This window comes from Paenibacillus ehimensis NBRC 15659, assembly GCF_004000785.1.
GTDB classification, from domain to species: domain Bacteria; phylum Bacillota; class Bacilli; order Paenibacillales; family NBRC-103111; genus Paenibacillus_G; species Paenibacillus_G ehimensis.
Window position 1 is genome coordinate 1 of sequence record NZ_BILX01000017.1, and the last position, 106,820, is coordinate 106,820.

Below are 106,820 nucleotides of genomic sequence, written 5' to 3' on the forward strand. Positions count from 1 at the left end.
GCGATGCAGTCCGCCGTCCAGCTCGATCAGGACGGGCACCGGCTTGCCGGATCGGTCCCCGACGGCCGAGACGCCTGACGCCCCTTCCCAGCTGTCGACGGTTACGGCTACGGTGATCCGGCGATGCAGCCGTTCCAGCCGTTCCAGGTTGCGCTCCCCGATCACGGGAAAGGCGATCAGAATATCGTCGATGCCCAAGTCCGCGAACGTTTCCGCTTCCGAAAGCTTGGCGACGGTAATGCCGACGGCTCCGGCAGCAAGCTGCATACCCGCGAAGCGCAGCGATTTGTGGGTTTTGATATGAGGCCGGTGCTTGATCCCGTATTGTGCCAGCTTGTCGGACATTCGCCGGATATTCCGCTCGACCGTGTCGAGGTCAACAAATGCATACGGCGTAGCCGGGGTTTCGCGATAAAGCGGTTCAGGTTGATGTGTCATAGCGTTTCACCTCGTAATCCGATTGTGGGGAAGCATACCTGTCCCGGTATTCCTGGGGCGTCAGCCCCGTATGCTTTTTGAACACGTTGATGAACGAATGCGCCCGCTGATAGCCGACGTCCGCCGCGATTTCGTAAATTTTGCCCGGGGTATGCAGCAGCAGACGGGCCGCCTTCTCCATGCGGAGCCGATGGACGTAATCGCTCACGTTTTCTCCGGTTTCCCGCTTGTAAATCTTGGAAATATAGACCGGATGCATATACACATGCTCGGCTATCGCCGTCAAGGAAACGTCCTCCGCCAGCCGCCGTTCGACGAATTGCCGGACGTCGGCGATCAGCTTTGCCCGCGAGCGCTTCGTTTCGCTTTCGGTTTCGCAGCGCAGGCTGTTCATAAGCGCCATCGACCAGTCCTGCAGGTGCCGGACGGAACGGTACGGCACGCCCTGCAGCAATTGGTCATAGCCGGGCCCGATCAGCTCGGAAAGCGGCCGGCCGTTCTTATGCGCATAGGAAGACGCTGCCGAGGCGATGGCGAAATAAGCTTCCAGCAGCAGCTCCTGAATGCAGCCGCTCATCGTTTGCAGCTCGCCGAAAATACGCTCGATCCGCCGGTCCGCCGCATCCCATTGGCCCGCCTCAAGCAGCTGCGCCAGCGTCGGAAGCTCGTACAATGAAGCGAGGGAACGCAGCTCCGTCCGCTCGGGCAGCCCGTCCGCCGCAGTCAGAATCAGGTCCTGCTCGCTTCCGACCCTTCTCCTCAGTGCCGACAGCGTACCGTCGTACAGCGCAGACACATCGCCGGGGAACGTTCCTTCCCGGCTGATGACAATCGTCGCTTCGCCCTTCAAATAGGCGTGGATGGCCTCCTGCAATTGCTCGGCCGCGCGTTCGAGCGCCTGCTCCCGTTCCTCCTCCGCCCCTTCCTCGATGGCTTCGGACGATACGGCAAATACCAGATAATCGTACGTGTCTTTGCCGGCCCAAAGCTTAAAGCCCGGCGCGAACAGCTCCCCGGCGATATTGCCCACCGCGTATTCCACCAGTGCAAGGCCGCGCGGATCGTAGCCGTAGAACGGCTTTTCGAGGCGGACGAGCAGCAGCGAAACGGGCTTTCCGAACAAATCGGGCACGCCCAGCATCTCCATTTTGTCCCGGAGGTCGGCTTCGGAATAGCGTTTGCCAAGGAGCAGTTCGCCGAGCAGCGTGCTCCGCAGCTGCGGCAAGTTTTCGCGCAGCGTCCGGGCGATCCGCTCCTGGGAGATCACCGCATTCCATTCCTCCCGAACCGCCTCAAGCACGCCCGAGACCGTGTCCAGCAGCTCTTCGTCGGTTACCGGCTTGAGCAAATAGCTTGCGGTACCGCTTGCAATGGCTTCCTTGGCATAATCGAACTCGGCGTAGCCCGAAAGCAGGATGCATTTCGTTTTGGGCTGTTTGTCCCGGATGCGCCGGGATAGCTCAAGACCGGACATTCCCGGCATGCGGATGTCCGAGATGACGATGTCGATCGCATGCGCATTCAGCACCTCGAGCGCTTCGAATGCCGAATAAGCCTTATGCACGGCGGCGATGCCGATTCGCTCCCACGGGACAAGCTCGGCGAGACGTTCCACCACGTGGGCCTCGTCATCCACGATCAATAGCTGCGCCATGCTCCGAATCCCTCCCCCATGTCAACGTGACGCGCAAACCGCCGAGCGGACTGTGCGAGAGCTTGAGCCCCGCTCCCTCGCCGAAGACGTAGCGGAGCCGCTGGTGGACGTTCCACATCCCGAAGCCCGAAGCGGCCTCCTGCGGCAGCGCAAGCTGGTGCTCCATGCCGGCGATCGCCTCGTCCGTCATGCCGAGGCCGTTGTCGTCCACGACGATCCGGCACAAGCCTTCGCTCACGCTTCCGGATATCCGGATGACGCCTTCTCCCGGCTTGTTCTCGATGCCGTGAACGATGGCGTTCTCCACGATCGGCTGCAGCAGCAAGCGAGGGATGGGCAGCTCCCGCATCGACTCCGGGACGTCAAGCTCGCAGCGAAGGCGTCCGAGCCGCAGGTTATGAATGGTCAAGTAATTGGCCACAAGCTTCATTTCTTCGTCAAGCGCCGCCGTCCGGTTTTCCATGCGCGTGGTGTAGCGGTAATATTCGGCGAGGTTTTGCGCCATCGCCACGACCGACCTCGTATCCTCCAGCATCGCGGTATTGATGATAAAGAAAAGGCTGTTATATAAAAAATGCGGATTGATCTGGGCCTGGAGCTGCTTGAGCGTCGCTTCGTGCAGCCGGATTTTTTCGGCATATACCCGCTGCACCAAGTCCTGAATCTGTTCGGCCATCTCGTTAAACCGGTCGATCAGGAAGTCAAACTCGTTATTCGGCCGGTAACGGATGCGTGCGGACAAGTCCCCCTTCTTGAGCAGCCTCACCCCGTTCAGCAGCTTGCCGATCGGCTTCTGGACGTTGCGGTAAAGCAAATAAGCGGCCAAAAAGCTCATGCCGAGCAGCAGGCCGAGCGTCACATAGAACAGCAGATTCGTCTTGCGGATCGGCGCCAAAATACTGTCGACAGGCACGTAATCGACCAGGTACCAGTCCAGCTGTCTGGACTTGACATAGTAGACGGCAACCTGCCGTCCGGCGACCATCGCGACAAAATGACCGCTTTCCTGAAGCGATTGTCCGTCCAGCATGGACACGATGGCCTGCACGGAGCCTTCGCTCATCGTGGCGCTGCCGATCGGAGAGAAACCGTTCCGGTACAGAAACGGATCGCCTTTCCCGCCCGTTTTCACCTGATCGAGCATGGCGGAGATGTTGGCAACCGGGAAGCTGACCTGAATCATCGCTTGGATCGCAGCCGGATCGGTTGCCCCCAGAGGGTCGACGATCTGGCGGGTGAAGCGGGCTCCCGGCGTCCTGGCATCGCCCCGTACGGTCCCGTCGTAAGTCCAAGTCTTAAGCGGTGCGAACTTGTCGATGTCCGCAGGATCATAGGATTTGAATATATTGGAAGAAATGACAAGCTGGTCTTTGGGCAAGTAGACCGACAAATCGTTCGTCCAGGCGGCGGAAACGCTCTGCAGGCTGATTTTCTGCATCAGGCGGGTCTGCTCCTTCAGCTTGTCGTACGGCTTGTCCGATCTGCGGTCGACAAACTCGCGCAAATAAGGATCCGAATTCAAAATAACGGGAAACATCGCAAGCTGTTCGACCGTCGTATCAAACTGCTGCAGGAAGAAGGACAGCCGGTTGAGGCTCGAGGACTCCATTTCTTCCCGCACGACGTCCACGCTGACTTGATTCGTATAAATATACAGAAAGAGCACGGGCGTAAGCAGCAATGCAATGAGCACTAATACCTTGGTGAATATCGTTGGCTTTCCCGTCATGTTGTCACCGCTCCTTGCGGAATTGTAGTGTGCGCCAGCCATCCGATTCCGATCCGCAAAAGCCGCCTTTCGTCCGCCACGACCCGCTTCGGCCGCCCTGGTCTTCTATCCTTTCACCGCCCCCGCCGACAAGCCGCTAACGATATAACGCTGCGCAAGCAGCGCAATAATGAGCACCGGCAGCGTAATGATGCAGGCTGCGGCCATCAGGGCGCCCCAATTGATTTCGGAGTAGGACATAAAATTATAGACGGCGACGGGAAGCGTTTTCGTACGGTCGCCGGCCAAGATGATCGAGAACATAAAATTGTTCCAAGAAAAAATAAAGGAGAGCAGAGAAGAGGTAATAATGCCAGGCCCCGAGATCGGGAGCACGACGCGCCGGAACACTTGGGAACGGGTGCAGCCGTCGATCAGCCCGGCCTCTTCGATTTCAATCGGAAGCCCCTCAAAGAATGATATCATGATCCAGATGATAAAGGGCAGTCCTACCAACATGTGGCTTAAAATGAGCGACGTAAAGCTGTCGACGAGACCCAGCTTCGAAAAAATGATAAACCACGGAATCAAAAACGTAATACCGGGGATGATCCGCGCCACAAGAATGACAAGCCCCAGTCCCTGGAGACGGTAGCGGGCGATGGCGTATGCCGCGGGCAGCCCCAGAATTAGCGAGCCGATCGTCGAGCCCGCCGCGACGAAGAAGCTGTTCCAGATGAAGATCAGGAAATCGTATTGTCCGAACACGCTTACATAATTTTTCACGGTAGGCTGGAAGACGAAAAACTGGCCGGTCGACATGATCTGCGACTGCGTCTTGAAGGAAGCCAGCAGCATCCAGATGAACGGGAACGAGAATACGAGCACGACGAGCAGCGTCAGACCCGACAAGACGGCGTTGGTGACCTTTTGTTTCTTTTTCTTCATGTCGCTCCCTCCAGACGTTTGCGGAACCAGATCATCAGCAGCGTGAAGCCCATGACGAGCGCGAAAAATACGACCAGCAGCGAAGAGGCCAGCCCGAGCTTGAAGTACTGAAAGCCGAGCGTGTAGCCGTAGATGTTGAGCGTCTCGGATTTCATGTTCGGGCCGCCCTGCGTTGTGGAGTAAATGATGTCAAACGTTTTGAGCACGTCGATCAAACGCAGCATGAAGGCAACCATAATCGTCGGGCGAAGCATCGGCAGCGTCAGGTGCACGAATTTTTGCCAGCCCGTGGCCCCGTCCACATCGGCGGCTTCATAAGGCTCCGACGGGAGCGTCGACAGCCCGGCCATCACGATGAGCGCGATCATCGGCGTCCATTCCCAGACGTCGATCACGATGAGCGAAGGAATCGCCTGCGTCGGCGATGCGATCCAGAGCTGCGGCTCCAGGCCGAGCGCCTTAAGCAAATGGTTGGCGACGCCGATGGATGGCTCGTAAATCAGCACCCAGACGAGCCCCATGGCGACGGGCGTCGCCACCATCGGCAGCAGAAACAACGTTTTGACTAAGTTTTTGCCGCGAAAATCGCGGTACAGCAGCATGGCGATCGCGACGCCGAGCACCGTCTCCAGAATCAGCGCGCCGGCCGAAAACACGAACGTATTTTGGACGGCCTGCCAAAACCGGGTGTCGGCAAGCAGCGCTGTATAATTATCAAGCCCCACCCATGTCGGCGGCGTCGCCGACGACATGCTCCATTCATAGAAGCTGATCCGGAACGTGTATATAATAGGGAAAACCATCATCAGCAGAACGAACAAAACGGCGGGCATCGTATAAATCCATTTCAGGTTCCGGTCGAACCAGTTCGTCGGCATGTGCATCATCCTTTCCGCTTGGACTTGTCAAGCAAAAGGATGCGCCCGCCAAATGGGCGCATCCTCCATTCCGCACGCTTATTTTCCTCTTTCCTTGTCGATCAGGGCTTGAAACTCCTTGTTCGCCTGCTCGGCTGCGGCTTTGATGTCTTCGCCGGTAATCGCCTTCTGAACGATGGCCCCGATGATGTCCCGCGCCTCGCTGACTTTGTCGACGGCCGGCACGGAATGATCGACGCCGCCTTTTTGCGTTTCCTTCGTCACTTCGGCAAGCTCTTTCGGGAAGGCAGTGATGCCTTCCGGGCTATCCCATACCGACATGCGCGCTCCCGGGTTTCCTTTTTTCTGGGTGGCCGTCACGGTCTCTTTGCTGGTCGCCCATTGGATGAAGGCCCATGCGGCGTCTTTTTTCTTGGACTTGGCATTCATCGCGAGGCTCCAGGAGGTGATGTTGAACGGCTTCGAGCCCTCCTTGCCTGCCGGGAAGCTGGCGAAGCCGACCTTGTCGGCGACCTTCGATTTCTCCGGATCGGTCGTGTTCTTGAAGAGCGAATTCGCGTCCGCGAAGAAAGCGGCCTTGCCCTGCGCGAACACGCCGATCGCTTGCGGCCACGACATATTGAGCACTCCGGGAGGACCGAAGTCTTTCAGCAGCGTAGCGTAAGTGGTCATGCCTTTGATCGCTTCTGGCGTATTGACGGTCGCCTTGTCGTCCTTCATAAAGTCGCCGCCTTCGGAGTAGATGAACGACGAGATTTGCGAGACGAGCGGAGAGCGCTGGCCGCGGGCGGCGAAGCCGTACAATTCGTTCTTCGGATCGTGAAGCTTTTGGGCGGCGGCGAGCAGCTCGTCCATCGTTTTGGGAACGGGGATGCCCGCTTTTTCCAGCAGATCCTTGCGGTAGTATAATATGTGCTGCTCCGTAATAATCGGGATGCCGTACAGCTTCCCGTTTACCGTATTGGAGCTGACGGACGCTTTGGAAAAGTCGTTGAAGTCGTAGGCGGCGTCTTTCTTCAGGTACTCGTCAAGCGGCGCAATCCAGTCGTTCTTGACGAACATCCGCGTTTGCTGGAGCGGACTCATCATGAATACGTCCGGCGTCTCCGACGCAGCCGTCAGCTGCACGGTCAGCTTCTGCGCCAGCTGGTCCTCGAAAAAGCTCTGCACGTCCACCTTCATCCCGGTGCTCGCTTCGAATTGCGGAAGCAGCTCTTTGATGGCGTCTCCCCAAGGGTGATTGGCGGTGACGATCGACAGCTTTTGCCCTGCGAAAGGCTTGTCCGCATTTTGTCCCGCCTTGCCCTCGCCCGGCTTCGTTTCGCCGCCGCAGGCGGCAAGCAAACTTGCCGACAGGACGGAGACAAGCCCGGTTTTCAGCACGCGATTCATCGTTTCGTTCATGATACGACCTCCCTTATAGTGTTCATTGGCGGCGGGATTCGTTCGTAAGCGCTATCATTTAAGTGTTCCCGCTATAGCTCAAGACTAAACGATTTCGGTCGATGTTGAAATAACGCAGATTAAGCATTCATAACGCAGGTTCAACAAGTTGCCGCAACAAAAAATAGAGCAAGCCGGCCGCTCGCTCTATCCTTTACTTCTAGCCCTCCGCGACAAGGATCTCGATGCCCTTCTCTTTCAGCTGATGAATCCAGTCGGCTTGACATCCCTTGTCGGTGATGATCATCGAAATGTCCTGCAGCGCCGCAATGCGGGCAAATGTCGTTTTTCCGAATTTCGAATGATCGGCCAGCACGATCGACTCCTCGGCCCGCTCGATCATTTTGCGCGATACGCTCGCTTCATTCAAATCATAGTCCGTGATCCCTTCGACAAGCGAGATGCCGCCGACGGAAATAAACGCTTTGTGCACCTTGAACTGCTGAAGCATCGCTTCGGTCAGCGTTCCCCCGACCGATTGCTGATTCACATTAACCGCACCCCCGGCAAAAATAATGCGGCCCTTGAACAGCTCCATCGCCAAAAGCAGCACCGGTACGGAATGGGTTACGACGGTCACGTCAGGCCGATGCTGCAAATAACGGACGATTTCCATCGTCGTCGTCCCGTTGTCGATCATGATCGTCTCGCCCTCTTTGACCAGCGAAGCCGCCAGCTTGCCGATCGACGTCTTGGCGCCGTTGTTCATTTGCTCCCGCTGGATGAACGGCGGCTCCCAGCTGTCCATGCGGGTTTTGACCGCGCCGCCGTAAACTTTTTTGAGCAGGCCTTCCTTCTCCAGCCTGTCCAAATCCCGCCGGATCGTTTCCGGCGATACGTTCAATTGCTCGGCCAGCGCATGCACCTGCACTTTTTCGTCCTGCATCAGCTGCCCCATAATCGTTTTTTTGCGTTCCTCGAACGTGAGTGACACCGCCGCCCCGCCCTTCTTGTTTTATGTTTATTGTTGAATGTTTGTGTTGTTTATTGCTTTATGGTAACGTGCCTCTAGGGGGATGTCAAACGGAGTTTCCGAGCATCTCGAAATACCGGACAATTGAGCCCGGTGCGGCTTAATTCTTTAGTTTATACATGCGAACCGCGCTGCGGTAGGCCCGTTTCATCCGGTCCAGCTGTCCGGCGTAAGAAGGGTCAGGCTTTGCGAGCGCCTGCCGAATCGGCACAATCCGGCACTTTTTTTCGGTGCCGTTCTTCGTCATACATACCCATGTCGGGATGTACTCGACCCCTGCGAGCCGGACGGAGCCGGAGGATGCTTTTCGGAGCTTGATGCGGACGATCAACCCGGTTAAGGCGGCATCCTTGCCGTGCAGCCGGGTGGAAATAAAATTGCCCAGCGAGTAGACCGCAAACCGTTTTCTCGTCCGGCCGCCGATGTCTTTCACCGTGCGGCACACCGCCGGCTGAAGAACATGCGGATGCGAACCAAGCACCACATCGGCCCCCTGACGAAACAAAAAGCGGACCAGCTTCTTCTGGTGAACGGCCGGACGTTGGTGATATTCGTAGCCGCAGTGCATGCACACAATGATGAAATCGGAGATGGCCCGAAGCCGCTTCAGATCCTTCCTCATGCTCGTGCGGACAAGCTTCTTGACCCCGGCCGGCTGGCTCTTCGGAACCGGTATCCCGTTCGTGTCTCTCGTATAGGACAGAATGCCGATCCGAACCCCCTCGACCTCCTGAACACAGAGCGACCGGGATTCTTGTCGGTTGCGGTAGGTTCCGACATGGGCGATTCCGTTCTTGTCAAGCAATTCCAGCGTCCGCCTAAGCCCGCGCACGCCATAGTCCATGCAGTGGTTATTTGCAGTGGCAAGCACATTGAAGCCGGCCGCCTTCAGCGCCGAAGCGAAGGCATCCGGACAATTGAAGGTCGGATTGCCGTTCTTCGGATTGCGCCTCGGCTTCGTGTAGCCGTCGTCCGGTCCTCCGGCGAAGGTGGTCTCGAGATTGCCTATCGTCAGATGCGCATCCTGCAGATAACGGGCAACCGGCTCAAACGCCTGCCCGAAATCGTAAAGTTCGCCTTGATTGTCGGCTGAGCCGCCCTGCTTGTCACCGGTGCGCATCATCCGAATCAGCAGCGGCTTCATCAAAAGGTCGCCAACGGCGGCAATCCTAATCTCTCTCGACATACAATCCATCGTCCTCGCTATAACTGGGCTGAAATCCTCCATTCCACTATATGCAAGGCGGGCGGATTCGTTCAGCCAAATCAAACCGGGATCATTCGCTTTCCGGCCTCTTCGGCACCAGAAAATCCGCATTCACGATATTCCGTGGCGTTCCGTTAATATATCCCCGTATAGTCTCGAGCAATTCCGTCATATTGGCTTCCCGCGCGGTATCCGTATACCACGCCGTACCGGGTGTAAATACAACGTTATCAAGCCGATATAAGGGGTTGCCGGCAACCTGTGTCACGTCGTCAAGGCCCGCGCCGGCGATTTTTCCGTCCCGAAGCAGAGTGAACAACGCTTCTTCGTCCACCAGTCCGCCCCGGCTCGTGTTGATGAACAGAGCCGTCCTTTTCATCGAGGTTAGCAGCTCCGAGGTGATCATGCCTTTCGTCTTCGCATGGAACGGCACATGCAGCGAGACGACGTCGCTTCGCCGCATCACCTCGCGGATATCCGCCGCTTCCACACCCGGGACGGCCCTTCCGGACCGGTTCGCGCCGATCACATGCATCCCGAAGCCCCGGGCGATCCGCGCCACCGCCTGCCCGATGCGGCCCGTGCCGATCAGCCCTAACGTTCGGCCTGCCAGCTCGCTTGCGAGGAACGGGCCGTACACGTGGCTCTCCCCTTGCCGGACAAGGCGGTCCGCCTGAATGATGCGCCGATTGGCCGCGAGCAGGAGGGCAAACACATGCTCCGCCACCGATTGCGCCGAATACGTCGGGCAGTTCGACACCGAGATTCCTGCGGCTCCTGCAGCCTCGATATCGACCAGATCGTATCCGGTCATGACCAGAGCGATATGTTTAAGCCTCTGCAGCTTCCCGAACGCTATTTCCCGAAGCCGCGTCCACTCCACAATCGCAATGTCTGCCTGTGACAATCGTTGAACGGCCGTCGGGATGTCGGGCCGGTCGTCATAAACTTCAAACTCTCCGAGCTTCTCCATTTCCCGCACGAAATCGTCCGGCAGGTAGGTAGGTTCATCCAGATAAACGATCCTCACGCCGGATCCGTCCTATTCGTCAGGAGTGCCGATTTCAAAATGTTGCAGGCCTCGGCGAACATGTCGGGACATCGGGCAAGCGCGACCCGGATATATCGCTCTCCCTGTCCATGGTCGTGCCAGTAAAAATGATCCCCCGGCAAAATCCCGAGCCCCAGCCGCTGCAGGCGGTCCACCAGGTCGAGGCTGCGTATCCTGGGGTCCGCGATGCGAAGCCATTCGACACTGATCGTCGAATCCGGATTGTTCAAGAGAAGCCCGGAGGAGCGAATCGCTTCCCTCAGCGTTTGGCGGTTCCGGTCAATCGTTTCCCACAGGACGGACCGCAGTCCGTGCCGTGCTGTGTCCTTCAAATATTCGATCAGCAGCTGCAGAATGAAAGGCGAAACGTTCAGCAGAATATCGTTGTGAAGCTCAAGCATATCCTCGGCCAAATCTTGGCTCATCGCCAGGATGCTGCATTTCAGATCCTGGGTTGGCCATGTTTTTCCCGTGTCCTCCACCATCAAATAGCTGATGTTCGACCTCTCCAGCAGCTCGTACTGATCCCATGAAGGCTTTCGCGAGAAAAATCGGAACGTGCAGTCGACGATAAGCAGCTTGCCGTATAGGCCGCACAGCGCAACAAGCTTCTCCCACTCTTCCTGCGACAGCTCGAAGCCCGTCGGGTTGTTGGGCAGCGTAATGAACACCGCATCCGCCGCAAGATCCGCGAACGTCCCTTCCATCCGGTCGAGCCTGAGCTCCTCCTCATGCAGCGGCGTCAAGGCTACGTTTCTTCTTTGCAGCAGCGTCGCCAGATTGTCGAAGCAGGGATGCAGCAGCGCGGTGCTCATTTCCCGCGAAGCCAAAAAAGTAGCGATCAAATCGGTCGATAACGAAGCCGAGTAACAGAACAGCGTGCGGGTCAGACCGGCGGCGGTCGGCTGTCCGGCCAAGGTGTAGAACAAGCGCCGGAACTCGTCTTCCAACTCCGCTTGTCTCGCCGCTTCCGCCTGATCGAACAAGTCGGGCAGCCGCCCGATAATTTGCCGCTGCGCATAAGTCTGCGGCTGATGGGCATGACCGTCGGCGACATTAAACAGCTGATTGATGCCGATCGATTCATATCTTGTCAGATTCGGCATCCGCTCCAATGATTTCACTCGTCTCACTCTCCATTCGCAGATCAAAGGGTTAGTCATCTTACACCATATGGGTATCCCCTGTTGCCGGACTCGTACAAACGCCCATTTTTTCCTATATACCCACTCCATCCGGTTGCTCACGGCGTAGACTAAAGCGTATATTCGCTGTGAAAAGGTGGGATTTACATGCCGCAACGGAACATTCCCGTCATCGCCGTGACAGGCAGCGCGGGAAAAACGACCACGAAAGAAATGATCGCTTCCATCCTGCGGAGACGGTGGACCATTTTCAAATCGGCGTCGAACTGGAATTTGCCCGCGAACACCCGCAAGCACGCCAAGCAGATTCATGCCCGGCACCGGGCGGCCGTGCTCGAATTCGGAATGCTTCGCAAAGGCCATATTCGCGAACATTGCCGCTTGATCAAACCGGGCTACGGCGTCATTACCAATGTCGGAACGGCGCATATCGGCAATGTCGGACACCGGGTCCAAGGCATCGCCAGCGCGAAGTCGGAGCTGATCCGGCACATGCGGAAGACCGGAACGCTCGTCCTGAATGCGGATAACGCGAATTCCAGGCTGCTGTCCGTCAAAGGATTTCGAGGAAGGCTGCTGAAGGTCGGCATCCGCAACAAAGCCCATTACAAGGCGCGCGGCATCCGTGCCCTAAGACGGGGAGTTGCTTTCCGGGTTCGGCTGAACGGGAAAGAGGAACGATTTTTCATTCCGTGTCTGGGAGTTCATAACGTGTACAATGCTCTGAATGCCATTGCCATTACACGCAGCTTGGGCTTCACGGCGGATGAAATCCGCAAGGGGTTGGCGAACTATCCGATTCCGTACCGCCGATTGGTCCGAACCGACCTGCCAAGGCGAATCACCTTGATCGACGATACGTTCAGTTCCAATCCCGATGCGACCAAGACCGCTCTCGACACGCTCGCTTCGGTTAGCAGAAAGCATAAAATTGCCATCATCGGCTATATGAAGGATATGGGAAAATACGCCATCAGAGCCCATGTCGGGGTTGGAAAATATGCTGCCAGGAAAAGACTCACCCGGCTCTATACCGTCGGAAAGCTCGCGCGGCACATCGCGGCGGGCGCCAGAAAAGCCGGATTCCCCGCAACTCGCATCCGCAGCTTCGCGTCCAGGCCGCGGCTTCATAAAGCGCTTGCCGGGGCAATCAAGCCGGACACCGCGATCCTGGTCAAAGGCACCCATTTATTAAAGCTGGAGAAGACCGTTTCTTTCCTGAAACGCAGCTTATCCCGCAAACGGTCGTAAGACAGACCCGACAAGTCCCGGCGCACGGGACACTTTTTTTGTAAAACACCTCAAAAATTTGATAGGGCCGCCGATATTATAGGAGAGGAAAAACTGAAAGCATTTGGAAGGTTTCCTTCACATCCAAGAAAGGTCAAGGGGCTCTGAAATGAACATTTGGGAATTACTAGGCATTTCACCTACGCTTGATGTCAGCGCCATTAAACGCGCCTATGCCAAGAAGCTAAAGGTCTATCATCCCGAAGACGATCCGGAGGGCTTCCAACGATTGCGGGAAGCGTATGAGCGGGCGCTGAAAGAAGCGAAGTATCTCAAGGAAGCGCAGCAGCCGATTCAGTCAAGCTACGTGGAGCCGGCAACCGGTCCGCATGCCGAACCGGTTCAACCTGACGCGCCGAATCGCGAACCGGCTTCATGGCTTGATTCCGCTCCCGCAACTCCCTCTCCCTCCCACTCGTTTGTCGAAGAGACGATGCAGCAAATCGAAGCTTTATATGACAAACTGCCGACGAGGACCGATGCAGGCTTATGGAGAGAGCTGCTCGCTCAAGAAGAGCTCTGGAATATGAATGTCAAGGCCGCTTTGAACGAACGGCTGTTAGCGTTTCTGTCCGAGCATGGCCACCTGCCTAAGCCGGTTTGGGCGCTGCTGGACGAGCATTTCTTGTGGTCAAGCCAAGAAAGGGAATTATACAAGCGTTACCCGGAAGATTTCGTCGATTATTTGTTGATGGAAATAACCAAACCCTGGGAGCTGCGCTACGAGTTTATTCCGGAAACGATCGATTATGAGGCGTTTATCGGCTACCGGGACGCTGCCCAGCATGCGCTGATGCACAACGATCTGGAGGCGGCCGAGCCGTATCTGGCTGCGGCCCGGGACTTGTTTGCGGATGATCCGGACCTGCTCCGATTGATCGGCAATTTTTACGTTCGCACAGGCGACCTGGAGCATGCGCTCCAAACTTACAGCCGCTTGATCGATATCCACCCGGCAGATCTTGACGGATTTATCCACCGCGCCGCCCTGTCGCTGGAAGCGGGGAATCTGCGACAGGCGTTCTCCGATTACCAGCATATTTTGTCGCATACGTCTGACGATCTGCAGGCCCTCAGCGGACTGGCACGCTGTTACATAGCCTATGACAAGTTAGCTGAAGCCAAATCGCTGCTCGAGCTCATCATCGCACAGTATCCGTTCGACCTCGATTCGCGCATCCGGCTAATGGATGTGAACAAGCAGCTTGCCGGCAAACTGCGTACGGAGTTGACTTTTTCGCCCGAGCAGGTCGAGCTGCAGTTTGCGCTGGCCCAAATTTATTTTGATTTGGAACAGTTTGACCCCTGCTGCAAGGCGTTTGACAACCTTCAGTCTTTGACCGCCTTGAACTCCGACATGTATTTGCTGTGGGCGCGCGCGTTATTTCAGCGGGGATCGAAGAACAAGGCCTTCGAGCTATTCGGAAAGGCATGGACCGCAGCACAGACGGAAGGCGTCAACGGCTACGAAATTCTCGTGCATCGGGGAATGGCTTACCTGAAAGCGGGGAACACGAAGCTTGCGGTCCGCGACCTGTCTGCGGCGCTGCGGATGAACGAGTATGACGCTGCCGTTCTCGGCCATTTGGCGACCGCCTGTCTGAACGAAAAGCAGTGGCACGAAGGGATCGGGTTTGCCGATCGCGCGATTTCCATCGATCCGTCCAACTGGTATTTTTATTCCGTCAGAGGCCTCTGCCACTATAATTTGAACAACAACAGAGAAGCTCTTCACGACCATGCCGTCGTGGTGGAGCACGAGTTTGATTTTGACGAAGCGTGGTTCCGGAAAGGGATGCTGCATTTGCGTCTGGGCCAATATCCCGAGGCCATTACATGCTTTGAAACCGAGATGGCTTGGAATAACGACAAGTATTCCTACTATTATGTTGCCGGCGCGTGTTTTCTGAATCGCGATTACAAGGCCGCTCTTGAGGCGATCCGCAAATTTAAACTGGCTTTTCCCGACGATTCAAGCGGCTATGTGATCGAGGGCGATATTTATCGTGCCATGGGGGATGAAGCCAAGGCGAAGGAAATCTATTTCAAGGCGGCGGAATTGTTTGAGGACGAATACTACCCGACTCAGGTGGCCTTGTACTACCTCCTGAAGGAATGGAATCCGGAGAAGTACAAGCAAATGGCTTCCTTTATCCGCCGGCTTGCCGATGGCTGGCCGGACAATACTTGGGTGCAGCTCGAACGATTCAAGTTCGTCGTCAACACGAAGTCATGGGAGTACATCCCCAATATGGTGAAGAATTATTTTGTGCGCTTCAGCGACGACCCGTCTTATGATTCCTTGATTTGGCTGTACTCCGGGGTAGCTTATTACCATGAGGGAAAATATGCGGAAAGCATCGAAAGCTTAAAGCGCGCGCATGAGCTTGGGGAGAGAAAAAGCGCCAGCATCTACTTAAGCATGGCGCACGTCAAGCAGGAACGGATGGCGGAAGCGTTGTCCTACGCCTTGCAGGCTTGTCAGGAAGATCCGGATAACGAGGAGTACCGCTTATTTTATAACCAGCTCCAGGATCCGACGGATAAAAAATCGCTTTGGGGGCTGCTCGGCATCAAAAAGAAGTCTTCCCGCCATATTCCGGAGACGCTTTTCCTGAAGCATCAGGATGTGGGCGACGTACTCGACCTGCATTTTATGCTGGATGAAGAGGAAGACGAAGACGAGGATGGGGAGGACGAAGATGAGTAGGGACAGTCAAAGCGGCTCCAACTTGACCGAACTATGGTGTATCGCGTTATGCGCCGTATTATACGAGATGAACGGGTTCGATCCCGGCGATGACAACGAAGCGGAGTCCGTCCAAAAAAATATCGAAAGGCATAAGCAGTCCTTTCAACGGGACTGGGGGATCGAGAACAAGGACGATTTGATGAGAAATCTTCAATGGCTGGCCGAAGAGGGGCATCGCGAGTCGTTCAATAAGATACGCTCTTTTCTGTCCGCATTGTCCGAAGCCGAACAAACGAAATATATCGAATCGATCCCGAAAACGACGCAGCGGTACCGGGAGCATCAGCTTGTCAAAGCTTATATGAACCGGCTGCCGGCTGCGGGGATTGCGGCGTGGGATTTAGGCCGATATGCATTTTTATGCCGAAAAGGCGCTGTCATGGGCTTCATCACCAAGGAAAAATCGCTGGAGCTGGTACAGCCGATTGTTGCGGTTGCTCAACAAGCCTATTCCGGCTGGCGCGAATACGGGACCGGCTATTTGGCCGGAAGACAATTTTGGTGGGCGCAGCCCACGGCGGCGAGCGCGCAGGAAATGGCGGGCTATGTCCGCAACCTGCTCCTGAATGCCGACAGCCTGTGGAACCGGCTGGAGTGGGAGGTGCCGCTTGAAGAGACGGCCGGGCAGCCGTCTAACCCTTTGGCATAACGACTTCGAATTTGTATCCGCGAGCTATAGCCGGACGGCATCGTCCGGCTTCTTCGCCGCGAAGCAAAAAACCGCCTTGCCGCAGCAAGCCGGTATTATAAGCGGTAGGTCGACGGGTAGTCGCGGTCTTCCGCATGCCAGCCGCCATTCATGACAAAATAGAACGTTGCATGAACGAGCAGAATGACCAAACCGAACAATAAGCAGAACAGCACGGACGGCCCGTTCAAGCTTTCCCCGATGAGACTCACGAGCGCTTTCGCATCGGTCAGCGCATCCCAGCTGTTCAGCCGGTATTCGCGTCCGAGCAAAATTCCGTACCCGCCCAGCATGGACACCACAACCACAAACAGCCACGAAACGCCGCTCCCGAACCTTCGCATGACCTGGTACTGAACCAAATAGGCGGAGCCGAAGCCAAGCAAGCATCCATTCCACGAGATCAGCAGCATGACCAGCAAATCATACCAGTAGCGGAACGTCCATCGTCCGGCCTCGACATACCAAGCTTTTTGAAGCGTGAGATGAATGAGGTCCGTCACGATATAGGGCGCATTCGGAAAAAACAGCAGCCAAGCCGCCCCGAGAGCAGCCGCGACGGCGGAACGGACCCACCCGGAAGCCAGCCGCTTTCCGAGCCACGTTGAGGCGACGGCAAGCAGCAGCGGAATCCAAGCCAGGAACAAATTCCACAGCAGGAAATCGAAATACGTTTTATTGCGGAATGCATAGTAAAGCAGAGTGCAGATCAGGGACAACAGTCCCATGGAGAGAACAAACTTTCCAGAATGCAGTTTTTTCATCCGGCCCTCCTTCACATGCCATTTTTACTCCCCGGGCAGCATGCCGCGCATGAACAGCTCGACCACTTGAGCGGCCAGCTGCTCTGGACTCCCCGAGCCTTCCGACAAATACGCAAAGGTTAAGCGCTCTATCGTACCTACGAAGCACTGCGCCACGACGTCCATATCCAGGGTCGAACGAAAGTAGCCGGACCGCTGCTCTTCGAGCAGGTTGTCCCGAATCAGAGCGGCCAGCTCCGCTTTAATGCTCACGGCCTCCGGGGCCTGAAACAACCCGATGCGCGTCAAGTGCGGGTCTTCCGTGAAAAAGCGAAAAAGCGTCTCCAGCACGCCAAGCACCCGCGCGTTCACTTCGCCCGGCTGCAGCCCGGCTTCCAAACGGCTCGACCTGGCCAGCTCCTGCAGCCGGGACCGGAAGTGGCCGACCAGTTCCTCGAACACCGCTTCCTTGCTTTCAAAATAAAGATAAAACGACGGCTGGGTCAGCCCGGCCTGAGCGACAATCGAGCTGATCTTCGTCTCGTAAAAGCCGAGTCCGGCAAACTGCTCCGCCGCCGCAGCCAGCAATCTCGCCCGGCTTTCTTGCCCTTTGGCTCCTTTGTTTCGCGCCATTCCGTCCGAACTCCTTGTACCTGCAAAATAGGTATTGCTTGTTCAAAAAGCTAAAAATGATTCGTACGCAGCCTTATTTCGTATTATGTCCCAGTCCTGCGCTCACCGTCAACTCGCAGCATTTCTATACCCGGTGCCGAAGCTCTTCGTAAGCTTCCTTCAGCCATGGGTGCACGACCTTCAAGGTATGCTTCCGCTCCCACAGGTAATCGATATAAGCGAACGCCCCATGCATAAGGGAACGGTTCAACTGCTCCTGCAGCTCGCGGATATACGGCGGTGTTCCGGGCTGATCCCATGCGATTTTGTCCGCTACGAACAGCACTTGATCGAGCAAGGTGGAGCCTGCCCGCAAGGTCGTATGGCAGCCGACCGCATCCAGGATCGCCGCATCGGTTACGCCAAACAGCTGCTCCGCCATCACCGCCGACAGCTTTTGATGAACGATCATCGGGAACGCTTCTTCTTCCGGCAGCACCTCGATGCCAAGCTCCCGCGAAACCGCAATTCGATCTCCGTTCGGGATGACCGCGCTGATGTCGTGCAGCCAGCCGGCCGTCTCCGCCGCCTCGGGATCGGCTCCGAACCGCAGCGCGATACGCCGCGCCTCCGTCCCGACGTCCATACAGTGCTCCGCCGTCTTCTCGCATCCGTTCAAGCTCAGAAAGCTCCGGATATCGTCCCGAAGCCGATTCGTTCGGGAAAACGGTTTCGTACGTTCGGTCAAAATAGGATGCATGCTTCTTCCTCCGTTCGCTTTTGCTTCATTTCGGGCCCCCGCCAACCGTCCGCTACGGCGCAAGGAACGAAGGCTTGTGCTCCGGGCATTGCTTGAGCGTAGCTTCGTGGGTCAAATATTTGCGGATCAAATTGCAATAATGCGGCGTCTCGTCCTGACCCGTGTTCGGTCTGAAATGTATACAGCCCAAGCACGGCTCCGCCACGACAAGGTGGCCCCTGCGTTGAAGCGCGGATAGAACCGCTCCGAGGCCCGTTTCCAACGAAGCCAGCGCTTCCTCCGGCAAGCTTTGGACGGCTTCCTCCAAGGCCTCCCCCCATCGGTCAAGCTTGGCTACGGCTTCTTCTCCTTGCGAAGTCAATTGAAGCAGCGTGATCCGGCGATCCCCGGGCTTCGCATACTTGGCGATCAACCCTTTGATCACCAGGCCGTTGACGATTTTGACGGCCGTGACATGGGTGGTCCCGAGATGATCCGCGAGGCTTCCGACGGATGCCACATCGCCGCGCGTATGGGCCGTAAACAATAGCGACTGGATTTGCACGGGAGACAATCCCGTATCGTCGCTCTCCATCTGGCCGATCTTCTTGACCGCCTGAGCCATGCGAACAAGCGCCATGCTGACACGGGCAGCCCGGTTTTCCTTCCGCTGCTGGGGATCGTAGCGCATTGGATTCTTCCTTCCATTCCTTTCTAGCCTTATCCTCCATTGTAACCGCTAGTCCCGCGAATATAAAGCTTACGTAAAAAGTGCGGGGCGTCTGTTCCGCACCCCGCACTTTGATTCATCCTTTTTTAACGTCTTCCAGGCTTGCGCCGAAGTTAATGTGAAACACGTTCCCGTCAATCACCAGCGCCGGCACCGACTGGACGCCCGCTCCTTCCGCTTCCGCAATGCGGTTCCGCTGCTCGCCCAAATGCACAATCTCGACAGCCGCCTTGGATGGATCGAGATTGTCCAGCACCATCTGCTCCGCGCTTACACAAACCTTGCACCCTGCATGATAAAATACCGCTTTTGCCATTTCAATCAGCTCCTCTTCTTTTATGTAGCATTGCTACATATTTAGTATAGAAACTCCCGCCGTCCGCATCAATTGCGATTTTTCTATCGTTTGCATAGGAAGAAACTATCGTTAGCGCGCATGATGCGATAACACTTTTTCCAGATGGACCTCCTCTTCATCTCTTTGAATTTCCATGTAGCCGTTGGCTTGATAAAATTGAACGGCGTCGAGCCAAGACGCTGTCGTTTCCAGCACGAGCTTCCCATAGCCCTTGTGCCTTGCCCTCCGTTCCAGCTCCTCCAGCATGCAGCGAGCGATGCCTCTTCTCCGGTACGGCTTCCACACGGACATTCTCGCGATTCTTCCCACGTCGCGCCCCTCTTGGATAAGGGCTCCCGTACAGACGATTTGCCCTTCAAGCGCGCCCGTCAAGAAGAGATGCCCCTGACCGGAATACCAATTCACGATATGGTCGAGGTCCTTGTTGTAGGACGGGTCCAATTCTCCGAACCTTTCCTCCAGCCCCGCGCAAACGATTCTTCTCGCCTGCTCCTGCGTCTCTTCGGTCACTTCCGCTATACTCAGCATCATGTTCATCCGTATATCCAATCCTTAACCTCCAAAATATGCTCGATTCTTGCAATCGGCCGTACCCCTTTATCCCTCATCGCTTCCATGCTCGTCCTGTAGCTGATAAACGGGATTCCGGCCCCGGCGGACGCTTGGCCGTCCATCCATGAATCGCCCACCGATATCCATTCGTCAGCCGCCATGGTGCGGAATTGATTCAAGGCATAAGTAAATCCGGAAGGGGACGGCTTCAGCGCCTCCATCTGCTCTCTGCCGATAATGGAGTCGAAATACGAATTGATTCCCGTTACTTCGAGCGCCTTAAGGGCGGCGGAAAGCGAGTTGTTCGTGACCACGACCAACACGAACTTGCCGTATAACGATTCGATCAGCTCCGGTACGCCTTTCTCCAGCCCTGCGCCTTCCATCCCGCGCACTTCATGCCTTTCCGCGATCTTCAGGCAAGAGAGGTACAGGGTGTGGCCCATGCCGGCTTGCTTGGCGTATTCGAGCATGGTGGATGCCGTATGTTCATGGAGCGGGAACCGCTCCGTCAAAATGCCTTGTTCGATCAAGTGCTGGCAAATATCTTCCTTCATCGCCGCAAAATCGATGCGGGATTGCAGCAGCGTATTGTCCATATCGAAAATAATGCCTTTGCATTTGCGGTCGTCTCGCATGAATTTCCCCGCTTCCCGTTTCATTTTAAGCCAGCACCCGCAGCACATCGTCAACCTTTTGCCGTGAGAGATGACGCCGCAGTTCATCCAAGTGAAAACATCGCCCTCGTAACCCCCGTCAATTGGAGGACGCGCCCCTCCGAAGCGCCGGCGCGATAACGAATAGCCGTCACTTGATATGATAAAGCGGGCCGGCCGCCTGGTCCGCCGTTCGTTCTCCCGCTTGTCCCTGCAGGTCGACCTTCTCCAATTGAGAATTATTATCACTAGTTAAATTTGAGTATAAAGCAAAAAAGAAAGCTCTTCAACCCTGTCAAAGAGCCTCCCCGCTTCCTTGCTTTATTGCTGACCCAAAAATTACTTTTCCATGATTCGCTTTAACGTTCGCAGATCGCTCTCGATCATCCCCGTGTCGTTGGCGAAGCTTTCGTCCGACATCCCGGGCTGCCGGAACGCCGTAAAGACCACCTCGCAGCCGGAGCCGTTGGGAACGACCCGCATCGGATTCAGGATCGTTTGTCCGGTGGCGACGGTTACCCAATGATCCGCGATGCCGTAATCGTTCTTGTCTACGAACTTGAGCGTGATCGGAGCTTCCGTCGTTTCCGCGATCCACTCCTCTCCCGATCTCCGGACCGATTTTACAAAGGACGTCACCCATTCCGGAAAATTCTCGGGATTCGCCACATAAGCGTACACCTCTTCGGGCCGGCGCTCAATGGAAATGCTTAATGTTTTGGAAGGCAGCACCGTCATCAAGTATCGCATTCTCCTTTCGGTTGGCATCTCGGCTTAAGCAAGCCATACCGGTATTGTAAATCACCCGGCAGCCAAAAGATTGAATAAATCGGACATCCGCCAAAATTACGGGCGTTTGCGCCTAGGCCAAGCAGCATCGATCAGTGAAGAGACGGCAATTCCCGCGCTATATCGTACGAGGTCCGCCGTCAAAAAGCCTTTTCCCAATACCAACGCCCCAAGGGTTGTCTCCCGGATCCGATTGATCCAATCGGCCTGATACAGCTGGCTGAACTCGATCGCAAAGCAAAACACGAGGCTGCACCACAGCGCGAACGAGACCTTCCAATGCGCAAAGCAAGCGCGAAAGCCGAAGTAGACCATGCAGGCCCACAAGGCATCGCCAAAATGCTCAGCAACAAAAACAGGCAGCCGGTCGGCGAACGCTCTGGACCCTAAGCCCAAAGCTATGGCGGCGAATACGGCCGCGATATAGGCGACCCTCGCTCTCCGCCGCCGCGCGGACCTCTCGTTAAATCTGCTCATAGGCATGGTCCGGCCATTCTTCCAAGACGGCCGATCTGTCTCCGTAAACTTTGTCCAAATGCTTTTCTCCCCAAAAGCAAAAGCTGTCCAGAACCGTTTTCAAGGTCAAACCGTATTCGCTAAGCTCATACTCCACTCTGGGCGGAATTTCATGGTAAACGGTCCGGTGAATGATCCCATCCTTTTCGAGCTCGCGAAGCTGCTGCGTGAGCATTTTTGGGGTGATGTCGGGAATTAATTTTTTCAGCTCGTTTGTGCGCTTTTTGCCGGTTGTCAGATGGTACAGGATGATGCTCTTCCACTTTCCCCCGATGACCTCCAGCGTGACCTCTACCCCATTGCGGTATTTCTTCAAGGTACCACTCCCCTGCCTTCCCGAGAGGATCTTCTTTTCAGTATAAAAATGATACTATAGTACTTGAAAGTATCTAGTGCACTTTGAAGTGCGTACTTCACATGATAGTTTATATCATCCATAATACCATCTGTAACCGGCCATTGACTACCGCGTCGAACCGTTCTCCCAAGAAGCCGCCGGGAATATGACACGAAAGAAGGTCGTTAACCCATGAAAGCTCTTGTCACCGTCACGCACCCCCGCAAAAACTCTCTGACGTACGCTGTAATGAATCGTTTTGTCGAAGGCCTGAAGCAAAACAACCACGAAGTCGATCTGCTGGACTTGGACCGCGACGGCTTCAATCCTGTGTATACCGCTGAAGATGAGAAGGATTGGATAAATCCGGCCAAAAGTTACTCTCCCGAGATCCGCAAGGAAATGCACCGGATCGCTGCGGCGAACGCGCTTGTTTTCGTGTTCCCGTTATGGTGGTACAGCGTGCCCTCCATGCTCAAGGGGTACTTGGACAAAGTATGGAACATGGGGCTGCTCGAAGAAATGGCTTCGAAAAAAGTGCTGTGGATCTGCCTGGCCGGCGGGGATCGAAAGCACTTGTCAAAATACAACCGCGAGGAGATGCTGACGCATTATCTCAATGTGGCGGTGGCCGGCTACGCCCGAGTGAAGGAATCCAGGGTTGAGCTGTTATACGACACTCTTTCCGAATCCAAGGAGCACATTGCGAGTTTGCTGGAACGCGCCTATCAGCTGGGACGCGAGTACGAATAAGAAAGAGCAAGGTTCCTTTGCAAAAAGGCCAGCGCCGTCTGCCACGCTTCGCGGGCCGCAGCAGCCGCAGCCCCGGCCCGGACTCCCTGCTCCGCGGTCACCGGCAGATTCGGAATGTCAATGAGATGGCCCGCTTCGGGAAAATGCGCGTGACACACTTCCCAGCGGTATCCGCACTTCTTCAGCGTTTGCAGCACTCCTTCCGCCATCCCGGCGGACGGCCAGGTCGCGTCATGCGCGCCGGTCATCAGCAGCGCCGGGGCGCGCATCGCTTCCACCCGGATACGGGCCGCCTCCAGCTGCTCGTCCGACGAAGTCTGCAGCGCTTGCTCGTGAAGCTTGCGCAATTGGGCAAGCTCGGCGGCGGTCCAGCTTTTCGGCCCGCCAGGGTATGGAAGATACGGCAGCGGCCGGCCTTCGTGCGTCCATGAGGATCGGCGGCTGGCAGGCGCGATAGCGATGCCTTCAAATACATGAGACGCGGGCGAATAGCCGACGACCGCCCGGACGGCTTGCGGGTACAAGGAAGCGTACAGCAGCGCCAGCTCGCTTCCTTTGGAAAGGCCCATGACTCCGGCTCTGGCGGCGTCGATCCCCGGCTGCTCCTGCAGCCAGCGCATCGCGCGGTCGACCCCCTCAATCGGCACCTCCGCAAGCCGGTTCGGCAGGCCTGAGCGGCCCTGCCAGTCGAAATAGGCCACCGCCAGCGCCGCGAAGCCGTGCGAGCTCAAGAGAGCGGCCATCTGCTCGGACCAGAGCAAGCCGCCGGCGGATCCTCCCAGCACCAGCACGGCAGGAAGCGAACCGCGTCCCGAAGCATCGGGGCAAAAATATTTGCCCGCGAACGGCTCCGTCATTTCCGTTACCCGGACATCGTCGGATACAAAATGAAGGTCAACGGTACGTTCTCCAAGCAACACGCCATCCGAGGATAACCGGAAGGTGACCGCTTGCGGCGCACTGCCGCTTTTCATAAAGTAAACAGGATCGGAACCGCCCGGACGCATCGACCAGAGCAAGCCGTTCGCATCGATTCCGCCGTAAGTACCCTCCTCGGGAGCCGTCCCTGCCGTATCCACCGTCCCCTGATCGTCGCCCCGATATATGCCGAAGGAACGCCACACTTTCCCCAGATCGTCTTGCGCGAATGCTTCCAGCGTAATCTTTTGCCCCGGGGTTAAATGCCGAATCCCCAGTTCCAAAGTTCCGTCGATCCTGTTCGGCGCCTGCCCGATGCTCCATACCGGTTCCATCATGACTCCTCCAAGTCCTGTTTAATTTGCTTCAATAACTGCAGATCCAGCTCCATATGGGCGACGCCGTTGGCAAACACCTGCCGGACAAGCCGGGGATTGCCGGACAGCTCCGCCTTGCCCGGCTCGCCCTTGTTCCAAAGCGCAATTTTGTGCTCCAGCCCGGCAATCTGCTGCTCGAGGCACCGGATCACTTCCTTCTTCGGAAGCCGGCCCATCATGAACAGAGCGGCATACAAAGCCGAAGGGAATTCAGTGGACGGGACGCTCATCGCTTCCGCGATTAAGCTCATCAGCAGCTCGGTGCCTTGCGGCGTGATCTCGTACACCGCTCTCGTCTTGTTGCCGCTTCTCTCCGTATCCCGGATTTGCACGCAGCCTTCCTTGGCGAGCTGCCGCAGAGCATGATAGATCGACCCGGGCAGCACATTCGACCATAAGTCGACCCGGTCTTTCTCGAGCTGCTGAATCAGATCGTAGCCGTGCATCGATTGTTTAGCCAGCATGCCCAGCACAATTAAGCGGATCACCGCAGTCACTCCTTTTATTCAAATTTGAATAAATAAATTTAACTAAAAAATAGCATGTCCTGTGAAAAAACGCAAGCTGCTCGCTTGAAATGACGGTTGTGCAATATACCATCCTTATTGTATAATCATAACGCACGATTATATGTCATAACATACGTTTGTTTTACTATAACATACATAGAGGTGCGAACTATGCTTATCCTTCCTTTCTTGTCGTACATCATAGCGACGAGCTTCACGCCCGGTCCCAATAACATCATGGCGATGTCCAACGCGAACAAACACGGGCTAAGAAAAACATTCCGGTTTATTTTTGGCGTCACCGTCGGATTTTTTGCCATCATGCTCTTGTCCAGCTTTTTCAATCTGATGTTATATCATTATATCCCGCGGATTACGTTCGTGATGAACCTGCTGGGGAGTCTGTACATGGCCTATCTCGCCTTCAAAATTATGAGAGTAAATAAACCGCAAAATAAAGAACAAGTTAACGACACGTTAAACTCGTTCTTTACGGGATTCATTCTGCAATTTGTTAACCCCAAGGGAATCTTGTACGGGATCACGGCCATTTCTACCTTCGTCATTCCGTTCTACAAGTCCGGCCTGAGCTTGCTGCTTTTTTCCGTACTGCTTGCGTTTGTGGGATTTTTGTCCACTTTCATGTGGGCGGTGTTCGGTTCGTTGTTTCAAAAGTTTCTGTCCAACTACGAACGGCCCTTTCATATCGTCATGGGGTTGTTGCTGCTGTACAGCGCCATCTCGATTTTCTTATAAGCTGCCCGACAATGGACAAACGCGACCTTCCCTTGCTCAAAATTGAAAAAAGACACCGGCCAAGAGGCAGTGTCGAAGCTAACGCCGCCCGGGAAATCCCCGATATTAGCGCAGAGCCGTTTCAACGATGATGGTCAAAAACGACAGGGTTAAATAGTAGAGCGAAAATTTGAAGCTGGCTTTCGCCCATTCCCGGTCGTCCTTCGTAAATAACCCGCTTAAGCATTTCAAAAACCAAATGCCGAGAAGAACGGTAGAGATGATTAAATAACCGATACCGACCCAGTCGTCGACATACAGCCAATAAGTAACCGGAAATAAAGCTGCGACATAGGGCAGCATTTGCCATTTGGTACGGCGGACGCCTTTTACGACGGGGAGCAGCGGATAGCCCGCCGCCCGGTACTCGTCCTTCTTCAAGATCCCAAGCGCCCAAAAATGCGGCGGCTGCCATAAAAACATGACGAGAAATAATAGCCATGCTCCCAGATTCAACTCATTGGAAAAGCTGCAGTAGCCGATCATGGGCGGCATCGCTCCGGAAATCCCTCCGACGGAGGTGCTCCAAGTCGATGTCGGCTTCAACCATGCCGTATAGATCACCACATAGACAAAGATGCCGACGAAGCCCAGAACCATGCTAAGCGAATTCACATAAACGTATAAAAGAGCTAATCCTGCTAAACCCGCTGCGATTCCGACCGCCAAAACGATCCGAGGGTTCAGCCGACCGCCGGGCAGCGGCCGGTTTCTTGTCCTTTCCATGTGCACATCCCGGAACCGGTCCAAGTAATTATTCCCGATTGAGGCAGCCGCCATGGTTAACGTCGTACCCACCAGCATGAAGAACAAGCCAGCGAATTCAAAATTCCACCGCGAAGCAAGACAATAACCGGCAAACACGCCAAACAGATTGGAGGTCATGATTCTCGGCTTTATCACAGAAATCCAGTCTTTCCAAGCGCTCTCCAATCCCTGTAGCGCCTCCTTTTCAAGGTATCATGTATTGCCGGTCAGTCTTTCCTTCGTATCCGCTTCGATCCCGTCCAGACGCTTCAGAAATGTCCTCCTCCAGTTCACGGACAATTCTTCCACTTCCAGAATCTTCTTGATGCCTTCGATATGATCCTTCTCACGGTGCATGATCCGGTTGGCGTAGGACACGGTAATGGCCTTGGGATGGGAAAAAATGCGGATCAGCCCGTCACGCCGGGATACGACGCCTTCTTTCAGCACGCGAAAATAAAAGCCGGTATATCCTGTTTCCTGAACCTTCAGCGGCATGTCGGGCAATCCGTAGCGTACGGACAGCTTGTAACAGGGCTGACGCGGTTGACTGACCTGAACGATCGCTTCGCCAAGCTTAAACGTATCGCCGATGCAAACCTCCTCCTCCAGCAGCCCCCGGACCGTCAGATTTTCCCCGAATGCGCCGTATTCCAATGTTCTCTGCAATTGTTTCTCCCAGAACGGATAGTGCTCGTAAGGATAGACGCAAACCGCCTTCTCCCTGCCTCCGTGATGAACAAGATCCGCCTGTCCGTCCCCCTCGAAATTCACCCACGATAAAAACAACTCCTCGTCGACCGGTGTCTTGTATATGCCGGTGGAGACGTCCTTATTGTTAAACTGCACTTCTATCGGTTTGCCGGTATTCAGCGAAAGGATCTCTACCTGTCTCATTGTAAGCTCACCTCGACTTTCACCTTGCTGCATGATTAGAGTATAATCCCGCTTCTCCCCTCAATCAATTCAATTGTTTATATAAAAACCATAGATATAACCTATGGTTTCAGAAAAGGAGTGATCTCCCCGGCGCAAGTCACGATCAATTTGTGCATGGCCCGGGAGCAGGCGATATAGAGCAGGCTTTTATCCAGCTCCGTCCGGTACGTTGAGGCATCGGCGAACGGCACGATGACTTGATCGAACTCCAAGCCTTTGGCCAAATGCGCATAGGTAACGACGATGCCCTCGTGGAACTGCTCGCTGTTGAAATCCAGCAAATGAATCTTATGCCCCATTTCCTTCAGCTTCGCGTACACTTCTTCGGCTTGGGCATGCGTCTTGCAGATGATCCCGAGCGAATGATGCCCGGACGCCAAGAAATCGCCGGTCAGCCTCCTTAGCGTATCCATTTCATCCCTTGGACTGGGACACGGCAGGACAAGCGGCTCCTCGCCATGCCGTTCGATCGGGATTAGTTTACTGTTCTGCTTCAGCTTCTGGGCAAAAGTTGTAATTTCAACGGTCGAACGGTAGCTTTTAAGCAGCTCGACCGTGTCCGCCCCGGGGAACACCTTTTTAATTTCGGCTAACGATGACGAGGAATAAGGATTCACGGATTGGCTGCTGTCGCCCAGAATCGTTTTCTTGCATTTGAACCATTTCGATAAAACCGCGTATTGAATCGGCGTATAATCCTGCATCTCATCCACCAGCAGATGCTTGACGAGATCGAACGGCGTCACTCCCTCAAAATAAATTTTCAAATAAATGAGCGGAAACACATCCGAGTATTCCAGCTTCTTGCCCTGCTTTAGCTTGAACAGGTCAGGCCTGCCCAAATAGCGGTAAAATTCCTTGTACAAGGAGAGAACGTCTTGGCATTTGAACATTTTTTTGACGGCTGTCTTGATCTTTTTGGAAGCTGATGCGGCGACCCGGTTTCCGTCTACGTCTTTGTAATTGGCTGTGACATGGGCCGCCGTCTTCTCCAGCCTCGATTTGACAGGCAACCTTCCGGAAGCCTCATAGCTGCTGAGCACAGCCTCTTTCGAAATCGTCACTTTATCGATCGTAATATCCTCAGGCGAGAAATATTGTTCCTCCGCATATTGGATAAACGCATCCATTTGACCGACAAACTCGGCGGCAGCTTTAAACTTGATCCGTTCGATTACGGATTCGTCCGTTTCGTCGCCAGTATCGCCCAGCAGCTCCGACACCTGCTCGTAAAACGTCTGAAACTTGCCGATGCCCGACAGCTCCTTGGCAGCCAGCTCCTCCAGGCTCACTTCCATGATTTTTTCTTCACCCAGCTCGGGCAGCACGTTCGAGATATAATCGGAGAACACTTTATTGGGAGAAATGATCAGGACATTCCGGGAGCTTAACGTTTCCTTGTGCCGATACAGTAAAAAGGCGACTCTGTGCAAAGCGACCGACGTTTTCCCCGAACCGGCAACGCCCTGAATGATCAGTTCGTGAGCCGCTTCATTTCGGATGATGGCGTTCTGTTCTTTTTGGATCGTCGCCACGATATTTTTCATTCTTTCGTTCGAAGAACCGCTAAGCTCCTTTTGAAGGACATCGTCATGGATCGTCATCGAGCTTTCGATCATATATTCCATCGCGCCTTGATTAATCTTATACTGTCTCTTCAAACCGATCTCGCCATGCACCTCTCCGATGGGCGCCGAATAGAACGCTTGGCCCACCTCAAAATCATAAAACAGGCTGGCTACGGGAGAGCGCCAATCGTAGATTAAATTATCGTGGCCGTTTTCTTCGGTGAAGGAATGCACTCCGATATAGAACGAGTCCGCTTTTGGTTGCTGCCCCTCCTTGAAGTCCACTCTCCCAAAGTAGGGGGATTGCAGCAACTTCTGAACCCGCCTGCGCTTGGCGATCGCTTTCTCCCCCAGATCAATGGTTAGCGACACGTCCACCCGGTTCGCCGCCCGTTCCGCCGGGTCCAATACAGCCGCATTGTCCCAAAGATATTTCTTGGCTTCAATGACCGCTTCGTAAGTGGACGATACTTTATCGTCCATCTCCTTCAGGGCTTGATGGAGCTTGGCTAGGATAACTTCAAGATATCGTCTCTCTTCCGCTTCCGTACTATTAAACATCCGTGCAGCCTCCTTCTGAATCATTCGCCTAAGCAGAGCTTGCGTGCCCTGCAAAAGCGGTATATAGAATATAAAAGATCCGGCAAAAAAAGAATAGACTTTTTCTTTCCGATGAGTTATTCTGATGATAGAGTATGCCCCACGGATAAATTACTAATTATTTCCAATCTCGATGCATTAAAATAAAGCAAACCGCCCTCAAAGGCGGTTTTTTCGCGTCGAATTCAAAATTTCGTTATTTCTCATGTTGCCGTATCATAAATAATGATTCCTTCATTCGTATCGTCCAGTTCCCCGACTAATATTCCTTCATTACTCCATACCGCAAATTGCCAACACTTTCAAAATTATCACAATGGCCTGGCCAATTAGATTGTGTCCAATCCTGGGTAAAAACAGCGAAAGCGGAGGTGTGATCATGAGAATTGCTGCGGCTCAAATGAGACCCCAGAAGGGAGAAAACTTTTAGCCGCAGGAGAGATGTTTTGTCTGGAAGTCTATTCGATTCATTTTATTTATTTTAACGACAAATGTATACTTTTCATGAATGAAACTTTTTATGTTAGAAAAGGAGAACGTAAAAATGACACTATTTGCAAAAACACCACAGCCGCCTTATTACGCCGTTATTTTTTCAAGTCAGCGTTCGGAAGGGGATCACGGTTACGGGAAAATGGCAGAAAAAATGGTATCCTTGGCATCCAACCAACCAGGCTTTTTGGGAGTAGAAAGCGTTCGGGACGGTCATGGTTTCGGGATAACCGTTTCATACTGGGATTCCTTGGATGCCATTCGGAATTGGAAAGCAAACGAAGAGCATTTGGCGGCACAGGATAAGGGGAAAACGATCTGGTACGAAAATTATATAACAAGAATCTGTCGAGTTGAAAAAGAATACGGCCTAAAGGAAGTATGATTGATCGCTGTGTAAAGCGTCAAATAGCCCCCATCTTTGTCCAAGATGAGGGCTTTCATGCTCGGCTTGTTCAAAGACTATTCGCCTACGGCTATGGCTTCGATTTCAATCAAGAACTGATCATTCACCAGTTTACTTACTTCAACCGCCGAACTGGCAGGCGGATTTTTCGTATTGACATAGCTATCCCGAATGTCCCGCACGGTCTGCATTTGGGCGATGTCCGTCACAAAGAAGGTCAACTTTACAACATCGTTGAAGCTAACGCCGGAAGCCTCCAGCGCAGACTTGATGTTTTCGAATACCTGCCTGGTTTGTGCGGCCAGATCTCCCGGACCTACCAATTCTCCGTGTTGGTTAACGGCAACCTGCCCGGAAACATAAATCGTTCTTCCGTTTCGTACTTCCACAACTTGGGTATAGCCTTTTGCAGGCGGCATCGACTGCGGATTCCTGAAAATGATTTGCTTATCGTTTTGCATGACTTCAGCTCCCTACGAAAGATTCGATGACCGGATATGAGATGATATTTCGATCCCGGTACGTTGCTTCTACCGCGGCATCCCGCTCTCCGACGATTCCGTTTTGCAAGATGACCGTCTTAAAGCCTCTCTCCTTCGCCCCATTGTACGTGAACAGGACGCAGTGCTCTGCGGCAAATCCCGATACGATCACCAGACCGACTTCGTTCTCCAATAAGAGCTGTTCCAGATCCGTTTTCCAAAACGCATTGGGGAATACCTTGGTGATTCGCTTCTCATGCTCTTCCACTCTAATTTCGGGTATGATCTCGAATAGCTCCTTATTGGATTCTTGCCGGCTCTCAATGTCTTGAATATGGACAATAAGATGCCCCTTTGACCGAAGCAGGTCTGCCGTGTAATTAATGTATTCGCATGCTTTTCCGATATTCGATTGTTCTTTGTCCTTCAGAAAGACGGTCTGCATATCCACAATTAATAGGGCGATTTTCAAAGTCTTTCAGCTCCCTTATTTATGAATTTTCGCACTTTTCCTTGATCGGAATCCATAGTTCAACCTGTTCTTCCTCTACATTTTCTTCAAAATAATAGATTTCCATCGGACACGTATGATCTAAAAATTTCTGCTGATATCCATTTTCCTGCATCCAATGAAACAGTTTAGGGTACGCTTCACCAATCGATTTCGTTGTACAATTGATTTTGGCATACGTTGTGGACGGCAGCTTAAAACCGATCATTCCCTCTGGAATGATCGATAAATCCTCTACTTCCAGGCAGGCAAAGTACGTAGCAAATATCCCGTTGCACATATAGGGGGAAAACAGCACTTCCTGATTTTTCGCATTAATGACTTCATGCCTTCGCTCTACAAATTGAGTTTGAATCTGCAGCGCGGCATCCGGAAAATGCTGCGGGAAATTCGCCGTAATACTTTGACCGACCAATTGAACCTCTTTGGTAGCGATTTCACAATGAAACTTTAGCTTCTCCACAGGAATCAGTCCTTCCTTCGTTTTTTTGTTTGTTTCCTCCTTGCTTTCCGGTAATGCTTCCGTCCGTTCCCCTGCCTATGTATCATCTTCCATACTCCATCGATGAACAATTTCACTATTTTTTTTCAGATGGGCCGATCGGAGAATATTTTTCTCTTTTAAATCAAGCAGCGTATCGTAGTATGTTTCCTCCAAATTTCCCCAACTATCAAAGCTGCCTTCACCTTCTTTCAGATCCATACACCAAAGGTATCCCTTAATCGAGCCTTTTCGCGAATCGTCCCAGTCTCCAATGAGAGGACGCTTCCAGTTTCCTCCAAGCGAAGAAGCAAGTATGCTTTTCCCTTCAAACGGTTCAGGCTTTACAAATGTTTCAAGATTCTCCTCTTCATTCGAAACGTACAACCGTCCGCAGCAGGTGCATTGATAAATTAATTTAGTCAAATGTGCCGCCATTCTGCGTATGCCCATTGCCGCTCTTTCTTTATCTTTATCCGCCGGTCCCGATTTCTCGATAGCTCGATCTATCGCATCCAAAAAATCAAACCAATCTTGATCCGATATCAGATGTCCCTTATAAGGCAAATAATCGGTTTGGTCGACAATAATACCGCCGCAATCACATCTGATTTTCACTCATACGCCTCCGTTACTCTATCTCAAGGCCTTCGCGCAAACGCTCCTGATAAATCCGGTAATTCTCCTCATCGAAGCAAACGAACCAAATCTGTTCGAGCCCTGACTCTGGATTGCAGCGGATAAAAGTGGACACCGCCTCTAAAGCAGTTTTGGCGGCCAGAGCCTTCGGAAATCGATAAATGCCGGTGCTAATATTGGGAAAAGCGATGCTGCGGGCTTGATTTTTGCTGGCTAAATGCAATGTGTTTGCATAGCAGTTCATTAATTTCTGTTCCTCGCCGTTCGTTCCGCCATTCCAGACCGGCCCTACGGTGTGAATCACAAAGGACGCCGGTAAATTTCCCGCTGTCGTCACAACGGCCTCGCCTACCTGGCAGCCGCCCTGCTGCTCTCGAATCTTCCTGCATTCCTCCAAAATCCGCTTGCCGCCGGCTCTGTGGATCGCCCCGTCAACCCCGCCCCCGCCGAGCAGGCTTGTATTGGCGGCATTCACGATGACATCCGGGGCTACTTTTGTAATATCTCCTTGGAATACCTTGACGGTAGTCGTTTGCAGCTTTATCTCTTCCATGATCAAACCTCCACGCAATAAAAAACATCACGGAAATACTCGTATTCGAGATCCTGATGTTTTTTAGCGCCAATTGCTAGTTTCGGTCATAATTATAATCGATAACCGGCTTAAGGTGTTACATAATTCTTCCTCGCTTCTCTGGCATACAGGTACCACCCGATCAGCAGAAATGGAATCGATATCAACACGCCTATCCCCGCGTGCTTAAAAATGCCAAGCAGACTGTTAGAAAAATCATTCACGATACTAAAAGTAACCGACTTCGGCAATTCGACAGTAGGACTGACTTCAATCCTGTAATTTCCTTCTTCAACGATCTCGAAGCTGTACAGCGACTCGCCTCTCGTATCGTTCAATGTAAAATTCATGGAAGAATCCTTCACCAAAAGAATTTCCGTATTGTCCGACACTTTAACTATCTTGACCGAGACCAGACTGGATATATTATTGAATTTCTCTTCCTTTTTTAGCTGGAGCGCTCCCAAATCAAGCTGTTTCGAATCGAATTCGTAGAACAAATGATGTTTCCCCGATGTTAAGAACATGTCCTTTGTGGCGGGAGCGCTTATCATGACTCTGTTGCTCAAAGGATTATGACTCCAGAAATTAACTATTGCAACCACCATCCCTACAACGATGATGGCGCCGCCCAATATTAAAAACAAATATTGAGAAATCAACCGTTTCATCGGTAACTCCTTAAGGTTTTCTCCGGCTTCCTTCTCTTCATATGCACCCGAGGACCGGTAATTCGTCGAGCTGCCGATAAACCATCTTGCCTTTTTGCTCGGCCACTCTGACCATCTCGTCCGCTCCCTGAGACGGTCCTCCAACCCGGAGCACCGCATCGCAGCAATCCAGCAACCGAATCGATGACGGATGGAAAATGCGATTGAACACATCGTCTCCGATAGTCTTCGAACCTGCTGTTGCGATCAACGGGAGCGCATACCACTCGCCTAGAACAGGCAAATGTCCTGCTTCGTATACGTGCAAAGCGATTTCGTTCATAAAGCGGACGTTTTGTTCCAGAAGCTCAGGATCGTCCCCGGTTCCCGAGCGATACGGTCCGGCGATAAGAATATGCAGCGGCTTGACCTCCAGCCCAAGAAGTCCGTGAATTTGCGCGTGCTGCAGCAGCAGGATCGTTTTGGCATCGCAGATTTCGCCGGTTCGGACCATTTCGAGCGCCCGGGTAAACGGGAGTTCAAGAACCTCGATATGCTCCTGCTCTTCTTCCAGCCCTCCGCCATTCCCCGTCAGCATGCCCGGACTGTATTCGGCCGTATAAAAATGCAAAATCTCGGTCACGGAGCCGGGAGACATATAAGCCTCGCCGACCTTGACAATCTCGCTCACGCGATACCCCGTCTCCTCCTCCGTCTCGCGTACAATGCTCGCTTCCGGGGTTTCCCGGTCCAGCAAGCCCGCACACGTTTCGATAAGCATTCCCGTGTCGTTTCCGTTCACGTAGGTCGGCATCCGAAACTGCTTGGTCAGGACAACCGTCTGCTTCGCCCGGTTATAAAGCAGGATCGTCGCCCCATTGCCGCGGTCATACACTTCACGCGCTTGGGTTTCCCACGTGTCGTCCTTTTTTTGATACTCGAAGGTCAATTTCTTCAAGACGTACCAGTTGTCCGATAACATCTCCTCTTTCAGGATTCGCACTCTTGGGTTGCCTTGTCTTGTCATATGGATCGCTTCCTCCCTAAGAAAAATCCGGAATCCTTCGAAATCCGGATCTTCCCTTCACGTTCGATCATGGAATTTAAAAAACGTTCAAAATGATGCAGCGCAGCTCCCGTCAACCGCTGTCGGGCGTTCATTGGCGTCGAGGTGATGTATTCCAGCAGCGGCCGGACTTCGCTCACGATCAGATGATCGTCGTAAGAATACAGTCGAACCTCGGAAAACCACGGGGACAAAAGCTGCTCACCGTTGTCCAAATTAAAACGCTCGATGACAGGGTCCAGCACACGGATCTCGGGATCAAACGCTGCAGCGAGCTGCTCGACTTCCTGCAAATGCCGCTTGCTCATCGTCGAAGCAAACAAGCATCCTCCGGGCTTTAAGACGCGATGAATTTCGGAGAGCGCTTTGGGAATGTCCGGGACATGGTATAGCATATTGTTGGCAATAACAATATCGAACTGTTCGTCATGGAAAGGAATATCCTGTACATCGGCCAGCACAAACTTGAATTGCGCTTTCCGTTCCCCTAAGCTGCTTCGCGCTTCCTCAAGCATACCATGCGAAAAATCCGAGAGCGTTACCCTCCAAGCTTCGGGAACGCGGTCCATGTTCCGGGCCCATAAAGCGCCGTCGCCGCAGCCGACCTCCAGCACCGTGCATCCGGTCTGCTCGATCAAATGCCCGAACAGCCAGCGATGCCAACCGGTCGGATTGACGCTGCATTTATCGTAGAGCTGGATTCTTGTTTGCAGACGCGTCGCGGTATGGTACTGCTCCACCCAATCCTTTTCCGAATGGACCGCATGGATAAGCTCGATCAGACTGCTCCACTCCACGTCCTGCGGCTCGTTCTTTAGGATGCCCATTGCTTGATTTATCGCTTTAACCACAACCTCCATATGCGCGAGCTTCTGCCGGAGCGTCTCTTTTTGCGCCGTTAACGAGCTTCGGAGATCATGTCCGGACAGCGACTCTTCGCGGATCACTTCCTTGATTTCTTGAAGGGTCAAGCCGATATACTTTAACGTCTGAATCTTCTGCAGCCGGACCAGATCCTCTTTACTGTACAGTCTCACTGACGCCTGACTGTGCTGGGAAGGAGACAGCAGCCCGATCTGGTCGTAGTACCGCAGCGTTCGCAGCGTGATCCCTGTCCTTTTGGCAATTTGCCCTGTCGTTGCATAGTCGCCGCTTTTCACATTGACCCCCTCCGTAACTCATATGAACCCTAAGGCGATTATATCCGGTTACGTCACGTCACCTTCAAGCTTTATTTTCGGAGAGCACAGCCTGCACGTCTTCAACGAAGCTCATTTTATTAGCCTCAATGTAGGTAAGTAAATGATCGAATATATTTTCTTCCTGAGAGTTGATCGTTAATTTTTCGGCCGCAAGCTGGATTTCTTCGAAAAATTCATCATCTGCAATGCCATGGATTTGCCTAAAATGATTGATTTCATACAGCTCCAAGCCCTGCAAATCACGATTTAACTGCCCGGTGCTCAAATGGTATTTTTCCAGAATCCGTTTGATGTCCTTCAAAGCGTTCGCATCATGAACCGCTCCGATACGTTCCAGCGCTTCGATTGTCTCGTTAAGATATTTTCCGGTCGAGTTTTCCAAAAATCCCAGGATGCCGTTCATATTCAATTCGGTATCGAAATCGATGAGCAGCACGATGTCCCGAAGTAAAGCCGGAAGCTTATAGAAGACCGCTTCGTCCTTCAGTTGAATGTTTTCTTCGCTGTACCTTTTTATACCGACGTGATCCATAATTTCATCAGCGGATGCATTTATTAGCTCTTTATCATCAGGCAGTAATCTTCGTATGACGGTTTGATGGATTTCCATTTGTCCTCTCCTTGTTCGACTTGAAGCAGCTTCCTAGATCCGCTGCGCGAATGCAGCATAATCTTTTATACTTTACACAGTCTTTTTCCGACCAAGGCTTTTGCCGCTTCGTCCGAAATCTCGGTCAAAATACCAATATGGTTTATCTTTCTTGCCACCGATCCATAGTTTAACATTTCAATGGAGGTTACATAAATTTTTTGCTCTCTGTCTTCTTTATTCACTAAAGTGTCTCCGTTTCCCAAAATCGAGCCGCTTTCGGTTATTTCTCCCGCAAGCACATACCCTCGACCTGTGATCTTGAAAACATCCTTCACTTCAAGCTCGAACATCGTTCACCATCCTTTTATTGCGCAGTCAGCAATGATATTCTCCTCTTATTTACATCGTCTTCCCGACGATTAAACTAAATACTCCGGTACCTCCAATATGGCATACGATGCCTGGACTTCCAAGTATCCCCTGCTTGCCAACGCAAAAAAGCGAAGCCGAGACTTCGCCAAAATACCATATTGAGGAAAACGTTTCGCCCTGAAAAACCGCGATATGCGAATACATCCCCGCCGACAAGCGGCTTTCCCCGCTATTTTTTTGAATCTATAGGTTCGAGGCCGGTTGGTTTAGAAGAAAATTGAATAATAAAGTTCTAGACTGCCTCATTGAACTTTCGTACCCGTAAGCGTAAGGGGAGATTTTTCGTTACCACGGCTGACTGCCTGAATGATTCTCAGTAAATTGGCTATCACTTGGTATAACCCACTGTACAAGTTGAATGACGACACCATTGGGATCAGTAACCTGAAACAAACGTTCACCCCAAGGGTCCTCTCGAATAGGTTCCGTGATCGTGACACCCTCGTTTTTAAGGCGTTCATATTCTACCTCGAGTTCGTCGACGACAAAAGCCACAATTACACCCGATACCTTGTCATTGCGAATGGCTTCGGGAAGAACATCCTTCCCCGATTCCAGGAAAATTAGAGGCATGTTTAACCCGTGATGCGTGAGATATGCAAAGCCGTCTGCACTCCACTTTTCTTGAAATTTAAAGTGTGTCTTTAAAAATCGGCTTGATGCTTCCACATCGGTAACGGTTAAGGACAAAGCGGTTGAATTGATTTCCACTGTATTACACCCTTTCATTTTAGATTCAAGCTTATCTTACTACATATAAGCTAGAGCTAAAGTTTTGGCATAGACATCCTATGTTAAAGCAGTAAAATGATTTCTACTCTAGAATCAGGTATAATCTTTCCATCTGAACCGGAGGTGGATGAATTGGCATTAAGACCAGCTGATATCGCTCGCAAACTCAACATTAGCACAAGCTCGTTACGGCATTATGAGGAGTGGGGACTCATCCCGCCTGTCGAGCGCTCAAGCAATGGTTACCGGATCTATACCGATCTGCATGTCGCTTATTTCGAATGCATTCGTGCTATGGCGGACGGTTTCGGGCTCCTATTAACGGCGGAAGTACTTAAGAACTTGCAAGCCAATCAGGTAGGTTTGGCTTTTTGGGTCGTTAACGAGGCTCAATCATCGTTGCACAAAGAAAAGATCGTTTTTGAGGAAACAATAAAAATGATCAGGGAAACTCCCCCGGAAGCACAGAGAAGGAATCTAACGATGAAAGACATTGCGAAAGAAACGGGAATTCCAACGACAACCATTCGGTATTGGGAAAAGGTTGGGCTTCTATCGATCCCTCGGAGTAGTGACAATAACTACCGGATGTTTGATCAAGACCATATTCGCCAGATCCGAGTCGTTCATGCTCTTAAAACGTCCCCTTATGTTTATACCTACTCCCTGAATGGTATCAAAGAGATTATTCAAGGACTTGATTTTAATGATGCCGATAAAATCAAAAAAATCTCGTTGGATTATCAGAACCACTTGGATCGAATCAATCAACTTCAAATGAAAGGTGTACGTTATTTGTACCGGCTATGTGAGCTATTAGAATTGGTTTCCTAATATTAAGAGCCGAGCGTGGTTCATATTATTTTTTGACGACTCGTGCTCGTCATACAAATTTTCCTCATGACTGCCCGTTAGCCGGGTCTAATACTTTTTTATTTCAGTCTAATCCCATATGGCCTCGCGGCCACCACCATGAATGAAAATGGGGTATCAAGTCGAACTCGCAGAAGCACCAGCTTAATCCATAACTTGGTATTACCTTGTTTTAAGGACCCTTTTTTCGCTTTCGTACTATGTCACTTTACTATAAATCCTATTTTTCTCTGGACATCAGCTCCTGTTAAGCAAGGAGATAAAGTTCGAATCCGTTTGATCAACGCGGGCTATCAATCGATTCTTATTTAGAAGAATGGCTGGCTTTATTTTGTTGCGCCCATTTTTGGCCCCAATCACGCATTTCTTTTTAGAATGGTTTGAAAATCTTTCCCTTTTTCTGTTAAGGAATATTCTACAGTTACAGGTACAGTAGGAAATGCCTTCCGATGAACGATTTCATTTTTTCTAAAGTATGAAGTATCTGCGATTAAAAAATCAGTCACGTAAAAAGCTCTGCAGCGAAGAAGGTATATACTCGCGTCAGGCGTATGAGTGAACTGGAGCCTGTGTTTCGGGATATCAAGAACTACCGTGGACTCAAAAGATAGCTGCTTCGAAGCTTACCCAAAGTAAGACTGGAGGTCGGGTGGCTTTCGCTTGCCCATAACCTGCTAAAGAATGTAGCAATTGACGCCAAAAATAAAGGAGCTAAGCACAGACAAGTCGCTTAGCTCCTTTTTTCATTCAACTATTCACCTGTTTTACCATCTGCACAGATTCTAAAATAGTTACTTTTGGGACAGCCTTTCATCCAGCATAAAGCCGGCGAAATCCGATAACCATTTAAGCAGCGTCAAAAATTTGACTCTTGTGCTTGTTCTTCGTCAAGCTGAAGAAAAGAGTGGGACGTCAGCTTGTTCATGAAATCCCTGATAAACTCCAGCTGTTCCTTTGTATACTCGGCCATCAAGTGGGCCGCAGCGGCCTGGATGCGTTCATCCAGCCGCTCGTGTAGCTTATAGATCGTCTCTCCCTGCGGTGTAAGCACAAAATACAGTTCCTTTTTATTGCCCGGAATAGTCTCGAACGCGATCAAGCCGAGCACCTCAAGACGTTTCGTTAGTTTAGAAACGGTTCCCTTAGGAATGCCGAATCGGCTAGACAGCGTGCTTCCATTCGTCCGGCCGAGCTTGCCGATTCCATCCAACACATGAAACATCATAAATGTCATCTCGCTCAATATGGACTGCACTTGCTGATCCGAGGTTTGCGCCAACATCCAAGCCTTTTCCTCATCGTCCTCTTCCTGTATTTTTTTTGCAAATCGTGTAAATACCTCAAACACTTCCCGGAGCAACCGTTCATCGTGAGGCTGATTCATGTTTCCTTTGTTCCTTTCCTTTTCACCGTAACATTGTCCTCAGTATAACAAATTAAATCAAGATTCGTAAATAATGTTTCCTAGAAACAATATTGACACCCGCAATCCCTTCTGTTATATTGTTTCCAGGAAACAAAAGTGAGTGAATAAGGAGTGCCTTGCCATGAATAAAACCTTTAATGAAGTGCTGGCAGCTATCATGAGTCATCGCTCGATCCGCAAATTCAAAAACGAAAAGCTGACACCATCCCAGATCGAAATCATCGTTCGGGCCGCCCAGATGGCCTCGTCCTCCAGTTTCATGCAAGCCTACTCGATTATCGGGCTTACCGATCCCGCCCTGAAGCGGGAGTTAAGCGAAATCACAAAGACGCCGTATATTGAGGAGAACGGACACCTGTTCATTTTCTGCGCGGATTTAAAACGACTCACGGTTATGGGTACCGAGCAAGAGAAGCAGGATATGCGAATGATGCTGGAAAGCTCTGTTTTTTATCAAATCGCTGTCACCGACACAGCGCTTGCCGCTCAGAACGCCGTACTGGCTGCAGAATCTCTAGGGCTTGGCGCCGTTATTATGGGATCAGTCTCCAAAGATATTCGGCGGCTTGACCAGATGCTTGCACTGCCGGAATATGTCGCCCCGCTCTTCGGCATCGCTGTTGGCGTACCCGACCAGCAGCCTGAGATTAAGCCCCGCCTTCCGCTAGAAGCCGTTTACTTCGAAAATAGTTACCCATCCGAAAGCGATTTGCGGGAACGAATCGAAGCGTACGATCATGATATGAGACGCTACTACCAAACCCGCAGCGAGAATAACCGCGACGCCGGCTGGTCGCGAAGTCATATCGACCTGCTCAAATTGCAATTGCCGCTCAGCGGCATGACGGAGTATTTGCATGGAAAGGGCTTAAACGTAACCTGAAAAGAATTGCATGGGTATTGCGGGGGAAATGGGTCTATCAATAATTTTGTGTAAACTCTTTTTAAGAAATGCTCCCGAGGGGGCATTGACCCTTACGGCAGATGCTGGCCAATTCGCTCCGGAAAGAAAAACGAGAGTTGCAGCAGCATTTGGCCCCAGTTCTACGGCTTGTGGAAGCAGAAACACATTGGCTATGTCGGTAAACTAAAGTGGACAAAAACGATTGGCCAAAAGAAGTCCAAGCCTGCCGCTATTGGACGCGCTATGTCGACGAAGACTGGATTATCGAAGGCATTAGCTTAATTTACAAAGCGACATCCTGGAATGAGAGCCGATCGATTTGTGGCGCTTCTACAATCAGCGCTGCTGTATGGAAAACTATATCAAGGAGGCCAAGAACGGCTTCACCATCGACCGTATCGCCACAGGAGATTTTAAAGCCACTGAGTTGGACTTGCTGATCAAGCTGCTCGCCTACAATTTGTTCGAGCGCTTCAAACGAGACTGTTGCGAGCCCGTGCATCAAGGCTACACGATTGCAAGATTCCGGCTGGAATTCTTCCAGTGCGCTGCGACGCTGATTCGGCATGACCGATCGGTCGTGTTGAAGCTGATGAACAACTTCGCCGGCCAGCATGTTTGGAAACGAATCGAAGCCCACGTGGCGCGATTGGAATGACAATTTGCCAAATTTTCACCTGGAAAATTGAACGGCCTCTTCAGTGGGGAAGGGGAAAGAGTACCCTGACGGGTTCTCCTCTCCATAGAACACAGGTAAAGCTCCACATTCTTACATCTTGGTAGGCCATTGCTCTAGTTTCTTGCCACTTTATGGGCTTTCGAAATTCAGGATAATTTCAATTCGTAAAGTAAATATCGATAGTCGTACTCTATTTTGGGGGTATTGTTATGGTTAAGGACTCGTGGTTTACGATTCAGGAAATCGATAATAAAACATTCGCAATTAGTGAATATGGACATTGGGAGAAAGTGCATTCATTTTTATTAGTTGGCAAAGAGAAAGCCGTTCTTATTGATACGGGTCTTGGGATTGATAATATTAAACGCATAACGGATCAATTGACTGATTTACCGATTGTTGTTTTAACTACTCATGTGCATTTTGATCATATTGGAAGTCATGGGGAATTTGAGAATGTTTATGTTCATGCAGCTGACTCAGATTGGTTAATAAACGGCATTAAAGGAAAGACCCTAGAACAGATACGAAGAGATATTAGTAGAGATATTACAATTCCAACTCCAAAAACATTTAATCCAGAAACGTATAAACCCTATCAAGGAAACCCTACTGGATTATTACAGGATGGCGAAGTGATTGATATAGGAAACAGAGAGTTAATTATTCATCATACTCCTGGGCATTCTCCAGGCCATATATGTGTTTTTGACCAAACAAAAGGTTATTTGTTTACTGGTGATTTGCTTTATGATGAAACACCTGTATATGCTTTTTATCCTTCGACTAACCCCACTGATTTAGTTAATTCTTGGGAAAAAATATCAAATATTCCGGATGTCACAAAAGTTTATGGTTCACATCATACATTAGGTCTTGAACCAAGCATCTTACAAGAACTTAAAAAGGCAGTTAAAGAACTTAAAGAAAAGGACCTCGTAAAGTTTGGAACGGGAGTTCATAAATTTAAAGGGTTTAGTGTACAGTTTTAATTTTATCTTGAACGGAGATATATGCTCACCGCCTTCCTTAGAAGGCGGTGTGTCCAAAGAAAATAAAGTCTTAGACTGACGGTGGCATTAAACGAACGGGCAGTTTAACTCAACTATTAGTCTCAATAATGCGTCTTAAATGTTACTTTCTCATGGGAGGAGTTGCATTGAGGGGTGATTTTATTAAAAAATTTTTGACACCTTATTTTTAAAGGTGTATATTGGCGTAATACCCATTCGCATGGGTCTATTTTCGAGAGGTGATAAACCATATGTTACCTATTCACCAGGAATTCATTAATCAAGCTATGGAAAGAATCCGTCAGGATAGTCGCCTCACGGGGCTACTTGTCGGTGGTTCCGTCATTCGCGGGACAGTGGATGCATACAGCGATCTAGATTTGATCGTTGTATATGATATTGCATTCAAGGAAGAGATAATGGAGCAACGCATTCGAATCGCCAATTCGTTTGGCAACCTGCTCTCGGCCTTCACCGGCGAGCATGTCGGTGAACCTCGGTTGGTAATCTGTCTGTATGGACCTCAGCCGCTCCATGTCGACTTGAAGTTCATCTCCTCATCGGAGCTGGCAGTACGAGTCGAGAATCCGCTCGTGCTTTGGGATCGCGACAATTCGCTACGTTCAATCATCAACGAGACATCACCTTCGTACCCTACTCCTAATCCTCAATGGATGGAGGATCGATTCTGGGTATGGGTGCATTATGGAGCAACGAAGTTAGGCAGAGGCGAATTATTCGAGTTCATTGATTTACTCTCTTATATACGAAGTGCCGTGCTTGGGCCCCTAATTCTTATGAATAACGGGCATATTCCGTCTGGAGTACGTAGGCTGGAGCAATATGCCGCTCACGAAATGGAAGAGCTTAAAGAGACGCTTCCGCTCCACAACGCCTCAAGCTGTTACCATGCGCTGAAGGCCTCTATAAAGATCTATAGAAGATTGCGTCAAGATACCGAAGGACTGATACGCAAGGAAGAAGCTGAGCAAGCTGCGATAGTATATCTCGATTCGGTATACGCTAGCGTGCGTAAATGATATCTTGTTGCTAAGACATATTGGAATGTTTCCTGATCGGTAACAGCATTGGTCATATACAACATTACTCTAACGGGGAACGATAGTCGAATGATAACAGCGGCAGTCTAAGACTTTATTTTTCAGTCTTGGTCCGCCTCTGTTTGATTTCTTGTGCCAGTCTAATCTTTCTTATTCGTAAATAGTTGGCTTCGGGCAGGCTTGTTTTTCACGGAAAGCAGCGTAATCGCCATCAGCAGCACAACCCCGGCAACGACCGCAAAGGGAAGCTGCTTATCCAGCCGATAAAGACTCGTGCTGAGAATCGGGGCGATCACGGCGGATATGCCTTGCACCGATCCCACAAGACCGGCCACGCCTCCTTGCTGCTCGCGGGCAACCGCCAGGGAAGCACCGGCCATAAAGCCCGGCATCATCAGCCCGGCTCCGATGCCAAATAGGAAGAAGGCCGCGTAAAAACCGACAAAGCCGACGGCGAACAGAAAGAGAGCCATGCTGATTATCAGAAGCAGCGATCCGACGAGGATCAACGGAGTGGGCTGCCATTTCGGCTTTTTCATTTGCAGCCCTTGCGTGACGATCATCGCCACGCCGCTAAGCATCAAGCCGAAAGAAATCATCCGCGCGGTTTCCTGGGTAGTCAGGGACAACTGATCCTGAAAATAAAAGCCGCCGACCACTTGCAAGGTGACAATACTAAGCATCGTTGCCAGCCCGGCGAACAAATAAAGGCGGACGCCTTTCTGAAACGGGCTTACCTTCGGAGGCTTCGCCTGAATAACCGGTTTATGAGCCGGGACTAGCAGCAGGACGAAGACCAGTGCGACGATCGGCAGCAGCGCGCCGATATAAAGCGGCCAGATCAGACCGATGAGCGCGAACGCCCCGGCAATGGCAGGTCCGAGCACGAGGCCCATTCCGTTCGCTGCGCCGATCAAGGCCATCCCTGCCGACCGGCCCTTTTCATCCGTTACGTCCGCCATATACGCCTGCGCCGACGACGGAACGGCGGGAATGAACAAACCGACTAAAGCGCGTGCCACAATGAGCAATACGACCAACAGTCCGCCGCTGATGAGCCGCGTCAGTCCGGCATACATCGTGAAGGTGAACAGCACGTAGCTCACAAACATGCCCAAGAAGCCGATCACGATGACAGGCTTTCTTCCTTTGGCATCGCTCAGGCCCCCCCATACGGGCGCCATTGCCGCCATCGCAACGGATCCCAGCGAAATAATCAACCCCGAATGAGTTTCACTTAACCCTAATTCCCGTATAAGCGGAGGCATCACGGGCGCGATGATCATCAAACCGACCATCGCGACAAAAACACTGAAAAAAATGCTGAATCGTACTCGTGCCATCTTCACATCTTTCTCCCTTCGCAAGATCCTTTTTGCAATACTTGCTTTCTACATGGTAGGAGAAAAAAGGAACGGCAACCACCAAGAAACGGATCATCTATGATGTAAAACGGATTTTCTTCACGCACTTCGGCCAATCGCCGTAAAAGAATAGCTGTAATTGTTGACTGGCACCGCCGCAGCATATGATCTCACATCCGTACCGGATTTTATTTTCTTTTATGGGGAGGTCGGACTATCGGTGTGCGGGCATGGAAATGATCACATCCTACAAAACAATTATCTCTCTTCTAAAATATCAATTATTTCTTTGTATATGTCCTTCGCCCATTGTCGTATATACGGATTCTCATATTGCGATCTTGCGATTTGCAGTGGAGTGTTCCCTTCTCCATCTTTAATGTCTTTCTTTGCGCCATACTCGAGTAATAGTTTAACTAATTCGGGCGTTGTTCCACTCGCTGCAGTATGAAGTAAAGAGCCTCCATTAGGAAAGCTGCTTGTTTGATTAGGGTCGCCCCCTGCTTCCAGCAATAATTTTACAATGTCTACATCTTTATAAAAAATAACTGCCGTTTCTAACAACGTCTTCCCGGTATGGGTCCTGGCATTGGGGTTAGCCCCTTGAAGTAAGAGTTTGCTGACGGCTTGCTTGTCTTTGATAATGATCGCTCTATAAAGCTTAGCGTTTGCGTCTATTAGGATTTCTATGGAGTGGTCGGAGGTGTTATTGTTTTTAGGGTTCCAATATACATCGGCTCCACTAATTTCCGAGATGAATCTTAATGGAACATAGGTAACATTATTGAGTATTTGAGGCGGGACTTCTAAGTTTAAGCTTTTCTCGTTTACTTGCGCGTTTGGTTCATTAATTTTCATTAAAATGGACGTTCCACTTTTAGTCGCCCGAACGGTCAAACCCTCGCCATACCATTCGAGGTTGTAGCCAAGCTTCTCTAACAAAGGCCGGACTGGAACAAGAGTGACTCCCGAAATAATCTTCGGCGACGATTCCTCGAAACTCAAGAAATCGTAGTCCATAGTGACTGTAACGGGAATCTCGGACGATTCCGAATATGATAATTTAGGGTTGAGGAAAAACAAAAGGATAATACCGAATAAAATCATTTTTCTTATCATTTACGTACTCCTCTTCAAAATCTTAACCAGACCAAATCCGGTAAAGTAAATATACACTTAGCAAAATTGAAACAACTCCCGACAGTCTGCTGTTTAAAAGTAAAAATTTTGTATTTTTGGCATTTTTGAAAATATTCCCTAAATTATATTTCAAATTAAATTCTGGCTTGAAAACAGTAAAAAGTCCCCATGCCATCATAAAAAATAAAAAAGCTGAAAAAACTATTTTACCACCCATTCTTTTTTAAACACTCCTTTTTTATTTAAGATGGTTTACCCAATCTTGATACGTTAGAGGATAACTTGAATCGCCCAACCGTCTTACATACAGTTTAATTTCATGTTCATAAGCTGTGCCTAATGTCGGTATAAGTGCATATCCGCCACGGATGCCAATACCCGCACCTAAAACTGCTTCATAATCTGCATCTTCCAGATCAACAGCTACTTCTCCTTCAACAAAATAAAACCTTCCCATTCCCTTCCCCTGTCCTTGCTTCACATAATGTTCTAAGTTACCACCATTGTTTATTGATATTCCTGCCGAAGCTGTTAATTGAGCACCCACTTCACCATTAATACCTTTGATTAAGCTAACTGATAACTCTCCGCTTTGTATTTTCGCTTGTAACCCAACACTTCCAACGAGTGATATGGCAAACTGGCCTTTTACATATGGTTCTACAACTATTCCAGATTTTGTATCTCCTATTCCACCATTTTTTGTCTTATATATTGTCGACTCTCCTCCATTAATAAAATCTCTTCGGGTAACAGAATCTACGTATTTTAACCTTACCCCATTTGCTGCGTCATGTGCCGCCTGTTTCTCAGATGCATTTTTAGCCCTAGTAAATGCATCGTAATAAAGCGCCAGCTCTTCTTTATCTTTTTTTGTATAAAGTCGATACGCATGATGATCTATTTGTTCCATTGGTCCATTCGGATCGCGGTCTTTAAATGGGTTCGCATAACTTTCGCCCCAAGAATTCTTGAAGCTCTCAACCTCGGAAGCAGAAGCAATATGCAATCTTTTTTCGGTCCTTGACTTTTGTTCTTTATCATGCATTAATAATGTCTTTTGTTTTTTTGTACTTAAGCCTGCTTCGTTCTTTTGATTTTCATTCGAACCAAACTGAATGCTGTCCAATTGGTCTCGCCTTTGTCTTACAACAAGTTCAAACTCTAATACTCCTTTTAAGCCATTAACCTGCTCATGATACTTATGAACGTATGCGTGTGTAAACTTGACCTCTCGAATTGTCTTCTCATGTCTCACGATTCGGACGATAACGGTTCGATAATAATAATTGTTCGGCCTATACTCGGTAAGTGCCCATGCAAATAGCGTATTGGAGTTATCTGTATCTTGTTCCACAGGGGGGAGTAATCGAAGTGGAATCTCACCCCATATCTGAAGCGAATGCACCGCATTATAGGCTTTGGCAAAAAAATCTGCCGGGCTTGTATTGAGATAGCTATAGCCAGTAATTTGTCCATTGACAAGCTCAATCAGCCGACCACCGGATTCTCGTTCAACTCTCAACAATATACTCATACTGCATATCTCCCTTTTGGCTAACTACTTCCAGCTTCCTACAACTAATTCCTTATCTTAATTATATCGGACATCCCCATATTCTAGTTAATGTAAATTCTCACACACTTTTGGATATATAGGAATAGAAAATTTCCGAAAACGATCGGGAGCCTGTTGTTCACGGCTTAACCAAAAATCTATTTTCCATGCATGAATGCAGTAGGATATGGATACAGCATAGAATCGGCATTCAAGATGCCGTCTTTTCGAACATTCCGACACCTGCTGACCAAGCCCCATCGTCCGAAGCCCTTGTCCGTCCGCCCGATAGCGAAACCATCCAATTCATAGACAAAATGACCATCCATGTTCAATAGATTGCTATAGATTCGTCATGTTTTTGATGAAAACATCGGCTCTTTATTTACAAGTCCGATGGTATGATGAACATGATCTGTGATCAAAATCACCACGAGAGGAGATGAACCTCGTGCGACAGCCCGATCGTCACAGCAACCAGCCACTGTATCAGCAAATCGCCGATGACATCGAACGGCGAATTTCATACGGCGAGTTTCCGCCGGGCAGTCTGCTGCCTTCCGAACGAAAATTAGCCGAGCAATTGGGCGTCAATCGAAGCACCGTGATCCTCGCCTATGCGGAGCTGCGCGCGCTTGGAATCGTGGAAAGCCGTACGGGAAGCGGAACCCGGGTGAGCAAGTATAAATGGGGAGCAACGCCGAAGCATACCCCGAATTGGCACCGGTATGTCGAAGGCGGAAGCTTCCTGCCGAACCTGCCTTTTTTGCGCCGGATCCGGGAAGCTCTTCAACAAGACAGCACGTTGATTGATTTTGCCAGCGGCGAGCTTGGCGCGGACATCTCCCCGGTAGAAGAGATTAATATGCTTATGGACGAAAACCACTATACGGCCTATCTCGGATACGACAATCCGCAAGGATTTGTGCCTCTCCGCGAAGCGCTCGTCACGTATTTAAGTCAATACCGGGAGATTCAGACGACCGAATCGTCGATCCTGATCACATCGGGTTCCCAGCAATCTTTGTACTTAATTACCCAGTGTTTACTGGCCCCTGGGGATGCGGTCGCCATCGAAGATCCTTCTTACTGCTATTCACTGCCTATGTTTCAATCGGCCGGGCTCCGCTTGTTCCGTCTCCCGGTCGACGCGAAAGGAATCCGGCCCGAGGATGTTCGCACCCTTTACAAAAAGCACCGGATCAAAATGGTGTTCATCAATCCGAATTATCAAAACCCGACAGGCGCTGCCCTCGATGCCGAACGCCGTATCGAGCTGCTTGATGTTGCGAGCGAGCTGGGACTCCCGATCGTCGAGGACGATCCCTTCAGCTTGACGGCTTATGACGGGACGCCGCCTAAGCCGCTCAAATCCATGGATCCGATCGGCTCGGTCCTCTATATCGGCTCCTTCTCCAAAATCGCAGCGCCCGGACTGCGCGTCGGGTGGATGGTCGCTCCCCATTCCGTTGTCGAGCGGCTGGCGGATGCCAGGCAGCAGATGGATTTCGGGCTTAGCGTCGTTCCTCAGCAGATGGCCGCGCAGTTCCTGAAATCTCCGTATGTCCAGCCTCATCTGGACCGTTTGCGGATGCATCTGCTTTACAAGCGGGATTTGGTGATCGGCGCGCTTCGGAAAGAGCTGCCGGACCTGGTCAGCTTCTCGATTCCGCAAGGAGGGCTGCATCTGTGGTGTAAAATCATCCCCGAGGTGAGCGACAACAAGCTGTTTGAAGAAGCAATCCGCCATGGAATCGTCTTTGTTCCCGGCAGCGTCTATGGTTCGGATTCCGGGTATGTACGGTTCACTTTCGCACGGCCTAAAACAGATGAAATCGTTCCGGGCATTGCCAAATTTGCCGCATCGCTTCGGGCCGTTCTTGGCCAATCCAATTAAAAAGGTGAATGAAAGCTTTGTATTCAAAATACAAGTCTTTTCATTCACCTTTTTACTCTTTATTTAAGCTAACACGCGCTAGTTGTCGCGGGAATCCCGGCTGCGGCGCGCTACCCCGGCATCGCAGGCTGCCGCTATAACCGCCTTGCTGACTTTATCCGCCACCTGATGATTAAATACGCTTGGAATAATATATTGCGCATTTAATTCTTCGTCGCTAACCACGGAGGCAATCGCATGGGCGGCGGCAAGCTTCATCGTTTCCGTAATTTGCGAAGCCCGGCAATCCAACACGCCGCGAAACATACCGGGAAAGCATAAGACGTTATTGATCTGATTCGGATAATCCGAGCGCCCCGTAGCCATGACACGCACATAGGGCTCGGCTTCCTCCGGCATAATTTCCGGGTTCGGATTGGCCATGGCAAAGACGATCGGGTCCGCCGCCATCCGTTTCACATCTTCGATCTTCAGTACTCCCGGACCGGACAATCCGATAAATACGTCCGCTCCTTCGATCACCTCCGAGAGGCTGCCCCGAACCATGAACGGATTCGTATGCTCGGCAAACCCATTCCAGACCTGATGCGGATAAACGTGTCCTCGAACGATCGCTCCCTGACGGTCAACGCCGATCAGATCCTTAACCCCGGAGGCCAGTAATATTTTGGAGCAAGCCATTCCTGCCGCCCCGATTCCGCATACGACAACCCGGCACTGCTCCAGCTTTTTGCCGACAACCTTCAAGGCATTTAATAAAGCGGCGAGGATGACGACGGCGGTTCCATGCTGATCGTCATGAAATACCGGGATATCCAGCTCTTTCTGAAGCCATTCTTCAATCTCGAAGCAGCGGGGAGCCGAAATATCTTCGAGATTGATCCCGCCAAATGACGGAGCAATCGCTTTGACAATGCTGACAATTTCATCCGTATCCTGCGTGTTCAGACAGATCGGGAAGGCATCAACGCCGGCCATCTGCTTAAACAGCACGGCTTTGCCTTCCATGACAGGCATGGCGGCTTCCGGGCCGATATTCCCAAGTCCGAGAACGGCAGAGCCGTCAGAGACGACGGCTACCGTATTTCGCTTGATCGTCAGCGTATGGGCCCGGGAGGGATCTTCATGGATCGCCATACAAATCCGGGCTACCCCCGGCGTGTAGACACGGGACAAATCATCCCGATTTTTAATCGGCACCTTGGGATGCATTTCGATTTTGCCGCCCAAATGCATGAGGAAGGTCTGGTCCGATACGTTGATCAGCTTCACCCCGGGAAGCTGTTGAACCGAGGAAACCACGCGGTTAACATCGTGCGGATCGTTCAGATTGACCGTAATATCTCTTACGGTTTTTGCAGGGCTTACCCGGTTGGTATCGATCGCTACGATGTCGCCTCCGGAATCGCTTAATGCCGATGCGATAGCACCAAAGTTAACGACTCCTTGATCGTACTCTAACCGCAAAATAATACTTGTTCCAATTCCGAACGGTGTAGGCATGAGCAGCATCTCCTCTTTTAAGGCATTTTGATTCGCAAGCTATTTGCGTCCGGACTTAGGCTGAATGCGTTCCATGAAATGGATGAACTCGGAGCGGGTTAGCTCCCCTGAGAACTTCTGCATGATTCGCCCCTTGTCGTCAATCAGATACGTTGTAGGCAAGCCGCCGATTTTATACCGTTTTTTCACATCGCCGTTTGAATCAAGCAGGATAGGGAGCTTCAAGCGATGACGGTCGGCAAATTGGCTTGCTTTTTCCTTCGTTTCTCCCATATTGACCGCAAGGATTTCAACGCCTGGCATCCGTCCGTAGGCTTCGTTCAACAACGGCATTTCATTGACGCACGGGTCGCACCAGGAGGCCCAGAAGTTCAGAAGAACGCCTGTCCCGTCATAATCGGATAATTGCACCGTCTGCCCCTGTAAATTCGTTAATGTGAAATCCGGCGCCTTCTTGCCGACCTCTACCTCTTCACGGTTGCCCGCCAGTGCTTGGAATACCGCATAGCCGACGGCAAACAGGATAAGGACAAGCATGAGTGCCCGCGTCCAAGATAGGCGTGCAGCTCTCTCCATCCGATCAGCTCCTCCCCCGCCAGAATCCTACCGCTGCAGCGCTTGAATATCTTGCAATATTTGGTCGTATGGCGTATCCGTCATTCCGTCGTACTTGGCAATGACCGTGCCCTCCGGGTTGACCAAAAAAAACGAGGTACCGTGAATGACTTGATCGGAGGATGTATCTTTTGCCACAACCGTATTAAACGAACCCAGGACAAAGGTTTTGATCTTGTCGAATGGATATCCGGTTAACGCATGCCAATTCGAGAAATCCGCGTCAAATTTCTGGAGATAAGCTTTTAACGCTTCCGGATTGTCGCGCTCCGGATCAACGGAGAAGGAGACCAGCTCCGCCTTCACGCCCGCCGATTTCAGCCGCTTTTGCAATTCCGCCATGTTGGCCGTCATCGTCGGACATACCGTTGCGCAATACGTGAACATAAAGTCCGCGATCCAGACCTTGCCCTTCAAATCGGACAAGGACACTGGCTTCCCGTCTTGGTTGACGGCCTCGAAAGGCTTAACCTCGTAACGAAGCGGTTTGGACTTGCCGCTGCCGCATGCGGAGACCGCGACAAGAATGAATCCCACTATGATATAGAAGACCGCTTTCTTCACCAACGCTGCTGCATTTGCGGACGACCTGCTCATGTGGCCACCATATTGTACAGCATGATCCACATGGAGCCGAAGACGACCAGCAGCAAAATGATCAAGCCCAAAATCAGGCTCACCAGGTTGTAACGAGGCTTTTTCTCCTCCCGCAGATGCATGAAATAAATCAGCTGAACGACGAACTGGAGCACGGCCGCCGCCATCAGAACGAGGGTGTTCGCCACCCCCTGAAGCCAGCCGGACAGGACGACGGCAATAGGAATGATCGTCAATACGATGGAGAACAGGAAGCCGGTCGTATACGACTTCAAAGAGCCATGGCTCCCGGCGTCATGCGGATTGGTCAGGTCATGCGCTGCCATCTATCTCACCCCCATCAAATAAACAATCGTAAATACGAAAATCCAGACGACATCAAGGAAATGCCAGAACAGGCTGATCACGTTCACTTTGCGCTTGGTTACCGGCGTAATGCCGTGTTTGGCCAGCTGAATGATCAATGCAATCATCCAGACCAATCCCAAGGAGACGTGAAGCCCATGAGTCCCGACCAAGGTAAAGAAAGCCGATAAAAACGCGCTCGTGCTAATGCTTGCTCCCTCGTGCACCAGATGAATAAATTCATTGACCTCCAGCACAATGAAAGCCGCACCGAGCAATACCGTCACCCCGAGCCATCCCATAAGGGCTTGCAGCTTGCCTTTGTGCATCGCAAGCACGGCAAGACCGCTTGTATAGCTGCTCGTGAGCAGAATAAACGTGCTGGCCATAATCCCGCCTAGCTGAAACAGCTCTGCCGGTCCGGGCCCGCCGTTTCGGTTGCCCTGCAGGACGATATAGGCGGCAAACAAGGTGCCGAAAATAATCACATCCGTCATTAGATAGATCCAAAATCCGAAGGTGCGCATTTCCTCCAGATCCGGATGGTCGTGATGCTCCGAACTTAATACGTGGGCATGTCCGTTTACTTGAGCCATTCGTTCGTTACCCCCTCATCGCAGCTTCCGTGCGTTTAATTTCCTCAACAGGGATATAGTGATCGGTTTTGTAGTTGAAGGAATGAACAAGCATGCACAAGGCTACCCCCGCCAGACCGGATACCGTCAGCCAGAGCCAGTCGAATACAAACCCGAATCCGGCCGCAAACCAGAACATCGACATCACAAAAGGAATCCCCGAATTGTTGGGCATATGAATCGGCTCCAGCTTCGCCGGGGCCGGAGCAAGCTGCCCGCGCGCTCTGCGCTGCTTCTCCTCCCACCATTCATCCTGCGAAGCTACCTGCGGCAGCGTGGCAAAATTATAGTGCGGCGCCGGAGAAGGAATCGACCATTCCAAGGTGCGTCCGTTCCAGGGGTCGCCCGATGCGTCTTTTTGATAATGCTTGAGGCTGTACACGATTTGCCAGACTTGAAACAGGAAGGCCAAGCCCATCAAAGCCGCTCCGACGGTGGACACCAGGTTCAACTCCCACCAACCCTTATCCCATCCGTACGTCACAAGGCGCCGTGTCATCCCCATCAACCCGAGCACATATTGCGGCATGAAGCAGACGTAAAATCCGATATTCCAGAACCCGAACGCCCATTTCCCTATACGTTCGTTCAGCTTGAAGCCGAACAGCTTGGGCCACCAATAATACAAACCGGCGAAATAACCGAACACGACGCCGCCAATGATCGTATTGTGAAAATGCGCGATCAGGAAATAACTGTTATGGAATTGAAAATCCGCCGGAGCGACCGACAGAAGCACCCCGGTCATCCCGCCGACAACAAAGCAAACGATAAAGCCGATCGTCCACAGCATGGGCGTCTCGAAGGTAATTTTGCCCCGGAACATCGTGAACAGCCAATTGAACACTTTAACGCCGGTCGGGATGGCGATCAGCATCGTCGTAAGGGCAAAAAAGGAATTGACATCCGCGCCGGAGCCCATCGTAAAGAAGTGATGCGCCCATACGAGAAACGATAAAATACTGATGATCATCATGGCGTACACCATCGATTTGTAGCCGAACAGCTTTTTCTTCGCAAAGGTGGATACGATCTCCGAGAAAATGCCGAAGGCCGGCAGAATGATGATATATACTTCGGGGTGCCCCCACATCCAGATCAGATTGATATACATCATCGGATTGCCGCCGCCGTCGAGCGTAAAAAAATGCGCACCCAAATAGCGGTCCAGAAAGAGCAGCGCCAAGGTGGCCGTCAAAATCGGAAACGAAAATATAATCGCGATACAGCTCGACAGCACCGACCAAGGGAACATGGGCATTTTCATCAGCTTCATGCCGGGTGCACGCATTTTCAGAATGGTCACGATAAAGTTGATGCCGGTCATCAAGCTGCCAATCCCCGAAATCTGGATTCCCCAGATATAGAAATCTTGACCGACCCCCGGATTGAACATGCGTTCCGAATAAGGCGGGTAAGCGAGCCATCCCGAATCCGGCGATCCTCCGATGACAAAGGACAAGTTAAACAGCATCGCGCCCGCGAAAAATAACCAGAAGCTTAGCGCATTCAGGAAAGGATAAGCAACATCGCGCGCCCCGATCTGCAGCGGCACCACCACATTAAACAATCCGAACATGAACGGCATCGCCATGAACAAAATCATAATCACGCCATGCGTGGTAAAGATCTGATTGTAATGATCGGGCGCCAGGAAGTTCAGCTCCGGCATGGCCAGCTGCGCCCGCATCAGGAGCGCATCCACGCCGCCGCGGAACAGCATCAGAAAAGCGGCGAATATATACAGGATGCCGATTTTTTTATGATCGACGGTCGTCAACCATTCACGCCACAGCCAGCGCCATTTTTTTAAATAGGTCAATCCGAATACAATGCCGATAATGGTGATCACGATAGCGACATCCGCGCCGTAAATCAATGGATCGCCCGTCACAAAAAATTCCGAGGCAAAGCTTGATACTTTCTCCCACATGGATCACTCTCTCCTTACATTTCGATTCGAAGCCCGCTACTCTTGGATCTTGATCTTCTGAATGTCCTTCCAGGACAAGCCGTGATTGTGCGAGGAAGCGTACTTTGTAACCGTCATATTGAACAATCCCTCAGGAAACGCAGAGAACGTCTTCACGTCCGAAGCGGAAGGCTTCGCCAGCTGCTGATAGCCTTCCAGCGTCAGCGCCGGCGACGATGCTTTGACCTCGCGTACCCATTGGTCAAACTCTTCCTGCGAAGTGGATTTCACATCAAAGAACATCTTGGCAAAATCTTTTCCGGTGAAGTTCGCGCCGGACCCCCAATATTGTCCGCGCTCGTCCGCTTGCAAATAAAGCGTCATCGCCATGCCGGACATCGCGTACATCTGCCCGCCGAGCTGCGGAATCCAGAACGAATTCATCGGCGAATCGGCCGTAATCTCGAAGCGGACCGGTACGCCCTTCGGGATCCGGACATGGTTCACGGTCGCGATTCCTTGCTCAGGATATTGGAATAACCATTTCCAGTCCAGCGAGGTGACTTGAACGGTCAGCGGTTGTTGATCCGATTCGAGCGGCTTGGACGGCTCCAGGGCGTACGTGCTTTTTATGGTAATAATGCCCAGAATGGTAATGATCACGATCGGAATCCCCCACCAGATCGTTTCCAGCTTCGTGCTGTGCTCCCAGTCCGGCGTATATTTCGCTTTTCTGCCTTTCTTGTCCCGGTAACGCCAAACGATGATTGCCGTGAGAACGAGGACAGGCACGATAATAATGGAAGTCAACAGCGTTGAAATCACCATTAAATCCCGCTGCTGTTCGGCAATCGGCCCTTTGGGATCGAGCACGATCATCTTTTCCGCACACCCGGTGGTCGTCAAGAGCAGCAGCGCCAGCATGGATACGGACGCAAACCAGCGGAGCGCTTTGGGTGTCTTCATGTTTCTCATCTCCTATCGCATTGCGTGATTATGATCACGCCTTACTTTAAAGGGGATCGATAGAGGTGTCACCATCCACTAACCAAGTCAAAAAACCGGCCATGTTCAACAAAATGAAACAAATACGACATCGTTTCTCCATAAAAAAAGCTCTCCCTAATCTTAGGAAGAGCCCAGCTTTGTACGATTCGATGCTTCCATGAGCAGACGGCCATATCGCCCGCTTCATTTCATATGTTTTATACAGCGGCACGAAACCAAACATCAACAAACAGGCGACCAACGATATTAAGACCATATCTTTCCGCCGTACATCGGTTTTTGAAGCGACTCGTACGCAACGACCAGAATAGGCGGGATAACAGCAAGTTGTTGGTATCCGGCATTCAAGCATAAGCCAATCCAGACGAAAGCCAGCGCCAGGAAGACGAGCATCTATTTGTACTGTCTTTTCACTTTCTACATCCACATGGCAATCGCGTATGCAATCGTCGTTGCTTTCCTTGAAACGGCAAAATCCATGTTCCTTGGCTCCCTTGTTCCTTTTACCTCCGCGAATCCCCGGCCGCGCCGAATACGTTGATTGACACTAGCAGAAAGTTGATTAGACTTTGCGGTATTTTCACGGCCCAACGGTTCGTACGATTTCTTGCTTTTTATCGTTAACGATCAATTGAAACACATCCGGGCGGCTGTAATGGCCTGTAACATCAAAATCATAGCGGCTCTGTGCGACCTGGGAAAGATCCAGCGTTGCCATGAGGATTCCTTCCTGGTTATAGAGCGGCTCAACGACATATTCGCCAAGCGGTCCGACAACGGCGCTGCCGCCTCTGCTCAAAATGTCGGCGTCGTCCTTGATATCTTCGCAGCAAGCCAAATCCGTCGGATAAGAGGCCTTGGTCGCAAACTGATTGCACGAAATGACAAAGCAGCGGCCTTCACAAGCGATATGCCTTATCGTCGCCTGCCACGTATCGCGGGCGTCTGCCGTAGGAGCCAAATAAATGTCGATGCCCTGCGCGTACATGGCCATACGGGCAAGCGGCATATAATTTTCCCAGCAGATCAAGCCGCCGATTCGCCCGAAAGGAGTATCGATGACGGTAAGCGTGCTGCCGTCCCCTTGTCCCCATAGGAGACGTTCGGAGCCCGTCGGAACAAGCTTGCGGTGCTTCCCTAGAAGCCCACCGTCCGGTCCGATGTATACCATGGAATTGTATAACGTTCCGGTGCTAAATTCCCGGTCGCGCTCGACTGCGCCAATGACCAGATAAACCCCCAGCTCCTTCGCCAATTCGCCAAAAATTCCGGTTTCGGCTCCCGGGATGTCGATGGCGCTTGCCCAATACCGCTCCCAGTCCTTTCTCCCGTCGGCATTGCGGCTTCCTACCCGTGTACCGAAGCTTAAGCCTCGCGGATACCCCGGCAAGAATACTTCGGGAAAAACAATCAAATTTGCCCCTAGCCCGGCTGCCTCTCTCGTCATGCTTGCAATCTTGTCCATGGCCGATTGCTTATCGAACAACATGGGCGCCGCCTGAATCACCGCTACGTTCACCTGATGATTTTTCATTCCATCCTCCTCCTCGCCACATGAATGGCCGAAAGTCGTCCCCGCGATCCGTCTCAATCCGGAATGATGTAGCCGGAACGCCTCCCCGGCGCCTTGTCTTGTTGCCGGGGAGCAGCGACAACTCTGACCTTTTGGATGTCCGGATCTTCCGGCCCCTTTACCGGCAGACCTGCTTCCACATGCCGCTTAATATAATCTACGATTTCCTGCGTGATGACCTGTCCGGGCATCAGGATCGGAATTCCCGGAGGATACACGTATACGAATTCAGAAATAATACGCCCGCAGGCTTGTTCCAGCCATGCCTCTTCCGCAGGAGCATAAAAAGCTTCTCTGGGCGCTAACAAAAAACGTGAAGCAGCAGGAACGACGGCGTCCGAAACACGTTTGTTACATTTTCCTTCGCCGCGGAATGCGTCCGACAATTGCCGCAAAGCCTGAAGCAGCCGGCGGACTTCCTGCTCCGTATCGCCCAGTGTGATCAGGCACAAAATATTCGTTAAATCGCTCAGCTCAACCTCAAGCTTGTACGTTTCCCTTAGCCATTGCTCCGCCGCGTACCCGGTCAGATTCAGCTGTTCCAGATGAATGCAAAGCTTCGTCGGGTCATAACGAAATACACCGCGCTTTTCGCATATTTCCTCCCCGTAGCAGTACAGTCCGGGAATCTCATTGATTAGACGCCGGGCTTCCTGAGCCAATCGAATGGTTTGCCCCGTCAGGGCTTGCCCATGCAGAGCCAGCTGTCTTCTGGAAGTATCAAGCGAAGCCAGCAGCAGGTAAGAGGTCGAAGTTGTCGTAAGCATGCTCATGACCGTACGAATTCGCTTGATGCTCACCCGGTTGCCCTTGACATTCAGAATCGAGCTCTGCGTCATCGAAGCGCCAAGCTTATGCACGCTGGTTGCAGCCATATCCGCACCCGCTTGCATTGCGGACACAGGCAATTGCTCGTGAAAATGAAGCAGCGTCCCGTGCGCCTCGTCGACCAGCACCGGGATGTTGTAGCTGTGAACAAGCTCGACCATCTGACACAAATCTATGCTGGTCCCGTAATACGTCGGGTTGATGAGAAGCACGGCTTTTACATGCGGGTTCCTTTCGATGGCTTCCCGAATCGACTCTGTTGTAACCCCATGCTCAATGCCGAGCCGTTCATCCTTCTCCGGCTCCACCCATACGGGAACCGCCCCCGCAAAGATGACGGCGGACAAAATGGATTTATGCGCGTTTCGTGGAAGGATGATGGTGTCGCCGGGGGAGCAGACGGACATAATCATCGTCATGATGGCCCCGGTGGTCCCTTGAACGGAAAACAGCGTATGGTCCGCTCCAAAAGCATCCGCGGCCAATCGCTCAGCCTCGCGAATCGCTCCTGCGGGCTGGTGAAGATCGTCGAGCGGAACAATATTGATCAGGTCAATGGACAAAGTGTTGTCACCCACAAAAGCCCGAAATTCCGGGTCTGCCCCCCTCCCTTTCTTGTGGCCCGGAATGTGGAATTGCAGCGGATCGTTTGCGGCGTGCTGCATCAGTGCCGTGAACAACGGTGTTCTGTGATGATCCATGCCATCCTTCCTTTCAGTTACGTTTTGTCCTGTAGATCAACCACGAATATAACGGCTGGGCTTCGGCCCGTAACCATCCATTCCACTTTTTTCTGCACCAACCGCTTCAGCGAGCGAAACGGATTGGTATATGACTTAGCCAATTGGATGGTTACTTTTGGGGAGAAATGGTTTACATTCATTAGCAGGCATCGCATCGCGGGGAGAACGGAGGTGGAACGCTGTGCTTTCAGAAGATACATTACACGGTGTGATGGTTCCTGTCGTTACGCCTTTTGATCGCAGCGGGGAGCTGGATATCCAATCGTTTGAAGAACTGATTCGGCGTTTGATGAGCAAGGGAATTCACGGTCTTATTGTCAATGGAACGGCTGGGGAATCCCCGATGATCGAATCCAGCGAGCTTGAAATCCTGATCGCAGCTGCGCGCCAAGCAATCGCAGCATCGCGAGCCATCCCGCTTATTGTAGGAATAGATGCAAGCAACACGTCAGCGACCGTTCGAAGGATGGCGCAAGCCAACTCACTTGGAGCCGATGCCGCTCTTGTTGCCGCGCCCGATTCCAATCTTACATCGCAGCAAGCCGTCATCCGGCATTTTCAAGCTTTAGCGGAAGCGGATCTGCCCATGATTTTGTGCGATCCCCCTCGTCGTACCGGGGGCGCGCTGGATGAGGAAACGGTAAGAGTCATTATGGGAATGGAGCATGTGATTGGACTAAAAGAGGGTTCAGGCAACATACGGCGTATGTTCCGACTGGCTCGAAGCATGTCCAAGCCGGTCTTATGCGGGGAGGATGAGCTTTTTTTTGCTTCCCTGTGCTGTGGAGCTAAAGGAGGAATTCTGGCAAGCGCCAACCTGGATAGCGAGCAGTTTGTGCAGGTGTACGAGCTTTTCCGGGCAGGAAAAATAGAGGAGTCCCATCAGTTGTTTCACCAGCTGCTGCCGCTTGTTCAATTTCTGTTCTCGGAGCCGACTCCCGCTCCATTGATGTGGCTTCTCTCTCAACGCGGATATATCCGCTCGGACCGGCTCCGCCTGCCTATGGCAGCGGTCAGCTGCGAAGCTGGCAGGAAGCATATTCGCCTGTTCCAGGGAAGCATGTGGAAATAATCCCGCATCCAGACCCGCGGCAATATACACCATGAGGAGGCAATTAAAATAATGCAAACGACTGTATATTTAACCCGGCACGGTCAAACGGAATGGAATTTGAAAAAGCAAATGCAAGGCCATCTGGATTCTCCTCTTACCGAATACGGTATGCAGCAAGCGGAATGGTTGAAGGAGCGTTTGGAGAATGTCCATTTCGACGCCATTTATTCCAGCTCCAGCCCCAGGGCATTCAGCACGGCTCGAATTCTCTCGGGAAATCGCCCGGTACAAATCTCAACGCTCGATTCGCTCAAAGAAATTCATATGGGGCTATGGGAAGGTCAACAAGTTGACCATATTCAACAACAATTTCCCAATGAATACGATCATTTTTTCAATGCGCCGCATTTGTACCGTCCCACAGGTCGTGGAGAAACCTATTCGGAATTGCTCGAAAGGACGATCCCCACACTTAACCATATCCTTGCAGAGCATAAAGGCAAGCAAGTGCTTGTTGTAACTCACCGGATCACTTTAAAAGTCGTGATGAGTTATTTTATGGGGAAGCAGCTGCATGAGATTGGAGGCATGTCCGACATCCACCCGACTGCCCTGTGCAAAATAAGGATGAATGACGATATACCCAAAGTCGAATTGTACGGCGACACCTCTCACTATCGGGAATAATCCGGCGAGCAGGGTTTAACATCAAGCGGCGGCAACCGGAACGTTTTTCTAAGTATAAGACGGTATTCCCGGAAGCTGCCGACCTTGTGTTATTCCGATAATTGTTCGGTATTTATGATATGTTTAATTTCATGGTCTTCCGAAATTTTTGGTAAAAGCTGCTCCGGTTCAATAAATTCCTCGCCGGGAATCGTTATTTCCGCCCGGGCAACTTTGACGTTCAACCCTAATTCTTCGGTAAATTCCCGAATAGCCGTTTTGCCCGTCTCCTCGTTAATCTCTCCTCTTCCGCCGGGCAAAACCCATGCATTGCCTTTCTTGGTCTTATGCAGCAATATTTTGATCCAAGTGAAATGAAATCGATTTATGATCACATAAGTACTCCAAGAAATCTTCATAGTTTAAAATCTGATGCAATTCCAATATAACTTTATTATTTGTTTCTTTGTAGAATAAGGTACTTAAAATTATGTGCAAATAAACCGTACTTTCGTCTCGAAGTTCTAATGCGGTAATCACAGCGTCATGGTAAATATACTTTAGCTCTCGTTTATCTTTCATAAATTACCCTTACCGTTTATTTTGGTTATGTACTGAAACAAATTTGGAATTGGCGTTATGTTTAATCGCTCTTGTAACCGTTCCGAAATAAAATGAATCTCATGCTGTCTTGAGACAATGCTGTCTTTATAATGTTTCTCGAGATCTTCCACCATATCGGACTCCTTTTGATACCTATCGAACCTCTCCAAAATATAAAATTCTTTAAGCGTCAGAAAGATCGAAAAAAGATCTCGAATATGCTCCGCAACCAGCTTTACAGGATGATCAAACATCATCGGTTGAATAAATAAGACCGGAGCCTTGTCCAAGTCTTTAATAGTGCCGTTCTTCGTATCAAAGGCAAAATGGTCGCCGCCCATGCCAGTGAAAGCAAAAACTATAGCATCTTTTGGCGTACAGTTGTAGTTAGATCCTTCTTCCCTGCAAATATCAATGCCGATATAATACCCAAGAGACAGGTTGTATTCTTTCCTCAACTCATCGTCTAAATGAATTAAGCTTATTATCGTTTTGGAATTCAAGTTGATTCCTCCCTTGCATCGGTTTGCTTGCATTTAACAACGATTCGGCAAACCGCTTCTTTCTTGTATTCTCGATTGCAAAGCCAAAAACCTCTACCGATACACTTCATGTGGACAAAGCACAAAGCTGATGCTCCAAACATTTACAAAAGAACAGTGCTGTCTGCTGGAGCAGCCGAATACTGCATGGCAAGCAGTCGCCCCGCCCGACCTCGCTCATCCACATCTATCTCCAGCAGAACTTCACCGTTCAGGACCGCCTGTCTTGTTCAGTCATGCCCGCTTTCGTGATATGCCAGCTTCGGGCGCGCTCATACTGGCCATAGAGACGGGCAAAGATACCGCCTGCCTGACGAAGCTCCGCCGGCGTCCCGGTTTCGGCGACCCGTCCCCCGTCGAGCGCGATCACGTGATCGGCGGCAGCAAGCGTCGATGGACGGTGGGCGATGACGATTACGGTCCGGTTCGGATCCCGCGCCAAGCCCGCGATGGCTTCGGCAATGGCGCGCTCGTTCGCAGGATCGAGCGCGGATGCCGCTTCGTCGATGAGTACGATGCGGGCTTTCTTGAGAAAGGCGCGCGCAATAGACACACGTTGACGTTCGCCGCCGGACAATTGACCGCCAGCTTCACCGACACGGGTGTTCCACCCATGAGGCAGACGGTCGATGACCTCTTCAAGACGGGCAGAGCGGGCTGCCTCGGTAAGTTCCTCGCGTGTGGCGTCCGGCCGGGCAATCCGCAGGTTCTCTTCGATGGTATCATCGAAGAGGTAGACGTCCTGAAACACGACAGCAATGTCGTTCAACAAGACGCTGTGGTCGAGCTCGCGAACGTCAACCCCGCCGACGCATACGCTTCCGGCATCGGCATCGAAGAACCGGGCGATGAGCCGCGTCACGGTAGTCTTGCCTGAGCCCGATGGCCCGACCAGCGCCGTGGTACTGCCGGGACGACAATGAAACGTCACATGGGATAAAGCGGGCGTGTCGCCGTAGGAGAAGGTCACGTCTTTGAACTCTACGCCAGCATGCCTAAGTTGGTTCACGGGTTTTGCGCTAACCGGGAGCGCGGGGGTATCCAGGATGGACTGGATGCGTCCGACGGCGTTCTGCATCGCGTGCAGCGCTCCGATAAGCTCGATGAGATTGCCGAGAGGCTCCATAAACCGCACCGCAAGTACAAGCAAGGCAATCGTTTTCGGAACAGAAAGCGTTCCGCTCAGGAACAAGTGCACGCCGACGACAATGATGGCGATGAAGCCTCCCATCACGACAGCGATAAAGGACAGGTCGGGCAGCATGGAACGGCTGAGCCCACGACGGTAAACCAGACGGTGTTCGTCCAACGCCTCCCGCATCCGCATACTGCCCGTGCGGCCCTGCCCTGCTGCTCGCAATACCGATTGAGCCTGACCAAGCTCGATAGCGCGTCCGGCGATCTCCCTGTTTGCTTCTTCCAGCTCGGCGTCCGCGATGCCAGCGATACGGCCCGCACGACGTAAAGTGAGAAGCGCAAACGGAATAATCGCGAGGAACACCAGGGCCATACGCCATTCAATTGTAAAGGCAACCGCGATGATCGTGATCGGAACAAGCGCAGAGGTGATCGCGGGCAGCCCGATCGTTATCCCCAAATGTGCGGCCATGCCTACATCCGCCGTGACTGCACGGGCGAGACGGGACTTGCGTTCGGAAGTGAACCAGCCCAGCGGCAGGGTTACGATATGTCTCATTACATGGTGGCGAAGCCCGGCAGCCAGGTCTATGCTGGCATCGAACCCGACGGGTGTCGCGATGACAGTGAGCACCCAATAGACGATGAGACCGATCGCACCGACGATCAACCACGGGCTTGCTGCCGCGAAGTCGGGTTTGGGTTGCAGCAGCGCTGTCAGGATCGGTACCAGCAGCCCGAGGAGAAGTCCTTGCAGGATCGCGAGGACGGTCTGCAGCGCTCCCATGCGCATGAACAGCTTCGGATTGGGCCATAGCCGATAGAGGTTGCGGATCATAAAGATTCTCCTTTCTGTTGAGCCCGCCACATGCGTGCGTACAGTCCGTCGCGGGCGAGAAGCTCGTCGTGAGTGCCGCGCTCGACGAGATGGCCGTCGTCCAGAACAAGGATCTGGTCGGCGTTCTTGATCGTGTGGAGCCGGTGTGCGATGACGATCACGGTCTTGCCGACCGCGAGTTCGGCCAGCGCGTCCTGAACGGCTGTCTCGCCGTCGGGATCGAGCGAGGCGGTGGCCTCGTCCAGCACGATGATAGGCGCTCCGGATAGGATGGCACGAGCGATCGTCAACCGCTGCCTCTCCCCGCCTGACAATCCGCCGCCTCCTGCACCGAGAATCGTATCGTAACCGCGGGGGAGGCGTTCAATGACATGATGGATATGGGCCGCACGGGCAGCCTCGCGCACTTCCTCGTCACTTGCTCCGGGACGCCCGATGCGGATATTCTCAGTCACCGTATCGCGCAGCAGGACGACGTCCTGAAAAACAAGCGACATCGACGACAGCAGCGTCTCCGAGGAGATGTCCCGTACATCGGCGCCGCCGATGCGGATCGCGCCGCCGGTCACATCGTAGAACCGCGGCAGCAGGTTGGCCAGCGTGGACTTGCCGGCTCCGGACGGGCCGACGAGTGCCGTGACGGTTCCAGGCTCGCAGACCGCACTGATGTCGGTTAGTGCGTTGGTGACACCGTCGTACGAAAAGAAGACGTGATCCAGCTCAATCCTGTGCCCCGCGGGCTGCTTGGGCTGAGCAGGCTCAGGAAGTGGCTCGCGGGAGAGAAGATCCTCGATGTGGCTCGCGGCGAGCCGCCCTTTTCGCACGCCTTGCGAGCCTTGAATCGCCGGCATAATGGACGTAGGCAGGCCGATTCCGACGACGAGGAACGGCAGCAGATCCGCCATTGTGAGCCAGTCCTTGCTCACGAACCACAGTCCGGCGACCATGACCGCACCTAGCACTGTCATCTCGGAAGACAGCAACCGCGATGCCGCCGAGCTGTACCGGGTTTCGGTCACCCAGATGCGCATCGCGACAGTATGCTCATGTACCGCAGCGGCAAACCGGTCCATGATTCGTCCGCCGGTGCCGAACGCTTTGACAACGGGAATACCGTCCGCATATTCCACGCTCGCGGCGCTGATACGCCTTTCCGCAGCAAGCAGACGGGCCATGTGCGTGCTTATCGAGCGCATCGCGATTTGGTAACAAATTCCCATGAGCAGCAGCACGGCCATGGTGATCAACGCCATCCTCCAGTCTACAAACACCAGATAGGTGAAGCCGACAACGATCGCTATGACCGCGCCGACCACCTGTCCGAGCGCATGCGCGATCAGCTCATGCATCTCTTCAAGGTCATTGGTCATCCGCTTCTTTACGGCACCGGAACCGCTCGCGCGAATCCAGCCCAGCGGCAGAACGCCTAGTTGCCGTATAATCCGCACCCGGATGTCGTGCAGCAATGCCGCGTCTGCGTAATGACCCAACCGCGATGACGCAAACACCATCACCAGGCGCAAGCACGCACCGCCCATCCCGATGCCGACCCAAGTCCACACGGTGGCGGCTGCACCGGCAGCCGGGGCGGTGAGCAGAACCCGAGCGATCTCCGCAACGGCAATGTATGGAGCAAAGCCGGCAGCGGCGCCAATGGCCGAGAGCAGGGCGCAGACAAACAGCTGGGTACGAACCGGCCGCAGCAAACGCGCCAGCGCGTCGGAACGCACGAGACGTTGGTCTTCTTCTCCGGCGAACGGACCGGAACGGTCTTCTGACGCCGGAAGCTTGCGCTTTTCGTGTGGTACACTTTCATTGTTCATGATTTCTCCCTTCCGGTGCTTCAAGCACCTTGCCCAAAATTTCTGCTTCTATCTTACCCGCAAAAAAGACTATAGCTGCTATACACTTGGAGCATACTGCCCCGTCACCTCCAACCTTGTGCCTTATTTCAACGAAATCGCGGCAATGTCAATATAGGCAAGCTGCCCGTTGAAGGTATAGTCCTTGATTTTAGACTTGTTGTACACAGCCACTTCTTTCGTGTAGGAAAGCGGAAGCAGTATGGCGTTATCGTGAATCTCGCGCAGGATAAAATCATAGGTTTTCCGGATTTCATTCCGGTCGACAGTGACGTTCAGCGCATTGATGATCTTGCTTCCATCCTCGACCAGTTCAAGCGCTTGAGCTGCCGCATAGTTGGACTTTTGGCCAGGCTTCATGTTGGTTATGGACGTATACGGATCCCAAGCACTCCCGTATGTCATGCCGTATGCTATTGTAAAATTGTTGTTTTGCAATTCGGAATAATAAGCCGTCATCTCCATACCGTTCAGCCTAATATCCATCCCGATCTCTTTCCACTGTGCGGCCACGGCGAGCATAAGATCGTCAACCATGGTATTGTCCTTCGAATAAAGAATTTCGCCCTTCAAGGAAACGCCGTCCTTTTCCCGGACCCCATCGCCGTTGGAATCAACCCAACCTGCCTCCTCCAACAATGCGATTGCTTTTTGCTTGTCATGGCCGTAAGGCTCGAGTTTCACGTCGCAATAAGGCAGCGCCGGATCAAAGATGCTGTCCGCTTTGGCTTCGATTCCTGATAGTATGCTTTCGGAAATCCGCTGCTTATCAAGAGCATAGCTCGCCGCCAGACGAACATTCCGGTCGTTAAAAGGCGCTTTGGAAACGTTAAACCCAAAGTATCGAGTGTAGTTAATCCCTTCGGAGACAAGTGTCCCGTAGCCGCTTGCCTTCATCTCGTTCAATCCGTCGTAAGTGATTTGCCTGGTTCCCACGATGAGATCCACTTCTCCGTTACGCAAGGCCAGCAGTCTTGCATCATTGTCGGGAATCACCTTGACATGAAAGCGATCCGTCTCAGGCTCCTTTCCCCAATAGTGCGGATTTTTGACAAAGGTGTACGTCGTCCCGTCCGTATCTCCTTTATACATGTAGGGACCCGTGCCCAGAGTGGATGTTTTCAAGTCGTCCTTAACGGTCCCGTCCTCATGGAACGCATGCGGGGATACCATAGCCATCGGATGGATCAATGTAAAATCCTTCAGCACCCCATAATACGGAGCGGTCAAATGCACTTCTATCGTATGCGGGTCCACAACGACGATCCGCTTGAACAAGGTAGTCACAGTTCCATAACTGCCATTGGCTTTCCCCAGATTTTGAGGGATGACCTCCAGATTTCTCTTGACCGCTTCGGCATCAAACACCGTTCCGTCGGAAAACTTTACATTCTTCCGCAAATGAAACGTATACGCCAACCCGTCATTCGATATATCCCAGCTTTCCGCAAGGCCGGGAACAAACTCGCCGTCCTTGTAATTGACAAGGGTTTCGTAGAAATTGTACATGTAGAACGCAGGTCCGTAATTGGTGTTCACTACGAACGTCTCAATCGGATAAAAACCGCCCGCAAAATTCCACCCCTCGCTCACGGTTATTTCACGGGCCGTATCATTACGATCGGACCGAGAGCAAGCGGCCAGGGCCGTCAGCAGCAGCGCGGCAGTCACTAGTACCGTAACAGTTTTCTTCACGATCGTCCTTCTCCTTTCCGATAGGATGAACCGGTGATTTCGGCGGAAGCGAGTCAATCAGCAGCCTGGAATAAGCATGGCGGAAATCGGCATATGAAGCGGCATTCTCAATGTGCTCGACGATCGCGCCCTCTTTCATCACGAAGATGTTATCCGCCATATAGAGCGCCGCATCGATGTCGTGGGTAATAAACAAAAACGCACCCAAGCCCGCTTTTTTTAGCCCTAAAATCAAATCAAGGATCTGCTTTCTAACCGTCACATCCAGCCCGCTTACCGACTCGTCAAATACGATGAATTTCGGGGAAACGCTCATCGCCCTGGCGATGCAGACTCTCTTCAACTGCCCGCCGCTTAATTCATGAGGCAATCGCTCCAGCTGCGCCGCAGATAGCTGCACTTGGTCCGCTAATTCCAAGACCTTGCTGCGCTCTTCAAATCTGTTCAGATCCGTCAAGCATCGGATGGGCTCCGCTATCGAATCATAGACCCTGCGCCGAGGGTCAAGCGCACCTTGGGCGTTTTGCAGCACCAACTGAATTTTCGCTCTTTTCAAGCGAAGTTCTTTGGGGCGCATGGCAGCAACGTTTTTTCCATCGAACCGGATCTCTCCGCTTGTCGGCCGTTCGACACCTACCAACATCCGGGCCAGCGTGCTTTTGCCGCTGCCGCTTTCCCCTACGAGGGCGTAGCTTGTATGGCGGTCAAGCGACAGGGATACCTGCTTTAAGGCATCGACCGGTATTTTATTCCCGCGCTTGTCTTTGGCCATATATCGTTTGGATACATTGTCCATCTCAATCATGGCGATCCTCCCTTGCCAGAATACTGGCCGCCAGCAGCTCCTTCGTATACGGTTCCCGGGGGGCGGCAAAAATGTCATACACGGTACCGCTTTCGATAATTTCCCCCTTCCGCATGACGATCATTTCGTCCGCGAGCTTTGCCGCAACGCCAAAATCATGGGTAACAAGAAGCAGCCCGATGCCGCTTCTCTTCATTTTTTCGAGTTCGTTCAGAATAATGCTTTGATTGTTGACATCCAATGCGGTGGTGGCTTCGTCTGCGATAATGATTTCCGGCCCGTTAATCAGGGACAGCGCAATCATAATCCTTTGCAGCATGCCCCCGCTCAACTCATACGGGTAGCTGTTCATCAACTGCTCGCAGCGGGGCAGATTCATGTTTTCAAGGGCGAGGACCCCGGAAGCGTAAGCGTCCCGCCTGCTTATTTGTTGATGAGCCCTTATCGTTTCCACGATTTGCGCCCCGATTTTGGCCGTCGGATCAAACGCCGTCATCGGGTTTTGCACAATCATGGCGATTTTGGTTCCGCATAACGCCCGAATCCGTTTATCATCCATTGAGATTGGTTTTTCCTCTCCGTATTGCATATTTCCGGATACCCGAAACCTGCTCGCATCGAGAAGCTGCATTATGGCCTTGCACGTCATAGTCTTACCGCTTCCACTTTCACCGACAATAGCCAGCGCCGTACCTGCCCGAAGCGTAAAGCTTACGTTGTTGACAATAGGCTGGGCTGTACGCTTGAGAGCAACACACAAGCCGCTGACTTCTAACAATTTGTTCATTCACTCACCTCCTCCGGAGAGAGGATATCTCTAAGCGCTTCCCCGAACAGATTGAACCCTGCTGCCGCAAGCAGAATGCATAGGCCCGGGTAAACGACCAGCGTCGGATGCGAATAAAAATGCGATCTTGCTTCGCTAAGCATCGCGCCCCATTCCGGCGTTCCTGCCGCAAACCCTAGCCCAAGAAAAGAAAATCCGGAGATCATGAGAATAAATGAAGCTGCCCCCGTACTTACATAGACAACCATCTGCGGCAGAATATTGGGGATGATATGGCAGAAAACGATCCTGCTCCCGCTGCAGCCGGCAATGTGAGACGCGAGTATGTAGTCCTTGCCTTTTTCCATGCGCGCATAGGTCCATACCACCTTGGTAAACCAAGCCCACATCGAGACAAAGATTGCCGCAAAAATACTGACCATCCCTTGTCCGAGCGACCCGATAAGCGACAATACAAGGACTAGCGGCGGGAAAGCCATGAACATATCGCAAATGATCAGAAAAACCTGCTCCAACCGCCTGCTTGCATAAGCCGCTGCCGCTCCGACCGTCATCCCGACGGTTCCCAGCACGAGAATTATCGGCACGGCAATCCCGATCGAATAACTGGCACCCATGAGCAGCCGGGACAATACGCATCGGCCTAACTGATCCGTCCCCAACGGGTACTGTGCGTTCGCAGCCTGGAACCTGTTATATAGATCAATTTTGTTCGGATCATTAGGTGCGATGATCGGAGCCAGTACGGCAATGATCGATACAAATGCAATTAATATAAGGCCCGTCAGCGCCTGCTTGTTTCTAAGCGTTTCTTTGATCATAAAGGAACCTCTCCACGATCCACCATCCGAGGATCCAATAAGCAATTGACAATATCCGCAAGCGCTCTGCCGATGACAAAAATAAAGGCGATGACCAATACACACCCATGGACGGTCGGTAAATCGCGGCTCAGAATCGCATGGACCAAGTGCATTCCGATTCCTTGGATCGAAAAAACACTTTCAACCACCGCGCTTCCGGCCACCATAAGCCCGAGATATTGACAAAACAGCGTCACCATGGGAGGAAGTGAATTTCTTAAGACGTGCACCCCTATAATTCGCTTGGTGCTAATCCCTCTTGCCTTGGCATAAACGACATAATCTTTGTTCAGGTTAGACAGGATGGTTGCCCGAAATAAACGAATGAACGTGGCTGCGACAGGTATGGCAAGAACCACCGACGGAAGAATCAGGCTTTTCATATTTCCATAATCAATGACTTTAAAAACCGGTACTGCTATGGCAAATACCAAAAGCAGCAAAAACCCCATCCAGAAATTAGGAATTGAGATGCCCAAAATGGTTATCCCTCTTACCACATGATCGAAGAACCGATTTTGTCTGACAGCGGAAATGACGCTTATGGGCAGGGTCAACAATATAATCCAAACCAGCGCCATTCCTGCAAGCTTTAGCGTCTCGGGCAGCTTCTGCGCAATATCGGAACTGACCGCATTTTTGGTCAGAAGAGATATGCCCAGATCGCCCTTCACAACGTTGCCCAACCAATGAAAATATTGTTGATGTATCGGCAGATGAAGCCCCATCTTCCATCGGAGCTCTTCGATCTGTTCAGGTGTTGGATTCAACAGGCTTCGACGTGCCAAAGCTTCAGCCGGATCGACCGACGTGAAACTCGATAGCAAAAAGGACAGGATCGTGACGCCGGTCAACACAACGAGAAGACCAATCAATCGCTTTCGGAGATAAGTAATCAATGCGCGTTTCGTTCCTTTCTTTGGGATCCTTCCAAAGCATATCGCTTGCTTGCATTTAGCTTTTCTGTAACTCTGCCCCTTGGTTGATTATAATAATCATTCTCAATTGAAGAGCTATAGACTTATTCCACCGCTAACGGTGGAATAAGTCTATAGCTGCTATAATGATAGGGCAAAAAAATTATTGTCCCGCTTTCTCGCTCAATTTACCTTGTAAGCTGGTTAAAAAATCCTTGAGGAACAAAACCTTCTCCTCAGATTCATCCTTTAATAGTTCGTACACCAGATGATCCAGTTCTTCATGAAACTTTAAATGGTTCTGATGGACGACTTCCCCCTCCGGAGTCAGCTTTAATAAAAATCTGGACTGATTCTTAATGTCCTTTTCTTTTTTGATCAGACCTTTTTTTTCGAGTTTAATTACAATTTGTGAAACGGCTCCAACAGTCACGCCAAGCTTATCCGCCAAAGCGGTAATATGAATCCCTTCGTTTTCCTTAATCTCGGAAACAATATGAATTTCCGTATAATAGATTTGTTTTCCGTCTTTGGTTTTTAAAAAGTGCGTGTTTTTTTCATACTCAACATACGCGTATGCCGCACCTAAAAAGTTGTAGCTGATTTCTGTTTTGCGTAACTCATCCATCTCCAACTTCGATCACCGCCTCGCTCCAAAAAGTATATAGCACCTATACACTTTTTGTCAAGGCATACGGACCGGCATAACGCAAAATCGCCAGACGCGTAGATCTCGGCTGACGATTTGAAAGTTATACGCGCACATGCTATTCGTTCTCATGTAGCGCTTGTATGACTGATTTTCCAAGTTCCTGCACATACGTCATTCTTCATCCAATGAGTTTTTCATCCACCACTTCTGTTTTTAAGCCCCTTTGGAACCTCCCCTGAGCTGCGCACTGCAAAATCGGTTTATGTCATATATAATAGCATGGCATTATTTTTACGCGATGCATCGAGATAGTAGTTGATTACCTGTTCCAAATAAGTAAAAACATATTCCGGATCACCTTGATTGTTCCAATCCAAGGCTGGGTAAATTTCCAGTTCGTTCATCTTATCGGGATCGAATCGATTCTTCAGTTCTTTCTCGCTTAGATTGGATAGACTCAATGCAACGCATCTCACCTCTTCGTTTGTTAAATATCTCACGGGTCCAAACCCTATATCCTCTCCGATTTCCGTTCCTCCTAATATCGTATTGACCAACGGTAACTCCCCTTCCCATGCGCTGCCATTTAAAATAAAATGAATCGCATGCCAAGCTTTATCTATATCTAACAAATCCACCTCACGATCTTCAGTAAAAATGATATCCATTAAGTTCTCTTCCCCGGATTTTATTCTATCTAATCTTTCTACCGATATTTGCAATAAGTTTCCTGTCATCCCCATAGTTTACACCTCTGTCTTATGAACTAAAGAATGAATAACCTTGTCCTTTACTGTCTTGCTAATCCCGGTCTCAAAACTTGTTTCCACCAGGTGAGCGTCTAACTCCCCCATCTCTTCTTCATCGTCAATAATCACAAACCTATCGACCTCCCAACCACTATTCAAACTGTGGATTAAAAACTCCATAATTTCTTTGCCCCGTATGGCCCCTTCAATTATGGGAGTCATTCCAATTACATTCTTTATTCCGTTGATTTCAAAAATAGATTGTAATTGCTTTAAGGTCCTGCCTTCTCTCCAAGACGAGCTGACGACAATCTTAGCTTCAGTTATTTCCAGTACCTCTTGTAAATTCCTGACGCATTCCGGATCAAACTCATGTCCAAAATATTTCTTACTTTGCACCATATGTCTGGAAGTAACCAGTACTCCGTCGATGTCCAAAAAGATTAATTTCATACTTTTTCTCTTCTCTTATTTTAGGTTATGACTTTTCCTGTCCTACTAAAAAGTGGTCTTGAAGGATCTTTAATGTCTCTTGTCTGTTCCTTACGATATATCTCTTATGTTGAAATGCATTGGTTACTTCTAGAAGTTTTTCGAGTTGGTAACCGTGATTCCATTGAACAATCATCTTGATTAAATTGCCGATCGATTGCTTATAATTCCATGGTTCAATCCCTGTTCTTGATTTGATAAATCTTTTTATGATTCTGTAGTCTCTTATATACACACTGGGATTAAGAATAATAATCATATCGGATTGGATAAAGCTTTCCATGGTCCAAGCACTGTACTGAACCCCTTCAATAATCCAAGATTCCTTATGAATGATCTCCTGGAATGTTTTATTGCGAATTTCTTCCGGATATTTAAGATTTTCCGCACTTCGATCCCAGATCATATTGTCTAGCTCGAAACAGGGTATACCATACTGTTTTGAAATCTCTCTGGCTAACGAGGACTTGCCGCTGCCGCAAGAACCAATAATTCTAATCTTAATGATCGTCAACTCCCCGAGTATCAATGCTAAGCACGTTAGGTCGGGCAAGGTGCAGGGTTATCTTCAAAACCTTTCCAAAATCTTTTTCTCCTATTCTAGCACACTTTTTGTGGATAGTCGCCAGCTTGGCAACGAAATGGAAATGGCCCAATTTCATGAAAATTGGGCCAGCCAGCGTGCTGCGTTCAGAGAGCTTATTCCTTAGTGCATTCAGGCAAGCTCTTCCTGCACGATTTCGATTTTTTCTCCTTTGTTATTCACGATGTCTATACCGAGCGCATCATACCCGTTGCGCTTCGCCACGTCGAAATCGACTCGTTCGCCGCTTATTAATTCAAGCTGCCCGTCTTCGTCCACATCGTCCGAAAATTCTTCATCCCAATCGACGTTATAGAAGGCCGTGATGTAAACCTCAAAAGTATCCTCACCCTCTTTACTCAGGTAGGGCAATAAGGGCGTCCGGTTGTTTTGCTGCTCAGCCGTATAAGTATCGCACAGCATGGCGTTATAGCCGTGTTTGCAGCCGTCGAACAGAAGGTACCGTTCACCATCAATCGGATCCTCGGCCACAACCAGTTGGGGAGCGAAATCGGTGGCCACAATCAGATCATCGATCAGCTCTCCGTAATAATACAGGCGAAACTGGGTTCGGCCTTCTTTTGTCTGCAATTTACCTGTCCATTCTTGTTCCACCCAATTTTCCGGTTTTTCAGCTACGGTTACTCCCTCAAGATAAGCCGGACCAAGTCGATGCGATGGTTGGTTAGACATATGCTGCTTTCCTCTCCTGGATATGATTTATGTAATAAGACTCTATTTTACCTATTTCTCTCAAAGTCTCGATCTAATCCTTCATGTTCTAAGAGCTGATACACTTGTTCCATATCCTCGTCCGAGAACTCGGTATCCAGAAACTCCTCACAGATGAAGCCCCAAGTATCCACCCTCGAAACAATAGGGATCTTATTGCTTTTCGCAAACCTTTCCAGGGTTTCTTTATGAATGGCCGAGACAAAAAGGACTTCGTCGCTCTTCAATCTAACTTCGGGAGGGAATCTGGTATTCAAAATTTCAGAAATATCTTCCGAAGCGACACTGCCAGTGGGGTATATACGGGATGCCTGGAAGGGGTAGTTGTGAAAATGTATCCGATTTTCAAAAATTGAACATCCTGCATAGAGTCATCCCCACCCCAATCCTTACCAGTTCATGCGTTCTGCTAAAGATTGAATGTGGGATGTGTGATGCTTGTTATGCCAAATAAGTCTTTGAATCGCCACATCCACCGTAATCCAACCCAGGACTTCCGTATTGAATCTTCGATTATAGTCGGCCGGCTTCAAACCATAAATCACATGGATGAGCCGATGATGAAGCGACTCTAGAAGGACCAGGGAAATTTCGATCGGGGTCTCCTTATAATCGTTAAGCTCGGCCCATACATTGGGACGATAAGAACTGGCCATAGGTTCTTCTTCGGTTAATCCTCTCTTTAATCTCAGGTAGGCATTGATATCGTTATCGGCCATGTGATGAACGACCTGTCGCACCGTCCAGCCACCAGACCGATACGGAGTTTGAAGCTGATCCTCATTGAGGTCTCGCACAATCTTGCGAAGAGAAGGAACAAGTTCCCCTATTTCTTTCGTGTAATTGTTACGTTCTTCCTCTGACGTAACAGCCCTTGGCGTAAACTGGCCGATCGGATACCGCAAAATGTCTTCATTCATCTTGAGATTGACCTCCTCGAAAATATCCATGCTGTCCCCGGCGTAAGGTCCGTAGGCTGAGCTCCGAAAACACTCTTTTTATTACTTTACCTCGTCACCTATATATTCCAGCAACTCTCCGGGCTGACAATTCAATGCTGCACAAATCTTATCAATGACCTCTAATGACACATACTCGTTGGTATTCAATTTCGCCATAGTCGCAGACGAAATTCCTGTCCTCTTCATTAATTCTTGCTTCTTTATGTCTCGATCGATCAGTAATTTTTGTAACGGTTTATAGCTTATCATCACTGCATCCCTTTCAATAGACTAAACTTTTCTTCAATTATAGCGATTAAAATTTAGTTAATCAAAATTATTTTCGTGTTCTCTTGACAATAAAATTCAATATGATAAAGTTATATTCAACAAATTAAACATTTATTCATTATTATAAATGATGGAGGTTTGTGCTATGCTCGAATTTAACTTAGCTTTTAATCAATTTATAACGAATCGTACCGATGTTATTGGTAAAACTTCTTTAAAAGAATTAGGGAAGTACAACGAATTGAATACCTATTGCATTAAGCTATTTAAAGATATTTACAATCAACTGCCAGACGACTCCAAAATGTTGCTATACGAATATGAATACAAATCCAATATCCTGCAAGGACTTGCTGAATCGATCATGTACGAGCAAGGCCTAAAAGACGGAGTTTCTTTGAGCAGAATCTTGTCCGGCGGTTAAACCGTCGGATAACTGTTCTTTTAAATATATAGACGACTGATGCCTCTGACAGACAGCACAGATTTCATATGTCATCTTCGCAAATTGGCTTTGACCTCCAAGAGCTTACTGTATTGCATTGCGCTTCATCATCCTACAAACACAATGCTTTATTTAGGATTCTTTTGTAGATCTTTAATAACCTTGAAGCGGTAAACCGTTATGAAAAGGGGAATTTAAAAAATCTATTATTATTTCATCCATGTTTTCAACAAATTCAAGATTACATTGAAACGGTAGACGCCCATGCAAAGCCGATATTAAATTGAACCTTAGCTGGCAAGCCAACGGATCAAACCATAAATAAAATATCATTCCATGATTCCGAGGCGAACGAAATACTTGCTCCTGTCTGTTTTGGATTACTTTAAAAAAGAATTCTCTATAGTCACCAACTTTATAGTTTTTACCAATTCCAAGTCTAATGAGATACGCCACATATTATTAATCGTCTCTTCATTCAAATCTTGTTCTGAATTTCCGATAGAAATTATGTCCGTTATAACCGCCTCTAAGTGTTTAAAATAATACTCTTTATTCATTTGGTTCGTCATGCGCTATACTCCACTCATATTCGTCAATATCAATGGTTTAGCCTCTTCTCTGCCAAATCCATGGCGACGGCTAACTGAATCTGCCCGATCTTACTAAGACCGCGCTTATAATCTTTTATTGGTACCGTTTCAATAATCGGGCCAAACTTTGATACAATCTTCTTGCAGGTCTCCCATCCGGAATATCTTCATTAAATGTAATGACGGTTACTTCTGCCCGTCACATCAATAAGTCTCAAAACATGCCTTAGCAGCGCCGTGGCTACTCCATTATTTCTCGCTCGAAATCATCCATTGTTGGGTTATCAACTCTCATATGTAAACTCCACTTTCGTGCCGGTCAAATCAATATTACCATATTTCAGGAGAACCCAGCCCAACAAAAAAAATCCTCACCTCTCCGAAGAAAGGTAAGGATTTTCCGCCGCTCAATTAAGCGCGGGAGATGTATTGGCCCTCGCGGGTGTCGATCAAGAGCACGTCGCCTTCGTTGATGAAGAGCGGCACTTGAACGTTCAAGCCGGTTTCGACTTTCGCGTTCTTGGTCGCGCCTTGCGCCGTGTTGCCTTTGACGCCCGGCTCGGTTTCGATAACCTTCAGCTCGACGCTGTTCGGCAGGTTGATCCCGAGGATCTCGCCTTGGTAGCTCATGATGTTGATGTTCATGTTTTCTTTGAGGAAGTTCAGTTCCCACTTGATTTGTTTTTCTTCCAGGTTGATTTGATCGAACGTTTCGGTATCCATGAACGTATGCTCTTTACCGCTGGCGTACAGGTACTGCATTTGACGGTTTTCGATGTGAGCGCGGCTCACGTTCTCACCCGCACGGAACGTACGCTCAACGGTGTTGCCGTTGCGCAGGTTTTTCAGCTTGGAGCGGACGAAGGCAGCGCCTTTACCCGGTTTAACGTGCTGGAAATCGATAACGGTGAACAAGTCGCCGTCTACTTCAATGGTCAAGCCTGTTTTAAAATCGTTAACTGAAATCACTACAAAAACCTCCCTAAAATGTGAGCAGACGACAGTGCCTCAAGCCTTGTAAGAATCAGTTCCCGGATCGTCCGGACCTATCCTTGCCTTCGCCTTGGTTTATGCCGCTACCAAGTTGCAGTAAAGTTATGGTATCACAATCAAGTCTTTGCTGGATTGTGTTAACCTCCGATTGCCCGTTTCCGTGATGACGATATCGTCCTCGATCCGGACGCCGCCGAAGCCTGGCAAATAAATGCCGGGCTCCACGGTAACCACCATGCCCGGAGTCAGTACAACATCGCCCTGCACCGACAGCCGCGGCGCTTCGTGAACTTCCATCCCGAGCCCGTGTCCGGTGCCGTGGCCGAAATGATCGCCGTAGCCGTAACGCTTGATGATATCGCGTGCGACGGCATCCGCTTCCTTGCCGGTCATTCCCGGCTTGATTCGCTCGAGCGCTTCCATCTGCGCTTCCAGAACGATCTTATAGATGTCGCGGTGCTTATCCGTCGGCGTACCGACGATGACTGTACGGGTAATGTCGGAACAGTAGCTTTTGTAATAGGCTCCGAAATCGAGCGTGACAAATTCGCCGGTTCCAATGATTTTGTCGCTGGCTTTGCCGTGCGGCAGCGCAGAGCGTTCGCCGGAGGCAACGATCGTTTCGAACGAAGTCGAAGCCGCGCCATGCTTGCGTACGAACATTTCGATTTCCAGTGAAATGTCCAGCTCTTTGACCCCGGACTTCAACAGCCCGAGAATGTGGACGAACGTGCGGTCCGCCAGATCGGCCGCCTGCTGCATGACGGCGATCTCCTCATCGTCCTTGATCATGCGGAGCGACTCGACCAATCCGCCCGTAGGCACGAATTCAATCCCGCCGAGCGTTTCGGCGTAGCTGCTGTAAGTGCCGTAGCTGAGGTCGGTTTGTTCGAAGCCGAGCTTGGTAATTCCCCATTTGCGAAGCAGATCGTGGACCGATTCCGCGACCTTGGGCCCGTGCTCGATGATCTCGTAGCCTGCCGCTTGCTCCGATGCCTGTGTTACGTAACGAAAGTCGGTCAGCAGTACGGCCCGATCGGCCGTAAGAAGCACGTAGCCTGCCGATCCGGTGAAGCCCGTCATATATTTCCGGTTCGTCGCATTCGTGATGAGCAGCGCCGGCAAGCCTTTTTGTTCCAAGAGGCTGCGCAGCCGTCCGATTCGCTGTTGCTGCATTTGCTATCCCTCCGCGCTATCAATATACTGGACCAGCGCACGCAAGCCCAGCTCGTAGCTGTTCGCGCCGAAGCCCGCGATTTGGCCCACGGCTACCGGGGCGATGACCGATACGTGGCGGAAGGCTTCCCTTTTATGAATGTTCGAAATATGTACCTCAACCGTCGGGATGCCTACAGCGCTGATGGCATCGCGGATCGCATAGCTGTAATGCGTGAACGCGCCCGGATTGAACAAGATGCCGGCTTTCTGCCCATAGGCGGCATGAATGCGGTCGATCAGATCGCCCTCATGATTCGATTGATAGCATTCCAATCCGACCCCGAGCTCCTCCGCCAGCTTGGCCAGCCTGTCCGTTATCGATTGAAGCGACAGACTGCCGTAGACGCCGGGCTCCCGGATGCCAAGCATGTTCAAATTCGGTCCGTTCAACAACAAAATGTGCTTCATCCGTGAAACCTCCCAACCTGATAAATCCGCACACACTTAGCCATTTTACCATAACCTTCCCCGGTTTGAGAACTTTTTTTTGCGGGCTCAGGCGGCCAAATAAAGCGGTTTTACCAATGTTTAGGTAATCCGAATTGTTCATCAAAGCGTGAAAGAACCGATAGCGCACATTGTGGCGACCGTCTGCAGGCCGGGTGAATTTTAGGTTAGCTCGGGTTCGTCCCGGCTTCTGGCAAACGGCTCCCGTTCCCGCTCGTCCGTAAACTCGAAGCTGATGGAGTAGCCGATAAACAATCCCCAGAGCACAAACAGGCATGCTTGAGTCAGAACCGTATTTAGATCCAGATAGGCGATCCAATCCATCATCCCGGTGATCGGTCCGACCAGCAGGAACAAGAACGCCCACCAGGCGACGCCGTACCCGATTCCGTACCACGGACCGATCGCCTTAGCGAGCATGAGCGTATACAATAAAGCGGCAACGACGGACAGGGCGATAAACGCCAGCCATCCCAGCATATATCCCCGCCATGTCATCAAGTAAGAATGCTTGTACAAGGGCTCGATCAAAAATCCCGGCGATAGCGAAGTAAAATGAAAATAGTTGGCCAGCATTTGAACCCCGCCCCAGATCAACCCGGCGAAAAAGCCGATATGTACCGCGAATCTCCATCGATTCGTACGAGGCTTCGCATCGCGTCGGCGATTCATGCCCAAATCCCTCCTCGATTTCGGATATCCACTAGTATGTGCAAAAGTTCCACCGATAAACAAGTGGCAATATGACGGCGGATTCGCTAAAATACAGATATGGCATCATTTATCGTTATTTATTCATAGTAGAAGAAGGTGTATCGTATTGTCGGAAAAGAATCAGCCAAATGCCATTTACGGCGGCCAAGCCGTGATTGAAGGCGTCATGTTTGCCGGCCAGAAGGTGAACGTTACGGCGGTGCGCCGAAAAGATAATTCCATCCATTATCTTGAGGTACCCAGAAAAGAAATCGGCTGGGTCCAGACGTTGAAGAAAATTCCGCTGATCCGGGGGATTGTCGGGATTGTGGAAGCAAGCGCCAAAGGGGCGCAGCACTTGAATTTTTCGGCGGAGGTGTTTGCCGAGGAAGAAGGTGTGGTTAAGGAAGAGAAGAAGGAATCGCTGACCGGCAAAATCTCCATGATTCTCGGGGTGGCAGTCGTCGGGATTTTATCCTTTTTGTTCGGAAAGTTCGTGTTCACGCTTGTTCCGCCGACGATCGAGCAGATGCTGTTCGGAAGTTTGTTCGAGAACCAGATCGGTCATAACCTGATTGAAGGCTTGATCAAGATTATCCTGCTTGTCGGGTATATTTATTTTATTTCGCTTACGCCGATGATCAAACGTTTATTTCAATACCACGGAGCCGAACATAAAGTCATTAGCGCATACGAAGCCGGCCTGGAGCTGACCGTCCAGAACGTGCAGAAGTTCAGCACGCTGCATTACCGGTGCGGCAGCAGCTTCATCGTCTTTACCGTCATCGTCGGCGTCGTCATCTACTCGTTCTTTCAATACGATTCGTTCCTGGAGCGGATCATTCAACGGATCGTGCTGCTTCCGCTTGTGATCGGCGTGTCTTATGAAGTATTGCGGTTCACCAACAGCCTGCGGGACATTCCGGTGCTTCGTTTCCTCGGCTATCCCGGCCTGTGGCTGCAATTGCTCACGACAAAAGAACCGGACGATTCCCAAGTGGAAGTATCCATTGCCTCCTTCAACCGGATGCGGGAGCTCGACCGGCAAATTTAACCTTAGACAAGGAGGGGTCCTGCATGAGAAACCGCAACAGCACGGTCGCTTACGTGATTTTCGGCTTGATCGCCATCGGGATACTGGCTAGTATTCTCTCCAATCCGGGCACGTTTATCATCCCGATTCTCGTATTCGGCGTGATTTTCTTCCTGTACAAGTTCCCGCCGAACCGATGGAGACAACCGAAACGGCCGTCCTCCTCCCGGTTTCAAAAAGGAAAGCGGCGCAATGCCACGTTCCGCGTCATTCAAGGCAATAAGGACGGCTCGGATGAACCGCCCAAATACCATTGATTTGTTCGCAACCTTAAAAAAGCGGCAGCCTCTTTCCAAGAGCGCTTGCCGCTTTGTTGTTTTTTCAAGCCTTCTTGGAAAAGCGGTTCGGAACCCGGCAGACGTGAGTCAAATAGTTGTGCTTGTACTCGGTCATCTTCCAATGCGCGAAAAAGGCATGCGTCGCCCGCTGCCCGGATTCGAACAGCTTCAGGCTTTGCTCGGTCGATATGTCAAAGTCGGTGATGCTGACGCCGAGCGTCGGAATTTTGACCGTACGGAACCGGTTGCTTTCTTGGATATACCGGTCGTCGTGCGCCTCCAGCATGGTCGAGAACAAGGCCCGCATCATGCTGACCGGACCGTGAATGGCGTTCGGCTGCCCTGTGCCGCGGCCCACCATCTGGAAGCCGATGGTCGGGATCATCTGATCGATCGGCGGCGCTTCCGTCGAATCGAAGATCCACAGCGGAAAGTTGCTCAGCAAGCCTCCGTCCACGATGTACACGAACTGGTCGATGAATTTTTCTCCCGGGAGACGGTGCTCGAACGATTTGCGGATGATCACCGGATCGAAGAAATAAGGAATCGCCGTACTCATCCGAACGGCTTTCGCGATCATGAACCGGCGGGGATCGATGCCGTAATGAGCGATGTCGTCCGGCAGGACGAGCAATTTGCGGCTGGAGATGTCGGAGGCGATAATGCGAAGCTGATTCGGCTTCAGATCTCCGAACGTGCGAATGCCCTTGGCCAACAGCAGCTTATGGACCCAATGCTCCAGCGCCTCTCCGGAATACAGGCCTTTCTTGATAAACAAACGGGCCATCGGACCGACCAGCTTCGTGTCGAAGATTCGGGAGCGCTGCAGGAACGCGCGAAAAGGCGTCGCTTCGATAACCTCCTTCATTTCGTCCGCACGGTATCCCGCCGCGACCAACGAGGCGACGATCGCCCCGGAGGACGTGCCCGCCACCTGATGAAACGAATGTCCGAGCTGCTCCACCGCCGACACGGCCCCTGCAAGCGCGATTCCCTTCACGCCTCCGCCTTCGAACACGGCATTGATTCTCACCCCGCATCCCCTCTTCCCCGCAAAATCTCTCCAAGAGTATGTATGAGGCGACGCTTTGTCCTTATGCCTGCAAAAGAAAAAAGCCCCCGATTCTCGGAGACTTACGATTCTTCCAGCTCTTTCTTCAGGCGCAGCAGCTCTTCGCCGCGGGTAGTGTCACGTTTGAAATATTCAAGCAGCGTCTCGATGCAGGTGATGGAGTCCCAGCTCAAGTGATGTTCGATGCCTTCGACGTCCTTATAAATATTTTCTTCCGAAACGCCGATTGTCGTCAGGAACTCTTCCAGCAGATGATGACGGTCCACCAACCGTTTTCCGACCTTCTGCCCTTTGGACGTCAGTACAAGACCGCGGTATTTTTCGTAAATTAAGTAGTTGTCTTTGTCGAGCTTCTGAATCATTTTCGTCACCGAAGACGGATGCACTTCTAATCCTTCGGCGATATCGGAAACGCGCGCGTACCCTTTCTCATCGATTAATTTATAAATTCGTTCCAAATAATCTTCCATACTGGGCGTAGCCATTCCGCGTTCCTCCCGTGTTCCAAAGACGAATCTCGGTAATTTTATGATACACTGATTGATTTATGCAAAGCAAGCCTTTGCTGTGAAAGACAAAAACCTCATGTGCAGCACAGCAAATTCCCATGTGTGCGCACCGAGTGAATGAAGCATCCTAAGGTCGTTACAAGCGTTCTTAACTATATCACAGCCGCATTCCGTAAGCAAGTCTGAACCGATTCGTACCACCAGGAGGGATCACGCACATGGCCACCGAGCTGCTCGCGCCCCCGATCCGCCAGACGCAGGTGTTTGTCCCGGAGCTCGTCTATTTTGAGCCCGACGCCCTGGACTACCCCAAAGGCAAGCGAATCCATGAATGGGCGCTGAAGGAAGGACTTCCGATCCGCATGACGACGTCTCATAACCGGATCACGAATCTTCCGGGCGAAAGCGATCTGGAGAAATACCGGATCGCCAAGCGGACGCTGGTCGTCGGCATCCGCAAAACGCTGAAATTCGATACGTCCAAGCCGTCTGCCGAATATGCCATACCGATCGCGACAGGCTGTATGGCGCACTGCCATTACTGCTATCTGCAAACGACACTCGGGGCGAAGCCTTATATCCGGGTCTATGTCAATACCGACGATATTCTGAAGCAGGCCAAGCAGTATATTGAAGAAAGAGCTCCGGAAATTACCCGGTTCGAAGCGGCCTGTACGTCGGACCCGGTCGGGCTTGAGCATATCTCGGGCTCGCTGAAGGAGTACATTGAATTTATGGGGCGGGAACCGCTGGGCCGGCTTCGTTTCGTAACGAAATTTCACCATGTGGAACCGCTGCTGGATGCCAAGCATAACGGTCATACCCGGTTCCGGTTCAGCGTCAATGCCGATTATGTCATCAAAAACTTCGAACCGGCGACCTCCAGCTTCTACGAGCGCATCGAGGCGGCCGGCAAAGTAGCCAAAGCCGGATATCCGCTTGGCTTCATCATCGCCCCCATTATCTGGCACGAAGGCTGGGAGGAAGGCTACGGCGAACTGCTGCACAAATTGAAAGAGGCCCTTCCGCCGGAAGCGACCTCTGACTTGACGTTCGAATTGATTCAACACCGGTTTACGAAAACGGCCAAAAATATTATCCACCAGCGCTATCCGAAGACGAAGCTGGAAATGGACGAAGCCAAACGGAAATACAAATGGGGCCGATGGGGTCAAGGCAAGTACGTCTACCCTGACGAGCAGGCCGCGGCGCTGCGCGAATTCATCAGCGAACGCATCTTCACCCATTTTCCGAAGGCGAAGATCGATTATTTCACCTGAGCGTCAGCCGATCCAGGAAGGCGTAATTCCCTGCAGCCAGATCGTGATCCGGGTCATTTGATCCGTGTACAGCAGCACGGCTACGACGAGCATCACGCCTCCGCCTACTTTCATCATGGTAGCGGAATATTTCAAGATCCATTTGGTTGATCCGATGAAGAACGCAAGAATGAAGAACGGGATCGCGAAGCCAAGCGAATACGCGGAAATGAGCGGCAGCCAGGAATTCGGTTCGGTTGCCGCCAGCATCAGCATCGCGGACAGAATCGGGCCGATGCAGGGAGACCACCCTGCAGCGAAGCCGATGCCGATCAGCAGCGAGCCGAGGTACCCGGCAGGCCTCGACTTGATCTGCAGCTTGCGCTCGCGCATGAGCCACTGCGGCTGGAAAATGCCGAGCAGAAACAGTCCCATCACAAAGATCATGATCGCCGAAATTTGCCGGAGCAAGTCGCGGTAGTCCAGGAAAGCGTTGGCGATGACGTTGGCCCCGAGTCCCAGCGTATAGAAGATGATAGAGAACCCGAGAATGAAGCTGAGCGTATGGGTAATCAGCTTGAACCGGACTTCTTTGGCACTCTGCTCGTCCTTGAGCTTCCCGACGGAAACGCCGGTTATGTAGGACAAATACGAAGGATACAGCGGCAAGCAGCAGGGCGATATGAAAGAAACGAAGCCTGCCCACAGCGCGATCCAAATGTTAAGTTCCACGGCTACCATTCACTCCTTTACCTCTTTGTTCCTTACAAGCGAAGTCCCCGTTTTACCGTCAAAATGCCGATGAGCATCGCGATCAGCACCAGCACGACCGTCGCTCCCGGCGCCAAGTCCCACACGCCTGCAGAGACAAGTCCGGCAATAACCGCAAGCTCGGAGAACAGGATCGACCAGAAGATCGAATGCTTGAAGCTGCGGGAGACGAGCAGGCTGCAGGCGACCGGAATCGTCAGCAGCGAGGACACGAGCAGCGCTCCGACGATTTTGATCGAGACGCTGATGACCAGCGCCGTCAGCATCGTGATCATAATATTATAGAAGCGCAGCGGCAGGCCGCTCACGCCGGCCGCGTCTTCGTCGAAGAAGAGCAGGAACATTTCTTTGTAATTGATCAGCACGAAAGCCACGACGATGGCCGCCACGCCGCCGACGACCCAGAGGTCGGTATTGTCCAGCGTGTAAATGCTGCCGAAGAAGTAGCTCATAACGTTAATGTTGAAGCCTTTGCCGATTGTGAACAGCAAGGTGGCTAGCGCCACGCCGCCCGACATAATAATCGCGATCGATAGCTCGGCATAAGTCTTGTACGCTTTGCGCAGCCGCTCGATGCCGAACGAGGCCAGCAAGGCGAACAGCAGCCCGACGCCGATCGGGTAAACGTTGATCAAAAATCCGAGCGCGACCCCCGCGATCGATACGTGCGCGAGCGTGTCCCCGATCATCGACAAGCGGCGCAGCACGAGAAATACGCCCATGAGCGGAGCGGTCAAGCCGATTAACAAGCCGCCGATCAGCGCCCGCTGAAAAAAGTATTCGGTAAAGATATCCAAAGCCAGTTCTCTCCTATCTACCCGCTGCATCCTGCCGTCGTTGTACGGTCAGGGTTATACTTCAATCGTCTCTCTAAGCTGCTGCATCGAGTGGGTCAGATCGGTTTCGCGGCAATTTTCCGGCTCGTGCGTATGCTTGACGTAGAACGATAAGCCGCCGCTCTTCTGCACCGAGTCTTCCCCGAGATACGATTGTATCATATCCATATCGTGCGAGACCATGATAAACGTGATGTGGTGATGCTGGTGCATATGGCGGATCATCCGGAAAAAGCCGGCCTGCGTCTCGGCGTCGATGCCGACGGTAGGCTCGTCCAGAATAAGCAGCTCCGGGTTGTTGATTAACGCCCGGGCGAGGAATACCCGCTGCTGCTGTCCGCCGGACAATTGGCCGATTCGCCGGTCCGCCAGATCTTCGATCCGCATCGCGTAGAGCGCGTCGTCCGCCTTGCTGCGCTCCTGCTTGCTCAGACGGCGGAACATATTTTTTTTGCCGAACAGCCCGGAGGTCACGACTTCGCGGACGGTAGCCGGAAACAGCGGATTCAACGCATTTTTTTGCGGCACGTATCCGACGCGCTCCCAGTCGCGGAACTGCTCGATCGGCTGGCCGAAGAGACGGATTTCGCCGCGGGCCGGCTTCAGCAGCCCGACGATCATCTTCAGCAGCGTCGTCTTGCCTGCGCCGTTGGAGCCGACCAATCCGACGAAATCGCGCTCCAGGATTGAGAAATTCAAGCCGCTGATCACGGGTTTATTTTCATAAGAAAAAAAGATGTCATCGATCGTGACGATCTGTTGATGACATCCAAAGCGAGCATTGGTTTGCATGGCAAAGCTCCTTATACGGAAGGTCTCCCTTCTATTGTAATGCTTTTAATAAATTATTCAAATTGTTTTCCATCAGGGACACATAATCGTCACCCTTTTTCGCCTGCTCTTCGGTCAACCCTTCGATCGGGCTCAGGACAAGCGTTTCAACTCCGGCGTCCTTGGCAAGCGTCTTGGCCAATTTGTCGGATACAAGCTCCTCAAAGAATATATATTTGACTTGATTGTCTTTAATGAATTGCAAAATGTTTTTCATATCCTTGGACGTCGGCTCGGCATCCGGAGCGAGCCCCATAATCGCCTTCTGGTTCAGTCCGTAAGCTTTGGCCAAATAGCCGAACGATTGGTGCGTCACGACAATGTCCTTCTTGGACGTCTTGGCCAGCTCGCTCTTATATTTGCCGTCTAATTGCTCCAGCCGGTCGGCGAGCTTCTTGAAATTCGCTTCGTAATCGGCTTTATGCGCTGTGTCGACTTGGATCAGCGCGTCCTTGATGTTAACAGCCAGCTGCTTGGCATTGGCCGGGCTCAGCCATACGTGCGGGTCCGTATTGCCGTGGTCGTGGCCGTGCTCGTCTTTGCCTTCTTCTTTCTTCTCGTCGTGGCCGTGGTCATCTTTCTTCTCGTTATGGCCGTGCTCATCCCCGTGCTCCTCTTCGGTGCCGGGAAGCAGCTCGATACCGCGGCTTGCTTCCACCACAACGGTTTTGCTGTCCTTTTTCAAGCTGTCGAGCGTGTCATGTACCCAACCCTCGAACCCGGCGCCCAAATAGACGAACAGATCGGATTTAGTCAAATTCTGGATGTCACGGCTCTTCGGCGACCAATCGTGTGGCTCGACGCCGGCCGGCACCAGATTGACGACATTGACATGATCGCCGCCGATTTTGGAGGCAAAATCATATAGCGGATAAAAGCTGGCTACGATATTGATCTTGCCGTTCACCAGCGCAGGCTGCGAGCGTCCTCCGCAAGCGGACAGCAGTGTAGAGAGCAGTAGAACCAAGATCACGGGAAGGATGGCCCGTTGGATGAATGTTCGCTTCATGAGATGATACCTCCGAGACGTAAATCGTAATTATTTTCATTAACAACGACGATTATACGCCCCGCCCATCCGCTTGTCAACGGTAAATGTAGAAATTACGATAAAGCCAAAAATACCCCTTTGCGCCTGATGCTGGCAAAGGGGTATTTTGCTCCATTCGGTTGTAAGCTACTCGACGCGGACGGCCTGCTGCTGGGCTTTCAAGCACAATTCGGCCGCTTTGAAGGCATGCTCCTGCGTCATTGCATTCTCCGTCCGGTGGATGCAGTCGAGGATCAACTGCCCGAAGAACGGATAGCCGACTTCGCCGTGAACGGAGAAATGCCGCTCGCCTTCCTTGTTCACCAAGTAAACGTGGTCTCCCTGCTTATCCCGGGCGATATCGATATACTTGCGCAGCTCGATGTACCCGTCCGTTCCGACGATGAGCGTCCGGCCGTCGCCCCAGGTGCCGAGGCCGTCCGGCGTCAGCCAGTCGACGCGGAAGTAGAAGGTTGCCCCGTTATCGCCGGTCAGCGCGGCGTCCCCGAAGTCTTCCAGCTCCGGATACTGCTTGTTGTTATAGTTGGCTACCCGGCTGCTGACGACGGTGGCGTCTTTGGCGCCGGAATAGAACAGGAACTGTTCGATCTGATGGCTGCCGATGTCGCACAGGATGCCGCCGTATTTCTCCCGCTCGAAAAACCACTGCGGACGGGTCGGCGCGTTCAGCCGGTGCGGACCCCAGCCCATCACGTTAACGACGCGCCCGATCGCGCCTTGCTGAATCAACTCGCCGGCGAACACGGCGCTTTCCACATGCAGCCGTTCGCTGTAATAGACCATGTACTTCCGGCCCGTTTCCTTCACTTTCGCACGGGCGGCTTCAAGCTGCGGTAACGCGGTGAACGGCGTCTTGTCGGTAAAGTAGTCTTTTCCCGCGCTCATGACGCGAATCCCAAGCGCTCCGCGCTCCGAAGGGACGGCCGCCGCCGCTACGAGCTTAATCCTCGGGTCGCGCAGGATTTCTTCCTCCGAAGCGGCAGCCTTGGCTTGCGGAAACCGCTTGACGAACGCTTCGACTTTCGCCGGGTCCGGGTCGTAGACGGCAACCAAGTCGGCTCCCGCTTCAATAAGGCCATTGCACATACCGTTAATATGGCCGTGATCCAGCCCTATCGCGGCAAAAGCAAACTCGCCCGGCTTCACGACCGGATTCGGTTTCCCCTGCGGCGCGTAATTCATTCCGTCGTTCCTCTGCATACAAGAAGCCTCCCACTATGGTATCTATCGATTGTTCACGTGAACAATCCTCATTTTACCACAGATCCGTTCGGAATTGAATCGGAAACTGTCGCGAGGGTCAGACGGTCTCCTTGCGATGCGGCCAGAATCATGCCCTGCGACAATTCGCCGCGCAGCTTGACCGGTTTCAGGTTCGTGACGCAGATGACTTTGCGCCCGACCATTTGCTCCGGCGTGTAGTATTTGGCGATACCGGATACAACCTGGCGCTGCTCGTAGCCGAGATCGAGCTGCAGCTTCAGCAGCTTGTCGGCGTTCTTCACCGGCTCGGCGGCGATAACCTCGGCGACCCGCAGATCGACCTTGAAGAAGTCGTCGATCGAGATTTCAGGCGAAGCCTCCGGTGCCGGTACGGCGGCCGTCTCCGCTTTCGCGTCCGCCGCCTTCGGCTCTTCGGACGCGGCCTCCGCCGCAGGAGCCGTTCCGCCGTTCATCGATTCCGCGATGAACGCGATCTCCTTGTCCGCCTCGAGGCGCGGGAACATCGCTTCGCTCTTCGCCACGCGCGTGCCGGCGGGCAGCGTTCCGAACGCATGCGCCGTATCCCATCCGGTAAGCGGGCCGGCTTCGACGCCAAGCTGCTGCCACATCCGGCGCGGCGTCTCGGTCATAAACGGCTGCAGCAGTACCGACGAGATGCGCAGCGATTCGGCCAGCACGTACAGCACGGACCCGAGCGTCTCCCGCTTCGTCTCGTCCTTCGCCAGGTTCCAAGGCTGCGTCTCGTCGATGTATTTGTTCGTGCGGCTGACGAGCTGCCAGATCGCAGCAAGCGCTACGGAAAACTCCATTTTTTCCATCGCTTCCTCGACTTTGGCGACCGTCGCTTCGGCCGTCTCCAGCACGGCGGCGTCGAACTCGGTCGCTCCGGCAGCATACGGCTGCACCTCACCGCCGAAATATTTGTCGATCATCGCTACGGTCCGGCTGAGCAGATTGCCGAGGTCGTTCGCCAGATCGAAGTTGATCCGCTCCACGAAACTTTCCGGCGTAAACGTCCCGTCGGAGCCGAATGGCACTTCCCGCATCAAGTAATAGCGGAGCGCGTCAAGGCCGTAGCGGTCGATCAAGGTGACCGGGTCCACGACGTTGCCTTTGGATTTGGACATTTTGCCGTCCTTCATCAGCAGCCAGCCGTGACCGATCACCTTCTTCGGCAGCGGAAGACCGAGCGCCATCAGCATCGCCGGCCAGATAATCGTATGGAAGCGCACGATCTCCTTGCTCATCAGGTGGACGTCCGCCGGCCAGTACGTCCGATAGCGGCTGTCATCCTCGCTGCCGTAGCCAAGCGCGGTAATATAGTTCGAGAGCGCGTCGATCCAGACGTAGATCACGTGCTTCGGATTGCCCGGCACGCGGATGCCCCAGTCGAATGTCGTCCGGGAGACGGCCAAATCCTCCAGACCGGGCTTGATGAAGTTGTTGATCATCTCGTTGCGGCGGGATTCCGGGTAAATGAACTCCGGATGCTTCTCGTAATGCTCAATCAGCCGGTCGGCATATTTGCTGAGCCGGAAGAAGTAGCTTTCTTCCTTCACCCATTCCACCGGCCGTCCGCAGTCCGGACATTTGCCGTCGACCAGCTTGTTTTCGAGGTAAAACGACTCGCACGGCGTACAGTACCAGCCTTCGTAATGGCCGAGGTAAATATCGTCCTGCTCCATGAGCTTCGTGAAAATTTTCTCAACAGCCTGCTTGTGGCGCGCGTCGGTCGTCCGGATGAAATCGTCGTACGAGATGTCGAGCTTGTTCCACAGGTCCTTGATCCCCGCGACGATATCGTCCACGAACTGCTGCGGCGTCTTGCCCGCCTCCTGCGCTTTGCGCTCGATCTTCTGCCCGTGCTCGTCGGTGCCCGTCAAGTACATGACATTGTACCCGCGCAGCCGCTTGTACCGGGCCATGACGTCGCCCGCCACCGTCGAATAGGCGTGGCCGATGTGCAGCTTGTCGCTCGGGTAATAAATCGGCGTCGTAATGTAAAAGCTTTTGTTGGTTTCAGACATGTTCTAATGACCTCCTATGGGATTGAAAATGCAAAAAAGCTCTCATCCCTATGGGACGAGAGCTTCAAACTCACGCGGTACCACCCAACTTCCCCCGTTCGGACGCATGGCGAAACCAAGCGCCGTTCGAGGCTTAACGGTCAATCGCTGACCATCCGTTAACGCCGGAGCTACGATGAAAGCTTACCGCCTGCGGCCGGCTTCGGCCGCGAGCATGGCTCGCTCCCATATCCTCCCGGACCATCTTCCTCAGCATCGGCCGACCGGTTCTCAGCGACTCCGGCTCTCTGTGCGGCTTCCGGCAAAGTACTTATCCGTTCATGGGATGTTTAAGCCAAATATATCGAAAATGAACCGTCCGTGTCAAGGGACGTGATCCACTCCTCCGGGATGGAACGGATGGCATTTACAGATCCGTTTCACGGTAAGCCACGAGCCGCGGGCCGCGCCATGCTTCTCCAGCGCTTCAAGCGCGTAGGCGGAGCAGGTCGGGTAAAACCGGCAGGTCGGCGGTTTCAACGGCGAGATCCATTTGCGGTAAAAGCGTACGCCTCCTTGCAGTACCCGTTTCACGATGGGCGCGGCTCCTTTCCTCAGCTTGCTTCTATCATCATGCCTGAACGAGAGGGCCGGTGTCAAATAGGAACCAGCACTTGCTATACGGCAGAAAAAAGATCTGCACCGCCTCCATCTTGAGATGGCACGGGCAGATCTTTGCGGGCTTCTAACTTGCGGCTTGAGACGGGCTGCTCTTCTTCGTTTGCTTGCCCGCCTTTTGCGCTTGCTTCTTTGCCTGCTTGCTTGCCTTCTGCTCCTGCTTCTTCGCTTGAATCTCCTTGGCGAGCTCTTGGGCGGTTTTGCCTTGGGCGGAAATGCCAAGCTTCTCCGCCTCCGCTTTCCGCTTGGCCAGCGTGTCGGCGCGCTTCTGCCCGGCGAGCGCCTTGCGCTTCTCCTGGATGGCCGTCTTCAGCTCCTTCGCCGTTTTGCCGTCGGTCGCGATCCCGAGACCCGATGCCGCCTTTTGCAGCTTCGCAAGCTGCTCGGCCTGCAGCGACGCCTTGGCTTGCTTAACCTGCGCCTTGGCTTCCTTGACGGCGGTCCGGCTCGGATTCTGCGCGGCAGCCGGCGCAGCGCTTGCGGCTACCGCCCCGCCGAGCAGCATGACGCAGGCAATACCGGCCGTTACGAGCTTGTTCATCTTCATGGTCATTTCCTCCCACAACTTGTTGTCGTATGTAGTGTTGCGAGAAAAATGTACCATGCATTTATTACATAACTATGACAAGACCGGACGAAACCCGGATGCGTTACCGAAGCCCCTCCAGCCTGCCGCGAAGCGCCTGCATCGGCGACAGTATCCGGGCGCCCGACGCCGCTTCGGCCCGTATGGCCGCGTCCGTCATCGACAATTGGGCGGCTGCGACCGGGGCAGACGAGCTTCGGATCAAGCCCAGCAGGAACGCTTCGGCCTGCTCCGCATACGCCGCTTCCCGTCCTTGCAGCAGCAGCTCGAAGCAGCCCGGGCCGGATACCGCCGTCCGCGCCTTGAACGCTCTGCCCTGCAGCTTGGCGTGAGCATACAGCCGTTCCATCGTTCCTTCTACGGTGGCCGGATTGGTGAAAGCGACGACCGCCTCATCGCCGAGCGTCAGCAGCTCGTCGAACCACGGCTCGTCGATCGCGATGACCGGAACGCCGCCCGTCGTGTCGAGCGCTTGCTCCAAGGGCGACAGCGCGGCAATATAATTCGTGCACGTGATGACGATGGCGTCAACCCCGCAGCCTGCGATCCATTCCAGCTGGCCGCGCAGCTTCGCCTGCACCTGCCGGGTCGCCGCTTCAGACGCCGCAGCACGGGTCAACCATTGGATCGCGCCAGGATCGACAAAGTGGACGCAGGTGAACGTCTCGCGGTCCAGGCCCTCCTCCAAATACCGGATGTTCGAATGATGCGCATGCAAGCAGCCCAGCCGCTTGACCGTCATGACAACCGCCTCCTGTGAGCCCAAGCTTTTCTCCTAGCTTAGCGGCAATTCCGTGAACGGTCAACGGCTTGTTTAGACCGCGCAGCGATCCTCTAAGCGTCCTGCCGAAGAAGCTCCTCTTCCCCCTGCATGGCGTTTCTGCCTGCAACGGCATTCCCGCGGCTCCAGCCCTCCCGCTTGAAATCGATCATCATGCCCGCTCCGAGCGCCGTGCAATCCTGCGGCTCCGCCGCGAGATGGACGGGGACGCCGGTTTCCGCCTGAATCCGCTCGTCCAGTCCGTGAAGCAGCGAGCCGCCTCCGCACAGAAGAATGCCCCGCTCCACCACATCCCCGGCCAGCTCCGGCGGGCAGTGCTCCAGCGTCACCCGGATCGCATCCAAAATGGTCGCCAGAAAATCGTCCATCAATCCGAATATTTCCCCGGAGGTCAAGCGAAGCGACCGGGGCAGACCGTCGATCAGATCCCGGCCTTTAATATCGATGGCTTTGTCCTTCTGCCGCTCGACAACCGACCCGATCTGCTTCTTGATCTCCTCCGCGGTCCGTTCGCCGATGGCGAGGTTATAGGTTTTTTTGACGTATTCGATAATGTCTTGATCGATCGACATCCCTGCGCGCCGCACCGTATGGCTGACGACGATGCCCCCGAGCGACAGCACCGCCACTTGACTCGCTCCTCCGCCGATATCGAGCACCAGACTGCCGATCGGCTGGTCGACGGGAAGCCCGGCCCCCAGCGCCGCCGCCAGCGGCTCTTCCACGGCGACCGCCTTCTTGGCGCCTTTATGCACCATCGTCTCTTCGACGGCGCGCTTCTGCACGTTCGTGATGCCGCATGGCACGGAAATGTACACTTGCGAGCTGCGGAACCAGGGGGCCCGGCCTTGAATTTTTTTAATAAAATGCTGAAGCATCGCGCTCGTAATGTCAAAGTTGGCGATAACTCCATCCATCAGCGGATAAATGATGTCGATATTGCCGGGGGTCCGCCCGATCATGGCCTGCGCTTCCGTACCGGCCGCCACCATCTCGCCCGAATCCTGCCGGATCGCCACCACGGACGGCTCCCGCAGCACGATCCCTTTTCCGTGCTGGTAAATCACCGTATTCGAAGTTCCCAAATCAATGCCGTACAGCGTATCAAACCGCTTTAACATGTTGTCTTCCTCCTTCGTGTATTGCGTTCTGAGCCGCCGGCAGCCGGAACTCGAATACGGTTCCTTGGCCGACTTCGCTGCGGACGGTAATCGTCCCGCCGTGCAGCTCTACCAGCTCCCGGACAATAGCCAGTCCGAGCCCGGTGCCGCTGCTTTTTTTGCTCCGGCCGCGGTCCACCTTGAAAAAGCGCTCCCAGATCATCTCCTGATCGTCCGGGGAAATGCCGATGCCGGTATCCGCCACGCGAATGACAAGCAGCTCGCTTTCCGCGCGGGCGTCCAGCAAAATTTTGCCGTTTTCCGTAAATTTCACGGCATTTTTCACCAAATTTTTCATGATTTGCTCGAAGCGGTCCCGGTCCGCATACGCGTCCGGCAGTCCTTCTTCCGTCCGCATTTCGATCGACGTGTTGCGCTCTGCGGCTTCCGGCCCGAACATGGCGGCCACGTGCGCAAATAACTGCCGCACATCCACCGGGCTGCGGGACAAGACGATCTCGTCGTTTTCCAGCTTGATCAGATCGGCGATATCGTCCACCAAACGGTTCATGTGAAGCGTTTCTTTGTAGATGATGTCGTAATATTTCGGCTTGGCCGCATCGTCGATCAGATCGTCCTGCAGCGCCTCCAGAAAGCCTTGCATGGCCGTCAGCGGCGTCCGCAGCTCGTGGGATACGTTCGCCAGGAAGTCCTGACGGATTTGCTCCTGCTTGCGCTTGTCTTCGTCCGTCCGCTGCAGCTTGTCCGCCATCTGATTGATCGTGGCGGCCAGCTCCCCGATCTCGTCGTTCGACGAAATGTCGATCCGCTCGCCGTAATCCCCATGCCCGATGCGCAGCGCCAGCTTGTCGATCCGCCGCAGCGGCCGGGAGATAGACCACGACAAATACGACGCGGTCGCCGCCGAGAGCAGGACGCCCACGAGCGTGACCCACAGGATCGTTTCCCGCATTAACGTGATCGTTTCGTTCATTCCGGCGACCGAGGCGTGCACCACGATTCCTCCGTATACCTCATTGTCCTTGCCCCATGGGACGACGACGGACAGCACCGGCTCCTTGAGCCCCTCGAACCGCGGCTCGTTCAGCAGCGCCTCTTCGCCGTTCAAGACCATGCGGACGACGGCAGGATCGACGGATTTGCCGACGTACACCTCGTCCTTGCTGGAGGTGGCGGCGATTTTGCCGCCCCGGTCGAACAGCCAGATGCGCGCATCGAACGTTTGGTCGAAGAACAGCAGCAGCTCCTTGACCCGATCGTCCGGCACGACGACGGTTTGAACCGCCAGATTGACCCGCTTCGCCTTGCGCAGCAGCTCTTCCTTTTGCGAATCGACGATATACTGCTTGGTCAGAAACGAAAGCAGAAACCCAACGACGCACAAGCCCAGCAGCATGGTGAACATATGGCCGAACAGCAGCCGGCGGAAAATGCTTTTGCCGATGCCAAGCATTAGTCCTGAACCTCGAATTTATACCCCACGCCCCACACCGTATGAATACAGTCGCTCCGGTACGGGAGCAGCTTCTCCCTCAATTTCTTCACGTGCACGTCGACTGTGCGGATATCCCCGATAAACTCGTAGCCCCACACCTGCTCCAGCAGCTGCTCCCGCGTGTACACCGTCCCCGGCGACCGGGCCAGATGGGTCAGCAGATCGAACTCCTTCGGGCGGAGAACGATTCGCTCCTCCCCGGCCAGCACCTCGCGGCGCTCCGTGTTGATCGAGAGCCCCTCGAACGTGATGGCGACCGGTTCACCCGGCTCCCCCGGCGATTTGCGGCGCTGCATCCTGCGGAAGATCGCTTTGATCCGCGCCACGAGCTCCCGCGGACTGAACGGCTTCGTGACGTAATCGTCGGCGCCGAGCTCCAGCCCCAGCACCCGGTCGAATTCTTCCCGCTTCGCCGTCAGCATGATGACGGGAATATCGAACCTTTTCAAAATTTGGCGGCATGCTTCGAAGCCGTCCATTTTCGGCATCATGACGTCGAGAATCACGATGTCCGGCGCTTCCTTCTCGACAAGCTCAAGCGCCTCCTCGCCGTCCTGCGCCTCAATCATGCTGATGTGCTGCTTTTCAAAATAAAGCCGGATGATCTCCCTGACGTTCGGGTCATCGTCGGCCACCAGTACTTTCCAAGAATTCATGCAGACAATGCTCCTTTTGCCGGTGAAGATACTATAGCATTCTCCCGCCCCCCTTATTTTGCGGGGGGATTGTCCGAAAAAGGGGCCGTACTCCTTAACGTTACACGAAAAATTTGAGCAAATTGTGTTCAAAATCCGACCAAACGGTTAAATAACTGTGTTCAAACCATGAGCGCGCTCCGAAAATGGTGAAAATCCCCTAAAAACAACGGTTTTTGTCGAACAGTATAGGAAGTCGGCTTGCGCATTCAAGCCCGCATAAAATTGTGTTGTGGAAGGTGACGCCCGTGAGCAGTTCCAAGGAATTCATGCAAAGCCAGCTGAGGAAATGGAAATCCGCCGCATCCCAGCTCATTTCGACGGAGGGAGAAGCCGTCGAAACCGCCGCCATCGAGCTGGAGCCCGAGGTTTACGATAAGTGCAGACGAATGGCCGAAGCCGAACAGACGACCGTCAGCGCGGTGGTTCATTATATGATCGATCAATATTTTGCCGTGCGGTCCCATGAAATGACGTTTCAAGCGACCGTGGAGCAGAAGGAAAGAAATCCGCTGCTGCAGCTTGACAGCTTGACGAAACGGAAGGAACGGTATACGGGCGAGGAGGTACATAGTAGCTATGATCGTGCATGATTCCGCCGCTTTGCAGCAGGCGGTCTTTCTGGAGCAGTCCGCCCTGATGGCGTTTATGAATCCGGAGGACCCGTATTATTTGAAGGCTCGGTCGATGTTCTTCGATCTGGACGATATGGATCGGCATTTGGCTACGACGAACTATGTCATCTTCGAAACGCACCAGTGGCTGCGCAATCATTTTGATTACTCGGATGCCCAGTTTTTCTTGAACACGATGGAAAAAGCGGTCCAGCAGGGCGTGCTGACGATCGTGCCGGGAACGCCGGAGCTGGAGCAGGAATCGAAGCGGCTCATTATCGATTTTCCGAACTACCGATTCTCGCTGAGCGAAGCGATGACGGCCGTCGTGATGCTGTCCTGCCAGATGAAACGGATTTTCACCTTCAATCCGAATTATTCGTTCCTGCCCAAGCTGGATCGTGAAATCAAGGTGCTGCCAAGCATTTGGTAACGAAGCGGGGAAAATGAAAAACCTGACGGCCGGCCCGGCTAGGGGCTGTGCGCCGTCAGGTTTTCGTTGTTTCAGGCAGAGGGAAGCGGGTATTTGTCGAGCTGATGCTCCTCGATGAATACTGGCGTGCCGCTACGTTTGGCGGCATAATCGGCAATCTGCTTTCTTATATTGGGATACAGCACGATATTGTCCAGTTCGGACAGCGGAATCCACCGCACGCCCGTTTGATTCGGATCGGGGTTCGCCGGCATGGCAGGCGCCGATCCTTCTTTAAGCTTGCAATCGAAAATAAAGTGGATGCTGTGCGTGGGGCCATACACGTGATCGCTTAGATGCGGGGCGTATTCGTAGACGAAGGCCAGTTGTCCGACCTCGACGTCTGCGGCCGCTTCCTCCCGTGCCTCCCGGATCACCGCTTCGATGACCGATTCTCCGGCTTCGACGCCTCCGGCAGGCAGATTGTAATGAAGCCCGTTTTCGTCCGTGAATTCGATCAACAGCGCGCTGTCGTCCCGAAGTATAAGCGCGCAGGCGCGAACCCGTATTGGATAAGTCACTTCGTTGTTCCTCCTCCCGTTTCCTCTCCCCGATGGATTACTCCCGTCCGCCAAGTCCCGCCCGAACCATGGAAAGCAGACCCTCCAGACGGTCGGGAGGGCAGGCGACGATGTATGGCTCGGGGTTCAAGCCTTCGAACGGCCGGCCGTCGAAGTCGACGACCGCCGCGCCCGCTTCCTTCGCCAGCAGCAGGCCGGAATACAGGTCCTCGCCTTCCGAATTGTACAGCACGATGCCGTCCAAATCGCCGCGCGCAAGCATGCTCCACAGCAGTGTTGGCGCCCATAGCGACAGGACCCGTTTGCTGTGCGCGTCGAGATGGTGCTTCAGCGACGTGGCCTGTCCGCCCTTGCCGACGTCATGCCCTTGAATCCAGCCCAAGGTCATCCGCCCGGCGGCTGACGACGCTTTGACGCGGATCGGCAGCCCGTTGCACCAAGCCCCCTTTCCCTGCTCGGCGACGTACAAATTTTCCAGATGCGAATCGTAGATGACCCCCAGCCGCGGTTCCCCACGGTAGATCAGCGTCAGCGAAACGCCGTACGCCGGCAGCCCGATCGCGTAATTGTTCGTGCCGTCCAGCGGATCGACCAGCCAAAGCCAATCACTCTCCGCTCCGGACCAGCCGCTCTCCTCGCTGCGAATCCGATGCTCCGGGAAGCGCTCCTGCAGCCGGTTCAAAATTTCCTTCTCGGCCAAATGATCGATCGCGGTCACCAAGTCCCCTTGATTTCCTTTGGCCATCACTTCTTTATCCCGGTCAAAATGCTCCTTCGCCAGCTTTCCTGCGGCCGCGGCCGCTTCGCAGGCAACCTCCCGGGCGATCCTCAACGTCTCGTCCATCAACCTTGTCTTCCTCCCCTGCTCCCGATAAGGCAAATTATACCTGATCCTCCTGCATAGCCTCAACCGGTGGCGAAGCCTGCCGGAGCCATATCGTCACAACCGTGCCTCGACCAAGCTCGCTTCCCACCCGGATATTCCCGTGATGGGCCAGGACGATCTGCCGGGCAATCGCCATCCCGAGCCCCGTTCCGTCCGACCCTCCTTCGGTATTCGTGCCGCGGTAATACCGTTCGAACAGCCGGCCGACCGTTTCCTCATCCATTCCGCCGCCGTTATCGCGGATCTCCAAACGCACGAAGCTTTCGGCTTCTCCGTCCCCCGCGACGCTTACTTCTACGTCCGTTCCTGCGGGATTATGCAGAACGGCGTTTGCCAGCAAATTCTCGATCGCCCGGCTGAGCCATCGTTCGTCTATCTGGGAAAAGAGCGGGGAAGACGCCGGCTTGAACACGATCCGCGCGTCCGCAAATCTCGGATTCGTCCGAAAACGGCGAATGACGATCTCCGTCAGATCGTTCAGCTCGGTCTCCCGCAGCTCCAGCGGCAGCGCTTCGTTCTGCAAGCGGTAAGTCAGGCTGAGATCGTCGATCAGCAGCTCCATATATTCCGCCTTCTCGCGGATCACACCGGCAAATTCCCGGATTTCGTCGGCCGACCAGCCGTACTTCGGCGCTTCCAGCATATGCGAGTAGCCTTTAATCGACGTGAGCGGCGTTTTCAAATCGTGGGAGACTCCGGTGATCCACTCCTCTCTCGTCTGTTCCAGCTTGGCCCGCATCTCCTCGTTGCGGCTCAAAATGCCGGTAAGCCGCCTTAGCGAGAGGAACACGTCAGCGAACAAACGGTACCGGCGCTGCAGCCGGCCCTTGCGGTCCAGGCTGCGGGGCCCCCGATGTCCGTGCGGCTCGCGGAACTGTCCGCGCCCGAGCTGCTGAAGCCAGTCGATCATGTGGAGCACCGGCCCGCCGAAGCGGTTGGCGTACCAGAGCGACAGCAGCAGGAACAAGAGCAGCGTCGTCAGCAGCAAGCCGGCAAGCGCAACGAGCATGACGCCGATCTCGTTTTTCAGAACTCCCGCAAGAACCCCTTTCTCATGAAACGGGATGGTCACAACCCAAGTATACTGGGTGCGGGAATCGTAATGAGAGGCCAGCTTGAGGTCGTATCTGTTGCCGTAAACCGACCGGAGTGCAAGCTCCTGAAGAGAGTATTCCGCCAGCACCTTCCCTGCGCTGCCGAACGAAGCAACCTGCCGCCCGGACGGGTCCAGCAGCTGCACCGCGGCATCCGCCTCCTTGAGCCGGTCCTCTAAGCCGGGAGGCAGCGTCAAGCCTGGCCCCGGCGCGCCGGCCGTTTCCATGACCATCTGCAGCAGACGCTTCTCCTCCGGGATGACGCCATAGAGCAGCGTATAGGTTACGCCGCCTCTCTGCCGGATCCATACGGCCAAATCATACGGAAACGGCTCCTTTTTTTTCCAGTAAGCGACAAATTCCCCCGGCTTATAAGCGGTCGGAACGTCCTCGGGCGTATACACCGAATAGGTTGCTCTCCCTTGATCGTCGAGCATTTGAACCCAGCCGCCTTCGCTTCTTACAAGGTCCAGCAGCTCCTCGTCAAAATGAGGCGTCCCCGATTCATCCACTTCCATCGTGTCGATCAGCTTCAGCATGCCGGCCTGCGCAAAGCTGCGGCCCGCGTCGAGATCCAGCAGCTTCAGCTGCATCCAGTACAAGATCAGGACCGCCAACACGACGAGCAGGATGCCGGCCACGATCAGCCGCAGGCTGAAATCGGCGATAAGCCGCCTGATGACCCGCTTGCCTCCGTCCGGCACGGGCGACGGGACGGAAGCGGAAGCCGCACCGTCCCCTTGTTTCCCGCCATTCGCTCCCCCTGCCCGCCTAAACGTCATCGTTCCCGCCCCTCACCAGCTTATAGCCCAGCCCCCGGACGGTTACCAGCAATTCCGGCTCTGCAGGATTGCGTTCGATGCGTTCCCGGATGCGGTAAATATGGACCATAACAGTGTTGTCGTCGCTGCAACCGGAGCCGCCCCACACCCGCTCGTACAGCTCTTGCTTGTTGAAGATCCGGTTCGGATGCTTGCAAAAAAACAAAAGCAGCTGAAACACTTGAGCCGGGCAAGGAATCCGCCTGTCTTCGACCGTGAGCTCTCCCGACAGCTCATTCAGCCGAAACCGCCCGAAATCGTAGACTCCCTGCGTCGCGTGGCTTTCCGCGGATTTGGCAACCCTTCGGAGCTTCGCCTTAATCCGGGCAGCCACTTCGAGCGGATTGAACGGCTTGGTCACATAATCGTCCCCGCCCAAGGCGAAGCCGCTAAGCTTGTCCAGATCGGAAGAGCGCGCTGTCAAGAACAAGATCGGCGCATCGGTGCGCTGCCGGAGCTTCGGGCAGATCTCGAACCCGCTTTGACCCGGCAGCATCACGTCGAGCACAATATAATCGTAAGACCTGCGGTCGCATGCCGCGAGCGCTTCTTCGCCCGTCGCCGCCGTATCGATATGAACGAATCCTTCTTTTTCCAATACCTTCTTCAACATGCGGACAATGGTCGGCTCGTCATCGACCAGTAAAACCGTTGCTTCGTTCGCCTGCATTCCATATCCTTCCTCCCCGGCCTATCGCTTCACTTATCATACCACACCGTGTTTACCCGCAAAGGAACGGAATCTTAACGGAGCCTTAACGAAAAAATTAAGGTTGCGGTAAGCTGCTGTTTCACCAGGAGTAAATCCGGCTACTTATACTTGAACGAAAGGAGAGGATACCGATGTGGTTCGACGTTGCGTTGCTGTTTGTATCAACCTTGATTTTCCCCGTCTATTTCATGATCGAGCTTGGGCGGAAACGAACGAGCAAGCTGGCGTGCTTCGCCTGGTTTCTTATTTCCGGTTCTTATTTGCTCTACATTTTTAACGTCGGGAGGTGGGATTGGGTCGGTTATTATTTCCGCTACGCGCTCATCGCGTTCTGGCTTTATTCCATCGTGCGCGCCGTAAGAAATAACCGGGACGTGCCGCTGTGGCCGCCGCGCTCTTTCGTTTCGTGGATAGGCCCTGCGCTATCCGCAGTCTTCGCCGCATTATTTGTTATTCTGGGAGCTTATGCGCTCACCGGACATCAAACGTCCGAACAGGCGGTCGATCTGCGTTTTCCGCTGCGCGGCGGTACTTATCACGTCGCTCACGGCGGCAGCCGGACGATCGTAAACTACCACCACGATTACTTGCCGCAGCAGTACGCGCTGGATATCGTAAAGCTGAATGCCGGAGGCTGGAGAACGAAAGGGATTTACCCAAGCGAGCTGCAAGCCTATGCCATCTACGGCGATACGCTGTACAGCCCGTGCAACGGGAAAGTGCTGGAAGCGGTCGACGGGTTCGAGGATGTAGCGCCCACCCTGTCGGAAAAGCTGCCGGAAGGCGTGCCGCCCGCCGGCAACCATGTTGCCATCGGCTGCCTGGACGCCAAAGTGTACGTCGCGCATATGCAGAAAGGCAGCGTGAAGGTGAAAGTAGGCGATACCGTTGATGTGAACACGCCGATCGGCCTTGTCGGCAATTCGGGAAATACGTCGGAGCCGCATCTTCATATCCACGCGGAGCGCAATGGGGTGGGCGTGCCTATTACGTTTAACGGCGAGTTTTTGGCGCGAAACGGGTTAATCCGGCACTAGAGGGAGAACCCTGCGGTCTGCCGGTTTGTCGGGAGAAGCCGCTTCGGTCCCTTGCGGAGGTTCTCCTCCCCCGCGATTCTGTGGTAAGATGGAGGAAATGAACGTAGAGGAGATACCGATGCAAACCGTTTCCATTTTAGGCGTACCATTTTCCAAATTATCCTTAGACGAAACCGTAAACGAGCTGCACCGCCGGCTGGACCGGAACGATCCGCGGCTGTTTCACTTGATTACGGCTAATCCCGAAATTGTGATGAATGCAAGAAAAGATAGCGAGCTGCGGCACATTGTCGAGCAGGCCGACATGATTACGCCCGACGGGATCGGCATCGTCTTGGCTTCGCGTTTCAAGGGCGAGCCGGTGCCCGAGCGCGTAACCGGCTACGAGATGCTTCTCCGGCTATTAGCGCTCGGCCATGAGCATGGCTGGTCGTTCTACTTCTTGGGGGCCGACGAAGAAACGAGCAAGAAAGCCGTCGACATCATCATGAATCAATACCCGGGCCTCAAGGTCGCCGGCCGGCATAACGGCTTCTTTACCGCTGACGACGAACCGAAGCTCGTCGAGCAGATCGCAAGCGCCAAGCCCGACCTTCTCGTCGTAGCCATGGGCGCGCCGCGGGCGGAAAAATGGATTTTCAAATACAAAGGCCAGTTATCCGCCAAGCTCGCGATGGGCGTCGGCGGCAGTCTGGATGTCATCGCGGGCAAGGTCAAGCGAGCCCCGGTCGTCTGGCAAAAGCTGAATCTGGAATGGCTGTACCGCCTGCTGCGGCAGCCGTCCCGCTGGAGACGGCAATTGGTGCTTCCCCAATTCGCCATCCTGTTTCTGCTGAAGGGCCGCAAGAGTTGACATTGTAAGAAACCCTCCCATGAATATCATGGGGGGGGGCAATAAACCTAAGACTGCATATAATTCCTGATTAATTGACTTATGCGGGTCTGAGAAGTGCCTAGCATTCGGGCCAATTTTGCTTGAGAAGCTGTTGGATTTTCCTTCATGGCTTTTCGCAAACGCTTCAATGTAGCACTAAGTCTCGGGTTAGATTTGTTCACCGTCGAATGGTCACTACACGAAGTATTGATTTCTATCTGCTGCTCTTTAATTTGTGGTACGGGAAGATTATCAATACACCCCTGGCATACATAGTATCCCTTAAAGACCTTAAGTTGCTGGGTCCCATTACAAAACAAACATTCTGCTGCACGATACTTCCGATACGCAATCATTTTTTTCTCTTCATCGAACAAAACCTCTAAAGATTGATTCTCCGTTATATTCATCAGCCGTCTTACCTCAATAGGAATCACGATTCTTCCGAGTCGATCTAACTCACGAACAATCCCCATACGCAACTAACATTCACCTCAAATCCAAATTCAATTGACAGCAATGATTTGAACTGCACTCTCGAAAGCCTCAACGCTTTGGAGGCATGCTCCTGATTTGAGCAACCACAATATACTTGTCTAATCGTTGACTCAACGCAACAACACGGCCACACGTTAAGCTTTCCCCTTGCTTCACTGCGTCTTCCATTTGGGTCAGGATGCTCTTCATCTCGCTTTGCAAGGCTTCATCGTTTAAATTATGGAGTTCCGGTAAAGCGGCGGCCTCCTTTCCAGTCGCTTCTAATTGCGTCATACTTGCTCTCCTTTCAAAATTTTGCTAACTGTAAACTAACATTTGTTGCTTATAAATTGTAAATAAGGAATTAAAAGCAAAAAATCATTAAGTTCCGTTACTTGTGCTTGTTGAGAAACCGGCTTAACATAGTAACTCTGTGCATACGCCGGTGATGTTGAAACCTGTGAAATTTCACAGAAAAAAACAGACATCAAAAATCATGCCTGTTTCCGAACATTCAATATCCTTTTATATTTCGAATCCCAATTTATTGAGCAGCTAATGTCCAGGTTCAACATCTGAATTTTGAACAACAGTAACGGGGTATGGCTCAGGAGGAAAATAAGGAACAGTTCCAATAAAAATGAAAGACAGAACTGCCATCAAGACGAGCTTCTTCATATCACTCACCTCCAAATTAGGGGTTAATTTGGCATTATTATATATTATACACCTCCTTCAACATGCTTACATACTGTAAATCAAATTGTGTATTTGCATTCAAAAAATAGGTAAAAATTTGATTCATGCACTCATCTCTCTCTTTAGTCCCATTAATTTTCCCAAAAGCGTGCATGCCAAGAACAAAGCTTTGTATCCCCTCGTAAACCATTCCAATTTCGAGCTGGTAGGCTCCTTTTTGACGGTAATACAATCCAATGACAGAACATGTATGCGGACCTTCGGGATTGTCGGGCAAAAATTCTCGTTCTTTTTCCAGCAATTCGGCGATCGATTTTATATCTTTAGTTTGCAGATAGATTTCAATAAGCTCGGTTGCAATGCTTATTTTGTATTTATTGCTTAGTTCATTCATGTAGCTTCGCAACAGCGGAATGGCAATATCATATTCTTTTTTTCTTGCTTTGGTTATAGCACGAGTAATTTTGGCTGCTTCGGCAACAAAATCATACTCAAACCTTTCGAATACATCTAAACATGTTTCTACCAAATCATAGTGCTTTAATTGTGAGTATGAATTAATCATAGCAAGATAAGCTCTAGCTTTTAGCTCAGTTTCTCTATCTTCTAAGTTAATACCTGTAATGCAATGTTTAATACAGTCCGTATATTTCTTTGTATTATGAGCATGTAAACCCATTCTAAAATAAAAAGTTATTTTTTCCTCTCTGGATAAAAAATCCGTGTAATATAGTATCTCTTGCCCTTCTTGATACGTTTGTTCCAGCCGTTTAAAATCAAGCCGTTCTATCAAATATTTCTGTAACAATCCTTTGGCCAAGAAGACCATAACGCCATGTCCTCTGGAGTATTCAATAATAACCTCGTAAAGCGCAACTTTCAAAGAATCTTCTTTCACGTTTGCCGCAAAATTAAATAGTCGTTGCAAGGATTCTTCCGTCTCCTTGCCGGGAGATTGAAGCAGCCGCAACGCTACCTTTTGTACGAGAGAGAAGTTTCCTTCACAGTTCATGATTTCGTTTAGTATTTCAAACAAAGTATCAATACGATTTTCGTCTTCTAGGTAGCATTCGATTATTTCCTGATAGGGTATCTTTAAAGCAGAGGCTATCGTCTTTACCGTCTTAAATTCGGGATGTTTCGTTTCCCCACGCTCGATTCTATGAAGAACGCTTTTATTGATTCCAGTAAGCTCCTCAAGTTCCGAATATGTCAAGTTTTTTTCTATTCGCAGTTGGAAGATGAAATCCCCGATGGTATGCTTCACGCCATTTTTGCCCATCATCATACATCACTTCCTTTTATTTGAAATAAAACAATCCATATTATAGCAAAGTATGATTTAACTTACAACAAACTGTAATCTTGTCATAACACTTTTCCTCATTTTTCGACAATTCTCGCTAAGATGTATTAAACTTGCCCAGTTAATGTTAAAAAATATTAATTTTTAACGATTTTCCCCAAATAAATAGACACACCTACTCATTAACATATATTTCTATTAAATGATACATTATGGAAGAACAAGTAGATTGGCGCCGATGCTTGTGCAAGAACATTTTTTTAAAAAATAGGGAGTGAACAGCCGAATAAAAAAAAATCAAAGTAGCTTTTTTAAGCCCTGTTTTTTTATAGGGCAAACAAATTGGGACATTAATTTAACCGGCTCTTCGTTCTACTTCGTGGATAAAGTTACGTTTTCTAGGCTAATAGAGCGATTTGACATGGAGCCTCTGCGGGCATGAGTACTCGCAAAAGCCGCGAAGCATAAGGACTTCGCGAGTACTCATGCACGCCCCTCCATATAAAATCGCACTCTATTTTACCCATGTCGAATAGCGAGGAAGCACTTAACCTAACATGATAAATCAATTTTATTCTTTTATATTACAAATATTGGGAGGCTGAAAGGTTTATGATCGCTAAGTTCAAAAAAAATTTAGTGTTGTCTGTTGTTGCAGCAACCGCAATTGTTGGTGGGGCTTCATCAGCACTTGCTGGAATTACGACCCCTGCTTATGTATTTAATGATAATCTAAAGCAATCAGGTAATTATGCTTGGTTAGGAGACGCAACTCCCCAGTATAATTGCTTGGCATATGCGCTTGGTAATTATAGTAACTGGGTATGGCCATGGGGATCTAATAACCCGTCTAATTCACAAGTTGACACTTACCTTTCTAATCAGGGGTATAAAAAGAGTGCTGCTATGAACAGCACCGATGTAGCCGCTTATGAAATTATTTCATATGGTACTTCTGATAGCAGTATTACACATTTTGCAAGGGTTGCAGCATATGGTTATTCTAATGCTAAGTGGGGACAGCTTGAACTTTTGCAACATGATGGTTGGGACCCTTATAAGTCTAACGGTTCTTAT

At 51.9% G+C, this 106,820-nt stretch carries 116 protein-coding genes and 2 pseudogenes; 24 read left to right on the plus strand and 94 right to left on the minus strand.

Annotated elements, in window-relative coordinates; all coding sequences use genetic code 11:
* The 10 genes from PEH01S_RS12230 to PEH01S_RS12275 all read right to left on the minus strand — a co-directional run.
* Nucleotides 1–438, minus strand: a 438-nt coding sequence (locus PEH01S_RS12230; protein ID WP_174807130.1) for an alanine racemase, incomplete at its 3' end; no start/stop codon positions are given.
* Complete coding sequence (locus PEH01S_RS12235; protein ID WP_025847005.1) at nucleotides 422–2,092, minus strand: response regulator transcription factor; 1,671 nt, start codon at nucleotides 2,090–2,092, stop codon at nucleotides 422–424. The genes PEH01S_RS12230 and PEH01S_RS12235, both read right to left, overlap by 17 nt.
* Entirely contained in the window at nucleotides 2,067–3,821 is a 1,755-nt protein-coding gene (locus tag PEH01S_RS12240; protein WP_127485682.1) for a sensor histidine kinase, read from the minus strand. Before PEH01S_RS12240 ends, PEH01S_RS12235 begins: the two co-directional genes overlap by 26 nt.
* A gap of 105 nt (nucleotides 3,822–3,926) precedes the next feature.
* The gene (locus tag PEH01S_RS12245; protein ID WP_025847007.1) at nucleotides 3,927–4,748 is read right to left on the minus strand and encodes a carbohydrate ABC transporter permease; all 822 of its coding nucleotides are present in this window, start codon (nucleotides 4,746–4,748) and stop codon (nucleotides 3,927–3,929) included.
* Nucleotides 4,745–5,626, minus strand: a complete 882-nt coding sequence (locus tag PEH01S_RS12250; protein WP_127485684.1) for a carbohydrate ABC transporter permease — start codon at nucleotides 5,624–5,626, stop codon at nucleotides 4,745–4,747. Before PEH01S_RS12250 ends, PEH01S_RS12245 begins: the two co-directional genes overlap by 4 nt.
* Before the next feature lie 78 nt (nucleotides 5,627–5,704).
* Nucleotides 5,705–7,030 carry an ABC transporter substrate-binding protein gene (locus PEH01S_RS12255; protein ID WP_025847010.1) on the minus strand — a complete coding sequence of 442 codons (1,326 nt, stop codon included), beginning with the start codon at nucleotides 7,028–7,030 and terminating at the stop codon, nucleotides 5,705–5,707.
* 199 nt (nucleotides 7,031–7,229) lie between these two features.
* Nucleotides 7,230–8,003 (minus strand): DeoR/GlpR family DNA-binding transcription regulator, encoded by a 774-nt coding sequence (locus PEH01S_RS12260; RefSeq protein WP_025847011.1) that lies wholly within the window; start codon nucleotides 8,001–8,003, stop codon nucleotides 7,230–7,232.
* A 139-nt stretch (nucleotides 8,004–8,142) separates the two neighbouring features.
* Complete coding sequence (locus PEH01S_RS12265; RefSeq protein WP_164827801.1) at nucleotides 8,143–9,228, minus strand: CapA family protein; 1,086 nt, start codon at nucleotides 9,226–9,228, stop codon at nucleotides 8,143–8,145.
* A 91-nt stretch (nucleotides 9,229–9,319) separates the two neighbouring features.
* Nucleotides 9,320–10,279 carry a 2-hydroxyacid dehydrogenase gene (locus PEH01S_RS12270; RefSeq protein ID WP_025847014.1) on the minus strand — a complete coding sequence of 320 codons (960 nt, stop codon included), beginning with the start codon at nucleotides 10,277–10,279 and terminating at the stop codon, nucleotides 9,320–9,322.
* Nucleotides 10,276–11,424 (minus strand): aminotransferase class I/II-fold pyridoxal phosphate-dependent enzyme, encoded by a 1,149-nt coding sequence (locus PEH01S_RS12275; protein ID WP_164827803.1) that lies wholly within the window; start codon nucleotides 11,422–11,424, stop codon nucleotides 10,276–10,278. Before PEH01S_RS12275 ends, PEH01S_RS12270 begins: the two co-directional genes overlap by 4 nt.
* A gap of 168 nt (nucleotides 11,425–11,592) precedes the next feature.
* Here PEH01S_RS12275 and PEH01S_RS12280 point away from each other — a divergent pair, with 168 nt between their 5' ends.
* From PEH01S_RS12280 to PEH01S_RS12290, 3 genes are all read left to right on the plus strand, one after another.
* Entirely contained in the window at nucleotides 11,593–12,696 is a 1,104-nt protein-coding gene (locus tag PEH01S_RS12280; protein ID WP_127485690.1) for a UDP-N-acetylmuramoyl-tripeptide--D-alanyl-D-alanine ligase, read from the plus strand.
* A gap of 148 nt (nucleotides 12,697–12,844) precedes the next feature.
* A complete protein-coding gene (locus tag PEH01S_RS12285) occupies nucleotides 12,845–15,445 on the plus strand; it encodes a tetratricopeptide repeat protein (protein ID WP_127485692.1) in 2,601 nt (866 codons plus the stop codon).
* Nucleotides 15,438–16,136: a DUF1266 domain-containing protein gene (locus tag PEH01S_RS12290; protein WP_025847020.1), complete on the plus strand. Its 699-nt coding sequence runs from the start codon at nucleotides 15,438–15,440 to the stop codon at nucleotides 16,134–16,136. The genes PEH01S_RS12285 and PEH01S_RS12290 overlap by 8 nt, the downstream gene beginning before the upstream one ends.
* A gap of 95 nt (nucleotides 16,137–16,231) precedes the next feature.
* On the opposite strand, the gene PEH01S_RS12295 is transcribed toward PEH01S_RS12290, so the two are convergent.
* The 10 genes from PEH01S_RS12295 to PEH01S_RS12340 form a co-directional block, all read right to left on the minus strand.
* A complete protein-coding gene (locus PEH01S_RS12295) occupies nucleotides 16,232–16,939 on the minus strand; it encodes a DUF1361 domain-containing protein (protein WP_127485694.1) in 708 nt (235 codons plus the stop codon).
* 24 nt (nucleotides 16,940–16,963) lie between these two features.
* Entirely contained in the window at nucleotides 16,964–17,551 is a 588-nt protein-coding gene (locus PEH01S_RS12300; RefSeq protein ID WP_025847023.1) for a TetR/AcrR family transcriptional regulator, read from the minus strand.
* 124 nt (nucleotides 17,552–17,675) lie between these two features.
* Nucleotides 17,676–18,290: a bis(5'-nucleosyl)-tetraphosphatase (symmetrical) YqeK gene (gene yqeK / locus PEH01S_RS12305; RefSeq protein ID WP_127485697.1), complete on the minus strand. Its 615-nt coding sequence runs from the start codon at nucleotides 18,288–18,290 to the stop codon at nucleotides 17,676–17,678.
* Between the two features lie 52 nt (nucleotides 18,291–18,342).
* Nucleotides 18,343–18,960 carry a MarR family winged helix-turn-helix transcriptional regulator gene (locus PEH01S_RS12310; RefSeq protein WP_127485699.1) on the minus strand — a complete coding sequence of 206 codons (618 nt, stop codon included), beginning with the start codon at nucleotides 18,958–18,960 and terminating at the stop codon, nucleotides 18,343–18,345.
* A gap of 115 nt (nucleotides 18,961–19,075) precedes the next feature.
* Nucleotides 19,076–19,315 (minus strand): thioredoxin family protein, encoded by a 240-nt coding sequence (locus PEH01S_RS12315; protein ID WP_127485701.1) that lies wholly within the window; start codon nucleotides 19,313–19,315, stop codon nucleotides 19,076–19,078.
* 111 nt (nucleotides 19,316–19,426) lie between these two features.
* Nucleotides 19,427–19,906, minus strand: coding sequence for a GNAT family N-acetyltransferase (locus PEH01S_RS12320; protein ID WP_127485703.1), 480 nt, complete (start codon nucleotides 19,904–19,906; stop codon nucleotides 19,427–19,429).
* Nucleotides 19,891–20,571 (minus strand): HAD family hydrolase, encoded by a 681-nt coding sequence (locus PEH01S_RS12325; protein ID WP_246062893.1) that lies wholly within the window; start codon nucleotides 20,569–20,571, stop codon nucleotides 19,891–19,893. Before PEH01S_RS12325 ends, PEH01S_RS12320 begins: the two co-directional genes overlap by 16 nt.
* Nucleotides 20,572–20,904: 333 nt before the next feature.
* On the minus strand, nucleotides 20,905–21,303 hold the full coding sequence (locus PEH01S_RS12330) for an SRPBCC family protein (protein WP_246062902.1): 399 nt from the start codon (nucleotides 21,301–21,303) through the stop codon (nucleotides 20,905–20,907).
* 108 nt (nucleotides 21,304–21,411) lie between these two features.
* Nucleotides 21,412–21,831: a ribosomal maturation YjgA family protein gene (locus PEH01S_RS12335; protein ID WP_051570241.1), complete on the minus strand. Its 420-nt coding sequence runs from the start codon at nucleotides 21,829–21,831 to the stop codon at nucleotides 21,412–21,414.
* Nucleotides 21,818–22,186: a winged helix-turn-helix transcriptional regulator gene (locus tag PEH01S_RS12340; RefSeq protein WP_025847034.1), complete on the minus strand. Its 369-nt coding sequence runs from the start codon at nucleotides 22,184–22,186 to the stop codon at nucleotides 21,818–21,820. The genes PEH01S_RS12335 and PEH01S_RS12340 overlap by 14 nt, the downstream gene beginning before the upstream one ends.
* A gap of 213 nt (nucleotides 22,187–22,399) precedes the next feature.
* Here PEH01S_RS12340 and PEH01S_RS12345 point away from each other — a divergent pair, with 213 nt between their 5' ends.
* Nucleotides 22,400–22,960 (plus strand): NAD(P)H oxidoreductase, encoded by a 561-nt coding sequence (locus tag PEH01S_RS12345; RefSeq protein ID WP_127485707.1) that lies wholly within the window; start codon nucleotides 22,400–22,402, stop codon nucleotides 22,958–22,960.
* On the opposite strand, the gene PEH01S_RS12350 is transcribed toward PEH01S_RS12345, so the two are convergent.
* Complete coding sequence (locus tag PEH01S_RS12350; RefSeq protein WP_164827805.1) at nucleotides 22,936–24,213, minus strand: acyl-CoA thioesterase/bile acid-CoA:amino acid N-acyltransferase family protein; 1,278 nt, start codon at nucleotides 24,211–24,213, stop codon at nucleotides 22,936–22,938. The two genes, PEH01S_RS12345 and PEH01S_RS12350, sit on opposite strands and share 25 nt — an antisense overlap.
* On the minus strand, nucleotides 24,213–24,743 hold the full coding sequence (locus PEH01S_RS12355) for a PadR family transcriptional regulator (protein WP_127485711.1): 531 nt from the start codon (nucleotides 24,741–24,743) through the stop codon (nucleotides 24,213–24,215). The genes PEH01S_RS12350 and PEH01S_RS12355 overlap by 1 nt, the downstream gene beginning before the upstream one ends.
* Before the next feature lie 192 nt (nucleotides 24,744–24,935).
* Here PEH01S_RS12355 and PEH01S_RS12360 point away from each other — a divergent pair, with 192 nt between their 5' ends.
* Complete coding sequence (locus tag PEH01S_RS12360; RefSeq protein WP_127485714.1) at nucleotides 24,936–25,520, plus strand: LysE family transporter; 585 nt, start codon at nucleotides 24,936–24,938, stop codon at nucleotides 25,518–25,520.
* A gap of 105 nt (nucleotides 25,521–25,625) precedes the next feature.
* Here PEH01S_RS12360 and cyoE read toward each other — a convergent pair whose 3' ends face one another.
* From cyoE to PEH01S_RS12375, 3 genes are all read right to left on the minus strand, one after another.
* Nucleotides 25,626–26,492 (minus strand): heme o synthase, encoded by an 867-nt coding sequence (gene cyoE / locus PEH01S_RS12365; RefSeq protein WP_127485716.1) that lies wholly within the window; start codon nucleotides 26,490–26,492, stop codon nucleotides 25,626–25,628.
* 27 nt (nucleotides 26,493–26,519) lie between these two features.
* On the minus strand, nucleotides 26,520–27,203 hold the full coding sequence (locus PEH01S_RS12370; RefSeq protein WP_127485718.1) for an MOSC domain-containing protein: 684 nt from the start codon (nucleotides 27,201–27,203) through the stop codon (nucleotides 26,520–26,522).
* A gap of 101 nt (nucleotides 27,204–27,304) precedes the next feature.
* Nucleotides 27,305–29,374: a HelD family protein gene (locus PEH01S_RS12375; RefSeq protein WP_127485721.1), complete on the minus strand. Its 2,070-nt coding sequence runs from the start codon at nucleotides 29,372–29,374 to the stop codon at nucleotides 27,305–27,307.
* 583 nt (nucleotides 29,375–29,957) lie between these two features.
* Here PEH01S_RS12375 and PEH01S_RS12380 point away from each other — a divergent pair.
* Nucleotides 29,958–30,290 carry an antibiotic biosynthesis monooxygenase family protein gene (locus tag PEH01S_RS12380; protein WP_127485723.1) on the plus strand — a complete coding sequence of 111 codons (333 nt, stop codon included), beginning with the start codon at nucleotides 29,958–29,960 and terminating at the stop codon, nucleotides 30,288–30,290.
* A 77-nt stretch (nucleotides 30,291–30,367) separates the two neighbouring features.
* Here the strand turns inward: PEH01S_RS12380 and PEH01S_RS12385 are convergent, their stop codons facing one another.
* The 11 genes from PEH01S_RS12385 to PEH01S_RS12435 all read right to left on the minus strand — a co-directional run bounded on the left by PEH01S_RS12385 (nucleotide 30,368) and on the right by PEH01S_RS12435 (nucleotide 37,651).
* On the minus strand, nucleotides 30,368–30,772 hold the full coding sequence (locus PEH01S_RS12385; protein ID WP_127485725.1) for a RidA family protein: 405 nt from the start codon (nucleotides 30,770–30,772) through the stop codon (nucleotides 30,368–30,370).
* 4 nt (nucleotides 30,773–30,776) lie between these two features.
* Complete coding sequence (locus PEH01S_RS12390; protein ID WP_127485727.1) at nucleotides 30,777–31,265, minus strand: cysteine hydrolase family protein; 489 nt, start codon at nucleotides 31,263–31,265, stop codon at nucleotides 30,777–30,779.
* Between the two features lie 19 nt (nucleotides 31,266–31,284).
* Entirely contained in the window at nucleotides 31,285–31,767 is a 483-nt protein-coding gene (locus PEH01S_RS12395; RefSeq protein WP_246062896.1) for a GyrI-like domain-containing protein, read from the minus strand.
* Nucleotides 31,768–31,842: 75 nt separating this feature from the next.
* Nucleotides 31,843–32,403, minus strand: a complete 561-nt coding sequence (locus PEH01S_RS12400) for a hypothetical protein (protein ID WP_127485731.1) — start codon at nucleotides 32,401–32,403, stop codon at nucleotides 31,843–31,845.
* 13 nt (nucleotides 32,404–32,416) lie between these two features.
* Nucleotides 32,417–32,977 (minus strand): O-acetyl-ADP-ribose deacetylase, encoded by a 561-nt coding sequence (locus PEH01S_RS12405; RefSeq protein WP_127485846.1) that lies wholly within the window; start codon nucleotides 32,975–32,977, stop codon nucleotides 32,417–32,419.
* A gap of 110 nt (nucleotides 32,978–33,087) precedes the next feature.
* Complete coding sequence (locus PEH01S_RS12410; RefSeq protein ID WP_127485733.1) at nucleotides 33,088–33,669, minus strand: hypothetical protein; 582 nt, start codon at nucleotides 33,667–33,669, stop codon at nucleotides 33,088–33,090.
* A gap of 37 nt (nucleotides 33,670–33,706) precedes the next feature.
* Nucleotides 33,707–34,675, minus strand: coding sequence for a GDP-mannose pyrophosphatase NudK (nudK, locus tag PEH01S_RS12415; RefSeq protein ID WP_127485735.1), 969 nt, complete (start codon nucleotides 34,673–34,675; stop codon nucleotides 33,707–33,709).
* Complete coding sequence (locus PEH01S_RS12420) at nucleotides 34,672–35,874, minus strand: MerR family transcriptional regulator (RefSeq protein WP_127485737.1); 1,203 nt, start codon at nucleotides 35,872–35,874, stop codon at nucleotides 34,672–34,674. The genes nudK and PEH01S_RS12420 overlap by 4 nt, the downstream gene beginning before the upstream one ends.
* A 64-nt stretch (nucleotides 35,875–35,938) precedes the next feature.
* Entirely contained in the window at nucleotides 35,939–36,526 is a 588-nt protein-coding gene (locus PEH01S_RS12425) for a DMP19 family protein (RefSeq protein WP_127485739.1), read from the minus strand.
* Nucleotides 36,527–36,591: 65 nt separating this feature from the next.
* The gene (locus PEH01S_RS12430; protein ID WP_127485741.1) at nucleotides 36,592–36,858 is read right to left on the minus strand and encodes a hypothetical protein; all 267 of its coding nucleotides are present in this window, start codon (nucleotides 36,856–36,858) and stop codon (nucleotides 36,592–36,594) included.
* A 367-nt stretch (nucleotides 36,859–37,225) separates the two neighbouring features.
* Entirely contained in the window at nucleotides 37,226–37,651 is a 426-nt protein-coding gene (locus tag PEH01S_RS12435) for a VOC family protein (RefSeq protein ID WP_127485743.1), read from the minus strand.
* Between the two features lie 153 nt (nucleotides 37,652–37,804).
* Here PEH01S_RS12435 and PEH01S_RS12440 point away from each other — a divergent pair, with 153 nt between their 5' ends.
* The gene (locus PEH01S_RS12440) at nucleotides 37,805–38,506 is read left to right on the plus strand and encodes a MerR family transcriptional regulator (protein ID WP_164827807.1); all 702 of its coding nucleotides are present in this window, start codon (nucleotides 37,805–37,807) and stop codon (nucleotides 38,504–38,506) included.
* A gap of 395 nt (nucleotides 38,507–38,901) precedes the next feature.
* Here the strand turns inward: PEH01S_RS12440 and PEH01S_RS12445 are convergent, their stop codons facing one another.
* A complete protein-coding gene (locus tag PEH01S_RS12445; protein WP_407669433.1) occupies nucleotides 38,902–39,051 on the minus strand; it encodes a winged helix-turn-helix transcriptional regulator in 150 nt (49 codons plus the stop codon).
* On the opposite strand from PEH01S_RS12445, the pseudogene PEH01S_RS36300 reads away from it, so the two are divergent.
* Nucleotides 39,018–39,279, plus strand: a pseudogene (locus PEH01S_RS36300) (transposase); the annotation flags it as partial. The gene PEH01S_RS12445 and the pseudogene PEH01S_RS36300 sit on opposite strands and share 34 nt — an antisense overlap.
* 122 nt (nucleotides 39,280–39,401) lie before the next feature.
* Here the strand turns inward: PEH01S_RS36300 and PEH01S_RS12455 are convergent.
* Nucleotides 39,402–39,929 carry a MarR family transcriptional regulator gene (locus tag PEH01S_RS12455; protein ID WP_127485747.1) on the minus strand — a complete coding sequence of 176 codons (528 nt, stop codon included), beginning with the start codon at nucleotides 39,927–39,929 and terminating at the stop codon, nucleotides 39,402–39,404.
* A 163-nt stretch (nucleotides 39,930–40,092) separates the two neighbouring features.
* Between PEH01S_RS12455 and PEH01S_RS12460 the strand changes: the two genes are divergently transcribed.
* The 4 genes and pseudogenes from PEH01S_RS12460 to PEH01S_RS12475 all read left to right on the plus strand — a co-directional run bounded on the left by PEH01S_RS12460 (nucleotide 40,093) and on the right by PEH01S_RS12475 (nucleotide 43,607).
* Complete coding sequence (locus PEH01S_RS12460; protein WP_127485749.1) at nucleotides 40,093–40,854, plus strand: NADPH-dependent oxidoreductase; 762 nt, start codon at nucleotides 40,093–40,095, stop codon at nucleotides 40,852–40,854.
* Between the two features lie 159 nt (nucleotides 40,855–41,013).
* Nucleotides 41,014–41,533, plus strand: a pseudogene (locus tag PEH01S_RS12465) (transposase); the annotation flags it as partial.
* 230 nt (nucleotides 41,534–41,763) lie between these two features.
* Entirely contained in the window at nucleotides 41,764–42,546 is a 783-nt protein-coding gene (locus PEH01S_RS12470) for an MBL fold metallo-hydrolase (RefSeq protein ID WP_127485751.1), read from the plus strand.
* 272 nt (nucleotides 42,547–42,818) lie between these two features.
* On the plus strand, nucleotides 42,819–43,607 hold the full coding sequence (locus PEH01S_RS12475; RefSeq protein WP_025847066.1) for a nucleotidyltransferase domain-containing protein: 789 nt from the start codon (nucleotides 42,819–42,821) through the stop codon (nucleotides 43,605–43,607).
* Nucleotides 43,608–43,768: 161 nt separating this feature from the next.
* Here PEH01S_RS12475 and PEH01S_RS12480 read toward each other — a convergent pair whose 3' ends face one another.
* The 4 genes from PEH01S_RS12480 to PEH01S_RS12495 form a co-directional block, all read right to left on the minus strand.
* Nucleotides 43,769–44,971, minus strand: coding sequence for an MFS transporter (locus PEH01S_RS12480; protein ID WP_127485753.1), 1,203 nt, complete (start codon nucleotides 44,969–44,971; stop codon nucleotides 43,769–43,771).
* A gap of 279 nt (nucleotides 44,972–45,250) precedes the next feature.
* Nucleotides 45,251–46,111, minus strand: a complete 861-nt coding sequence (locus PEH01S_RS12485; RefSeq protein ID WP_127485755.1) for a copper amine oxidase N-terminal domain-containing protein — start codon at nucleotides 46,109–46,111, stop codon at nucleotides 45,251–45,253.
* Nucleotides 46,112–46,133: 22 nt separating this feature from the next.
* Nucleotides 46,134–46,349: a hypothetical protein gene (locus tag PEH01S_RS12490; RefSeq protein WP_127485757.1), complete on the minus strand. Its 216-nt coding sequence runs from the start codon at nucleotides 46,347–46,349 to the stop codon at nucleotides 46,134–46,136.
* Nucleotides 46,350–46,370: 21 nt separating this feature from the next.
* Nucleotides 46,371–47,669, minus strand: a complete 1,299-nt coding sequence (locus PEH01S_RS12495; RefSeq protein WP_127485759.1) for a hypothetical protein — start codon at nucleotides 47,667–47,669, stop codon at nucleotides 46,371–46,373.
* 472 nt (nucleotides 47,670–48,141) lie between these two features.
* On the opposite strand from PEH01S_RS12495, the gene pdxR reads away from it, so the two are divergent.
* Nucleotides 48,142–49,587 (plus strand): MocR-like pyridoxine biosynthesis transcription factor PdxR, encoded by a 1,446-nt coding sequence (gene pdxR, locus PEH01S_RS12500; RefSeq protein WP_456320088.1) that lies wholly within the window; start codon nucleotides 48,142–48,144, stop codon nucleotides 49,585–49,587.
* 78 nt (nucleotides 49,588–49,665) lie between these two features.
* On the opposite strand, the gene PEH01S_RS12505 is transcribed toward pdxR, so the two are convergent.
* The 9 genes from PEH01S_RS12505 to PEH01S_RS12545 form a co-directional block, all read right to left on the minus strand.
* Nucleotides 49,666–51,090 (minus strand): NAD-dependent malic enzyme, encoded by a 1,425-nt coding sequence (locus tag PEH01S_RS12505; RefSeq protein WP_127485764.1) that lies wholly within the window; start codon nucleotides 51,088–51,090, stop codon nucleotides 49,666–49,668.
* A 39-nt stretch (nucleotides 51,091–51,129) separates the two neighbouring features.
* Nucleotides 51,130–51,666 (minus strand): thiol-disulfide oxidoreductase ResA, encoded by a 537-nt coding sequence (resA, locus tag PEH01S_RS12510; protein ID WP_127485766.1) that lies wholly within the window; start codon nucleotides 51,664–51,666, stop codon nucleotides 51,130–51,132.
* Nucleotides 51,667–51,693: 27 nt separating this feature from the next.
* Nucleotides 51,694–52,269 carry an SCO family protein gene (locus PEH01S_RS12515; protein WP_127485847.1) on the minus strand — a complete coding sequence of 192 codons (576 nt, stop codon included), beginning with the start codon at nucleotides 52,267–52,269 and terminating at the stop codon, nucleotides 51,694–51,696.
* A 29-nt stretch (nucleotides 52,270–52,298) separates the two neighbouring features.
* Complete coding sequence (cyoD, locus tag PEH01S_RS12520) at nucleotides 52,299–52,628, minus strand: cytochrome o ubiquinol oxidase subunit IV (protein ID WP_127485768.1); 330 nt, start codon at nucleotides 52,626–52,628, stop codon at nucleotides 52,299–52,301.
* Entirely contained in the window at nucleotides 52,629–53,243 is a 615-nt protein-coding gene (cyoC, locus tag PEH01S_RS12525) for a cytochrome o ubiquinol oxidase subunit III (protein WP_127485770.1), read from the minus strand.
* A gap of 7 nt (nucleotides 53,244–53,250) precedes the next feature.
* A complete protein-coding gene (locus PEH01S_RS12530; RefSeq protein WP_127485772.1) occupies nucleotides 53,251–55,215 on the minus strand; it encodes a cbb3-type cytochrome c oxidase subunit I in 1,965 nt (654 codons plus the stop codon).
* 36 nt (nucleotides 55,216–55,251) lie between these two features.
* Nucleotides 55,252–56,160, minus strand: coding sequence for a ubiquinol oxidase subunit II (gene cyoA, locus PEH01S_RS12535; RefSeq protein WP_025847082.1), 909 nt, complete (start codon nucleotides 56,158–56,160; stop codon nucleotides 55,252–55,254).
* Nucleotides 56,161–56,782: 622 nt separating this feature from the next.
* Entirely contained in the window at nucleotides 56,783–57,736 is a 954-nt protein-coding gene (locus tag PEH01S_RS12540; RefSeq protein ID WP_127485774.1) for a carbon-nitrogen hydrolase family protein, read from the minus strand.
* 53 nt (nucleotides 57,737–57,789) lie between these two features.
* Nucleotides 57,790–59,304: an aminotransferase class I/II-fold pyridoxal phosphate-dependent enzyme gene (locus PEH01S_RS12545; RefSeq protein WP_127485776.1), complete on the minus strand. Its 1,515-nt coding sequence runs from the start codon at nucleotides 59,302–59,304 to the stop codon at nucleotides 57,790–57,792.
* Between the two features lie 223 nt (nucleotides 59,305–59,527).
* Between PEH01S_RS12545 and PEH01S_RS12550 the strand changes: the two genes are divergently transcribed.
* Together PEH01S_RS12550 and PEH01S_RS12555 are read left to right on the plus strand one after the other, a co-directional pair.
* Nucleotides 59,528–60,418 carry a dihydrodipicolinate synthase family protein gene (locus PEH01S_RS12550; RefSeq protein ID WP_246062898.1) on the plus strand — a complete coding sequence of 297 codons (891 nt, stop codon included), beginning with the start codon at nucleotides 59,528–59,530 and terminating at the stop codon, nucleotides 60,416–60,418.
* 51 nt (nucleotides 60,419–60,469) lie between these two features.
* Nucleotides 60,470–61,087: a histidine phosphatase family protein gene (locus tag PEH01S_RS12555; RefSeq protein ID WP_127485778.1), complete on the plus strand. Its 618-nt coding sequence runs from the start codon at nucleotides 60,470–60,472 to the stop codon at nucleotides 61,085–61,087.
* 89 nt (nucleotides 61,088–61,176) lie between these two features.
* Here PEH01S_RS12555 and PEH01S_RS12560 read toward each other — a convergent pair whose 3' ends face one another.
* The 16 genes from PEH01S_RS12560 to PEH01S_RS12635 all read right to left on the minus strand — a co-directional run bounded on the left by PEH01S_RS12560 (nucleotide 61,177) and on the right by PEH01S_RS12635 (nucleotide 75,534).
* Nucleotides 61,177–61,485, minus strand: a complete 309-nt coding sequence (locus tag PEH01S_RS12560) for an NUDIX domain-containing protein (protein ID WP_127485780.1) — start codon at nucleotides 61,483–61,485, stop codon at nucleotides 61,177–61,179.
* 159 nt (nucleotides 61,486–61,644) lie between these two features.
* Nucleotides 61,645–62,172, minus strand: coding sequence for a hypothetical protein (locus PEH01S_RS12565; protein ID WP_127485782.1), 528 nt, complete (start codon nucleotides 62,170–62,172; stop codon nucleotides 61,645–61,647).
* Between the two features lie 250 nt (nucleotides 62,173–62,422).
* Nucleotides 62,423–64,186, minus strand: a complete 1,764-nt coding sequence (locus tag PEH01S_RS12570) for an ABC transporter ATP-binding protein (RefSeq protein WP_127485784.1) — start codon at nucleotides 64,184–64,186, stop codon at nucleotides 62,423–62,425.
* Nucleotides 64,183–66,009 (minus strand): ABC transporter ATP-binding protein, encoded by a 1,827-nt coding sequence (locus PEH01S_RS12575; RefSeq protein WP_127485786.1) that lies wholly within the window; start codon nucleotides 66,007–66,009, stop codon nucleotides 64,183–64,185. Before PEH01S_RS12575 ends, PEH01S_RS12570 begins: the two co-directional genes overlap by 4 nt.
* Before the next feature lie 123 nt (nucleotides 66,010–66,132).
* Nucleotides 66,133–67,743, minus strand: coding sequence for a nickel ABC transporter substrate-binding protein (locus tag PEH01S_RS12580; RefSeq protein WP_127485788.1), 1,611 nt, complete (start codon nucleotides 67,741–67,743; stop codon nucleotides 66,133–66,135).
* The gene (locus tag PEH01S_RS12585) at nucleotides 67,664–68,548 is read right to left on the minus strand and encodes an ABC transporter ATP-binding protein (RefSeq protein WP_127485790.1); all 885 of its coding nucleotides are present in this window, start codon (nucleotides 68,546–68,548) and stop codon (nucleotides 67,664–67,666) included. The genes PEH01S_RS12580 and PEH01S_RS12585 overlap by 80 nt, the downstream gene beginning before the upstream one ends.
* Nucleotides 68,541–69,335, minus strand: coding sequence for an ABC transporter ATP-binding protein (locus PEH01S_RS12590; RefSeq protein ID WP_127485792.1), 795 nt, complete (start codon nucleotides 69,333–69,335; stop codon nucleotides 68,541–68,543). The genes PEH01S_RS12585 and PEH01S_RS12590 overlap by 8 nt, the downstream gene beginning before the upstream one ends.
* Nucleotides 69,332–70,156, minus strand: coding sequence for an ABC transporter permease (locus PEH01S_RS12595; protein WP_127485794.1), 825 nt, complete (start codon nucleotides 70,154–70,156; stop codon nucleotides 69,332–69,334). Before PEH01S_RS12595 ends, PEH01S_RS12590 begins: the two co-directional genes overlap by 4 nt.
* Entirely contained in the window at nucleotides 70,153–71,097 is a 945-nt protein-coding gene (locus PEH01S_RS12600; RefSeq protein ID WP_246062899.1) for an ABC transporter permease, read from the minus strand. Before PEH01S_RS12600 ends, PEH01S_RS12595 begins: the two co-directional genes overlap by 4 nt.
* Nucleotides 71,098–71,278: 181 nt before the next feature.
* A complete protein-coding gene (locus tag PEH01S_RS12605; RefSeq protein ID WP_036713076.1) occupies nucleotides 71,279–71,743 on the minus strand; it encodes a MarR family winged helix-turn-helix transcriptional regulator in 465 nt (154 codons plus the stop codon).
* Between the two features lie 284 nt (nucleotides 71,744–72,027).
* Entirely contained in the window at nucleotides 72,028–72,510 is a 483-nt protein-coding gene (locus PEH01S_RS12610) for a YfbM family protein (RefSeq protein WP_127485796.1), read from the minus strand.
* Nucleotides 72,511–72,513: 3 nt separating this feature from the next.
* Complete coding sequence (locus PEH01S_RS12615) at nucleotides 72,514–72,969, minus strand: HAD domain-containing protein (RefSeq protein ID WP_127485798.1); 456 nt, start codon at nucleotides 72,967–72,969, stop codon at nucleotides 72,514–72,516.
* A 25-nt stretch (nucleotides 72,970–72,994) separates the two neighbouring features.
* Complete coding sequence (locus tag PEH01S_RS12620; protein WP_246062900.1) at nucleotides 72,995–73,414, minus strand: P-loop NTPase family protein; 420 nt, start codon at nucleotides 73,412–73,414, stop codon at nucleotides 72,995–72,997.
* A 309-nt stretch (nucleotides 73,415–73,723) separates the two neighbouring features.
* Nucleotides 73,724–74,284, minus strand: coding sequence for a hypothetical protein (locus PEH01S_RS12625; protein ID WP_127485800.1), 561 nt, complete (start codon nucleotides 74,282–74,284; stop codon nucleotides 73,724–73,726).
* A gap of 428 nt (nucleotides 74,285–74,712) precedes the next feature.
* The gene (locus PEH01S_RS12630) at nucleotides 74,713–75,243 is read right to left on the minus strand and encodes a YfiT family bacillithiol transferase (protein WP_127485802.1); all 531 of its coding nucleotides are present in this window, start codon (nucleotides 75,241–75,243) and stop codon (nucleotides 74,713–74,715) included.
* An 81-nt stretch (nucleotides 75,244–75,324) separates the two neighbouring features.
* Nucleotides 75,325–75,534 carry a helix-turn-helix domain-containing protein gene (locus tag PEH01S_RS12635; RefSeq protein ID WP_127485804.1) on the minus strand — a complete coding sequence of 70 codons (210 nt, stop codon included), beginning with the start codon at nucleotides 75,532–75,534 and terminating at the stop codon, nucleotides 75,325–75,327.
* 166 nt (nucleotides 75,535–75,700) lie between these two features.
* Here PEH01S_RS12635 and PEH01S_RS12640 point away from each other — a divergent pair, with 166 nt between their 5' ends.
* Nucleotides 75,701–75,979, plus strand: a complete 279-nt coding sequence (locus PEH01S_RS12640) for a hypothetical protein (RefSeq protein WP_127485807.1) — start codon at nucleotides 75,701–75,703, stop codon at nucleotides 75,977–75,979.
* A gap of 401 nt (nucleotides 75,980–76,380) precedes the next feature.
* Here PEH01S_RS12640 and PEH01S_RS34575 read toward each other — a convergent pair whose 3' ends face one another.
* The 5 genes from PEH01S_RS34575 to PEH01S_RS12665 form a co-directional block, all read right to left on the minus strand.
* On the minus strand, nucleotides 76,381–76,572 hold the full coding sequence (locus PEH01S_RS34575) for a hypothetical protein (RefSeq protein ID WP_164827809.1): 192 nt from the start codon (nucleotides 76,570–76,572) through the stop codon (nucleotides 76,381–76,383).
* A gap of 432 nt (nucleotides 76,573–77,004) precedes the next feature.
* The gene (gene efp, locus PEH01S_RS12650; RefSeq protein WP_025847121.1) at nucleotides 77,005–77,562 is read right to left on the minus strand and encodes an elongation factor P; all 558 of its coding nucleotides are present in this window, start codon (nucleotides 77,560–77,562) and stop codon (nucleotides 77,005–77,007) included.
* A gap of 126 nt (nucleotides 77,563–77,688) precedes the next feature.
* Nucleotides 77,689–78,762, minus strand: coding sequence for a M24 family metallopeptidase (locus PEH01S_RS12655; protein ID WP_025847123.1), 1,074 nt, complete (start codon nucleotides 78,760–78,762; stop codon nucleotides 77,689–77,691).
* 3 nt (nucleotides 78,763–78,765) lie between these two features.
* A complete protein-coding gene (aroQ, locus tag PEH01S_RS12660) occupies nucleotides 78,766–79,212 on the minus strand; it encodes a type II 3-dehydroquinate dehydratase (RefSeq protein WP_025847125.1) in 447 nt (148 codons plus the stop codon).
* Between the two features lie 201 nt (nucleotides 79,213–79,413).
* Nucleotides 79,414–79,923, minus strand: coding sequence for a YqhR family membrane protein (locus PEH01S_RS12665; protein ID WP_127485811.1), 510 nt, complete (start codon nucleotides 79,921–79,923; stop codon nucleotides 79,414–79,416).
* A gap of 148 nt (nucleotides 79,924–80,071) precedes the next feature.
* Here PEH01S_RS12665 and PEH01S_RS12670 point away from each other — a divergent pair, with 148 nt between their 5' ends.
* The gene (locus PEH01S_RS12670; RefSeq protein WP_025847128.1) at nucleotides 80,072–80,998 is read left to right on the plus strand and encodes a DUF1385 domain-containing protein; all 927 of its coding nucleotides are present in this window, start codon (nucleotides 80,072–80,074) and stop codon (nucleotides 80,996–80,998) included.
* A gap of 23 nt (nucleotides 80,999–81,021) precedes the next feature.
* On the plus strand, nucleotides 81,022–81,294 hold the full coding sequence (locus tag PEH01S_RS12675; protein ID WP_025847130.1) for a hypothetical protein: 273 nt from the start codon (nucleotides 81,022–81,024) through the stop codon (nucleotides 81,292–81,294).
* A 64-nt stretch (nucleotides 81,295–81,358) separates the two neighbouring features.
* Here PEH01S_RS12675 and PEH01S_RS12680 read toward each other — a convergent pair whose 3' ends face one another.
* Nucleotides 81,359–82,348 carry a patatin-like phospholipase family protein gene (locus tag PEH01S_RS12680; protein WP_025847131.1) on the minus strand — a complete coding sequence of 330 codons (990 nt, stop codon included), beginning with the start codon at nucleotides 82,346–82,348 and terminating at the stop codon, nucleotides 81,359–81,361.
* Between the two features lie 101 nt (nucleotides 82,349–82,449).
* Entirely contained in the window at nucleotides 82,450–82,872 is a 423-nt protein-coding gene (gene mntR, locus PEH01S_RS12685; protein WP_025847133.1) for a transcriptional regulator MntR, read from the minus strand.
* A gap of 242 nt (nucleotides 82,873–83,114) precedes the next feature.
* Here mntR and splB point away from each other — a divergent pair, with 242 nt between their 5' ends.
* Nucleotides 83,115–84,176, plus strand: coding sequence for a spore photoproduct lyase (splB, locus tag PEH01S_RS12690; RefSeq protein WP_127485813.1), 1,062 nt, complete (start codon nucleotides 83,115–83,117; stop codon nucleotides 84,174–84,176).
* 3 nt (nucleotides 84,177–84,179) lie between these two features.
* Here splB and PEH01S_RS12695 read toward each other — a convergent pair whose 3' ends face one another.
* The 12 genes from PEH01S_RS12695 to PEH01S_RS12750 form a co-directional block, all read right to left on the minus strand.
* Nucleotides 84,180–84,896 carry a cytochrome c biogenesis CcdA family protein gene (locus tag PEH01S_RS12695; protein WP_127485815.1) on the minus strand — a complete coding sequence of 239 codons (717 nt, stop codon included), beginning with the start codon at nucleotides 84,894–84,896 and terminating at the stop codon, nucleotides 84,180–84,182.
* 23 nt (nucleotides 84,897–84,919) lie between these two features.
* Nucleotides 84,920–85,723, minus strand: a complete 804-nt coding sequence (locus PEH01S_RS12700) for a metal ABC transporter permease (RefSeq protein WP_025847137.1) — start codon at nucleotides 85,721–85,723, stop codon at nucleotides 84,920–84,922.
* Between the two features lie 54 nt (nucleotides 85,724–85,777).
* Nucleotides 85,778–86,554: a metal ABC transporter ATP-binding protein gene (locus PEH01S_RS12705; protein ID WP_025847138.1), complete on the minus strand. Its 777-nt coding sequence runs from the start codon at nucleotides 86,552–86,554 to the stop codon at nucleotides 85,778–85,780.
* 31 nt (nucleotides 86,555–86,585) lie between these two features.
* Nucleotides 86,586–87,602 carry a metal ABC transporter substrate-binding protein gene (locus tag PEH01S_RS12710; protein WP_025847139.1) on the minus strand — a complete coding sequence of 339 codons (1,017 nt, stop codon included), beginning with the start codon at nucleotides 87,600–87,602 and terminating at the stop codon, nucleotides 86,586–86,588.
* Nucleotides 87,603–87,770: 168 nt separating this feature from the next.
* Complete coding sequence (locus PEH01S_RS12715; RefSeq protein WP_127485817.1) at nucleotides 87,771–88,844, minus strand: Gfo/Idh/MocA family protein; 1,074 nt, start codon at nucleotides 88,842–88,844, stop codon at nucleotides 87,771–87,773.
* A gap of 50 nt (nucleotides 88,845–88,894) precedes the next feature.
* On the minus strand, nucleotides 88,895–90,895 hold the full coding sequence (gene metG, locus PEH01S_RS12720) for a methionine--tRNA ligase (RefSeq protein ID WP_127485819.1): 2,001 nt from the start codon (nucleotides 90,893–90,895) through the stop codon (nucleotides 88,895–88,897).
* 363 nt (nucleotides 90,896–91,258) lie between these two features.
* Nucleotides 91,259–91,468: a membrane protein insertion efficiency factor YidD gene (gene yidD / locus PEH01S_RS12725; protein ID WP_025847146.1), complete on the minus strand. Its 210-nt coding sequence runs from the start codon at nucleotides 91,466–91,468 to the stop codon at nucleotides 91,259–91,261.
* Nucleotides 91,469–91,619: 151 nt separating this feature from the next.
* The gene (locus PEH01S_RS12730) at nucleotides 91,620–92,099 is read right to left on the minus strand and encodes a hypothetical protein (RefSeq protein WP_127485821.1); all 480 of its coding nucleotides are present in this window, start codon (nucleotides 92,097–92,099) and stop codon (nucleotides 91,620–91,622) included.
* Between the two features lie 103 nt (nucleotides 92,100–92,202).
* A complete protein-coding gene (locus PEH01S_RS12735; RefSeq protein ID WP_127485823.1) occupies nucleotides 92,203–92,880 on the minus strand; it encodes a hypothetical protein in 678 nt (225 codons plus the stop codon).
* A gap of 92 nt (nucleotides 92,881–92,972) precedes the next feature.
* Nucleotides 92,973–94,040: a rod shape-determining protein gene (mreB, locus tag PEH01S_RS12740; protein WP_127485825.1), complete on the minus strand. Its 1,068-nt coding sequence runs from the start codon at nucleotides 94,038–94,040 to the stop codon at nucleotides 92,973–92,975.
* A complete protein-coding gene (locus PEH01S_RS12745; protein ID WP_127485827.1) occupies nucleotides 94,024–95,493 on the minus strand; it encodes a sensor histidine kinase in 1,470 nt (489 codons plus the stop codon). The genes mreB and PEH01S_RS12745 overlap by 17 nt, the downstream gene beginning before the upstream one ends.
* Nucleotides 95,493–96,191: a response regulator transcription factor gene (locus PEH01S_RS12750; protein ID WP_025847152.1), complete on the minus strand. Its 699-nt coding sequence runs from the start codon at nucleotides 96,189–96,191 to the stop codon at nucleotides 95,493–95,495. The genes PEH01S_RS12745 and PEH01S_RS12750 overlap by 1 nt, the downstream gene beginning before the upstream one ends.
* Nucleotides 96,192–96,478: 287 nt before the next feature.
* Here PEH01S_RS12750 and PEH01S_RS12755 point away from each other — a divergent pair, with 287 nt between their 5' ends.
* Both PEH01S_RS12755 and PEH01S_RS12760 read left to right on the plus strand, forming a co-directional pair.
* Entirely contained in the window at nucleotides 96,479–96,823 is a 345-nt protein-coding gene (locus tag PEH01S_RS12755) for a hypothetical protein (RefSeq protein WP_127485829.1), read from the plus strand.
* Complete coding sequence (locus tag PEH01S_RS12760; RefSeq protein WP_025847155.1) at nucleotides 96,810–97,277, plus strand: type II toxin-antitoxin system VapC family toxin; 468 nt, start codon at nucleotides 96,810–96,812, stop codon at nucleotides 97,275–97,277. The genes PEH01S_RS12755 and PEH01S_RS12760 overlap by 14 nt, the downstream gene beginning before the upstream one ends.
* A 71-nt stretch (nucleotides 97,278–97,348) precedes the next feature.
* On the opposite strand, the gene PEH01S_RS12765 is transcribed toward PEH01S_RS12760, so the two are convergent.
* The 4 genes from PEH01S_RS12765 to PEH01S_RS12780 are packed head-to-tail and all read right to left on the minus strand — an operon-like array spanning nucleotide 97,349 to nucleotide 101,308.
* The gene (locus tag PEH01S_RS12765; protein WP_127485831.1) at nucleotides 97,349–97,837 is read right to left on the minus strand and encodes an NUDIX domain-containing protein; all 489 of its coding nucleotides are present in this window, start codon (nucleotides 97,835–97,837) and stop codon (nucleotides 97,349–97,351) included.
* Between the two features lie 37 nt (nucleotides 97,838–97,874).
* A complete protein-coding gene (locus PEH01S_RS12770; protein WP_127485833.1) occupies nucleotides 97,875–98,681 on the minus strand; it encodes an inositol monophosphatase family protein in 807 nt (268 codons plus the stop codon).
* A gap of 37 nt (nucleotides 98,682–98,718) precedes the next feature.
* Nucleotides 98,719–100,599, minus strand: a complete 1,881-nt coding sequence (locus PEH01S_RS12775) for a sensor histidine kinase (RefSeq protein ID WP_025847160.1) — start codon at nucleotides 100,597–100,599, stop codon at nucleotides 98,719–98,721.
* A complete protein-coding gene (locus PEH01S_RS12780; protein ID WP_025847162.1) occupies nucleotides 100,589–101,308 on the minus strand; it encodes a response regulator transcription factor in 720 nt (239 codons plus the stop codon). The genes PEH01S_RS12775 and PEH01S_RS12780 overlap by 11 nt, the downstream gene beginning before the upstream one ends.
* Nucleotides 101,309–101,481: 173 nt before the next feature.
* On the opposite strand from PEH01S_RS12780, the gene PEH01S_RS12785 reads away from it, so the two are divergent.
* Together PEH01S_RS12785 and PEH01S_RS12790 are read left to right on the plus strand one after the other, a co-directional pair.
* Nucleotides 101,482–102,387 (plus strand): M23 family metallopeptidase, encoded by a 906-nt coding sequence (locus tag PEH01S_RS12785; RefSeq protein ID WP_127485835.1) that lies wholly within the window; start codon nucleotides 101,482–101,484, stop codon nucleotides 102,385–102,387.
* Nucleotides 102,388–102,505: 118 nt separating this feature from the next.
* A complete protein-coding gene (locus PEH01S_RS12790; protein WP_127485837.1) occupies nucleotides 102,506–103,240 on the plus strand; it encodes a WecB/TagA/CpsF family glycosyltransferase in 735 nt (244 codons plus the stop codon).
* Nucleotides 103,241–103,287: 47 nt separating this feature from the next.
* Here the strand turns inward: PEH01S_RS12790 and PEH01S_RS12795 are convergent, their stop codons facing one another.
* The 4 genes from PEH01S_RS12795 to PEH01S_RS12805 all read right to left on the minus strand — a co-directional run bounded on the left by PEH01S_RS12795 (nucleotide 103,288) and on the right by PEH01S_RS12805 (nucleotide 105,725).
* Entirely contained in the window at nucleotides 103,288–103,737 is a 450-nt protein-coding gene (locus PEH01S_RS12795; protein ID WP_326054974.1) for an AbrB/MazE/SpoVT family DNA-binding domain-containing protein, read from the minus strand.
* 70 nt (nucleotides 103,738–103,807) lie between these two features.
* Nucleotides 103,808–104,032 (minus strand): Spo0E family sporulation regulatory protein-aspartic acid phosphatase, encoded by a 225-nt coding sequence (locus tag PEH01S_RS12800; protein ID WP_127485841.1) that lies wholly within the window; start codon nucleotides 104,030–104,032, stop codon nucleotides 103,808–103,810.
* Between the two features lie 261 nt (nucleotides 104,033–104,293).
* Nucleotides 104,294–104,416, minus strand: a complete 123-nt coding sequence (locus PEH01S_RS35800) for a hypothetical protein (protein ID WP_281281457.1) — start codon at nucleotides 104,414–104,416, stop codon at nucleotides 104,294–104,296.
* 37 nt (nucleotides 104,417–104,453) lie between these two features.
* On the minus strand, nucleotides 104,454–105,725 hold the full coding sequence (locus PEH01S_RS12805; RefSeq protein ID WP_246062901.1) for a helix-turn-helix domain-containing protein: 1,272 nt from the start codon (nucleotides 105,723–105,725) through the stop codon (nucleotides 104,454–104,456).
* Nucleotides 105,726–106,355: 630 nt separating this feature from the next.
* Between PEH01S_RS12805 and PEH01S_RS12810 the strand changes: the two genes are divergently transcribed.
* A partial coding sequence (locus PEH01S_RS12810; RefSeq protein WP_127485843.1) for a DUF7689 domain-containing protein occupies nucleotides 106,356–106,820 on the plus strand: 465 nt, incomplete at its 3' end.

Excerpts from the sequence above, each read along its gene's own strand:
- PEH01S_RS12235 (WP_025847005.1), bottom strand. The coding sequence starts at position 2,092 with ATGGCGCAGCTATTGATCGTGGATGACGAGGCCCACGTGGTGGAACGT.
- PEH01S_RS12240 (WP_127485682.1), bottom strand. The coding sequence starts at position 3,821 with ATGACGGGAAAGCCAACGATATTCACCAAGGTATTAGTGCTCATTGCA.
- PEH01S_RS12245 (WP_025847007.1), bottom strand. The coding sequence starts at position 4,748 with ATGAAGAAAAAGAAACAAAAGGTCACCAACGCCGTCTTGTCGGGTCTG.
- PEH01S_RS12250 (WP_127485684.1), bottom strand. The coding sequence starts at position 5,626 with ATGCCGACGAACTGGTTCGACCGGAACCTGAAATGGATTTATACGATG.
- PEH01S_RS12255 (WP_025847010.1), bottom strand. The coding sequence starts at position 7,030 with ATGAACGAAACGATGAATCGCGTGCTGAAAACCGGGCTTGTCTCCGTC.
- PEH01S_RS12265 (WP_164827801.1), bottom strand. The coding sequence starts at position 9,228 with ATGTCGAGAGAGATTAGGATTGCCGCCGTTGGCGACCTTTTGATGAAG.
- PEH01S_RS12280 (WP_127485690.1), top strand. The coding sequence starts at position 11,593 with ATGCCGCAACGGAACATTCCCGTCATCGCCGTGACAGGCAGCGCGGGA.
- PEH01S_RS12285 (WP_127485692.1), top strand. The coding sequence starts at position 12,845 with ATGAACATTTGGGAATTACTAGGCATTTCACCTACGCTTGATGTCAGC.
- PEH01S_RS12290 (WP_025847020.1), top strand. The coding sequence starts at position 15,438 with ATGAGTAGGGACAGTCAAAGCGGCTCCAACTTGACCGAACTATGGTGT.
- PEH01S_RS12295 (WP_127485694.1), bottom strand. The coding sequence starts at position 16,939 with ATGAAAAAACTGCATTCTGGAAAGTTTGTTCTCTCCATGGGACTGTTG.
- PEH01S_RS12300 (WP_025847023.1), bottom strand. The coding sequence starts at position 17,551 with ATGGCGCGAAACAAAGGAGCCAAAGGGCAAGAAAGCCGGGCGAGATTG.
- yqeK (WP_127485697.1), bottom strand. The coding sequence starts at position 18,290 with ATGCATCCTATTTTGACCGAACGTACGAAACCGTTTTCCCGAACGAAT.
- PEH01S_RS12310 (WP_127485699.1), bottom strand. The coding sequence starts at position 18,960 with ATGCGCTACGATCCCCAGCAGCGGAAGGAAAACCGGGCTGCCCGTGTC.
- PEH01S_RS12315 (WP_127485701.1), bottom strand. The coding sequence starts at position 19,315 with ATGGCAAAAGCGGTATTTTATCATGCAGGGTGCAAGGTTTGTGTAAGC.
- PEH01S_RS12325 (WP_246062893.1), bottom strand. The coding sequence starts at position 20,571 with ATGAAACGGGAAGCGGGGAAATTCATGCGAGACGACCGCAAATGCAAA.
- PEH01S_RS12330 (WP_246062902.1), bottom strand. The coding sequence starts at position 21,303 with ATGACGGTGCTGCCTTCCAAAACATTAAGCATTTCCATTGAGCGCCGG.
- PEH01S_RS12335 (WP_051570241.1), bottom strand. The coding sequence starts at position 21,831 with ATGAGCAGATTTAACGAGAGGTCCGCGCGGCGGCGGAGAGCGAGGGTC.
- PEH01S_RS12345 (WP_127485707.1), top strand. The coding sequence starts at position 22,400 with ATGAAAGCTCTTGTCACCGTCACGCACCCCCGCAAAAACTCTCTGACG.
- PEH01S_RS12350 (WP_164827805.1), bottom strand. The coding sequence starts at position 24,213 with ATGGAACCGGTATGGAGCATCGGGCAGGCGCCGAACAGGATCGACGGA.
- PEH01S_RS12360 (WP_127485714.1), top strand. The coding sequence starts at position 24,936 with ATGCTTATCCTTCCTTTCTTGTCGTACATCATAGCGACGAGCTTCACG.
- PEH01S_RS12370 (WP_127485718.1), bottom strand. The coding sequence starts at position 27,203 with ATGAGACAGGTAGAGATCCTTTCGCTGAATACCGGCAAACCGATAGAA.
- PEH01S_RS12375 (WP_127485721.1), bottom strand. The coding sequence starts at position 29,374 with ATGTTTAATAGTACGGAAGCGGAAGAGAGACGATATCTTGAAGTTATC.
- PEH01S_RS12380 (WP_127485723.1), top strand. The coding sequence starts at position 29,958 with ATGACACTATTTGCAAAAACACCACAGCCGCCTTATTACGCCGTTATT.
- PEH01S_RS12385 (WP_127485725.1), bottom strand. The coding sequence starts at position 30,772 with ATGCAAAACGATAAGCAAATCATTTTCAGGAATCCGCAGTCGATGCCG.
- PEH01S_RS12405 (WP_127485846.1), bottom strand. The coding sequence starts at position 32,977 with ATGGAAGAGATAAAGCTGCAAACGACTACCGTCAAGGTATTCCAAGGA.
- PEH01S_RS12410 (WP_127485733.1), bottom strand. The coding sequence starts at position 33,669 with ATGAAACGGTTGATTTCTCAATATTTGTTTTTAATATTGGGCGGCGCC.
- nudK (WP_127485735.1), bottom strand. The coding sequence starts at position 34,675 with ATGACAAGACAAGGCAACCCAAGAGTGCGAATCCTGAAAGAGGAGATG.
- PEH01S_RS12425 (WP_127485739.1), bottom strand. The coding sequence starts at position 36,526 with ATGGAAATCCATCAAACCGTCATACGAAGATTACTGCCTGATGATAAA.
- PEH01S_RS12430 (WP_127485741.1), bottom strand. The coding sequence starts at position 36,858 with ATGTTCGAGCTTGAAGTGAAGGATGTTTTCAAGATCACAGGTCGAGGG.
- PEH01S_RS12455 (WP_127485747.1), bottom strand. The coding sequence starts at position 39,929 with ATGAATCAGCCTCACGATGAACGGTTGCTCCGGGAAGTGTTTGAGGTA.
- PEH01S_RS12460 (WP_127485749.1), top strand. The coding sequence starts at position 40,093 with ATGAATAAAACCTTTAATGAAGTGCTGGCAGCTATCATGAGTCATCGC.
- PEH01S_RS12470 (WP_127485751.1), top strand. The coding sequence starts at position 41,764 with ATGGTTAAGGACTCGTGGTTTACGATTCAGGAAATCGATAATAAAACA.
- PEH01S_RS12475 (WP_025847066.1), top strand. The coding sequence starts at position 42,819 with ATGTTACCTATTCACCAGGAATTCATTAATCAAGCTATGGAAAGAATC.
- PEH01S_RS12480 (WP_127485753.1), bottom strand. The coding sequence starts at position 44,971 with ATGGCACGAGTACGATTCAGCATTTTTTTCAGTGTTTTTGTCGCGATG.
- PEH01S_RS12485 (WP_127485755.1), bottom strand. The coding sequence starts at position 46,111 with ATGATAAGAAAAATGATTTTATTCGGTATTATCCTTTTGTTTTTCCTC.
- PEH01S_RS12490 (WP_127485757.1), bottom strand. The coding sequence starts at position 46,349 with ATGGGTGGTAAAATAGTTTTTTCAGCTTTTTTATTTTTTATGATGGCA.
- PEH01S_RS12495 (WP_127485759.1), bottom strand. The coding sequence starts at position 47,669 with ATGAGTATATTGTTGAGAGTTGAACGAGAATCCGGTGGTCGGCTGATT.
- PEH01S_RS12505 (WP_127485764.1), bottom strand. The coding sequence starts at position 51,090 with ATGCCTACACCGTTCGGAATTGGAACAAGTATTATTTTGCGGTTAGAG.
- resA (WP_127485766.1), bottom strand. The coding sequence starts at position 51,666 with ATGGAGAGAGCTGCACGCCTATCTTGGACGCGGGCACTCATGCTTGTC.
- cyoD (WP_127485768.1), bottom strand. The coding sequence starts at position 52,628 with ATGGCAGCGCATGACCTGACCAATCCGCATGACGCCGGGAGCCATGGC.
- cyoC (WP_127485770.1), bottom strand. The coding sequence starts at position 53,243 with ATGGCTCAAGTAAACGGACATGCCCACGTATTAAGTTCGGAGCATCAC.
- PEH01S_RS12530 (WP_127485772.1), bottom strand. The coding sequence starts at position 55,215 with ATGTGGGAGAAAGTATCAAGCTTTGCCTCGGAATTTTTTGTGACGGGC.
- cyoA (WP_025847082.1), bottom strand. The coding sequence starts at position 56,160 with ATGAAGACACCCAAAGCGCTCCGCTGGTTTGCGTCCGTATCCATGCTG.
- PEH01S_RS12540 (WP_127485774.1), bottom strand. The coding sequence starts at position 57,736 with ATGAAAAATCATCAGGTGAACGTAGCGGTGATTCAGGCGGCGCCCATG.
- PEH01S_RS12545 (WP_127485776.1), bottom strand. The coding sequence starts at position 59,304 with ATGGATCATCACAGAACACCGTTGTTCACGGCACTGATGCAGCACGCC.
- PEH01S_RS12555 (WP_127485778.1), top strand. The coding sequence starts at position 60,470 with ATGCAAACGACTGTATATTTAACCCGGCACGGTCAAACGGAATGGAAT.
- PEH01S_RS12560 (WP_127485780.1), bottom strand. The coding sequence starts at position 61,485 with ATGAAGATTTCTTGGAGTACTTATGTGATCATAAATCGATTTCATTTC.
- PEH01S_RS12570 (WP_127485784.1), bottom strand. The coding sequence starts at position 64,186 with ATGATCCGCAACCTCTATCGGCTATGGCCCAATCCGAAGCTGTTCATG.
- PEH01S_RS12575 (WP_127485786.1), bottom strand. The coding sequence starts at position 66,009 with ATGAACAATGAAAGTGTACCACACGAAAAGCGCAAGCTTCCGGCGTCA.
- PEH01S_RS12585 (WP_127485790.1), bottom strand. The coding sequence starts at position 68,548 with ATGATTGAGATGGACAATGTATCCAAACGATATATGGCCAAAGACAAG.
- PEH01S_RS12590 (WP_127485792.1), bottom strand. The coding sequence starts at position 69,335 with ATGAACAAATTGTTAGAAGTCAGCGGCTTGTGTGTTGCTCTCAAGCGT.
- PEH01S_RS12595 (WP_127485794.1), bottom strand. The coding sequence starts at position 70,156 with ATGATCAAAGAAACGCTTAGAAACAAGCAGGCGCTGACGGGCCTTATA.
- PEH01S_RS12605 (WP_036713076.1), bottom strand. The coding sequence starts at position 71,743 with ATGGATGAGTTACGCAAAACAGAAATCAGCTACAACTTTTTAGGTGCG.
- PEH01S_RS12610 (WP_127485796.1), bottom strand. The coding sequence starts at position 72,510 with ATGGGGATGACAGGAAACTTATTGCAAATATCGGTAGAAAGATTAGAT.
- PEH01S_RS12615 (WP_127485798.1), bottom strand. The coding sequence starts at position 72,969 with ATGAAATTAATCTTTTTGGACATCGACGGAGTACTGGTTACTTCCAGA.
- PEH01S_RS12620 (WP_246062900.1), bottom strand. The coding sequence starts at position 73,414 with ATGATCTGGGATCGAAGTGCGGAAAATCTTAAATATCCGGAAGAAATT.
- PEH01S_RS12625 (WP_127485800.1), bottom strand. The coding sequence starts at position 74,284 with ATGTCTAACCAACCATCGCATCGACTTGGTCCGGCTTATCTTGAGGGA.
- PEH01S_RS12630 (WP_127485802.1), bottom strand. The coding sequence starts at position 75,243 with ATGAATGAAGACATTTTGCGGTATCCGATCGGCCAGTTTACGCCAAGG.
- PEH01S_RS12635 (WP_127485804.1), bottom strand. The coding sequence starts at position 75,534 with ATGATAAGCTATAAACCGTTACAAAAATTACTGATCGATCGAGACATA.
- PEH01S_RS12640 (WP_127485807.1), top strand. The coding sequence starts at position 75,701 with ATGCTCGAATTTAACTTAGCTTTTAATCAATTTATAACGAATCGTACC.
- PEH01S_RS34575 (WP_164827809.1), bottom strand. The coding sequence starts at position 76,572 with ATGACGAACCAAATGAATAAAGAGTATTATTTTAAACACTTAGAGGCG.
- PEH01S_RS12655 (WP_025847123.1), bottom strand. The coding sequence starts at position 78,762 with ATGCAGCAACAGCGAATCGGACGGCTGCGCAGCCTCTTGGAACAAAAA.
- aroQ (WP_025847125.1), bottom strand. The coding sequence starts at position 79,212 with ATGAAGCACATTTTGTTGTTGAACGGACCGAATTTGAACATGCTTGGC.
- PEH01S_RS12665 (WP_127485811.1), bottom strand. The coding sequence starts at position 79,923 with ATGAATCGCCGACGCGATGCGAAGCCTCGTACGAATCGATGGAGATTC.
- PEH01S_RS12675 (WP_025847130.1), top strand. The coding sequence starts at position 81,022 with ATGAGAAACCGCAACAGCACGGTCGCTTACGTGATTTTCGGCTTGATC.
- mntR (WP_025847133.1), bottom strand. The coding sequence starts at position 82,872 with ATGGCTACGCCCAGTATGGAAGATTATTTGGAACGAATTTATAAATTA.
- splB (WP_127485813.1), top strand. The coding sequence starts at position 83,115 with ATGGCCACCGAGCTGCTCGCGCCCCCGATCCGCCAGACGCAGGTGTTT.
- PEH01S_RS12695 (WP_127485815.1), bottom strand. The coding sequence starts at position 84,896 with ATGGTAGCCGTGGAACTTAACATTTGGATCGCGCTGTGGGCAGGCTTC.
- PEH01S_RS12705 (WP_025847138.1), bottom strand. The coding sequence starts at position 86,554 with ATGCAAACCAATGCTCGCTTTGGATGTCATCAACAGATCGTCACGATC.
- PEH01S_RS12710 (WP_025847139.1), bottom strand. The coding sequence starts at position 87,602 with ATGAAGCGAACATTCATCCAACGGGCCATCCTTCCCGTGATCTTGGTT.
- PEH01S_RS12715 (WP_127485817.1), bottom strand. The coding sequence starts at position 88,844 with ATGCAGAGGAACGACGGAATGAATTACGCGCCGCAGGGGAAACCGAAT.
- metG (WP_127485819.1), bottom strand. The coding sequence starts at position 90,895 with ATGTCTGAAACCAACAAAAGCTTTTACATTACGACGCCGATTTATTAC.
- PEH01S_RS12730 (WP_127485821.1), bottom strand. The coding sequence starts at position 92,099 with ATGAAGATGAACAAGCTCGTAACGGCCGGTATTGCCTGCGTCATGCTG.
- PEH01S_RS12735 (WP_127485823.1), bottom strand. The coding sequence starts at position 92,880 with ATGACGGTCAAGCGGCTGGGCTGCTTGCATGCGCATCATTCGAACATC.
- mreB (WP_127485825.1), bottom strand. The coding sequence starts at position 94,040 with ATGTTAAAGCGGTTTGATACGCTGTACGGCATTGATTTGGGAACTTCG.
- PEH01S_RS12745 (WP_127485827.1), bottom strand. The coding sequence starts at position 95,493 with ATGCTTGGCATCGGCAAAAGCATTTTCCGCCGGCTGCTGTTCGGCCAT.
- PEH01S_RS12750 (WP_025847152.1), bottom strand. The coding sequence starts at position 96,191 with ATGAATTCTTGGAAAGTACTGGTGGCCGACGATGACCCGAACGTCAGG.
- PEH01S_RS12760 (WP_025847155.1), top strand. The coding sequence starts at position 96,810 with ATGATCGTGCATGATTCCGCCGCTTTGCAGCAGGCGGTCTTTCTGGAG.
- PEH01S_RS12770 (WP_127485833.1), bottom strand. The coding sequence starts at position 98,681 with ATGGACGAGACGTTGAGGATCGCCCGGGAGGTTGCCTGCGAAGCGGCC.
- PEH01S_RS12775 (WP_025847160.1), bottom strand. The coding sequence starts at position 100,599 with ATGACGTTTAGGCGGGCAGGGGGAGCGAATGGCGGGAAACAAGGGGAC.
- PEH01S_RS12780 (WP_025847162.1), bottom strand. The coding sequence starts at position 101,308 with ATGCAGGCGAACGAAGCAACGGTTTTACTGGTCGATGACGAGCCGACC.
- PEH01S_RS12785 (WP_127485835.1), top strand. The coding sequence starts at position 101,482 with ATGTGGTTCGACGTTGCGTTGCTGTTTGTATCAACCTTGATTTTCCCC.
- PEH01S_RS12790 (WP_127485837.1), top strand. The coding sequence starts at position 102,506 with ATGCAAACCGTTTCCATTTTAGGCGTACCATTTTCCAAATTATCCTTA.
- PEH01S_RS12795 (WP_326054974.1), bottom strand. The coding sequence starts at position 103,737 with ATGGGGATTGTTCGTGAGTTAGATCGACTCGGAAGAATCGTGATTCCT.
- PEH01S_RS12800 (WP_127485841.1), bottom strand. The coding sequence starts at position 104,032 with ATGACGCAATTAGAAGCGACTGGAAAGGAGGCCGCCGCTTTACCGGAA.
- PEH01S_RS35800 (WP_281281457.1), bottom strand. The coding sequence starts at position 104,416 with ATGAAGAAGCTCGTCTTGATGGCAGTTCTGTCTTTCATTTTTATTGGA.
- PEH01S_RS12805 (WP_246062901.1), bottom strand. The coding sequence starts at position 105,725 with ATGATGATGGGCAAAAATGGCGTGAAGCATACCATCGGGGATTTCATC.